The sequence below is a fragment of the Pseudoalteromonas sp. SG45-1 genome, assembly GCF_014164135.1.
In the GTDB taxonomy this organism is placed as follows: Bacteria; Pseudomonadota; Gammaproteobacteria; order Enterobacterales; family Alteromonadaceae; genus Pseudoalteromonas; species Pseudoalteromonas distincta.
The window spans coordinates 1-115,343 of sequence record NZ_JACJEP010000013.1 but is presented as its reverse complement, the minus strand read 5'-3'; the positions used below and the strand labels follow the sequence as shown (position 1 = coordinate 115,343).

Below are 115,343 nucleotides of genomic sequence, written 5' to 3'. Positions count from 1 at the left end.
CTAACTCTACATGCAATGCAAAACAACAAAGCGCTAAAGAAATCAACGCATTTAACATTGCCCCTAACCAATAATGGTTTACGGGGTTATCGCATTGTCCTGCTTGAGTGCATGCGCAGTAGTTTGCTTTGTAAAAGCAAAATACACTCGCCCCACAAAATATTAGCCCTGTAATAATAAATAAAATGATCACAGTTTTACTTCCTTTGCGATTTTATAGTGAGTGTAATTTGCTATATATTTCAAGTCAATCTAAATGATAATTAATTACAATTAGAGCTTTAACTCTAATAACACATTTCTCATCCGATGAGTTTTAAATAGTTGTTAAAATGTCGTTAAATAACATGTTTTTTGCTGTTTTTTGACGCATTCATAGAGTTTTTTACAAAAAATTAAGGTAGTGTAGCAAAGTTTCAAATCCTAATAACAACACACATAGTACCCAGACAGTCAGTTTGGTTAAGGACTCAACAATGAAATTTTCTAAAACTCTTATTGCAGCTTCGCTTGCATTTGTTTCAGCTGATAGCTTTGCAGCTGCGTTTCAATTATCAGAGCAAAATGCATCGGGTTTAGGCCGTGCATACGCTGGTGAAGCTTCTATCGCAGACGATGCGTCTGTAGTTGCACGTAACCCTGCACTAATGACTTTATTTAAAGATAAACAACTAAGTGTTGCTGCTATTGGTGTAATTCCAGATGTAAGCTTAGAAGGTGAAGGCGCGCCAACTGGTATTGATCAATCTTCATTAGATGACGATAGCATTGCACCAAGTGCAGTGGTACCAGCAGCTTACTTTACTATGCCTTATAACGATAAAGTATCGCTTGGTTTTGGTGCATTTTCTAACTTTGGTTTATCAACAGACTTTGACGATGACTACTCAGCAGGACAGATTGCTGGTAAAACAGAAATCTTCACCGTTAACTTAAATGCAAGCGTTGCTTATAAAGTTACTGAAAAGTTTAGCTATGGTATTGGCTTAAACGTAATTTACGCTGATGCAACTATTGTGCGTCATGCTGGCTCTGGTTTACCATTTGCTTCAAGCACTGAAGTTGTGAACTTGGAAGGTGATGACACAGGTTACGCTTTAAATGTTGGTTTAATGTATCAGCTTGATGATAACAGCCGTTTTGGTTTTAATTATCGTACAGAAACAGATATTACATTCGAAGGTGATTACTCGAATCAAATACCAACAGCTTATCGTGGATTAAATGGAACTGAATTACCTGGTTCTGTTGAAATAACACTTCCTGCAATAGCTGAATTTTCAGGTTCTCATCAGTTAGATGAAAAACTTGGTCTTCATTACAGTATTCTATGGACAGGTTGGAGTAGCTTTGATTCATTAGAAGCACAAGTTACAGCTCCAACTGGCGATAAGTTTAGCGCATTTAATAAAGATGAAAGCTTCTCTGATTCATACCGTTTCGCTGTGGGTTCAGATTACCAATATAACGAAGATTTATTACTTCGTGCTGGTGTAGCATTTGATCAGTCTCCAGTATCACAAGATCACCTGTCGATCTCTATCCCAGATACAGATCGTTTTTGGTTCTCATTCGGTGGTAACTACACAATTGATCAAAGCTCTAACGTTGATCTTGGTGTAAGTATCATCCGTGGTAAAACTCAGAACTTTGAAGAAGATGGATTTGAGTTTGAGTCAGAAGGTAATGCAGTACTTATTGGCGCTCAGTACAACTACAAATTCTAATATTTGTATAAATGCTTAGATCTTAGGCTCTGGGCACAAAAAAGCCGCTCACTTTAATTAAAGTGAGCGGCTTTTTTAATGCCTATTAAATAGTGTTAATAGGCATTTTATGAAAGCTTATAAGCTTTCTATTTTAGTTTTTTGCTCAAGTAGCTTAGTTTTAGCATCGCTAAACTCAGCCAGTTTTGCATTTTCTTTAGCAAGTACCGCTTCAGGTGCGTTATTAACAAACTTTTCGTTAGCGAGTTTGTTTTGCACTTGTGCTAGGCCTTTTTCTGCTTTTTCGAGTTGCTTATTAATACGTGAAAGCTCGGCTTCTACATCAATTAAGCCCGCCATTGGGATCATGATCTCAAGGTTGCCAACATAAGACGTTGCACATGCAGGTGCGTCGTCTTTGTTTTCAAGCATTGTAAACTCTTCAATTTTTGCAAGTGATGCTAAAAATGATTTGTTTTCTTCAATACGGCGCACGTCGTCGCTTGATGCATTAGCAAGTAATACGCTAAGCGGTTTACTTGGGCTAATATCCATTTCACCACGAATGTTACGAATAGCTAAAATGAATTGTTTAACCCACTCTAAGTCGTCCATCGCTTTAGCATCAACGCTTGCTTCATTATATACAGGGAACGGCTGAACCATAATGCTGGTGTTTGCTGTTTCAAGGCCTGCAAGCGGTGCAACACGTTGCCAAATCGTTTCAGTGATGTACGGCATCATTGGGTGCATTAAACGCAGTAAGCTTTCAAGTACGGTAATAAGTGTATTACGTGTACCACGTTGTTGCGCTTCATTACCTTTAAATAATACCGGCTTAGTTAGCTCTAAGTACCAATCACAGAACTGGTTCCAAGTGAATTCGTAAAGCGTATTAGCAGCTAAGTCAAAGCGGTAGTTATCAAGGTGCTCAGTGTATGTTTTAACTGTTGACTCAAATTGACCTAAAATCCAGCGGTCAGCTAATGAAAGCTCTTTTTGTGCATCGTTTGCAAAACCACAGTCTTGCTCTTCTGTATTCATTAATACGTAACGGCTCGCGTTCCATAATTTATTACAGAAGTTACGGTAACCTTCAAGGCGGTTCATGTCCCAGTTAATATCACGACCGGTAGATGCCATTGCAGCAAGTGTAAAGCGAAGGGCGTCGGTGCCGTGTGCCTCAATACCGCCTGCAAACACTTTACGCGTATCTTTTTCAATTTTAGCGGCAAGTTTTGGCTGCATCATGTTACCAGTACGTTTTTGTACTAGGTCTTCAAGTTCAATGCCGTCAATCATGTCTAGTGGGTCAAGTACGTTACCTTTTGACTTAGACATTTTATCGCCATTGTCATCACGTATTAAGCCCGTTACATACACGGTTTTAAACGGAACTTGTGGTTTGCCATTTTCGTCTTTCACAAAGTGCAGCGTCATCATAATCATGCGCGCAACCCAGAAGAAAATAATATCAAAACCAGTTACCAGCACGTCAGACGGATGGAAGGTTTTTAAATCATCGGTATTTTCAGGCCAACCTTGTGTAGAGAAAGTCCAAAGTGCTGACGAGAACCACGTATCAAGTACGTCTTCGTCTTGGCTTAGTGTTACGTTATCTGCAATGTTGTTTTCACGGCGTACTTCAGCTTCGTCGCGACCAACAAATACATTGCCTTCACTGTCGTACCAAGCTGGAATGCGGTGACCCCACCAAAGCTGGCGTGAAATACACCAATCTTGTACGTCGTTCATCCACGAGAAGTACATGTTTTCGTATTGCTTAGGTACAAATTGAATGTCGCCGTTTTTAACAGCGTCTTTTGCAGGTTCAGCAAGTGGTGCAACACGTACATACCATTGGTCGGTAAGCAGTGGCTCAATTACCACACCAGAGCGATCGCCGTAAGGAACCGTTAAACCATGGTCTTCAATTTTTTCAAGTAAACCTAGTTCTTCAAATTCTGCCACAATTGCTTTACGCGCTGCAAAACGATCTAGGCCGTGCAAGCGCTCAGGTATTGGTGCATCAAACTCAAGCTCTTTACCGTCAAAGGTGTATGTTTCACCTTGGGTAAGAATAGCGGCGTCTTTATCGAAAATGTTGATCATAGGCATTTGATGACGCTTGCCCACTTCGTTATCGTTAAAGTCGTGCGCTGGGGTTATTTTTACACAGCCCGTGCCTTTATCTTTATCGGCGTGTTCGTCAGCAACAATTTTAATACGACGATTAACGATGGGTAATAAAATCTCTTTACCGATTAAATCTGTGTAGCGCTCATCATCAGGATTTACTGCAACACCCGAGTCACCCAACATGGTTTCAGGACGTGTTGTTGCTACTACTATGTAGTCTTTTCCGTCTTGTGTTGTAACGCCATCAGCTAATGGGTAACGTAAGTTCCACATGTGGCCTTGCTTGTCTTTGTTTTCAACTTCAAGATCAGAAATAGCCGTGTGTAATTTTGGATCCCAGTTTACTAGGCGCTTGCCTCGGTAAATTAGGTTTTCTTTATGGAGGCGTACAAACACTTCTTTAACAGCTTCAGATAAACCATCATCCATGGTAAAGCGTTCACGATCCCAATCAACCGATGCGCCAAGGCGACGAAGCTGCTTAGTGATAGTACCGCCAGATTCTTTTTTCCATTCCCAGATTTTATTAATAAAATCTTCGCGGCCTAAATCGTGGCGTGTTTTGCCTTCTTCGGCATGCAGTTTACGCTCAACCAACATTTGCGTTGCAATACCTGCGTGGTCAGTACCTACTTGCCATAATGTGTTGTTACCTTGCATACGTTTAAAACGCGTTAGGGTATCCATTATTGTATCTTGGAAGGCGTGGCCCATGTGTAAGCTACCAGTGACATTTGGCGGCGGGATCATAATTGAATATGGTACGCCTTGGCCAGATGGCTTAAAGTAGCCTTTTTGTTCCCAGTCTTGATATAGAGACTGTTCAATATCTTGCGGATTGTAGGTTTTATCCATTACACAGAACCTTAAATAAGTACTTAAATTAGTTGGTTAGTTTGCCTGATTGGCTAGCTATTAATATCTTGCGTGGTGAGATTGGCACCGAGTTGGCGTAGCTTTTTAAAACGCTCGCGGGCTGCTTGCTTAGCAGCTGGTTCTACGGGTACAAAATCAAAAACTTGGTTAAACCGACGAATATAATCCGGTAACTGAGTAGCCAAGTTAATTAAAACTTTACGATTGCCAACAGGTGGCGTAATACCAATTTCTACAGGTGCGCCGCCTTTAGGGCCTTCACCTTGTAAATTATGTGGCACAAAACTATCTGGATCGAATGCCCAAATTATTTCATCAATGGCACAGGCTGCTTCGTTATCGTTAACACAAATAAACACACGCTGCCCATTTCGATACTGATCGGCCGCAATTTGAGCTGCCAATGCAAAATGATCGTCAGCCTTCGCTTTAGACTCATCTTGTTGCTTTAGAACGAAAAATTTAGCGTTCATGTTCATTGTATCGGGGTTTCCCATGACATTGAATGTATACCAAATTGATATACACAAATTAAGAGGCAGATTTTGCCATATAACGGGGTTTGCTTCAATTAATACACAAATAAATAAGGCGCCAAATGGCGCCTTATAAATAGCTAAATAGATTATTAATCGTGCGTAGCTTCGCTTACACCCGCTCGATTTAATAAATACTGAGTAAGCATAGGAACAGGACGGCCCGTTGCGCCTTTTTTAGCGCCACTGCGCCACGCTGTACCGGCAACATCTAAATGTGCCCAATTATACTTTTTAGTAAATTTAGATAAGAAACATGCCGCAGTAATAGTACCCGCAGAGCGTCCACCTAAGTTCGTAAAGTCAGCAAATGGGCTTTCTAGTTGATCTTGATAGTCATCCCATAACGGTAACTGCCATGCACGGTCGCCACTTTGCTCAGACGCTTTTAATAAATCGTGTGCAAGTGGGTTATGGTTTGATAGTAAACCAGTAGCATGCGCGCCAAGGGCTACAATACACGCGCCAGTTAGCGTTGCTACGTCAATAACCGTATCTGGGTTAAATCGTTCAACATATGTTAGTGCGTCGCATAATACTAAGCGGCCTTCAGCGTCGGTGTTTAACACTTCAACTGTTTGCCCTGACATTGTTGTTAAAATATCACCTGGGCGATACGCATTTGAGCCAGGCATGTTTTCACAACCCGCTAAAACACCAATAACGTTAATCGGCAATTGCATTTGTGCAAGTGCACGCATTGCGCCAATAACGCCTGCTGCTCCGCCCATGTCGTATTTCATTTCGTCCATGCCTTCGCCTGGTTTTAATGAAATACCGCCTGAATCAAACGTTAGACCTTTACCAACAAGTACAATAGGGGCTTGGTCATCAGCGGCGCCTTTGTAGTTAATAATCGACATAATCGATTCGTTATCACTACCTCGGCCAACAGCTAGGTAAGAATTCATACCAAGTTCTGCCATTTGCTTTTCGCCAATAAGATCAACAGTAATGTTGTCAAAATCAGTTGCCAGCTCTTGTGCTTGTTCACCTAAGTACACAGGGTTACAAATATTTGGTGGCATATTAGCTACGTCTTTACATAGCTTACTACCTGCAGCAATGGCTAAACCATGCTCAATAGCGCTTTCGCCAATAGTTAGTTCGCGTCGTGTTGGTACGTTAAACACCATTTTACGAAGTGGACGACGAGGGTCTACTTTTTTACTTTTCAGTTGGTTGAACGTATATAAGCAGTCTTGCGTTGTCTCAACTGCCTGACGTACTTTCCAGTAGGTGTCGCGACCTTTAACGTGTTGCTCTGTTAAAAAGCAGACTGCTTCCATAGAGCCCGTTTCGTTTAAGGTATTAATAGTTTTAGAAATGATTTGTTTATATTGCTTATCATCAAGCTCACGCTCTTTACCACAACCAACAAGCAATATGCGCTCGCTTAATACATTAGGTACATGATGCAATAATAAAACTTGGCCTGGCTTACCTTCTAAATCGCCACGGCGAAGTAAATTAGAGATATAACCATCACTAATTTTATCGAGTTGTTCACCAATGGGGGATAACCTACGTGGCTCGTAAACGCCAACCACAATACATGCGCTGCGCTGTTTTTCTGGGCTACCACTTTTTACGTTAAATTCCATTGTTACTCCTGGTTTTGAGTCGTTTAAGTTACTAAGTTGGGGCTAAAAAAGTATTTTCTAGTCTTATCTACGTAACTTATGTAAGGATAATTCTTATTTTAGCTGATTTTGTTAGACTCTTACTGTGTAATTGAACTTTATATGCTTAAGGGCTACTAATGCAACATTATATCGTGCACTTAGGTAGGATAATTAATTTTGATGGCTTATAATAATAGCCTATTTGCCGGTATTAATTGGGTAAAATAGCTATTTAACTATTCAATTCTCACTATCGTAGTGAAATTCCATGTTTAACAGGGGCGAGCATTGCTAATTTTCCGTTATTTGACCGCTGAGGTTTTAAAATCGCAGGTCGCCGTATTTTTAACTTTGATGACAATATTTTTGTCACAAAAGTTAGTTGGTATTTTAGGTGATGCCTCTGAGGGCAGCATTCCTGCTAAATTAGTGCTATCGATGATTGCACTAAAACTTCCACAACTAGCCTCGCTAATACTTCCGCTGAGTATATTTTTAGGCATTATTTTAGCCTACAGCCGTATTTACGCCGATAGCGAAATGACCGTACTTAAAGCCTGTGGCGTAAGTGAATGGTATGTTGTGCGCGTAACACTTATATCAAGTGTAGGGCTTGCTATATTAGCCGCAGCACTGACTATGTATATAGCGCCGTGGGCAAGCGAGCAAGAGTATCAATTAAAAGAACAAGCCAAAGCCGATGCGGGGCTATCCGCACTCAGAGCTGGGCGGTTCCAAGAAACCGGTAACGAAAAAGCCGTGGTGTTTATTCATAATATTGAAAAGGGTGGCAAAGAGCTCAATAAGGTATTTGTTGCACAGTTACCCGATAGCGAAAAAGGCAACCTAGCGCGCTTAGTATATGCAGAGCAAGGTGTTGTGGTTGAAGCAGTAAATGGTGAGCAACAGCTCGTGCTAACAGACGGTAAACGTTACGAAACAGATGGCACAACGCCTGCACTTAACTTAACAGAATTTGATGGTTACAGCGTACAAATACGAGAACAAGAAATAGAGCACCAACGCCGTAAATTAGAGGCTGTGCCTACTAATCAATTACTCGCCATTAATACTCCTGAATCTATTGCTCAATGGCAGTGGCGACTCGCTATTCCATTATCAATTCCGTTACTTACCTTACTGGCAGTACCGCTAAGTGTGGTTAATCCTCGCCAAGGTAAATTTGCAAAACTAGTGCCTGCTATAAGCTTGTACTTAGGCTATTTTATTTTACTAAATGCCGCTAAATTTGCAGTTGAAGATGGCAAAATTCCGCCTTCAATTGGCTTGTGGTGGATTCATCTAAGTGCCTTGTTTATAGGTGGATTATTAATTATAAAAGGGCGACCGTTGGGCGCTTGGCTTAAAGCCGTTGTAACTAAGCGGGAGTTAGGCTCATGATGAAAACGCTTGATTGGTATTTAGGCCGCAGTATTTTACAAACTACCGGCTTTGCATTGTTGGTACTTGTTGGTATTAGCACCTTAATTAAGTTTATCGACCAGCTAAAGTCGGTAGGGCGTGGCAGTTACGATTTAATGACCGCAATGCTTTACACGCTTTACACAATACCTGGCGATTTAGTGGTGTTTTTTCCGATGGCTGCGCTAATTGGTGGCTTAACGGGTTTGGGGGCACTTGCCTCAAACAGTGAGCTGGTAGTGATGCAAGCGGCTGGTATGTCGCGCTTACAAATAATTGGCTCTGTGATGAAAACGGCCATATTTATGGCTGTATGCATGATGGCACTTGGCGAATGGGGTGCACCTGAAGCGCAATTACACGCCAAAGAAATGCGTAACCAAGCAATACATGGCGGCGATGTATTTAACACACAAAAAGGTGTATGGGCTAAAGACGGCAGCAATTTTATTAATATTGAAGATGTTGACGAAAACGGCAGGCTCAATGGGGTACACATGTACCACTTTGACAAATCGTTAGAGCTTACCCAAATCACTAAAGCAAAAGATGCACTGAGCCGAAAAGATGGCTGGCTACTTCGTGACGTAAATAAGGTTATTATTACTAGCGAAAAAACCACAACAGAGCAATTACCTGAAGAGTTTTATTCTTCGCAATTGACCGCTGAAAAGTTAGGAGTTGTGTCGGTAAAACCAGAGTCACTTTCATTTACTGGGCTTTGGTCGTATTTAACTTACTTAGAGCAAAACGAACAAGACACTAGTACCTACGAGCTTGCACTGTGGCGTAAGCTTATGCAGCCTGTATCTGTAGCGGTAATGCTGCTGGTGGCGCTCTCGTTTATATTTGGCCCACTGCGTACCGTTACTATGGGCGCACGTATTATTATGGGTGTTGTAACGGGGATCGTGTTTCACTTAACTAATGAAATATTTGGCCCTGTAGTTATGGTTTACCAAATACCTGCCATTATAGGGGCGGTATTGCCCAGTATTATATTTATAGGCTTTGCGACATATTTGATGAATAAACGGGTATAGAGTACCTATTCAAAGCATTAAAAAGGGTGACCAGTAGTCACCCTTTTTGCTTTTTAATTACCAGTTCTGGAAAGCAGGTATTAATCAAGCTCACTATAAATACGTCTGTTTTCTTCTTTAGTAAGCGCAATAACTTCTGTTTTAGAGATGTAATCTTGCAGTGCTTTTTTGTTTTTAAAATCGACTAACACCACCAAATTACCTAGACCGAGTAAAGCGCTAACGCTGCGGGTAATTGATTGCGGCCAGCTAATTAAATTACCTTCAAGAGTTTGTACTTTTAAACGCCATGCACGCATGCCAATGGTTTGCCCGCTTTTAGTCCAAAAGTAGCCAAAAAATACTAAGCTAACAATAATTAAAAGAGCGGTACGAATACCCGAAAGAAGAGTTGAATTTTGAATAAATGCAGATACATCCTCTGCGCCATTTAAACTAATTACATCGAGAGAAATAAGCCCCTGTACTGCAAATAAATACAGCACTACAGTTAACATCGCAAACGCAATAATGGCTAACGTATCGTAGACCAACGACGCAAAACGGCGCCAAAAACCAGCACGTGGAAACTCACCCGACATAAATACACTCTCACTATTAATATGCGAGCTAGTTTAACAAAAAAGCTTACAAATACTAAGACATGTTAATGTTTAGAGAGAATTGATTTTATTGCTGTAAATTACTACCTACGGAGGGGAATGAAAAAGACCCTACTATTTACAGTAAGGCCTTTTAATTTATAGCGAGTTTAACCTAGCTTAATGGCAAGGTATTTTATGTCGTCACCACTTATTTGCGGTAAAAAATAAATATCGCCGTATTTAAAATACTGCTGTGAGTTAATTATTACGGCCTGTGCTGTCTGAGGCAATGAATCGTAAGTTTGGCCCAAGCTATAGTCATTCACATTACCCACTTTTATTGCCTGATTAAGGCGAGTTGATGGCTCATCAACAACCGTATAACCATTATTATCTGCAATGTAGTACACATTTTGATAAGTGTAGTAAGTCGTATTATGGTGTTTAAAATGCCTGTAATTTCTTGGTAGCGTATTTATACGCAGGCCTCTAGGTGGTTTAACAACATGGTAGCCTCTTTTAGCTTTACGGTAATAAAGGCCGTCGTTAAACGTAAACGAAATACCATTAAATCTGATTGATGCGCTATTGCGTGGTAAATGGTTTATAAATCGATTTTGTCTGTAAGGGACTGAATTATGATGGCTTGTTAAGTAGTTATATTTTCGCTGGTTGTAGCGGTGTAGTTCACGCTTTTCCTGTTTGTACTTAGCAAGTTTACGTTTTTCTTGCTTACGGTCTTCTCGTTTTTCTTTTTTATGCTCAATACGCTGCTTTTTTTCATGGCGGCGTTCATCGCGTTTATATTCAACACGTTTGTCGTGATCGCGTTTAAAGCTTTTATCATTCTCTCGCTCGTTTTGTGCTCCAAGCGCAGAGCCTGATACTGCGCCAATGGCGAGCAGGGCAGGTAGTAAAAAAGTAAGTTTCATAATATTGCCTCGTTTATGTTTTTACATAACTGGGTTCAATACTAGCGGCTCAAACTGAATGTTAACTGACATACAACAGCAAACGGAGTTATGCTTACAGCTTTTTACATTTTACTGACGGTTCTTGACATAATTTCTAGTTTTTGACGATTTTAGGAACGTTTTAATACACCAAAATGATTAGTGGTATCACAAAAAATGGATACGAAATTAGTAATTAAGCCTTCCTTGGCTTTGCAGGTTAATTACTTTTGATAAAAAGGATAATCGCTATAACCTACTTCAGTGCCGCCATACATAGTGGCTGCATCAGCTTCGTTAAACGTCCAATTATTTGCTATACGCTCTGGTAAATCAGGGTTAGCTATAAATGGGCGACCAAATGCAAATAAGTCACCGTAACCTTCACCTAAAATACGTACCGCTTTTTCTACTGTGTATTTACCAGCATAAATAATGCGACCTGAAAATTCAGCTCGTACTGCTTTATAAAATTCTTGTGGTAAATCGGGAGCGTTATCCCAATCAGCTTCCGCAATCGATAAGTAAGCAATACCTGCTTGCTCAAGCACTTTAACTGCCTGGATATAAGTGTGATGAGGGTTTGATTCAACAAGCCCTAAATACACTCGTGTTTCATCTGTGCTTTCAAATAAAGGAGCAAAGCGTACACCTAAACGGTTTGCGCCTACAACGTCACTTACCGCTTCAACTATCTCTTTTAAAAAGCGCAGGCGATTACTAAGCGTTCCACCGTATTGATCGTCACGGTTATTAGTATGCTCAGAAATAAACTGATTAACTAAATAGCCGTTAGCACAATGAAGCTCCACACCATCAAAGCCAGCTTCTAGAGCATTGCGTGCAGCTTGCGCATACATGTTTACTAGCTCGCCAACCTCAGTAGTACTTAATGCACGAGGCTCACTTGGGTCAGCCAATGCGCCTTCACCAGGTGCGGTTTCAATAAATACTTTTACATTGTCAGCTGCAATGTCTGAAGGGCCAACCGGTTTACCTGAATTTGGTTGCAGTGTGGCGTGCGATACGCGCCCTACATGCCAAAGCTGAGCAAAAATAACACCGCCTTTAGCGTGTACCGCGTGTGTTACTTTTTTCCAGCCTTCAATTTGTGCTTGCGAGTGAATACCTGGGGTCCAAGCGTAACCTTGCCCACGAGGTTCTATTTGTGTGCCTTCGGTAACCATAAAGCCAGCCGATGCGCGCTGCGAGTAATACTCAGCCATTAATTCATTAGGAATATTGCCAGGCTGAGTGCTGCGAGAGCGAGTAAGAGGAGGCATCACAATACGGTTTTTAAGTGTAAAAGGGCCAAGCTCAATTGATGAGAATAAAGGAGCGGTATTAACTAAATCTAATTTCATTTTAAATTCTCTTATAAAGCAAACAAAGGCTTAAATAGTGGTTAAGCAACATTGGCAGCATAGATATTTAAAGATACAATTTGAAACAACACTTTTTTGTGCAGCATACAATTATGAATGGTATTAGTCGGCTCGATATAAAACAGTTAAGAGTACTCAGTAGCTTATTAGAACTGCAAAATCTTTCGCAAGTAGCCAAAAAAATGGGGTTAACGCAACAAGCCATTAGTGAGCAACTACGAAAGCTACGAGATTTATTTGACGATCGCTTGTTTATACGCCAAGGCAATAACATGGTTGCTACTCCTAAAGCGCAAGGACTCAAGGCGCCTGTTAATCATATTTTAAAGCAATTAGAGTCGTTACTAGAGCCCGAGCAGTTTAGCCCGCAAACTTATAAAGGTGTGTTTACCATAAGCGCAACCGACTACGCCACGCAGGCCTTATTGCCACAATTATTTAATATTACCCGCCGCGAAGCGCCAGGTTTAAAGTTGATTGTGCGCGACTTTGCATCAGATAACGTTAATCAACTTATAACGGCAGGCGAGCTTGATTTGCTGATAAGCTTTCCAGAATTTATACCCGACAACCTTTCTTATATCACCTTGTTTGAAGAACAACATTTGTGTATTACCGGTATAGGTAACACTACTTACACTGAACCTTTGAGTTTGGCGCAATTTGCAAAGCATCCACAGCTAGTGGTGTCGCCATCTCGTGCAAATTTGCGCGGCTCACACGATCAGTGGTTTGAAAGCCAAGGGTTAAAACGTAATATTGTAATGTCGGTACCAAGTTTTTCTGCGGTGCCCGACATTTTACATACAACCGATATGCTCGCATTTTACCCATCAAGATTATTACCAAACAGCAAAGTTAAACAGCTAAAAATAGAAGCTCTGCCCCCTACATTTAAAGTAATAGCCGCATGGCATCCGCGTACTAATAACAGCCCTATTCATAAATGGTTGATAGAGCAATTACAAAACTTATAACGATATAAAACATCTAAAGTGACTACTTTTTACTGTTAAATTAGCAACCCAATATTTAGATTAAATCATTTAACCCCTCCTTAACCCTCGACCTAATAAGCTATGTGTAATAGTACGAATTAGGCATAGTTAAATGGTTTATTTTAAAAAGCACTCAACCGGTTTTTTACTTGCACTTAGTTGTACGCTTGCTGCATGTAGTAGTCAGCCAAGCTATCAAGGTAATAGTACTGAGCAGTCGCTAAAACAACATACAAACTGGCAGTACACGCAAAGTAACGCACAGCAAGTAAATTACATTACCGATTTGGTGAATATAGAAGGGCTTGATTCGCTTATTGAGCAAGCTGTTACTAATAACCCATCGTTTAATCAAGTGCATGTTGCATTAAAACTAGCTTATGCGCAGCGTGATGTAACTGCTGCAAGTCAGTGGTTTAGTGTAGATGCAGGATTTGACGCGCAGCGCAGTAAAACCGAAGGCACGCAATACAGCTCATCAGTAGGTATAAGTTGGGAAGCCGATATATGGCAAAAAATTGCTGACAACGTAGCCGCGCAAGATATGACTATTGCCAGTAATCAAGCTACTTATCAAGGCGCTAAAGACACCTTAGTAGCCAGCGTGATACGCACGTATTTAAACATTATTTTGCAGCAAAATTTGCTCGATATAGAGCAACAACGTTTAGTTGTTTTACAAAATAATGAGCAAAGTATTGTAGAGCGCTACCAATATGGGTTAGGTGATTTAGAAGCGCTTGATACCGCCCGTACTAGCACGGCATCTACCCGCGCGACCATTGCCGATTACGAAGAACAAATAGCAAAAGCAAAGCGTGCTTTAATGCTAATTGTAGGCACTGATAAACTTCAAAACCTGCCAAGTACATTAACACTGCCAAGCGTTATTGAGCCATTAAGTACATTACCAGAGCAAGATTTGGCGCGCCGACCTGACTTACAAAGTGCCTATTACAACATTCAGGCAAAGCATTACTTGGTTGATGTATCGTACAAAGAGCTACTACCGAGTATTTCGCTTTCGGCATCACTGAGTGATTTTGCAAGCACGCCAAGCCAATCATTATTAACCAGCCCAGTGTGGAGTTTATTAGGCAGTTTAAGTGCCCCTTTATTTGAAGGTGGAGCACTGCGTGCGCAAGTTGATATTGCAAAATTAAATGCCGAGCAAGCGTTTTGGCAGTACCAAGATACGCTGCTAAGTGCGGTAAACGAAGTTGAAAATGCACTCGGGCAGGAGCAATCATTAACCGAGCAGCAACTGCAAATTAGCAATGCACTTGCTAGCGCTAAACGCAGCTTTAGTAACTATCAAAGTAAGTATCAACAAGGTTTGGTTGATATTTTAGATTTGCTAACAGTGCAACAAAAAGTATACGACCTGCAAGCGCAGCTTAGCCAAATAAACTACACCCTTTTAACTAACCGCATAGATTTAGGCCTCGCTTTGGGCCTTGGAGTATCGTCATGAAAATTTCGCCAACACCGGTTGTTGTAACGCTTGTTGCTATTGTTTGTATAGGGCTTGCTATTATGTATAACGGTCAAAAAATGGCTGAAAAAGCAAATAGTCCACAACCAGCCGCTATTAAAGCTATTGCCCCAAATGTATCGGTAATTAATGCAGCTCCGAGCACTTATCAGGCTTATGTTAGCGGCCACGGTGAAGCTAAAGCGCATTGGTCACTTAGCTTAAAAGCACAAGTTAAAGGCGAAGTAACCAGTATGAGCGAGCAATTTTCGACCGGTAACTTAATAACTAAAGGGCAGGTGTTTGCACAAATTGATGACACCGAATACTTACAAGCTCTAGCTAGCGCAAAAGCAACATTGGCTGATGCAAAACTAGCACTGCAAGAAGAACAAGATTTAGGTAATCAAGCAAAACGTGAATGGGATCGCTCAGGCGTTACGCAAGCGCCAAGCTCGCCGCTTGTATTTAGAACGCTGCAGTTAGAAGCCGCGCAAGCTACGCTCGATAAAGCACAATATGCACTTAAAACCGCACAGCGTGATGTAAATAACACCCAGTTAAGTGCACCATTTGACGCTGTTATTTTATCGCGCGATATAGATTTAGGTACTTATGTGAGTATTGGCGATACGCTTGCCACGCTAAACAGCACTGACAAAGTAGAAATAACGGTACCGCTTTCATTAAGTCAGTGGCAAAACCTAGCAAATAATAAATCAGGCGATGTTATTTTAACTGATGTAACCACTAATACTAAATGGAACGGTTATATTGCACGTTTTGAGCAACATCTTGATGACAGCTCGCGCCAACGCAGCGTAATTGTTGCCTTAGATAAACCGTTTGAGCAAACAACGCCGTTACTGCCTGGCACATTTTTAGCGGTAGAAATTGCCGGTAAGCAGTTAACTAACGTAATAAAACTGCCTGCTTCGGCGGTATCTCAAGATGGCTTAATTTGGTACGTAAATGATCAAAATAGCTTAGTAAGCACACACGCTAATAAAGTATTTGAGCGTGGGAATTACGTATATATTACGCCAGTAGATGGTGCTAAAAATCTAAAAGTGGTGGCGCGCCCACTTGTTAGTTACTTAAACGACATGAAAGTAAATCCAATAGTTGAGGAGATACAATAATGAGCCCTCATCAACCACCTCAATTACCCAGCAATAATAACCCGCTGCACGGTATTATTAATTGGTTTGCAAATAACTCTGTTGCCGCTAACTTATTGTTAGTTAGTGTGATTGTAATGGGTATTATGTCGCTTACGACTTTACGTAAAGAGGCTTTTCCGAGTTTAGAGCCAGATACTATTTCGGTATCGGTGGTTTACGACAGTGGCGATGCATTGCAAGCCGAAGAAGGAATAGCGTTAAAAATAGAAGAAGCGCTCGAAACCGTATCGGGTATTAAACGTATTACCTCTACATCCGATGCTAGCGGCAGCCATGTAAGCATTGAAAAAAGTACTGATTACTCACTCGATGAGTTACTTGTTGACGTTAAAAACCAAGTTGACGCTATTAATAACTTTCCGGCAGATGCTGAGCAACCTGTTATTGATAAAGCCCGTAGGCAAGATCATGCATTAACGCTGCAACTTTTTGGGGATGCCGATCGCCATACATTACAAAACCTGGGTGAAAAACTTAAAGCCGATTTATTAGCGCAATCAGGCATTAGCGACGTAGAGCAATCGGGTGTGCTCGACCCGATGATGTCCATAGAAATCGACGAAGGTAAATTACAAGCGTATGGCTTAACTATTAGTGATGTAAGTGAGGTCATTAATAATGAGTCATCAAGCCCGCTTTCGACTAGTTTGCGCGATAGCAGTAAAATTATACGCTTAAAAGCCGCCGACCAAGCTTACTGGCAGCGCGACTTTGCCAATATTGTATTGTTAACAACCGCATCAGGCACACAAATTAAGTTAGGCGATGTAGCAACAGTTACCGACTCATTTGCCGAAGATAGCAACTCATTAAGCCGTTATAACCAACAAAATGCCGTAGGCGTTGAAATTTTAATGGGCGATAACAGCGATATAACTACCATTGTTGAACAAGCTAATAGCGTAATAGATAAATGGCACGAAAGCGGTTTATTACCCCAAAATGTAGAGCTTGAAAGCTGGCACGACAAAAGCACCATGATCACCGAGCGTTTATCGCTACTTACTAAAAATGCGGTGACCGGTATTATTATGGTGTTTGTAATACTTGCCATATTTTTAAATGTACGTGTAGCACTGTGGGTGGCTGGTGGCTTGCCGTTTGTATTTTTTGGCACGCTTTATTTTATGACCGATGGCTACACCGCACTAACCATAAACGAAATGACTACCTTTGGCTTTATTATGGCGCTGGGCATAGTGGTAGACGATGCCGTTGTTGTAGGCGAGAGTATTTACACCACACGTAAAAAGCATGGCGATACATTAAATAATACAGTTTTAGGCACCATGAAGGTTGCTGTGCCAACAATATTTGGGGTGTTAACCACGGTGGCTGCGTTTGTGGCGCTTTCGAATGTGTCAGGTAACTTAGGTAAAATTTACTCTCAATTTGCCACTGTAGTGACTATTTGTTTACTGCTTTCAGTTGTTGAATCAAAACTTATTTTACCCTCGCATTTAGCCCACATTAGTACTAAACGCCAAGTTAAAAAAGGCTTAGCAGGTCTGTGGTCAAAAATACAACATGGTGCTGATAGCGGCTTAAGCTGGTTTAGCAAAAACATTTACTGCAAGGTTATTGAATTTTCACTGCGCTTTAGATACGCCGTAGTGGCTGCGTTTATCGCCTTTTTTATATTAGTTATTGGCATGCCGATGACAGGCACAGTTAAAGTTGGTTTTTTCCCAAGTATTGCAGGCGACACTGTAACAGCCGATTTAGTTATGCAAAACGACGCCGCTTATGGGCAAACAAACACAAACTTATTAACGCTTGAGCAAAGTGCATTACAAGCAGAGCAAAACTTAATGACTAAGTTGAGCTCTGACAAAAGCGAAATAACCAGCCTACAAGTCATTAGTAGCAGCGACACCAGCGGTGAAGTAAGTGTTGAGCTATTAAACGAAGGCGCTTTTACAGCAAGCGAATTTGCTCAAGAGTGGCAGCGCGTAGCAGGTAGCCTTGAGGGCAGTAAAAAATTACAAATATTAGCCACGCGTAAAATGGTTGATAACTTTAAAGTTGAGCTTAAAGCGTGGGACGACGAAACCGTAATGGCGGCGGGCGCACTATTTAAGGAGCGCTTACAAAATACCGCAGGCGTTAACGGAATAGACGACAACTTAAACCCAGGTCAGCCACAGCTTAAATTTACCCTAAATGCACAAGGGCGCGCGCTTGGCATGGATACAGCCAGTTTATCAAAGCAAGTACTGCAAGCCTTTGGTGGTGCAGTTGTACAGCGCTACCAACGTAATAAAGACGAAGTTAAAGTACGTGTACGCTACCCAGAAGATGCTCGTAAAACACCTGCCGATATAATGCAGTCGCGTATTCGCCTACCCGATGGCACGGTTGTCCCTTTAGTTAACGTAGCCACAGTAAGCAGTGAATATCAGCAAGATGAAATAACCCGCATTGATGGACTTCGTGCAATTTATTTAAGCGCCCAAGTGGATAAAAACGTGATTGCTCCAAACGAGTTAGTTGCTAACTTAAAGCGCGACTTAATTCCTGAGTTAACACAGCAATTTCCTAACTTAAGTGTGTATTTTGCAGGAGAGGCAGAGCAACAAAGCGAAACCACCAGCTCAATGAGCACTATGTTTGTAGCAGCTTTATTAGTTATTTACGTGTTGCTGGCTATTCCGCTTAAATCGTACATTCAACCTATGTTGATTATGGTAGCAATTCCGTTTGGCATTGTGGGCGCTATTTTAGGACATTGGTGGAACGACTTAACCATTAGTATATTGTCATTAAATGGTATTTTGGCGCTCAGTGGGGTAGTTGTAAACGACAGCTTATTACTTGTTTCACGCTTTAACGAACTAGTAAAAGAAGAGGGCATGAGCACGCACGATGCGATAGTTGAGTCGTGTACGAGCCGATTACGTGCGGTATTACTTACCTCAATTACAACGTACGCAGGCTTAGTGCCGCTACTTAGCGAAACCTCAATGCAGGCACAATTTTTAATTCCTGCTGCGGCATCACTTGGCTACGGTATTTTGTTTGCCACTGTTATTACCTTAATACTTATACCGGCATTATTGATGATTCAAACCGATGCTAAACGCGGTATTGATGCTGTGCTAATATCGCTAGGTGCTAAAAATAAAACGCAGGAAGTAGCCTCTTAATGATAAACGTACTACTGGTTGAAGACGACATAGATTTGGCAACCACCATTGTTGATTATCTCGAAATTGAGTCAATAGAGTGTGACCATGCAAGTAATGGCGTAATGGGTTTAAATTTAATAGAACGTAATCAATATCAAATGATTATATTAGATGTAAACATGCCCAAAATGGACGGTTTAACCATGTGTAAAACTTTACGTGAGCAAGGCATTGATATACCTGTATTAATGCTGACAGCGCGCGATAGCCTCGACAATAAGCTTGAGGGGTTTGCAGCCGGTAGTGACGACTATTTAGTAAAACCATTTGCGATGAAAGAGCTAGTAGCGCGGGTTCAAGTATTAGCAAAGCGTAAAAGTGGAGAGGTTAAGCGACTTACCTTTACTAATTTAACACTTAATTTAACCGCGCATACAGCAACAGTGGCTGCGCACAGTTTAAAGTTATCACCCATTACTTTTAAGTTATTAGAAGTGCTTGTGCGAGAGCAGCAAAAACCGGTAACCCGACAGGTAATTATGCAAGCAATATGGGGAGACGATCAGCCAGACAGCAATAGCTTAAAAGTGCATATTCATCATTTGCGTAAACAGCTAGAGCAAGCGCATTGCCAAGCCGTACTAGAAACAATACCCAGTGTAGGGTTTGCGCTAAAATTAAAAAATGGGACACAAGCATGAAAATTAGACCCAGCCTGAGGTTGTATTTTTTTGCCACCATGGTGCTTTTAAGTTCATTAATGGCAATTGGTTTTTCGTTTTTAAGTGTTAATTATTTTATTGATGGCTTAGACCGAGGGTTAAATGGCGTAATGCATGCGCTTTCGCAATCTACTGAGGTTAAAAACGGTGAACCTGCAGAAATGATTGGCTTTAAAATAGCGAGTCGCTGGGAAGACATGCCAAGCGAAATTCAGCAACGCTTTACAAAGCCTACAGAGATTGGCGTATTGCAAAAAAGCAAAGTAAAACCATCGTTTTTTTCAATGCCGGAAGACCTCTATTTTGTAGCGTATTTTCAAAATCCTGCAGGGGAGCCCCGTTACGTATCACGTATTATGCTTGAAAAAGAGCGCCTTAAAAAACAAAGCTCACCCGATAAACCTATAAAAAAGTTGGCATGGATAGCGTTAACAGGGGTTACGGCAATTGCTTTATTTACCTTCTTTTTGTTTATGGTAATGAAAAAAATAGCTAAACCAGTAGAGTCACTACGCGGTTGGGCTAAGTCGCTAAATCAAAATAATTTACAAAACACGCCGCCCGACTTTACCTATAACGAACTAAATACCTTGGCAACGCTAATACGCAGTAGCTTGCTTTCTGCTCACGACAGCCTTGAGCGAGAACAGCGCTTTTTAAGTTATGCGAGCCACGAGTTACGTACACCAATTTCGGTTATTCGCAGCAACGTTGAATTACTTAACCGCTTAAGCGAAAAAGCACCTTTAAGCGATAAACAACACCTTACACTGCAGCGAATAGAGCGCGCCGGTTTAACCATGAGCGATTTAACCGAGACGTTATTGTGGCTTAGCAGAAATGACGACCAGCAAAGTGCACCAGAGCCCGTAAACCTAGCCGAAAAAATAACGACCTTGGGTAACGAACTCGATTATTTACTCAATTCAAAACAAGTTGATGTACTTATAAATACCGATAACCAAAATACGACTATTAATACCGAAGCTACCGCATGTCACATTGTACTTACTAACTTAATACGTAATGCGTATCAGCATACGCAACAAGGGCAAGTGCGAATTACTCAGCAGGGTAGCCGTGTGATTATAGTAAATAGCAGCGAACAAACTGATACGCCACACACTGCTAATAACACAAACAAGCCTGCCAATATTGGCTACGGTTTAGGATTAGAGTTAAGCGAAAAAATAATAAAACGACACGGTTGGGTATACGAAGTAAACGACATGCCTGGGCGTTATGAAGTGGTGGTCGATTTTAGTTAATAGACTTTCTTAATACTTAGGTTTTTTACATTCAAAAATATTTAATTTAACGCTGAGAATATAAAAAACTTAGTGATAGTAATGTGTTAAGTAATTTGCTAAAACTATAAATAGAAAGGATGCGAGTGTAGCGCGAATGGAAATACACGTGAATTATGTGCTACTAAATTATTAGGGTTAATGGAGTAACATGCAATATATCGACTATTATAATTCAATTAAAGATAAGGTTCTAAAAGAGCTTACTTTTAATGAACTAGCATTTGTTCATCTAAATGCTCGAGACTATAACGACATAAAGCATGGACAAATACAATCTGTTCTTCCTTTAGTTATAGGAGAGATCAGGCACGCTAAATTTTATAGATATTCTCAGAATTTTCTACCCCTTGCTTCAGCATTCACTGTTTTAGATCAGCTTGGTTTTTGTTATTCAAGAAGTGATATCCCTACTTATAGTGACATTAATGCAAGCTCAATAAAAAAGTCTCTATATTATTTTTGTGGTTTTTCTGAGAATGATAGAGATACAAAAACATTATATGCATTAAGAAATTCATTTTTGCATACGGCATCATGTTTATCGAAAGCTGAACGACCTAACCAACCAAATCATAGTTTCGTATTTGATAAAAATTCAGATGATTTGATAAAGTATCCAGACATACCATGGGATGGTGATTTTAATAACCTAAATAACAGCATGTCTACGATTGTCAATCCTGTGATGTTGGTAGACTTAATTGAAGCTTCGGTTGAAAATGCACTTAAATACTTATATGACGGAAGTTTGGTAGTATCTTGTGATAGTGGGAGAGCCGAGTTTTACTATCGTTTCCTTAAGTTCTATTCTGAAAAAATCTAGCATAAACAATCAATATGAACGGTTTTAAAGCACTTAAAGTAAACCTGCTCTTGCTGCTATTAATTAGCTCACGGAAGTCTTATGGAGGATATCGAGTTTAAAGTTTTAAAGTCTTTTCTCGTTGAGTCTAAGAGCCATCGCTGGATTCAGGAAATGTATTAAAAATAGTTGCTCCTGAAAGAGGTGGTGGCTACGAAACAATGAAAATACTCCATGCTTATGTTAAAGGCGAACTTAAAGGAGCTTTAACTGGATATGACATAACTAAAAATAATGTAGTTTGCCCAATAAAAGATTTGATCCCGTTATGCTCTAATTACTACTCAGTCGCGCATAGGAAGAGCCTTCCGTACACAATAGAGGAAATTAAAAGTATGAACGCTAATTAACCATGCTTTCGAGTTTTGCTAGTCAGGTTTTTTCAGTATTTTAGAAAAGTATGGAAGTAGCTGAAAATAAGATCGCAAGCGGATATTAGTAACGTTTAGATTGCTAATTTTACTCAATCAAAGAGTTTTTATCGAGCCTTACAATGCCAATGATCATCGTGTTTAGTGCAGGCTTGTTTTGTGGGCTTGGCTTTTACGATCACAATGTTGGGAGAGTTGTGCTCAGTTACTAAAGCAGGCGTAACTACTTTAACGACTTTTTTATGTGGTTTATGCGCACTGGGACCATGTTGATATACTGTGCAGCCGCTCATAATAAGCGCGGTCGTCATTACTAAAACTACTTTTAAAGATAAGTTCATGTTTATTAGTCCTATGTAGCTTAACACAAAGCCTAGGATAAACTTTTTTTTGTATAGTGCTGTAAGCAAACGTAAGGATATTGTAAAGGTGACTTATATGGCTTTTGACGTCTATTTAACTAATTAATAAGTACATTGGTACTGCGTTAAATACGCCAATACCAATGCTTACAATATTGAGTTTAGAGCTCAGAGCTTAGTCCACTGAGTTCAAACTTATAAATCGCTGCGCCAACCCATACCAGACTCTTCCATTAAACGCTCGTACACGCCTTCTATGTTAAGTGGTAACCATGCATCAAACTGTTTAAAGTCACTAAATTGGTCTAATTTTACATTTTGTTTAATTTCGTCAAGCGTATTACCGGCTAAAACGCCTGCGGTTACTTGGCTATACAAAAGCTCTAAATAACTTAAGTAACGCGCTACATCTGCTTTACTGCCAATATCGGCATGTCCGCCTACAAAAGTATTAAAGTCATATTTGAGTACCGCTTGAGTTGAGTTAATCATGCCTTGAATATCGTAACTCCACAGTTTTTGCCACGGCATTCTGCCAATAACAATCCAATCAACCACAAACAAGGTTTTTTGCTTTTCGAATAATATACTAACCGAACCACGACCATCGTTTGGACCATGGTAGTTAAGCTTTACTGTTGAATCACCAAGGGTAAGTAGTAGCTCGTTATCAAAAGTAAGGCTGGGCATTACCGTTTTCATTTGTGTGTTTTTAATATCTTGCGCGGCGAGTTTATGCGCCACAAAAGTGGTGTGCGGGCTTTTGAATACTTCGGCGCCGTAAATATGATCGCTGTGATTATGGCTATATACAACATATTTTACCGGTACGTTATAGCGAGTTTTAATTTGCTCCTTTAACCACGTGGCGGCTTTTTTATTAAGTGGGTCGGTAACTATTGCACCCTCAGGAGTGATTAAAAATACTGAGCGGTGTCTGTCGTCTATAAAGCGGTGTAAGCCATCTCCTAAGTCTTCTATTTCATAGGCTTGTGTGGCAAAGCCTATAAACAATAGGGCTGTGGTTAATAGTTTTTGTAGCAAGCGGGGCATACACCATTCCTTTTTAAATTGATTAAATTAATAACGCTATTAAAAGAAGAAAGCATTAAGCAGTAAAAAATTTCAGCTATTGGTTAAATTAAAGCTTAAGCTTAAGTAAAAGGATCAAATATAAGGATGAAATAAAAAGCCATTATAAAAATGGCTTTAGATAGCTTGGTTGGGTTTATCTTTGCGTTAGTTGTTGGTTTATTTCTTCAAAGATGCTGGCATCATCTATGGTTGAAGGTATTTGTAGCTCTTCGCCATCGACTAGTTGGCGCAAATTTTTACGCAGTATTTTACCCGAGCGAGTTTTAGGTAACCTATCTACGCTAACTATATTTTTAAGGCACGCAATAGCGCCAATCTGATTACGAACACTTAAAACAAGCGCTTGTTCTACGTCGGTACTTGAGCCCATAAAATCATTTTTAAGCACGATCATTCCCATAGGAAGTTGCCCCTTTAGAGGATCGTTCACACCAAAAACAGCGCATTCAGCAACAGCAGGGTGCGCGGCTACTATCTCTTCCATTTCGCCGGTAGAAAGCCTATGGCCTGCTACATTTATAACGTCGTCGGTTCTGCCCATAATAAATAGGTAGCCGTCTTCATCAATATAACCACCATCGCCAGATAAATAATAACCCTCGTATTCATTTAGGTAGCTTGCTTTAAAGCGCGGGGTATCTTGCCAAATTGTTGGTAGGCAACCCGGTGGAAGTGGCAGTTTAATTACCACGGCGCCTTGCTCGTTAGCTGCGCATTCATTGCCATCCATATCTAATATCCGCACGTCAAAACCTGGAGTAGGCACGGTAGAGCTGCCAGGTTTTATTGCTAAGTACTCAAGCCCTACAGGGTTACAAGCAATAGCCCAGCCGGTTTCTGTTTGCCACCAATGATCGAGCACTGGCAGTTTGGTTTTTTCTTTAAGCCACTCATAAGTGGGAGGATCTAACCGCTCGCCAGCTAAAAATAAACGTTTTAAGCTTGAGGTATCGTATTGATTAAAGCCATCGGCATTGGGATCTTCTTTTTTGATTGCTCTAAAGGCGGTGGGGGCACTAAATAATGCATTTACTTTATATTCTTCTACCACGCGCCAAAATGCACTAGCATCGGGCGTTTTAACGGGTTTACCTTCATATAATACGGTCGCGCAGCGATACATTAGCGGTGCGTAAACTATATAAGAGTGCCCAACTACCCAGCCAATGTCAGACGCTGCCCAAAATACGTCGCCGGGCTTCATACCATAAACGGTTGCCATGCTGTATTGCATTGCCACTGCGTGACCGCCATTTTCGCGTACTACGCCTTTGGGTGTGCCTGTCGTGCCTGAGGTATATAAAATATAAAGCGGATCATCTCCATTTACAGGCACCGGATCTGCGCTTGCAGCCGTTTGCATTGCCTGAGTCCAATCTATGTCTCGTTTAGGCTTAAGAGTGGCGGTTACTTGTGGACGCTGATAAATAACGCAGTGTTCTACTTTGTGCGCAGCTAAGTCTATTGCGTTATCAATAAGTGGTTGGTATTCAATAACGCTGTTTACTTCAACACCGCATGAGGCGCTAAGTATAAGTTTGGGCTTGGCATCATCAATGCGTACAGCTAATTCGTGTGCAGCAAACCCACCAAATACCACCGAATGAATAGCACCAAGACGAGCGCACGCCAACATACCAATAACAGCTTGTGGGATCATTGGCATATAAATAACAACGCGGTCGCCTTTTGTAACACCTAACGATTGTATTACGCCTGCAAATCTAGCAACTTCTTGTTGTAGTTGTGAGTAGCTATAAGTTTGCTTTGTATTAGTGACTGGGGAGTCGTAAATCAGTGCAGTTTGCTCGCCAAATCCGGCAATAACGTGTTGGTCTAGTGCTAAAAAACTGGTGTTTAATTGCCCGTCACTAAACCAATGGTAAAGCCCGTCGTCGTCTTGTGTGTATGCTTTTGTGGGGGGGTTATACCACGGAATATTTTTACTTTGTTCGAGCCAAAATTGGGCTGGGTTTTGTTTAAAACCATTATATTGCTGTTTATATTTGCCTGACATGTAAGGCTCCTAAAACTAAATTTGTGTGTGAGAGACCTTACAAAATGTAGGCTTTTTTTAGCAAGCAAGCTATTCGACCTTGGTCGGCTAAAAGTTAATCAATACACTGGTTTTAAAAATACAAAATTGACAACATAAAGCGTGTGGTTCAGCATGGCGGGCAGTAAAAATAAGAGAAAATACGATATGAGTAACGTAGTAAGAGTAGGGGTTGCGGTTATCATAAAGCATCAAAACACAATTTTACTAGGTGAGCGCATTGGCGCGCATGGTGCTAATACATGGGCAACACCTGGTGGACATTTAGAGTTTGGTGAAAGTGTTGAACAATGTGCAATACGAGAAGTGTTTGAAGAAACAGGTTTAAAGGTAAGTAAAGTTACTAAGCTTGATTTTACCAATGATATTTTTACAGCAGAGAACAAACACTATATTACGTTGTATGTAAAAGCTGATTTTGAAGGCGGAGAGCCTGAGCTTAAAGAGCCTAATAAATGTTTAAAGTGGCGCTGGTGCGATATTAATAATCTACCAACGCCATTGTTTACATCACTAAAAAATTACTTATCTGAGGCTGTACTAGCCTAGTTATTTTGTTGGCGGTGTCGCTGGGCTTAACTCTAGTTTACTAAAGCTTACTTGAGCGTAATCGCCATTTTGTTTATCTGTAGTCCAATCGCCAGTGCCTAAACAACCTGGGTACCAAATACCTTTAGCGCTCTTAGTGCTACATTGGTTATAAGCGCCGGCTTTAAAGTAATGCCAATCTGCAGCGTAACCATGTGGATGGTCTTTTTCGTCCACTTTGCCATAAGCATCTACGTTATTACCTAAGTTAATAGAGTAGTTAACGTCTTCTTTGCCTTGTGCGCTAAATGTAAGGTGCATAACATTTTTATACACATTTACCGTGTAGCTAAATTCTTCACCTAGTGCAATACCGGCACTGCCAGGCTCGTTAGGGTTTTCCCATGTATTACCCCAAACTGGGTAAGTAATGTCTTTACGGTCAGGATTGGTTTTAGGTAAGTTACGTTCGTAGTTCCAAAAAACTGAGCCTGTTTTATGCCCTGGCCATTTTTTGTAATATATTTTAAGTGGCTCATTGCCCCAGCCATAACCAAGCTTGGTATCAATAAGTGCCTGATCTTTACCTGCGTGAATTTGCCCTACAACAACCGAGTAAGCCGCTTTTTTATCAGGATCAGTCGCACGTAGCGCAACGTGATCTACTTTTAACGTTGCTTCCATCTTTCCACCAACAGAGCCAAATCGTTCAGATAGCGGGTGAACAGCTAAAGCAAAGTTGTTTTTAGAGTGTTTAGTTTTAATTTTAGTATTTGATCCACGGATCATTTGTCTAAGTTCACTACGGGTATTAGTAGAGTTAGCACTTGTAAGCGCTTTATTAGGGGAGGTAAATACCATGTAGCCTTTATCATCAAGATAGAAAAAATCAGGGTGTGCGTAAGTCTGAATTTCTTCTACATCTATTTCATCAATTTTACCGTCGTTGTTTAAATCAACTGGTACATTTATTTTCCAGTGTGATAAATCAAACTTTGTTGCAGGTACCGGCGCATCGCTTTGCTGATTAGTGCTTTGGGTACTTGAACAAGCCGTAAAAAGTAGAGGTGTGATAACGGCTAAAGCCGTAAGTTTAAATGTGGATGTATTTTTTATCATTATTGTCTCTGTGTGATGAAGTAAAAATTGCGCGGTACAGGCGTCGCTTAACTTCAATCTAACATACCAATTTAAAAATTAAAACTTACCAATTTGTAGTTTTTTATAATTAATTGTTATTTTAATGACGGTGTTTTGGTTAACCAATAGGGTTGGTTAACGTTATTATGTTATTTAAAATTGTTAAACAGAGGTGTTTTTCATCATATTTGGTAGCGCTTGATGTTTGCTAATATACTTATTTAAATAGGTTTAATTTATAGAAGGAGGAAGAGGGAGTTGCCACTTTTTTAAAATGGCTTGGTATTCGCCACTTACTTTTATAGTTTTTAATGCCTGCGAGATTAAGTTTGCTGTTTTATCGTCAAGCTGATTATTAGCAGCAAAATAGAGTATTGAAGGAAAATCAGCTAAATGAAGTCGTTTAGTTATTAAGTCTGGGTCGAGCCCTGACATTTTTAGTTCATTATCTAAGGTGAGTGTATTCATAAGGACAAAGTCAGTTCTACCCTTATAAAGCATTTGCCATGCCTGCTGATAATAACTAGCTAGTATTAAATTTTTATCTTCTTCAAACCCCATCTTTATTAAATATTTGGCACTCAAATATCCACGAATAGTGCCTACTTTATAAAATTTTGCATGATTTAAATGAGTTACTTCGTCTTTATGGCTTTTTAAACTAACTAGGTAGGCATCAGTAAAGTATACCGCTCCTAACCATTTAAACTGACTTTGCCTAGCGGGAGTTTTTAATAAAGAGAGCATAATTGTGTTTGGATTAGCTGCTAGCTGATGAAAGGCTCGTGCCATTGGCATTATTTCAAATTTAGCTTGTAGCTTTGCTTCTCTTAAAACAGCCTTAGCAATATCAACGGAAGCTCCGTCAGCTTCACCGCTTTTGTTTTTAAAATGGTAAGGGTGTAAATCTTCGGCAATAAAAGTAAGAGAGCTTACTGCCCTTACATTACTGCAAAAAATAAAAACGAAAATGAAAACTACAACACGCAGATACATAAGAGAATCTTTCTAACTACAATACTTTGAGTTTAAAGGGTCTTGTCTGAAATATATACTCAAATGTATAAAATAAGTAAATGAATAGGTATGTAGAGAGTCTATTGCATAATTAAAGAAGTGAAAATTGAACGTGTATTGAGTAAAGTTTTATATACCCACAAGCGCTGTAAAAATAATTGAGCCCTTGTGGGTATATGCAATGATTAAAAGTAGTATTGAATTGCAAATTTAGCCGATGTACTACTTGTATACCAATGTTGGTTTTTAAGTTCAGTACGTATAGATAAATTACGTGATAAGGAGTAATTCCACTTTATTGCAAAGTCACTGTGTTTATCTGCTTGGCCATCTATTAACCATGTTATGTTTGCTGTAAGAGCGAGTTTATGACTGTTATTTATTTGCCATATTGCACCAGCTTCACTACCAATGCCTGTTGTTAGGTTGTCTGTTATGTCACCATTATTAAATTCAACTTGGCCAAGTAAATAGCCGTGTAACGTGTTTGGGTTACCGATTGATTTTCCGTATCCACCTTTAGCAAACCAACGACCTTGTTGAATATTATTATTAGGCTGACGATCAAAGCCCATTTTAAAGTTCCAAGACCAGCTATCAAACACGCGGTTATCGGGTGCAAGTGACATAGCATCTAATAAATAAAAATGCTCAAGTCGCGTGTTACCCTTATCGCTTATGGCTCCTTCAATATCAAAAAAGCTAATTTGAGCACCAGGAATAAATCCAGCTGAGCTATCTAATAAATCATGGTATGCAAGGCGATACGCAAAGCTTGTTAAGTCACTTTGATGGGCATACTCAGTTCTTCCAAGCGTTACTTTAGAAGAGCCATGACCTTGCTCTGGAGAAGCAATAGGACGACTTGGCTTAGTAAATGGCGAAGCTACTTTATATTTGCTGCGCATTAGTAGTAGCTTAGTTAGTCGCGGTGCAATTTCTTCACGCTTTAATGCTTTATCGTAAAATTCAAAATTTAACCATTCATACGCCATTTCTAATATTGCGACTAATTGCGACTGTGAGTAATTACGAGTATTGAGGGAGCCACCTTGCATTAACTCTCTTGCATCATCAAGTTGCTCGTTAGTCATTTGAGTAGAGTAATGGTAAAGCTTAGTGCCAAAAGCAGGGCGGTAATTAGGTGTTTGTAGTAAGTTGTTGTTTCTTAGTATTGCAACGGTATCTGATGGAATAGCTTGCATATTAAATGACGATGTTAAATCAAGGTTCTCTTGTGCGAGTTGTAATAATGCAAGTAATTGGTAGGAGCAGTTTTCATCAATAAAAAAGTAATCAAATGTAGCTGATTGTAGCTCCCATAAGTGCAATAAAATAAGCTCTACTTGTGGCTCAGATAAGTTAAGTTTGTATTCCCAAATATCACGAGATTCTAAATCATTATATTCGCGTACTTTTTTATAGTACGGCATAAGCGAAAATTTACCAGGATAGCTGCCAATCAGGCCTTTTAGTGCGTACATAGCTGCATTGTCTGAGCCGTTTGGTTCTGCTGCAAAATTAACTGCGAATGCGAGCAACTCTTTATGGCGGGTCTGATCTTTTGCATCAATACGAAGTAAGGTGTGACCAAACATTGATGATGGGCTATTCATAAATGCAGTAGGAAAAACTAACGTAACCCCTTTTGGGTTTATTATTTTTTGCCACGCCTGAAGCTCTGGGCAATTAAGCGCGGGCCAGTTATTTTTAATTTTTGTTTTTAGCCATTTATAGCGTGCTGGAAACCGACAGTGAGATTGTGTTGTTTTTGGGTCAGTATTTTTACCACTAAATGCGGCTATAGTGGCTTCAAGTTCGTCCAGTGGACTTGTTTTACCTATAGGAGATAAAAAAAACTCAGCACTATCTACTTCACTTTTCCAACCACCTAATGTGGCCCCACGGTAATGACCTAATTTGAACCAGTAAGGGTCGGTTGCTAAGGTGTCATTTTTAAAACTTTGAGCGTTTACGTAAGTACTAAACAGCGCAATTGATAAAACAAAGAATATTTTTTTCATAATCACTAAACAATAAAAGCCGCTAGAGAAATACTCCAGCGGCTTTATTTATACGTATAAAACCGGCTAATTTAGCTGATTAAGAAAGAGTATAAGAAGCAAGTTGTGCGTTACTTGCAAGAACAGTGTTTAGGTTTTCTAAAACTGTTTGCGAAGTTACGTTTTCAGAAGTAAATACTGAAGAAAACTGTGCTTGAGCAAGCGCGTTGAATGCTGCTTTATCTTGATCTGCAACACCCCAAGCTTCAGCTAGAGTAGCTAAAGTTTCGCCTTCACCTTTTGACATATCACGAGCAAGTTGCTCCATGTTACCGTCGATGAATAAAGCAATTTTTTCTGAAGACGTTACTGTACCAGTACCATCACAACCTAAAGTACCAAAAGTGATACCAAAAGTTTGGTTACCAGAAGTACCGTTTGTTGTAGCGCCTAAAATTTTAACGCCTTTACCTTGCTGACCTGCAAATAACATAGAACCAAGACCACAACCAATATCTTGGTCAGCCATAGCATTTGAGAAAGGTAGTAAAGATAGTGCAGCTACTGCGATTAGTTTTTTCATTTTCATAAATCCATATATGATTGTCTTTATTTAGGGTAAATAAAGTTCGCGAAAGATTCTAACAGACTTGCAGAGAAAAAGAACAGCTTAAAACATGAATATTTTACACTCTAATTTCTCTACTATATTAAAGCGAATGCAGGGAGAAACTAGACCAGTTCAATAATTTTTTATTGAACTGGTGGTGGTTTTTTACTTCTTGGGGCACCTAACAAAATACAGGTATGGCAAATACATACAGATAAAAATGCACTAATACCTAGTGCACCACCGTAGCCGTCAAGTTTTGGTACAAGAAATTCAAATAATATTGAAAACAAAACAGATGAGCTTGCTACCGTATAAATACCAAAACGATGCGGGGCGCTCATGCCAATAAATGTACCGCCAAAAAATATAATCGCGTATAAATCGGGGTTTAAATCCAATGCGCTAAAAATTAAGTAAGCAATAATAGAAAGTGAAGAGGATGCTCTTATACCATCAAAGCGACTATGTTTAGCTAAGTAAAACGTTAAAAAAGCACCAAGCAGTACAAGTAATGGGTATTCAATACTCATAGTACGATTCCTTTAGCTAATACAAAAAGTGCCACGCTTGCAAAAGCGACACTGCCAAGTTTGCCACCAAAGCCTGTAAACATATTCATAGTAAGCACATACAAACTTGAGCCAATAAGCGAAATAATAGCAATTTCCCAGTAACTGGTAATTAAATGGGTTGAACACATACCGGCAAAACTACCAGCATAAATTGCAGCATAAGGATGGTTTTTATAACACGCAGGAAAAGGAATAAAAGAGCCAATAAGCCCCGTTAGCGCGGCAGAAATTACTAAAGGCAGTGCAAAAGTAGTGTGCATAGCAAAGCAAGCTACAAAGCCTAAAAAGAAAGTAATGAATTTTAAAAGTAAGAATTTAATCATAGCGGCGCATTTTAAACTAATCCTTTTGCGCTTTCTAATACTCTCTAACAAATAAATGTTATAAGTAATTACACATTTAAAAAGCGTGTTTTTTAAACGACTCTTAGGTATTAAATATGCTTAATAGCGTTGCTGTTAATGTTCTATAAATCACAAATTATGTATAATGGCGATAATTTAATGTATTAAAGTGTTAACCAAGGGTTATTTATGTCTAACTGTTTGCATCTGGCTATTCCGGCTGGCGATTTAAAAGTGGCTAAAGCGTTTTATTGTGACGTACTAGGCTGTAAAACGGGTAATAGTGAAGAAGGTCGCTGGGTAGATATAGATTTTTGGGGCAATGAACTTACCTTACACCAAAGCGTTGAGCGCCTACCAACAGTTCGCCATGATGTTGATATGGGAGCCGTAGCAGTACCTCACTTTGGTATTCACTTATCTGAAGATGAATTTAACGGGTTAAAAACACGTATTGAAGATGCGGGTATTGAATACCTAGATAAACCATACCGCCGTTTTATTGGTGATGAGTTTGAGCAAGAAACGTTTTTTATTGAAGATCCAAATGGCAATGTGCTTGAAATGAAAACCATGGTAAACCCAGAGGTTTTATTTAAAAAAGTATAGTTTTTCACTCGTACTATTTAAAGCCACTTTTATAGTGGCTTTTTTGTGGGCTAGCTATGTAACTGAGTTAATACTTCGCTAGGTGTTTTATTAAAGTGGCGTTTAAATTCGCGGCTAAATTGCGATGGGCTGGTATAGCCAACCTTTAATGCAGCTTCGTTGGCTTTACTTCCACTAGTGGTTATAAGTTCTTTAGCCTTAGCTAAGCGTACTTTTTTTAAATACTGTAGAGGGGATTCAAACGTTACTTGCCTAAAAGCACGATGAAACGACGATACGCTCATGTTTACATCTTCAGCTAACCCTTCAACCGTAATTTGATTGGCATAACTACTGTGCATAGTTGAGAGCGTGCGGGCGATACGTGCATAATGCCCATCATGCATAGCAAGCCCTATTAAAGTATGTCCTTGTGGACCACAAAGTACGCGATATACCAATTCTTTTACTATATCCTCGCCAAAAATGTCAGCCTCAATGGGGTTATTTAAAACAGCTAATAACCGGTGAGTAACGAGCTCCATTGCTGTATCTAAAGTTGCCGACTGTACTGCGCCAATTTGTGCAGAAGACGATGATGCTGAAAGAGGCTTATGCTGCATTATTTGATTAACGAGTTTGTGTAGCATTGCAGGGTTTATATCTATGGCAATGCCCATAACGGGTAAGTCGTTATCAGTAAATGCTTCACACTCTAATGGCACCGGTACGCCAAGGACTAAGTAGTCGCCTGCGCCGTATTTTATTTGATGTTCAGGAAAGTGAATTATTTTATGACCTTGCCCAACAATAATAATACCTGAGTTATATATAAGCGGCTGGCGCGGCGAGCTTTTAGTTGCTCGATGAAAATACACGCCTGGAATGATAGTTTCCATGGTGCCTTCAAAGCTGAGTAATTGATTATGCTCGGCGTATTGTTGCAACATATTGGCTATGGTGGGCATAAAAGGCATCTTTAATTGAGTGTATTTTACGTAAAATAACAATGTTGATAGTTTTAGGCAAGCTTTTGCGAGTAATTGGGCTTTTTTTATGTTTGTTTTGCTACTAATATGCACTCATTGAAATTTGGCTTAGCTAGTAACTAAGCATTCTATTTAGTATTTAACCGTCACCTAGGAGCAAAATAATGAAATTTAGCTACGTAAATCCAACTCTTATCCAATTCGGTCAGCAACAAATTGCGGCACTATCTGATTTGATCGCAAAAGATCAAAAAGTACTTGTAGTGTACGGCGGCGGTTCAATTAAAAAGAACGGCGTGTACGACCAAGTTGCAGCAGCACTTGAAGGCTTTGACTGGGTTGAGTTTTCGGGCGTTGGCGCTAACCCAACAATTGAAGTGCTAGACCAAGCAGTAAAAATTTGTAAAGAACAAGACATCGACTTTGTATTAGGCGTAGGCGGCGGTTCAGTAATCGACGGCGTTAAATACATTGCCGCATCAGCCGTTTATGATGGCGAAGGTTGGGATATTCCTACTGGTAAGCATACTATTACTAGCGCATTACCAATCGGTGCAATATTAACATTGCCAGCAACGGGTTCTGAATCTAACCAAAACTCAGTTGTGAGCAAAGAAGCAACGAAGCAAAAACTACCGTTTGCATCACCAGAAGTACTTCCTAAATTTGCGATTATGGACCCTGATGTAATGAAAACATTACCGCAGCGCCAACTTGTGAATGGTTTAGTAGATGCATGGGTTCACACCTGTGAGCAGTACCTAACATTCCCTGAAACAGCATTAGTTCAAGAAGGTTACGCTGAAGCACTTTTAAGAACGCTTAAAACTTTAGGTAATAACTTTGAAAACCAAGATGACGCATGGCGTGCAAACCTTATGTGGGCTGCTAACCAAGCACTTAATGGTTTAATTGGTTCTGGTGTATCGCAAGATTGGGCAACACATATGATTGGCCACGAGCTTACAGCGGCTTACGGTGTTGATCATGCACGTTCACTTGCTATTGTTCAGCCTTCTTTATTACGTAACCAATTTGCAGTTAAAAAAGCAAAGCTTGAGCAAATGGGTAAAAACGTATTTGGTCTTGAGCAATCTGAAGACTTAGCAGAGAAAACAATTGCAGCAATTGAAGCGTTTTACCACAGCCTCGACGTAGCGACCCAGCTTACTGAACATGGCGATGATAAAGCCGCTGCTATTGACAATATTATTGGCAAACTTGAAGCTCACGGCATGGTTGCTCTTGGTGAAAACCAAGCTATTACGCTTAAAGAAAGCCGCGAAATTTTAGAGCAAGCGGTTGCTTAATTTTCAAAGCTAAGCGCTTACTTAAATATACTAGGGCGTGTTGATCTTTGGTGGGTGAATTTGCAGCAGTATGTTTGGTTTTTAGGCAAGGCGGAGCCTATGTAGTGTGGTTATTCCCCATGAATAGGCGATAACGCATCATAAATACCAAACATGCGCTGCCCTTTGGGTTCTTTCTAGGGACGATTAACTCTTTGTTGCTCGGTTTTTACTTAGCCCACTAGGTTACAAACCTCGCGCCGCGATTTAATCGCCCCTAGATTGAAGAAATTTCAATCCACAAAGATCAACACGCCCTAAGTAATACGTTAATAAAAAACCGTCAACCTTTGGGTTGGCGGTTTTTTTATGGGTTATTATAAATACTGCGTTGCTAATTAACCAATGAGTTCCGTATTAATGTTTTTTAATGATGATAGTAAACTGTGTTCAACGGTTAGGAAAAACCTAACGATTAAATAAATTAAAACAGGACTAAAACTCATGAAATTACTAAACACATTACTTAGCTCAAAAGCAGGCGTAGCAGCATTAATTTTACGAGTACCAGTTGGCCTTATTTTAGCGGCGCATGGTGCACAAAAGCTATTTGCTTGGTTTGGCGGTTACGGGCTTGAAGGTACAGGCCAATGGATGGCGAGTATTGGTTTAGAGCCTGGCTATTGGTTAGCAATGATGGCAGGTAGCGCTGAGTTTTTTGGTGGCATTGCATTAGCAATTGGTTTGTTAACTCGCCCAGCGGCTGTAGTTGCCGGCTTTACTATGCTGATTGCTATTTTTAGCGTACATATTAGTAATGGCTTATTTATGGCAAACAATGGCTATGAATACGCATTAACTTTACTTGTAGTAACTTTAGTTTTAGCAATTCAAGGAGCGGGAAGTTTTTCTCTTGATAACGTATTAGCTAAAAAGCTCGCTAATAAATAGTGTGTGTTAATTAAAAATAGCAGCCAATTTGGCCGCTATTTTTGTTTAAATTATTCAGCAGATAATGTTAAAGAATAACTGTACTGCTTTTGCTCAAGTAAATATTCTTTATGGGTACTTGGGCTCCATGAATCATCGCCACCAACCCCCATATGTTGATGATCAATGTGTACATGTACGCAATCATCAGCAATGAGTTCGTTTGTGTGTTTCGCTTGCGTTAACATACTTTGCGAATACTCACTGGCTGCAAATAAAAACGCACCGGTTACGGTTAAATTATTAATACGCAGTAATTGGCAATCACTACGCAGGCCGTTATCGGTTGGGAAAATATACGGGGTATGTAGCTCATTTAAACTTAAGCTGTAATAACCTAAACGTGCTGCGGCTTTGCGATCTGGGTAGTTTTCAAAAGGCCCTAAACCACGCCAGTTTACTTTTGTATCGCTTTGCTTGTTAAGCGTTGTACTTAGCCCTATACGCGGCATTGGCGGTAGAGTATCGTTTAGTTGCACATCAACATTTAAGCTAATATTGCCGGTATTATTTAGTGTATATAGCCATTGTGTTTTTGCTTGTAGCACGCCGTTAAATTCATAATTAAATACACAAGTAATACGTATATCAACGCTTGATTGAACTGCGTGAATTGAGCTACATGTGCGCTGCCATTGCCCTATACCTGCACGTAACCAACGTGCCTCCCATGCATTAGGATCTAGGTTATCTACTTCGCTTACGCCTATGTCGTTATCAAGCGGGGCGCGATAAAAGTTATCAACCAGTGGGCTACTAATAACCTGAGTATCGTTTTGTAACCACTGCTCTATAAGCCCTGATTGCTTACTAAAAACAAGTTTAAATTTATCGTTTTCAATACATAGGTGGGAGTCGGTTTCGTTAACACTTATAGCGCTTTGCTCTGTAGTTGATGCAAATGATTCACTGTTTAAATTATTACTATTTATAAGCTTAAACTGCTCTGAATCCATAACGTGATTAGCATTTGCAAAGTGTGAGTCGTTAATTAGTGCTACATCTAAATTAAGGTAATATTGCGCACCTTGCTCAAACGCTGTTTTAGTTTTAATTGTTAACGTGTGTGTACTTTGCGGAGCAATATTAAGTACATGCTCGCCTTGTTCAACACAGATGCCATTTTGCATTAACTGCCAAACGAGCTTTTCGTTATCTGTGTGTCTAAATACGTAATCGCTAAATACATCAATAGTGTATTGATTTTTAGTTTGCTCGCGCAATGTAAATTGTAAATGCTGTTGGCTGTATTTAGCTTCAAACAGGCTAGGGTGCGGCGTGCGGTCAGGGAATAATAAGCCGTTAATACAAAATTGGCGGTCATTTAGTTCATCACCAAAATCGCCACCGTAAGCCCAGTAATGCTCACCATTTTCGTCAGTTTTAGATAAACCTTGGTCTACCCAATCCCAAATAAAGCCACCTTGCAGGCGTGGGTATTCTCTAAATGCTTGCCAGTAATCGTCAAAGCTACCTAGGCTGTTACCCATTGCATGGGCGTACTCACATAAAATAAGTGGGCGCGTTTCACCCGGTAGGCTTAGCCATTTTTTTATTGAATATTTTGGTACGGCGTCATCGGCAACATGTGTATCTACACGGGCATACATAGGGCAAATAATGTCGGTTGCTGTGGTATTTGCGCCGCCACCTTCGTATTGCACTGGGCGAGAAGGGTCAAAGCTTTTTGACCATCCGTACATAGCATCGTGGTTGGCGCCGTGTCCGCATTCGTTACCCAGTGACCAAATAATAATAGAGGCGTGGTTTTTATCGCGCTCAACCATTTGTGTATAGCGCGACATAAATGCACCAGCCCACTGCGGATCGTTGGCAAGCCTACCCATAGGGAACATGCCATGGGTTTCTATATTGGCTTCGTCCACTACGTATAAACCTAGCTCGTCACACAGCTCGTAAAAACGCGGGTGGTTAGGATAGTGAGCAGTACGTACAGCATTAAAGTTATTTTGCTTCATTAGCTTAATATCTTCAATCATGTCGGCGGTGCTTACTGTGTGGCCGTTTTCAGGGTGATGCTCGTGGCGGTTAACGCCGCGTATAAGTAACGGCTTGCCGTTTAGGCAAAGCTGCCCGTTAAGCATTTCTACTTTTCTAAAGCCAATACTATAGGCTTCTGCATCTACTGTGTTGCCTTGCTCATCTAACAGGCTTACAACGCAGCGGTATAAGTATGGGGTTTCGGCGGTCCACTTTTTAGGGCTTTGTATATCAATGGTTTGAAATACAACATCGCTCCAGCCGCCTTTTTCATCAACGCGTTTATTGTTAGTGCTTTGAATTTGTGGCTCACACAATGCTTGCTCATTATCAAAAACCTGTACTGCTACTTGGTAGTTATTTGGCGCATTTATCGCGGTTTTTATATGTAGCGTTGCATCGCGATAGCAAGCGTCTAAATCGGGGGTTATAAACACATCACGTATTTGGTTTTGTGGTTTTGTAAGTAAGTTAACATCGCGAAAAATACCGCTTAGCCACCACATGTCCTGATCTTCTAAATAACTGCCATCGCTCCAGCGAATAACCATAACCGCAATACGGTTGGTGCCTACTACTAACAGTTCGCTTAAATCAAACTCGCTCGGTAAGCGGCTATCTTGTGAGTAGCCCACCCATTGACCGTTACACCAAAGGTGAAACGCCGAGTTTACGCCTTCAAAAATAATATGGTTACGCTGCGCTAATTGATCCGGTGTAATAGTAAACTCAGTGCGGTAGCAACCTGTTGGGTTATCGCTTGGTACAAATGGCGGGTTAACTGCAAATGGGTATTTAACATTACAGTAAATTGGTTTATCAAAGCCGTGTAATTGCCAGTTAGAAGGCACTGTAATGCTTTGCCAGTCGCTGTTTAGTGTTTCACTTAGTAATGACTCATCAACCGCTTCGGGTTTATCAAATAATTTAAAATCCCATTGGCCGTTTAAACTTTGTTTTTGTGATTGTGTGTTAGTACGGGCATGGTCAACGCTTTTAAATCCATTGAGTGGGCTGTGCGCTTTTACTTGATTAACTTGTACTGAAATTGGGTTTTCCCAATCACGGCGGTTAATTATGTGTTGTAGTGAGTTCATTGGTATCCTATTGCATGTATGGCAATTATAGTGGCTTAAATATAGCTAAAATAATGCGTTGAGGTTATGCTTAAAGCTCTCTTTTATTTGTCCAAAACTATCATTTTAAATTATGCGCAACACTATTGTAGATGTACTTGATATTGGCCCAGAGTGTACAGAGCGGTTTATTGATTTAACCACGCTTTCGCAAATGCCAAACCTTGAAATAGAGCTGGCAGGTTGCTCTAATTTATTGGGTGACTATTGTGTTGCACGTACTAACCCGCTCGAACACACTCTTTTTTATACTTTGGCTGGTCAGGGCACACTTAAAACAGTTAATAACCAATACTCATTAACTGAAAATAGCTTAGCTATATTGCCTGCAAGGCAAAGTTTTGAGGTTAAAATAGCAAGCGAAAAGTGGGATGTGATTTGGCTAAACCTTGCAAACACTAAACGTTGGCAACATTTAAATTTAGCACAGGCTAAGGTATTAACTAATCAGCAATTAGCGCCATTACATTTAGCTATGGAGCTTTTATATAGCGAAAGTAACGCTACTTTGCGCGAAGGTGTTATGCCTATTTTAAGCCACTATTTAAACGCTACGTTGCAAAGCGAGCCGCAAATAGGTGGGCAAAACAGATTAACCAGCTTGTTTTTAGAGGTAGAAGAGCGCCTGCAGTTTGATTGGACAATAGAAGTTATGTGCGAGCACGTGCATTACTCAGCACCGCATTTACATAGGTTATGCCAAGCGCAATTTGGTAAAAGCCCTATGCAGCAGCTTATTTATTTACGCATTAAACGAGCTAAAAGCTTACTACTAAATACTCGCTGGCCTGTTGCCCATATTGCTGCTTACGTGGGGTATCCTAATATATTTAATTTTTCTAAACGGTTTAAAAAATCAGTGGGTGTATCACCAAGTGAATTTAGAAAATAACGTAAGCGGCTCTCTACATTTGAATAAATTTAAGGTATTGTGCGATTTCTTAAATTGCATTTTAGAGTTTTTAGGTAGGTAATGCGCTCAAACTACTTTTTAGTCGTGATACTTTTAGTGCTTGTGCACAGCTTTATTAGCTGTGATGTGGCGGCGTATCACCTGCAAGAAGAAGTTGATCATGCTACGCATGTTTATTCTCAAGCAAATGCAAACGATGAAGATGCGCAATCACCTACTGAAATACATGCCCATCAGCATTGCCACTGTGGTTACTACAGTACGCTAAATCACTCTATAAGCCCTGAGCAAAGCCAAGCTACACTGCCTGCGTGCTATAGCGGTTTAAACTATCCACCAGATGTTCCGCCACCAAATTTTTATAGCTAGTTTTTAATTTTAAACACTTTGTAAATAACTGCCTGCGCCTGTGCGCTATAAGGCTAGTTATGTACATATTTAGGTTGCTTAATTGCGCTTGTTTTTAAAATAGGCGTAGTGATTAAGTCAACTCTGTTTGTTAAAAAACGGACATGCTATATGAATAAAAAACCACTTATGCTGGTGGCGCTACTGTGCGCATTACCTGCAATGAGCGTTTTGGCAAAAAATGAGCCTCAAAACGTATTAACGCTAAAGCAAGCGCTTAAAAATACCGAGCAGCAAAATGCTGAACTTAAACGCTACCCGTATCATCAAAAAATATTAACGGCGCTTAAAACCCAAGCTGCGCTTTCACCTAATCCTGAGCTGAGTTTTGAAGCTGAAAACTTTTTAGGAACTCACGGCTCTCATGCGTTTTCGGGGGCGCAGTACACGCTGGCTTTAAGTCAATTAATAGAGCTGGGTGATAAACGCCAAAACCGCATTAACTACGCCACTGCCAATATAAAAGCGCAAACAATTGAGTATAAAAATACTCGGTTAGCACTTTTAGCAACCACCGCTGAGCGCTATTACCAAATACTTAAATTTCAGGCGTTAATTGCTTTAAATAGTGAGCGTAAAAACACCGTTAAGCAGGCACTTAACGCAATTGAAAAACGCGCTAAAGCGAGTGCAGCCTCAAGTGCTGATGTAACCCGCATGCGTTATGCATTAAGCCAAGTAGATTTAAATACGCTGATGCTAAATAGCGAATTTGAGCGTGCGCGCTTAGCTCTAACCGAGCTTTGGCAAGAGCCGCAAGTGAGTAATTACTATGCTGGCGATTTATCACAAATAGCTGCTGTTAAAAGTGAAGCAGTGCTACTTGATGCGGTAAATACAGCACCTGAATTTGCACTGCTGCAGCAGCAATATATGCAGCAAACGGCTAATTTGTCGCTGCAACGCTCAAGCGGGCAAAGCGATTTAACCCTGGGTGGTGGCGTGCGATATAACCAGCAAACTGATGCCAGCTCGTTGGTGTTTTCTTTTTCAATGCCACTGCAATTAAGCAATTCTAATAGCGGTAATATTGAGGCTGCAAAGCATCAACTTACGCTACTCAATGAGCAACAAGGTCAATTACGTGTTCAGCTACGCCAGCAAATACGCACGCTCTATGCGTATTATCAAGGTAAAACTGCGCAGGCACAGCTATTAACACATCAAGTTATTCCACAAGCACAAACGCTTATAAAACAAAGTTTAAAAAGCTATCAACAAGGGCAAATATCGGTGTTGCAATTGCTAGACGCACAGCAAGTTTTATTTGATTCTAAACGCGCACTTATCAACATCCATAGCGAGCTATATCAAGTGCTGCTTACCCTTGAGCGTTTAACTGGCCAACCTTTAATTGAGACTCATCAATCATGAATAACACTCTTATCGCATTATTTATAACGCAATTATTTACATTCCCATTTTTAAGTAGCACGGCTATGGCATCTGATAGCCATCATGAAAAAGGTCACGAAGAAGGCCACAAAGACGAACACACACAAAAAGGCCCACACGGCGGATTTTTACTAACCAATAACGCCCTTGATTTAGAGCTTAAGTTAACCCAGTTTGCAGGTAATACCGAGCTGCGAATATATGGGTTTAATAACGATAAAGCTGTGGATATAAACCAGTTAGACGTAACCATAAACGTGCAACGTTTAAGTGAAGAGCCACAGCTTATTCGCTTCAAAGCTGAAGATGACTATTTAGTAAGTACCGTGAGCGTAAACGAGCCGCATTCTTTTAAGCTTGATGTAATGGCACGCTATAAAGGCGTTGAAATAAATTATCATTATGAGCAAGAAGAAGGGCGTACAACGCTAAGCTCCCAAGCAATTGAACGCGCAGGAATTAAAACCGAGATAGCAAAAGCAGGTAGCGTTGAACTAACAGATACTCTATTTGGTGTTATAGCACCCACCGCGCACGGCACCGTTGAAGTAATGGCGCCTTATACCGGCTTAGTTAACGATATCTTTGTAAGCATTGGTCAAAACGTTAAAAAAGGCGATAAGCTTGCCAGTATAACCAACCGCGAAACACTGCAAAATTACACCATAAAAAGCCCAATTACAGGCGTTATTACCGAGCAATATTTAAAGCGCGGTGAGCTTGCCAATAGCGCATTAATGCAAATAGTAAACCTTGAAACCGTATGGGTCGAGCTCTCGGCTTTTCCTGAAAATATTGAAAAGCTCGCCATAGGAGAAAGCGCAAAAGTGTACGATTTACATCATCATTTAAATGCGCAAGGTGAGGTGTTTTACATAGCCCCGATGATGAGCGGCGGGCATATTGCGCGTGCGCGAATCGAGCTTACAAACCCTGATGGTCATTGGCGTCCTGGTATGCATGTTAATAGCGACATTAGTACTGCAAAAGTAGATGCTGCAGTGCGAGTAAAGGCTACAGCTGTGCAGGAATTTAACGGCAAACCTAGTGTGTTTATTAAAAGCGGCAATGTATTTGAAGTACGCCCTGTAAAGCTTGGTGCTAAAAACAGCGAGTGGGTAGAGGTACTTGAGGGGCTTTCGCCAAATAGTGAGTACGTAACGCAAAATAGTTATGTAATTAAAGCCGATATATTAAAAAGCGGCGCAAGCCACTCACACTAGGAGGCAGCATGATTGATTGGATCGTTTCTTTTGCGGTTAAACGCCGCATGATGGTGCTTGCGCTCACGCTTTTATTTGCTGGGTTTGGTGTATACAACACACAAAATTTAGCCGTTGATGCCGTACCCGATATAACTAACGTGCAAGTTCAAATAAATACCAAAGCGCCGGGCTTTACCCCGCTTGAAGCCGAGCAGCGCATTACATATTTGATTGAAACTGCAATGGCGGGTATTCCTAAGCTTGATTACACCCGCTCAATTTCGCGTTATGGGCTTTCGCAAGTTACCGTTATTTTTAATGAAGGGACCGATATTTACTGGGCGCGCCAGCAAATATCAGAGCGCATACAAAGTATTCGCTCAGACTTGCCAGCCAATATTGAGCCAAACTTAGGGCCAATTGCCAGCGGGCTAGGGGAGATTTTTACTTATTCTGTGCATGCAAATAACGGTGCATTAAAAGATGATGGTACGCCATTTAATGCAGAGGATTTACGTACTCTGCAAGATTGGGTTATTCGCCCGCAGCTATTAAAAGTAAAAGGCGTTACCGAAATAAACAGCCAAGGTGGCTTTGAGCGCCAGTACCAAGTAGCGCCCATGCCTGAAAAACTACTCGCTTATAAGCTCACGCTAAGCGATGTAATTACTGCACTTAAATTAAATAACAGTAATCAAGGCGCAGGGTTTATAGAACGTTTTGACGGACAATATTTAGTGCGCTCGCCAGGGCAATTAAAAACCATTGATGACATCGCTAACACGGTTATTGCTAAGCGAGATGATGCACCGGTACGGATTAAAGATGTAGCAAATGTGCGTTTAGGTAAAGAGCTTAGAACCGGCGCTGCTACTTATAACGGTAAAGAAACCGTGCTCGGCACCGCCATGATGCTAATTGGCGAAAACAGTCGCGTAGTGGCAAAAGCCATGGCTGATAAACTCAAAGACGTACAGCTAAGCTTGCCTGAAGGTGTTGTGGTAGAAGCAGTTTATGACCGCACAACCCTTGTTGATAAAACCATAGCAACCGTAAAAACCAACCTGTTCGAAGGCGCGGTGCTAGTGATTGTTATTTTGCTGCTGTTATTAGGTAATGTAACTGGTGCGCTTATTACGGCAATGGTTATTCCGCTTAGTATGTTATTTGCCGTTACCGGCATGGTAGGTAATCGCGTATCGGGTAATCTAATGAGTTTAGGCGCAATCGACTTTGGTTTAATCGTTGATGGCGCTGTAATTGTGGTTGAAAACTGTTTAAGGCAATTAGGCCTTGCGCAGCATAAACATGGCCGGCTACTTACTTTAAACGAGCGTTTAAGTGTTGTAACCGCCGCTACTAAAGAAGTGTTCAGTCCAGCAGTATTTGGCATTTTAATTATTATGCTGGTGTATTTGCCGCTGTTTGCACTAAGCGGGGTTGAGGGAAAAATGTTTCAGCCAATGGCATTTACGGTTGTAGCCGCACTAGTTGGCGCACTTATTTTTGCTGTTACCTTTGTACCTGCCGCTATTGCGGTATTTGTACGTGGCAAGGTGAGTGAGAGCGAAAATGCGGTTATGCGCGTTATTAAAAAAGGCTACAAACCACTGCTTGGTTTATCGCTTAAGTTGCCGTGGGTAATGTTAAGCATTGCTGCTGTGCTTGTAATTGCACTTGGCTTTAAAGTTAAAAATATGGGCGCTGAATTTTTACCGCAGCTTGATGAAGGCGATATAGCCATGCACGCACTGCGCATTACCGGCACCGGTATTGAACAATCGGTAAAAATGCAAAAAGAGCTAGAGCAAGCCATTTTAGACATACCTGAAGTTGAAAAAGTATTTTCAAAAATTGGCACTCCAGATGTAGCAAACGATCCTATGCCACCTAACGTTGCCGATACCTTTTTAATGTTAAAGCCGTGCGAACAATGGCCTAATCCTGCTTTAAGTAAAGAAGAGCTGGTTAAGCAAATTCGCCATTTAGTAAATGAAGTACCAGGTAATAATTATGAGTTTACGCAACCTATAGAAATGCGTTTTAACGAGTTAATAGCAGGCGTGCGCGCCGACGTTGCGGTGCGTATTTATGGCGATGATTTATCAACATTAAAACAGTATGGCGAAAAAGCCACAGCCTTGGTGCAAAACATTACTGGCGCAACTGATGTACGCCTTGAGCAAATGGAAGGTTTGCCTACACTTTCGGTAACGCCGCTTCGCGATCATATGGCGCTGTTAGGTTTAACAGTAACCGATATACAGCAAAGTGTAAGTGCTGCGGTAGGCGGTGTACAAACCGGGCTTATTTACGAAGGCGATAAACGCTTTTCGTTATTAGTGCGTTTAGATGAGCGCTGGTCAAGCGATGTATCACAGCTTGCGCGTTTGCCAGTGGCCGTGCCAAAAAGTGCCAACCCAGACCTTGCATTTGTACCGCTTGGTGAAGTGGCAACAATTAGTATTGATAAAGGGCCTAATCAAATAAACCGTGAAAGCGGTAAGCGTAATGTTGTTGTTACTGCAAATGTAGAAGGGCGTGATTTAGCAAGCTTTGTAAGTGATGCACAAGCCGCTTTAAATTCAGATCTTAATTTACCAAGTGGTTATTGGATTGAATACGGCGGCACATTTGAGCAATTAGAATCGGCAAGTAAGCGGTTATCGCTGGTGGTGCCAGTTACTTTATTGCTTATATTTGGCCTGCTTTACAGTGCGTTTAATTCACTTCGTGATTCGTTAATTATATTTAGCGGCGTACCACTTGCACTGACCGGAGGTGTGCTTGCGTTACTATTACGCGATATGCCGTTATCAATATCGGCAGGCGTGGGGTTTATAGCGCTAAGTGGTGTAGCGGTATTAAATGGCGTGGTTATGCTGTCGTTTATTAAACAATTAAGAGCCGATGGGCTCAGTTTAATCGATGCGATACAAACAGGTGCACTTTCGCGCCTGCGTCCAGTACTTATGACCGCTTTAGTGGCAAGTTTAGGGTTTATTCCTATGGCGCTAAATACTGGCACCGGCGCTGAGCTACAAAGGCCGCTGGCTACGGTTGTGGTTGGCGGGATTATTTCATCAACCTTACTTACGCTATTAATATTGCCTGCACTTTATAAATTAGTGCATGCAAAGTTTAATAGGCATCAAGCAGCTTAGCCAGTTGAAGCTCAATACATAACGTAAAAAGCAGCTGAAATTTCAGCTGCTTTTTGTTGTTAAGTAAACTTTGCAGGTTAATTATATTGAAACAAGTTATCCCAGCGCTCATCCAAAATAGTTTTTGCGTGTTCCAAATTTATTGCGCTATACACATCATTAGTGCACGTTACTAAGCGCATACGCTCCAACTTTTCAAGCGCATCGCTAATTTCAAAATCAAGATCGCACTGGTATTTGCTTTTAAACCAATGCTCTATTTGTTCATCAAGCGTTTGGGCGGTTAAGCCGTTTTCTGATTTTAGTAAAAACGTATACGCAAGCAGCGCTTCTTTTATATCTTCTTCTTCGGCGGCGTCTATAAGGGTGTGAAAAACACCGGCGTTATTATCAAGGTTTTTAAAGTAGAGGTTATCGCTAAGCGCTTTCATAAATTTAATTTTACGGTTTTTAAACTTACTCCACTCTTTAAAAATAAAGCTGCCAAATACTCCCATGCCAATAGCAAAGGTAATAAAGTGTTGTTGCGTCATTTCGACAGCTTCACTTCTAAAGCCCCCCCAAAAAGCAAACAGAGCAAGCAATAATAAAATTGATGCACCAAGCTTAGTTATAAGTACCACCGCACCGCCAATTAAAGCCGATGAGCCAATAATTGCTTTATCAATAGGGCGCATGCGTACTTCGCTATTAGGAAATAGCATTTCGAGATCGGCCTTTGGCACATTTTGAAACAGCTTAACTATGGTCGAACTTGGCTCAAACCCTAAAGGCATTTTATTTTTAGCTTTAAAATAAGCGCTGTCTTTAAAGCGAATAAACACGGCTACTCGGTCGTAATTAGTAAAGTGCAGCGGTTTTTTACGAAGGCCCCAAAAGCTGGTTATGGTTTCAGTGAGTTGCGACTCGCCACGGCGATAAAAAACCACTTCTTCAAAGTCATCAAATTCAACCTCAAGGCGCACCTTAAATAGTGACTCTTCGTTCAATGCATCTTGTAAGTCTTCATTGGTGATCACTTCAAAGTTAGCTGCATTAAGTACCTTAGCAAAATCTTTAGCAAAATCTCGTTGGCACTGCGCTTTTTGATCCTCCGATACTGGCGCTAATGATCGCGTGTCACTATTGGGATCAAACGGTGCGTAGTTGTTTTTAAGTGATTCAAGTGTTGAGTGGTAATCGTAATGAATAAGGCTTGCTAGTAAATCACAAAATTGTTTAAACGATGTTTTTTGTGTACTGCTTTTAAGCTCTTCGCTACACATATCGACAATATCTTGCTTTCTAAAGGGAATAAAACGCGCACTTTGCATAAGTTTTTAACTGCTTTGGTAGGTATTTAACTGCATTGACACATAATAAAATATTCTTATGGATATTACTAATTTGTTAATGCAGTAGGGCGTATTGATCATTGGTGGTTGAATTTGCAGCTGTGTGTTTGGTTTTTAGGCAAGGCAGAGCCTATGTCGTGTCGTTATTCCCCATAAATAAGGCGATAACGCAGCATAAATACCAAATGCGCTGCCCTCTGGGTTCTTTCTAGGGACGATTAACTCTTTGTGCCTACATGGATGTAGGTAAGGGGCGTGAGCAGGACGCGGAAGCTTTGCTCGATTTTTACTTATTCTTACATGGATGTAAGCCAGTAGGGTAACGCAGGAGCAGTTACCGAGCCTACTAGGTTACAAACCTCGCGTCGCGATTTAATCTTCCTTGGATTGAACAAATTTCAATCCACAAAGATCAATACGTCCTAGGACCTGTAGATTTACTACACTGTTTTCAGCGTGTATTAACCTAAATATGTAATTATTAGCTCATTGAATAATCTTGTTCTTACTGATAAGTGAAAAGGATTTACTATGGCAATTCAAAAAAAGCTAAAAGAAAAAACGCGTAATTTTATTGACTCTAAGCATATGCTTAGCGGTATTACAGTGGCGTCGTTTTTAGAGTCAACCATAGTTCCTATTCCACTTGAAGCAGTGCTTGTGCCTCTTATGCAGGCTCGTCGAGAAAAGCTATGGCTTATAGCATTAATGGCGACCTTAGGCTGCATAGTGGGGGCATTGTTTGGTTATGCATTGGGTTACTATTTATTTGATGCAGTAGGCGATTGGATTATTAATACACTTTCGAGCCCTGAGCAATTTGAAAACGTTAAACAAAAAATGCAAGATCAAGGCTTTTGGTTTGTAATAACACTGGGTATTGTGCCCATTCCGTTTCAAATAGCGATGCTTGCAGCGGGCGCGACTAAGTACTCTATTTGGTTATTTTTATTGGCCTCAGGTATTGCGCGTTCTATTCGTTACTTTGGCCTGGCTATTATTGTTTATTATGCCGGTAATGAAGCTGAGCGAATTATTAGTAAACATAAAACTAAAGCGATGATTGGCATTACTATTTTAGTGTTGGGATTGTGGGGACTTAGTACCGTAGTTTAAGTTTAAGTTTAAGTTTAAATTTGAGGGGGATTACGGTTTTCATCTTCGTGATGGTTTTTATTATTGTGCTATAGTTTTCAAATGAAGTACTGAAAAACCTAGCAATTAATATGATTGAAACAGTAAAACTTACCGTTAAACTTTCTAACTTTTATAAAATGCCTTTGATCAATAAAGTTTTAAGTTTAGCTTTATTGATCTATATTGCTATTTTTTCAGCCTACTCCCTAACTAGCTTTCCTCCCTTACAAGTTCAAAACAATGTGTACGGTTTTACTACCGATTTTATTAATTTAACTGTCATTATATTTCTGTTTTGGATGGTTCAATGCTCTGAGCTATCTAAAAAAGCATATATTTTTTCTAGTTTTGGTTTATTACTATGGAGTATTGGCACCACGGCAGACGTGCTTGATGAGTTAGTTGTACAGCCTTACTGGGTAAGTGTTTATTTTGAAGACTTATGTAGAACCAGCGGCATGCTTTTAACTTCCTATGGTTTATTTAAAACTATGCGCTTTGTACAAAGTATTAATAACCGATTAGCGCGTGAGCTCATTATTGACGATTTAACCAAGGTACATAATAGACGTTATTTTTATCAGCACGCTAAAGGTGCTCAGCACTCACCTTACGTTATTTTAATTATCGATATAGACCACTTTAAAGCAATTAATGATGAGTTTGGTCATGATGTGGGCGACTCAATTCTTCAGCAGTTAGCAACTACATACAATAATGCATTTGAAGGAAACGCGCAGTTTGCTCGCTTGGGCGGTGAGGAGTTTGGAGGTTATTTACCAACAAGTAATATAGAGCAAGTTAGTGAGTTTTGTCAGCAATTAATAGACCTTGCGCACACTATCAATGTTAAAAATACGCGCCATTTAACAGTAAGTATTGGCGTAGCAAAACAAACCCCTAACGAGCCCCTCGATAAAGTCATGAAGCGTGCCGATCAAGCTCTATACGTAGCTAAAAAAACAGGTCGGGATCGTTTTGAAGTTGCCCCGTAAGCGTTTTTAATTATATAAAAACACGTCCTTATTGTTTGCACATTTACTACACTTTTTAACGTTTTCGTAAGGAAATGTCAGTGAGGGTAATGCTTTGTAAATCATGAAATTAAAATAGAATGTTTGGGTCATAATGGGGATATTAATAATAAGGAATAACCTTAATGACCAACTCCCTACTAAAAGCTGCATTACCCTTAAGTCTAATTACTATTTTGTCGGGCTGTGGCTCTGACGATAGCTCAAGCTCTACAGGTTACATCCAATTGTATAACGGCTCTTATAATAGTCCATACACACGTTTGTTTGTTGAAGAAACAGAGCGATCAGGCGCTGATTTTGCTGATGTAACTACTCGCCATAACTACAGCACAGACACTTATGATGTAAGTTTTGAGTACCTAGATGCTAACGACAGCTATATAACAATTAGCGATCAAGAAATTTCTATTAAGAGTGACAAAACACAGTTAGTAGTAATGAGTGGTAACTTTGATGAGCCTACATTTACAGAGCTTAGCGTACCTATCTCAAGCGATACGGGTGAGTTTAACTTAGGGTTTTATAATATTGCAGGAGAGGACACTAACTACGATATTTACTTAGCAACTGATGATGGCGTATTTGAAAGCGCGACACTTTTCTCATCAGCTCAATATTTAAGTGAGTTAGATCTGCAAAGCGTTGATGAAGGTTATTACACTATTTACATAACAGAAGCGGGCAGCAGTGATGTTGTGTACGAGTCGTCATCTGTTTATTTATACGATGAAGCAAGTTATGTAGCAATGATCCGCCCAAGTTATGCTACAGAAGAAGGCGGCATTACGCTTGATGTAGTAACCGATAACAACTACGTTACTGAGCTTAAACATCAATCTGCCCTGGGGCAATTACGTTTTATAAATACGGTTGATGACTACTCGCCAGTAAGCTTTTCTGCTACACGCGGTACAACTGTAAACACAACAAATACAGTCGCTAGTGACTCTTATACCGATTATGTTGAACTTTCGCCTAATAGTTACAGCGTAGCGATGTACGACGAAGAAGGTACAAAACTAGCTGATAACTTTTTAATGACGCTAGAGCGCGAGCAAAGTGCGGTGGGTATTTTTTATAACGACGCAGATAACGGTTTACGTATGATGAGCGTTGAAGAAAATCTAACACCAAGCAGTTACAGCCATACGGTATCGGTTGTAAACCTAATTGAAAGCTACGCAGGGCAGTCGGTTTCAGATGTAGATGTGTACTTTACACTTAACGGCGAAACGGTAGACGACACTAGTAACGTAGTCGATGGCCTAGATAAGTATGACCAAGAAGAGCAGGTTGTAGATAACGAAATTTACACGGTTTATGTTGTTTACGAAGACAACGGCCAGCAAATTGTGCTTATTCAACAAAGCGATATGGACTTTACACAAGAGGGTAACTACATATTGATTTTAGAGCATGATGAAACAACAAGCTCAGGTTATAAGATGACCCTAGAGCGCACTATTACCGATAGTGTTGAATAAACCTAAGCATATTAAGTAGCATAAAGCCTAAGCACTTTAAGTACTTAGGCTTTTTTATTGAACAAAATTTACCTACTCATTAATAATTAGGTACACTCAGGGCATAATAATTAATAAGAGTGTGCCATGGATGATTTAGTTGGGTTAGCCGTCATAGTAATACTGGTTGTAGTTGCCGGTGCTATTTGCGGCTTAATAGCGCTAGTGCAGTTAAATGGATTAAAACAAGAAGTTGCTGTTTTAAGGGCCAAAATAACACATCTACAAACACATAAATCGATATCGCAAAGTGAACCTCAAAGTGAAGCATCTACGGCTCAGGCAGCGATTTCAATAACAGAGCCAATTGCTCATAAAGCACAGCCAAACTTAACGTCCCAAAACGCGTCGCCACCTGTAATAAATCAGCCATCAGCACCTCCTAAAAAAGCCAAACCAGCTGAAGCATCAGCCATAGAATTACTATTTAATAAATTGCGCGCAGGGTTTGAAGAGAACTGGATGACCTGGATAGGCGCAATAGCGCTTGCGTTTGGGGGCATCTTTTTAGCTAAATACAGCCTAGAAGCGGGATTATTATCGCCTGTAATGAGGTTGAGTTTAGGCGGCTTATTTGGGCTTAGCTTAATTGCAGCCGCAGCTTATTTACACCATAAACGCATTGTATTTGAAGGCTTTAATAATTACATACCCGCAGCGCTTGCAAGCGGCGGGTTTATTACCTGTTTTGCTTTAACGCTTTTAGCTTACAGCAGTTACGACATGCTGAGCCCTACCGTGGCATTTTTTGCGTTAGCTATTATAGCAATTAGTGCAAGCGCGATGGCGCTTAGGTTAGGCCCGCTATTGGCCGTGCTTGGTATTATTGGCGCTTACAGCGTACCAATATGGGTTAATACAGGCAGCGGTAACTTGTTTACGTTATTTATGTATGTTGGTTTTGTAAGTTTGTCGGCTGCGTTAGTTGCACATAAAGTGCAGCGAGCTTGGTTGTGGTATTTATTATGGGCAGGGCACATTGGCTGGTATTTAGTTGGTTTTACGCTACTTAAAGTTAATACCGTTTGGTTAATGGGGGCATTTGCTTTACTTAGTATTGTAGGGTTAATTGCTATACCGCGCTTAGGTCTAAAACTAAATGTTATTGAACATCGCCCGCACAGTTTAAAACGCTTAATTAAAGTGCTTCCAGATCATGCATTACTACTCGCTTTTATTGCGCCCTTAATATTTACTATGTTGATCAGTCACTTTGATATGCAGTGGCAAGCAATCGGCGTGTTAAGTATTGTATTGGTGTTGTTTTTAGTCCTTAAAAATAGCCGTTGGGATATTTGGCAGGGCGTAGCGTTAGTTATTTCAACGCTATTAGTATTAGGCGCTGAGCGCACGCATCTTTCGCCAAATCTATTTGATGACGCCCTCTTTGTATTCAAAAATGAGTATGGTTTGGGTTTATTACTCGGGTTGTTACTTACCGCTTTTGGGCTCTATTACGGTAAAAAACAGATTAAGCGTTTAGCGTTTCATATTACGGGGGCATTTAGTGCATTTGTAATGATAGCTACTTTATATACGCTTATTCCTAATTCTGCGTTAAGTACTGCATATCCACTTTGGGCCGTTGCATTGTTTGTAGTGGCGGCTATTTTAATAAAGCTCGCGCAGCATAATACAACGCTATTTCAGCGTTTTACTTATTGGGTAGGGGCTAATGCCAATATTACGTTAGCAGTTACCATGCTATTAAGTGACAGCGGCCTAACCATTGCACTGGCTGTACAAGTATTACTTATAAGCGTACTTATAAAACGCTATAACGTGCCTATGCCGCATTGGCCTATAAAAGCCTTAGTTGCTGCGTTATTACTGCGCTTAACGCTTGCGCCTTGGACACCAAGTTACGATGCACTTACGGTATTTGGTTTGCATTGGAGTATTGTAGTTTATCCGTTATGTATTGCGTTATTTTTTGCCGCAGCTAAGTGCTTTGACTCATCAAAACTTAAAATATGGCTCGAAGGTGCAGCCCTTCATTGTTTAGCGCTTTTTATTACTACCGAAACAAGTTATCAGCTAGTAGGGCATTATCCGCAATTTGATTCACTTAACTTTTACGAACAAATACTCCTTACCTGTAACTGGCTGGCATTAGGGTGTGTGTATTTACACAGAGCAAAACTTGCCGGTACTTTAGCTAAGTTATATAAAGTGGCGGGTTTTACACTTGCGGGGTTAGCAGGGCTTTTTGCTATTAAAACACTACTTGACGATAACCCATTATTTGAATCACTTTACATAGGTGAGCTGCCAATATTTAACTGGTTATTACTATTGTGGTTAGTACCTGCAGGATTAACGCTTTGGCTGGCCAAGCTTGTAAAACCAATAAATGCTAAAGCTACGCCATTTATATTGGCCGTTGCAGGTGGCTTTATATTATTGGCAATAAACAGCTTTATTCGTCAGTACTGGCAAGGTCCTTATATATACTTATCAAAAGGGGCGAGCAATGCAGAGCTCTATAGCTACTCTGTTATTTGGTTAGTATTGGGTGCGAGTACTGTTATTTTTGGTCATTTAAAAAATCAATTATTAATACAAAAAGTAGGCCTAGGCATACTAGCTGCAGTTATTGTTAAAGTGTTTTTAATTGATATGGCTAACTTGGAGGGCTTACTTAAAGCGCTTTCGTTTATTGGATTAGGGCTTTCGTTGGTGGGGTTAAGTTGGTTGTTCCAAAAGCTTAGAAGCCGAGTAAATCCAGTTTAATTTTATGAACACTTTATAAAGCAAAGCCCAGTGAAGATACTGGGCTTTTTGTTTTACGCTATTACTTGATAGCTTTTAACTAGAACACTTTTTACTAGAATACTTTTAACTAGATCACTATGTACTGTGATTAAGCAGTGCCTTTAGTTTGCCCGGTTTAATTGGCTTACTTAAATAATGAATATTAGCGGCTTTGGTTTCTTGCTTAAGCTCGGTGTCGCGCACGGCGGTAATTAAAATAGCAGGGACTTGGCTTTGCCAAATTTCGCGCAGGGTTTTAATTAGCGTTATGCCATCGCAGTCATTGCCTAATTGGTAGTCCATTAAAATAACATCGGGTGCACCGTTTTCTTTAGCATGCGCCAGTACATTATCTACGTTATCAAAAAGGGTGTAATTAGCTTGCCACTTTTTAAGTAAGCTTGCCATTGCTGCTAAATTTTCAGGGTCGTCGTCTACGGCAACAATATTAATTGCTGCACGGTTTTCTATTAGGCTGTTTGTAGTACTTTTTTGTTGTACAAACTGCTCGTCACCATAAGGTACCTCAATGCTAAAACGGCTACCTTTATTTGGCTCAGAATGCACATCAAGCGGCAAACTTAATAAGTCAGCCATACGTTTTACCACACCTAGGCCTAAGCCTACGCCTTTGTTATCGCCCGACTCAACACGGTAAAAGTCGTTAAATATTTTAGCTTGCTCTACTTCGCTAATCCCAGGGCCTGTATCCCATACTTCTATTCGTAAATTATGCTTTCGGTTTCTACAGGCAATTAATACACGGCCATTATCGGTGTATTTAACTGCATTAGAGACCAAGTTTTGAATAATTCGGCGCAAATAGGTTATATCGCTGTGCACAATTTGCTGGTTTGAACGCACACTAAGCTTAAGGCCTTTATCACTTGATAAAATAGCGTATTCACTTTGTAGTGGCGCTAAAATATCTTCAATATAAAAGTGGCGAGGAGTAGGGGTCATAGCGCCTTGCTCAAGCTTAGCTATTTCAAGCAATGCCGACATTAAATGCACGGTTGAATCGAGACTGTCGCCTAGTTTTTCAAAGCTGTTTTGGTTAGTGCTGTCAAGCTGTTTTTCGTCAATAGCGGCAAGGTATAAACGTGCTGCATTTAACGGCTGTAAAATGTCGTGGCTCGCCAGTGCTAAAAAGCGCGTTTTACTGTCGTTGGCTTGCTCTGCTTCTCGTTTAGCCAAAGTAAGTGCTTGCTCAGTTTGTACACGGCTATCTATTTGAGCTTGTAAGTCTTTATTGATAGTTTGCACTTCTTGAGTACGTGCTTCTATGCGGTTTTCAAGATCCATGTTTACTTCTTCAAGCGCATTTTGCGTACTTATGTGGTTTGTAATATCTGAAAAGCTGGTAACAAATCCGCCATCGGGCAGCGGATTACCAATCATTTCGTATACTTGGCCATTACGACGGTGGCGAATAAAATGATGCGAGCTGCCATATTTTAAATGCTGTACACGTTTTTCTACTTGGCGTTCTATTTCACCAGGGCCACATTCACCACGGTTAGCGTTGTATCTAATAATGTCTTCTATGGGTTGGCCTACTTCTAAAAAGCCTTCAGGGTAGCCAAACATTTCATTGTAGCGTTTGTTCCATGCAACGAGTTTTAAATCTTTATCAACAACTGAAATACCGTGGCTTAAATTTTCGAGTGAGGTAAATAACAGATTTTGATTAAATTGCAACGCTTGTGTGGTTTCGTCAAAAAAGTTTACAACTTCTTCAAACGCCATACGTTTACCCGACGATACCGTATGTATTAATGCTTGCGCTGACGATGCACCAAGCACGCCTGTTAACGCGCGTTCGCAGTAGGCTATAAATTCAGGCTCTGGGTGTGCGTTGTTATCGCTTAAATGATGGGCGAGTGCGTAATGGGCCAGTACTTGTTGGCTGCGCTGAATACCTAGAAAGGTTTGCAGTAGTATTTTAAAGTCGTAAACGGTGGCTTTTACGTCTTTATTTAAGCGCCTTGATAAAATAGCCTGATCTTTAGGGTTAACAAAAGCAGCGGCCTGAATTTTATCAATTAAGCGCTCCTCAGCCCCAAGTGAAAAACTAATATAACAACCAATATTGGCAAACAAAGCTATCAAGGTTCCACGCGTTATAAGCGTTTGTTGCAGCTCGCTATCAAGGGTTGTGCCGGCATCGAGTATTGGCAGCATTAAAAATAGTATCCAGCAAATAAAGCCTGCTACCAAACCCGCATACACCCCATAAGCATGACCTTTTCGCCAATATAAACCACCCACAATAGAGGGCAGCAATTGGGTAACAAGTGAAAACGCCACCAAGCCCATACTGGCCAGTGCGCTACTATGGCCAAACCATTGCTGATAGAAATAGGCCAAAATTAATATGCCTGCAATAGCAAAGCGCCTTACAAGTAATATGCGAGACTTATAACTGCTGGTAATTAAGTTACGTTTAAACTTTCTACGCAGCATTAACGGCAGTACCACATCGTTTGAGATCATCGTGCTTAATGTAAGCGTTGCTACCACTATCATTGCGGTGGCAGCCGATAGCCCACCTATAAATACAAAGGTGGTTAAAAAAGCGTTGTCGTTAATTAGCGGTAGGGCAAGTACAAAGCTGTCGGGTGAATAGCCGCTGCCAATTTCAGGATGAATGGCCGCAGTCGCAATAGGTAAAATCATTGCGGCTGTTAGTAGTAAATACAGCGGAAAAGCCCAGCGAGCGGTAAGTAAGTGGCGTTTGTTTTGGTTGTCGACCACGGTTACATGAAACTGGCGAGGCAAACATATAATAGCCGCTGCAGCCATTAAAGACTGGCCAATAAAGTTAAAGCTAAAAAAGTTAAAATCGCTCCAGTGACCCCAAATAGACTCAGTTACTTTGTTCGTGGTGGCTTCGGGTAAATTAAAAAGTGTAAATACTGCAAGCCCCGCAACGGCAATAAGAGCAATAAGTTTAATCATAGATTCAAATGCAACAGCGAGCATTAAGCCAGAGCGATATTCAGTTACATCAACTTTGCGAGTACCAAAAAATATAGCAAATAAAGCCATAATTAGTGTGGCAGAAAGCGCGAGCATATCGCCGGATATTTTATTACTGTTTTGCAAAAGTAAAAAGCTTGTACTAAGCGCTTTTAATTGCAGTGCAATGTAGGGAATGGTTGCCAGTAATGCGATTACAGTAACCATTATTGCTGTAGTTTGACGTTTGCCGTAACGAGCTGAAATAAAGTCAGCAATAGTAGTTATATTTTGTTTTTTACTTACCAGTACCAGCTTACGTAAAAATCCTTGGCCGAATAAAAACAGCAACGCAGGGCCTAATAATATTGGCAAGTAACTCCAACTGCTGGTGGCGGCTGTTCCTACCGAACCGTAATAAGTCCAAGAGGTACAGTAAATCCCGAGTGAGAGTGAATACACAAATGGGTGATGGCTAATACGCTTTGCTAAAGGGGTTGTTTTATCGCCCCAATTGGCAAGCCAAAACAGCACACCTATATAACTTAAAGCAACAATAATGAGTACGGCAGTCATGTTGTTATTAAACCTTATTATTTTAAATAGTCCCTCATCCCTATGAGGGATTAACACAATACCAGAACTGAGGTTAAGTGTGAGGGTTGAATTTAAAATAAAACTTTTATTTTATTTATATCTTATTGAATATTAACAGTAAAAATAAAACACCCTTGAGCATTAGACTAATGTCGCATTAATGACCAACTTATCAATTTAATCATAAAGCCAGCTTACAAAAACAGCCTAAGCAATTGAAATAATATAAAAATATATAAAGCACGCTTGAATGATAAATGCAGTTTACGTAAACGTTAACAAGCTGTTACGACTATGGTCTCAATTCAATATGTAACCAGCGTTGCTAAATTGGTAAGCGAAGATAAAAAACCACTCATCGCGATATTGCGGTGCTTAAAGGGGAAAACAAAAATGGCTTTTAAAGATGAAGAACAAGCAAAAGCTTATTGGGCAGAAAACATTTCGCTGTTATTTAAACTGTTAGCAGTGTGGTTTGTCGTGTCTTTTGGCTTTGGCATATTACTGGTTGATGTACTTAATGAAGTACGTTTTTTTGGGTTTAAACTTGGCTTCTGGTTCGCCCAGCAAGGCGCGATTTATACCTTTGTTGCTTTGATTTTTGTGTACGTTTTCAAAATGAATACGTTAGATAAAAAATACGGCGTAGACGAATAGGAGCTAAGCAATGGATGTTCAAACACTCACGTTTTTAATTGTTGGTTTAAGCTTTGCGCTTTATATCGGCATAGCAATATGGGCCCGAGCGGGTTCAACCAAAGAGTTTTATGTAGCGGGCGGCGGCGTACCTCCTCTTGCTAATGGTATGGCAACAGCTGCCGATTGGATGAGCGCCGCGTCGTTCATTTCAATGGCGGGTATTATTTCGTTTGCAGGTTACGATGGCAGTGTTTACTTAATGGGGTGGACAGGTGGTTATGTACTATTAGCCATGTGTTTAGCGCCTTACTTACGTAAATTCGGCAAGTTTACTGTGCCAGACTTTATTGGCGACCGTTACTATTCACGTACCGCGCGTTTAGTTGCTATTTTTTGTGCCATATTCATTTGTTTCACTTATATAGCAGGGCAAATGCGTGGCGTAGGCGTGGTATTTTCACGCTTTTTAGAAGTAGAAATTGAAACCGGTGTTTACATTGGCATGGTGATTGTATTCTTTTATGCGGTACTTGGCGGCATGAAAGGCATTACCTACACACAAGTAGCGCAGTATTGTGTACTTGTATTTGCCTACCTTGTACCAGCCATTTTTATCTCGATGATGATGACGGGTCACTTCTTCCCACAAACCGGTTTTGGTGCCACATTAATTGGCAGCGACGGCGTATACGTACTTGATAAACTAGATGGCTTAAGCGCTGAACTTGGTTTTGCGCAATATACCGAAGGCTCTAAGAGCATGATTGACGTGTTCGCTATTACTGGTGCGTTAATGGTAGGTACTGCTGGTTTACCACATGTAATTGTACGCTTTTTCACTGTACCTCGCGTAAAAGACACACGTATTTCTGCTGCATGGACTCTTGTGTTCATCGCGATTGTTTACACAACAGCACCTGCGGTTGCAGCTTTTGCTCGCGTAAACATGATTGATACTATTAATGGTAAAGACGGTAGCGGTACAGCTTACGCAGAAGCACCAGGATGGATTAAAAACTGGGAACGCACAGGTTTAATTACATTTGATGATAAAAACGGCGATGGCAAAATGTTCTACACGGCGGGTAAAATCACCGATCCGAACAGTGCTAACGAAGTAAATGTAGACCGCGACATTATGGTATTAGCAAATCCAGAAATTGCTAATTTACCAGCATGGGTAATCGCACTTGTGGCTGCCGGTGGTATTGCCGCTGCATTGTCTACAACAGCAGGTTTACTACTGGTTATTTCGACCTCCGTTTCGCACGATTTACTCAAGCGAACCCTCAAGCCCGATATTACCGACAAGCAAGAGTTACTTGCAGCGAGGTTGGCAGCCATGGTCGCTATTGTTATCTCCGCATACTTTGGTATTAACCCGCCTGGATTTGTGGCATCGGTAGTGGCATTTGCATTCGGCTTGGCGGCAGCGAGTTTCTTCCCAGCAATTATTATGGGTATATTCTCTAAAACAATGAACCGAGAGGGCGCAATTGCAGGCATGGTAACGGGTATTGGCTTTACCGCTGCGTATATCATCTTCTTCAAGTTTGTAAGCCCTGAGCTTAATAATCCTGAACATTGGTTTTTAGGTATTTCGCCTGAAGGTATTGGCTTAATTGGTATGATTATTAACTTTGTAGTAGCTGCAGTTGTTCTTAAATTTACTCAAGCTACACCTATTGAAATTCAAGAAATGGTAGAAGGTATTCGTAACCCTAAAGGGTCAGCTGAAGCGCACGATCACTAGGCAACATTTATAGATATAGTAAAAAAATATAAAGCACCCAAAGCCCGACTTTAGTCGGGCTTTTTATTTGTTTAATAAATAAGTACATTAGATTGGTACATCACCATTTAAAGAGCGAATACAATGAGTGTAGAACAACAAGAAATAGGCCAATACGTTTGTTTGCAAGCGCCTTTTACTATGCTTGATAGCAGCGCATGCGAATACTTTGTAAATCATCTTGATATTATTTACCTTACCCGCGAAAACCAAACTCAGTGGTTACAAAGTGAAAACCCTAAACTATTTTTAATTCGCTCTGGTTTGTACGACCTCGTTGATGGCAAGGGCGATGTTGTTACGCGCTTAGCGCAAGGTGACTATTTTGGTTTTCCGTCGCTATTAACTGGTGAGGCAATTCAAAATAGGTTAGAAGTACAAAAAGAGGGGATAGTGTATATGCTCTCTCAAACGCACTTTGATTTTTTACGCAGAGAATATAAATCGTTTGAGCAATACTTTGTACGCGCTCATGCTAACCGGTTGTTGTCATCGCATTATAAAAGTAAAAACGATAGCTGGTCGGAACGTAAAATATCAGAGCTGATGACGCGCACAGCAATTACGCTTACGCCCGATGCAAGTATTAGGCAAAGTGCTAAAAAAATGAAAGAGCATGGCGTATCGTCAATAATGATAACGCAGCACGCGCACTTAGTAGGGGTTGTGACCGACCGCGATTTACGCAACCGAGTACTTGCCGACGAGGTAGATCCACAAGACGCAGTAAGCAGTATTATGACCGCAAAACCTAAGTTTATATTTGAAAATAACCGGGTGTTTTCGGCGCTGCACTTAATGCTTAAATACAATATTCACCATTTGCCCGTGCTTGACGAAAACCATAACCCGATAGGGATGATAACCAGCACCGATTTACTGCGCCAACAAAAAAGTGACCCCGTACAGCTTATTGGGCGCATATATAAAGCGCACACTGTTACTGATTTAAAACGCTACGCTAAAGAAATTCCCGAACTTTTGCGTAGTTTTTCGTACAACATTGACGACATATCGCTAATTGGTAAATTACTCAGTGGTTTAACCGATGCGCTTACATCGCGCCTGATTCACTTATTTCAAGAAGAGCATGGCGCAGCGCCAACCAGCTTTAGTTTTATTTGCTTTGGCTCGCAAGCACGCGAAGAACAAACCCTGCATTCAGATCAAGATAACGGCTTATTACTCCCTAACGACTTAACCACCGAGCAACACGCTTACTTTAAAAGTATGGGGGAGTTTGTATGCGAGAATTTAGTTGAGTGCGGCATTAGGCGTTGCCCAGGTAATATTATGGCAAGCAGTGATGAGTGCCGTATGAGCGTAAACGACTGGAGCGAGCGCTTTTTTAAATGGATAAAAAGCCCCACACCCAATGCAATGCTTAACTGTAAGATATTTTTTGACCTGCGATTTATTGAAGGTTCAAACGCTTTATACACAGCTTTTTGCGAGCAACTAATTCGTATATCGCGTAACGACTTATTCTATGCCGCAATGGCAACCGACATAAGCAGCAACAGCGTGCCAATTGGTTTATTTAATAAATTTAAAACAGAAAGAACAGATCAAAATAATAAATACATAGATTTAAAAAAACGCGGTGTTGTAATTATAAATGACATAGTGCGGTTATACGCTTTAAAAGCGGGTATTAGGCGCGCCAACACGCAAGAGCGGTTGGACGCACTACTAAAACATAAACTGATCAGCAAAGAAGATATATACAACCTAAAAGACTGCTGGCGGTTCTTAACGCAGCAGCGCTTGAGTACACAAATAAACGAAGAGGGCTTACCGAGTAATTGTATTAATCCTAATAAATTAAACTCACTAGAGCGCCATCAACTAAAAGAAGCGTTTTATCTTGTTAAACAAGCGCAGCAAGCCGCTGCGTTTAAGTTTGCTCGCGGCAGTTTATAATGATGGATTACTAACATGGTAAAAAAGCTGCTCACTCGGTATTTAAAGCGCCGTAAATTACTAGGCAAAAATGCCTTACAACAACGTTACTTAGTGATTGATTTAGAGCTCACTGGGCTTGATGCAAAACAGCACGAAATTGTATCGGTAGCGTGGGTGATAATAGATAACCAATGTATAAAAATGAGCGAGTCGCAGCACCTTATAAATAAAAACGTAAAAAGCCTTGAGCAAAGTCCTGTTTTTCATGGGATTAGCGACGATGCTATAACAAAAGGACAGAGCTTGTGCAGTATATTAACGCAACTAAGCAGCCACTTTAGTGATTGTATTTTAGTGTTTCATAATGCCATGCTCGACTGGGGGTTTTTAAAAATAGCGCTTAAAAATGCCAATATAACTATACGGCCTAAACTGATACTCGACACACTGCATATTGAGCAAAAGCGCTTACTCCATCATTCAACTGAAATAAAACAAGATGATTTAACCCTTAATGCTTGCCGCACACGTTATGAGTTACCAAGCTATCATTGCCATCACGCACTGACCGATGCACAAGCCACTGCCGAGTTACTGCTAGCCCAGTGCCATCAAATAAGCCGTGGCAAAGAGTTAAAAGTAGGCGAGTTGATGTAGGTTGGCTGTAGGCGGGGCTTTATGCCGCGCGAGATAAACTCCCGCCAACAATAAAGAGTAGTTTACTTTTATTGTTATCCGTATAACTATAGGTACAGTTACGTAATCATTATCTAACTAATCACTTCAAGGACGATCATGAAACTCATCACTGCCATTTTCTTAACCTTATTCCCACTCATCACTTTTGCTAATTCAAGTTTGCCTGCTAATCGCCATATTGCAGTGCAGGGTACTGCAGAGGTATTAGCAAAGCCCGATATGGCTAAGATTTCTTTTGAAGTAATAAGCTTTAAAGACAAATCACTTGATGCAAAACGTGATGTTGATGACCGAGTAAATTTGTTACTTAAAGGTTTAAGCAAGTATGGTGTTAAGGAGACTGATGTTTCTGCTACAAGCCTGTTAACTCATAATGATGACGATATGTTTAATGTCGAGAGCGGTACAGCAATTAATGCAGGATATGTAGCAACAAGAACACTTAAAGTAACATTAAGAAATATTGAAAAAGTGAATGATTTTATCGATTTTGCACTAAGTGTAAAAATTAATGAACTGACGAATATTGAGCTTATGTCTTCAAAAGCCTCGCAGTTAGAAGCTGAAGCAACACAAGGCGCAATAGATAACGCTATAGTTAAAGGGGGTAAGCTTGCCAAAGCATTTGGCGCAGAGATTGGAAAAATTTACAGTATTAATTCAAATTCTAACCGTTCAAGTTATGGTTATGGCGTAGATGATTTTGAGAGAATAGTTGTGACCGGCTCTAAAGTTACTAGAAATCCATTCGAGCAAGGCAGGTATTTACAAGAAACTATTACATTTAAATCATCAATAAACGTGGTGTTTGATTTAGAGGTAAATGATTAAGTTAAAATTTTCATTTCAAATACATTTTCATAATGTAAGCTGGCTTTAAGTTTTTGATTAATTTGAAGGTAGCCATATTATGAGCGATGAAAGCAACACGTTAAAAGCACAAACTGAGGCAAAAGTAGCAGCAGGGCGCAAAGGTAATTCTGATTTTATGAAAGGTGTTGATGAAACGATTGCACAAGCAAAAGCGTTTCAACAAGGTGCTAATGCACTTGATTTAAACCAAATTGCACCAAGTTTTGAGTTACCAAATCAACATGGTCAATCGGTGCAGTTAACTGAGTTACTTGCTAAAGGGCCTGTGGTTGTTACTTTTTATCGTGGTAGTTGGTGTCCGTACTGTAATTTACAACTGAAAGCACTGCAGTCACGTTTACCTGAAATTCATGCTTTAGGTGCGCAGCTGGTGGCTATTAGCCCGCAAGTACCCGATGGCTCAATGAGCGAAAGCGATATAAGTAACATGGATTTTTTAGTGCTGAGTGATCAAAATGCCGATGTAGCAGCAAGCTACGGCGTAGCATGGCAAGTGCCCACATTTTTACTCGAGCATATGCGAGTAGACCGAGGCCTAGATTTAGAGTCGGTTAACAATGGCAATAGTAGTGTTTTACCGATCCCTGCCACCTTTGTTTTAGATAAACAAGGTAAAGTGACTTGGCGTTATGTTGATGTTGATTATCGTACTCGTTCTGAGCCAGGAGATATAATTAACGCTTTGAAAAATTTAGTATAAAAAACTTAATTTTAAAAGTCAGACCCCTTGAAGAGCTTGCAATGCCTAAGCTCTTCAACGTTAATTTAAAGTTTCTAATGCTTCCCTCTTATAATCAGATGCAAGGTCGATTACAATACAGACATCTAAAAGGCGTATTGCCTTTATCTGCACGCTAAAAGAGTGGATTTTATATTTCATGGCAATCAAACTTGCAATTAATGGTTTTGGTCGTATTGGTCGAAATATTGTCCGCGCGTTATACGAGTCTGGTTTGAGCGACGATATAAAAATTGTTGCGATTAACGAACTTGCTGATCCTGAAGCTATTGCTCATTTATTAAAATACGACACATCCCACGGTCGTTTTTCTTTTCCTGTAAAACTTGGTGAAGACACCATTAGTGTTGCAGGCGATACCATTGCACTTTTTTGTGAAGAAAACCCAATTGAATTACCTTGGCAAACGCTCGATGTAGACGTTGTACTTGAATGTACGGGTGTTTACCACTCGCGTGAACATGCGCAGTTACATATTACCGCAGGTGCTAAAAAGGTGTTGTTTTCGCATCCGGCCGATAACGATGTTGATGCTACGATTGTGTATGGCATTAACGACGATGAGCTTAAAAGCGAGCACACAATTGTTTCTAACGGATCGTGTACAACTAACTGTGTTGTGCCGGTTATTAAAGTATTAGATGATGCATTTGGTATTGAGTCGGGCGCTATTACAACGATTCATGCGTCGATGAACGATCAACAAGTGATTGATGGTTATCATCATGATTTACGCCGTACTCGCGCTGCAAGCCAATCAATTATTCCAGTTGATACAAAGCTCGCTCGTGGTATAGACCGTATTTTACCTAAATTTAAAGGCCGTTTTGAAGCCATCGCCGTACGTGTACCTACTATAAATGTCACGGCAATGGATTTAAGTGTAACGGTTAATACCGATGTAGATTTAAATGCAGTAAATAATGCACTTAAAGCACAAGCAAAAGACCGCTTAGAAGGTATTTTAAGTTATACCGAAGAGCCGCTTGTATCGGTTGATTTTAATCACGACCCACATTCTTGTATTATTGATGGCACACAAACACGTGTTAGTCACAAACGACTGATAAAGTTATTAGTATGGTGTGATAACGAATGGGGTTTTGCTAATCGTATGCTCGACACAGCGCGTGCTATGATGGCAGTGAATAAGTAATTTATTAATATAATAATTTTAAACGTATTTTTCAGGTTCAGTATCGTTAACTAAGGAGATGTTCATGTCGGTCATAAAAATGGCAGATTTAGATTTAAACGGCAAACGCGTATTAATTCGTGAAGATTTAAATGTACCAGTTAAAGCAGGTAAAGTGACGTCAGATGCGCGTATTCGTGCAGCACTACCTACTATTAAACTAGCCCTTGAGAAAGGCGCTAAAGTAATGGTTATGTCACACCTTGGCCGTCCTACGGAAGGGGAATACGATGAAGCGTTTTCGCTTGCACCTGTAGCTGATTACTTAAACGATGCCCTAGAGCAAACTGTACGTTTAGAAAAAGATTACCTAAACGGTGTTGATATTGCTGATAACGAAGTGGTTGTTTTTGAAAATGTGCGCTTTAACAAAGGCGAGAAGAAAAACGACGAAGCGCTATCTAAGCAACTAGCAGCACTGTGTGATGTATATGTAATGGATGCATTTGGTACGGCTCACCGTGCACAAGCGTCTACCCATGGCGTTGGTTTATTTGCTGATGTGGCATGTGCAGGTCCATTGTTATCGGCTGAGCTTGAAGCGTTAGGAAAAGCACTTGATAATCCAGCGCGTCCATTAGTAGCGATTGTTGGTGGTTCTAAAGTATCTACTAAGCTTACCGTTTTAGATTCACTTTCTAAAATTGTTGACCAATTAGTTACCGGCGGCGGTATTGCAAATACCTTTATTGCTGCATCAGGTAGCCCAGTTGGTAAATCGCTTTACGAACCTGATTTAATGGATGAAGCGAACCGTTTATGTGCAGCAGCGATTGCTAATAATGGTGAAATTCCGGTACCGACTGACGTAGTGGTTGGTAATGAGTTTTCTGAATCTGCTGTAGCTACACTTAAAGATGTAAGCGAAGTAACAAGCAATGATATGATTTTTGATATTGGCCCTGATACAGCGAGCAAGCTTGCAAAAATTATTGCAAATGCAGGCACTGTTGTATGGAATGGTCCAGTTGGCGTGTTCGAGTTTGACCAGTTTGGTAATGGTACTCGTGCTATTGCACAAGCAATTGCTAACTCAAATGCGTTTTCAATTGCGGGTGGTGGTGATACCTTAGCCGCAATCGATAAATACGGCATTGCCGATAAAGTATCTTATATTTCTACTGGTGGTGGTGCGTTCTTAGAGTTTTTAGAAGGCAAAAAACTTCCAGCAGTTGAAATGCTAGAGTCGCGCGCTAAGTAATTTTAGTGGCGTAAGGTGAGGGGGTAATAGCCCTCACAGACAATTAATTACTAAATACCTCTCACCCTAATTTAGTCGTTAATTTAGACGGAATATTACTGCAAAGCAGTGGTTTTTCGTGGCGTTGTTATAACGCCAAACTAACACATCCGTTCAAACTAGATGGTAGGGAACTACTGTCGATAAATTGGAGAATACCCAATGGCTTTAATCAGTATGCGACAACTTTTAGATCATGCAGCAGAGCATGGTTACGGCGTACCTGCTTTTAATGTTAACAATCAAGAGCAAATGCGCGCAATAATGGAAGCGGCTGACAAAACAAACAGCCCAGTAATCGTTCAGGGATCAGCTGGTGCACGTGCTTATGCTGGTGCTCCATTTATTCGTCATATGATTTTAGCAGCCGTTGAAGAATGGCCACATATCCCAGTTGTAATGCATCAAGATCACGGCACATCGCCAGGTGTGTGTCAGCGTTCAATTCAGCTTGGTTTTTCATCAGTAATGATGGATGGCTCGTTAATGAGCGACGGAAAAACCCCTTCAAGCTACGAATACAATGTAGAAGTAACGCGCGAAACTGTTGCGATGGCGCATGCCTGTGGCGTATCGGTTGAAGGCGAGCTAGGTGTACTTGGTTCACTTGAAACAGGTGAAGCTGGCGAAGAAGATGGCGTTGGCGCAGAAGGGTTATTAACAACTGATCAAATGCTAACAGACCCTGAAGAAGCGGCTGATTTTGTAAATAAAACACACGTTGATGCACTTGCAATTGCTTGCGGTACTTCACACGGTGCTTATAAATTTACTCGCCCACCAACAGATGACATTTTAGCGATTGATCGCATTAAAGCGATTCATGCCCGTATTCCTAACACGCACTTAGTGATGCATGGCTCATCTTCAGTTCCTCAAGAATGGTTAGAAATTATTAATCAGTACGGTGGCGAAATTCCAGAAACTTATGGTGTGCCAGTTGAGCAGATTGTTGAAGGCATTAAGTTTGGTGTTCGCAAGGTAAATATTGATACCGATTTACGTTTAGCATCTACCGGTGCAATTCGCCGTCATATGGCGCTTAACCCATCTAACTTTGATCCACGTAAATACCTAGCTGAAGCGACTAAAGCAATGACAGAGATTTGCGTTGCACGCTATAACTCGTTTGGTACTTCTGGTCAGGCTAGTAAAATTAAGCCAATTTCACTTGATGAAATGCACCTTAAATACTTAAGCGGCGAACTAGACCCTAAAATTAGATAATAGATCAATTTATAATTGATCATTATTAGGGCCTGTTTATCTTTCGAGGTTGAATTTGCAGCAGTATGTTTGGTATTTAGGCAAGGCAGAGCCTATGCAGTGTGGTTATTCCCCATAAATAGGCGATAACGTGGAATAAATGCCAAACATGCGCTGCCCGAAGGGTTCTGCTTAGGGGCAATTTACTCTTTGTTGCCTACATGGATGTAGGTAAGGGGCGTGAGCAGGACGCGGAAGCTTTGCTCGGTTTTTACTTAGCCCGCTAGGTTACAAACCTCACGCCGCGATTAAATCGCCCCTAGATTGAACAAATTTTAATCCAGAAAGGTCAACAGGCCCTAAGCCAGTAACTTTGTTGCTGGCTTTTTTAATGTCAGCTCTTTTTATATTACAGATTACGGTTTTTTGATCAGATCACTGCATTACCAACGCGGAATTTTGGGATCACGCATTTACTAACACAGCCTTTTTCGGATCATTACTTTACTAAGCCGAATACACTTTAATGCTATTTCGGGCTCTGAGATAATTTGATCGTTATTTATTTGTATAAACAATCAACAACTTATGACTTTGACTAGGTACAACTCTGATCTGAGGGGGGATCGGCTTGGTAAAAATCTGATCCTTTATTTGGGGCTTAGTAAAATTTAGATCTATTTTTGAACGTATTGTTTGGTACACAGGCGGGTTTGTTGATTTTAAAATGGCTTTAAAGCTACTTTTAAACGATCGATCTGTAAAAATGTATTGGTTAGTAAAACAATGATCCCAGCTAGTTTAATATTGTTTAGTGGTTTAAATAGCGATACAAAAAAGATAATTTCAAAAAGTTAGCTATTACATAAATTTATCGTAAATCTCTTTTTATTACGTTAAATATTAAAAAGGTTTTAAAAATATGACGTTAATGAGGTTTTTTGTCACTAATTTGTGTTTTTTTTACCACCATTTTAATTTACACGTTACACTTTCATAAAAATGTCATACTTAGTCATAATAATGAAAACTAATTCGATAGCGTAAGAGATAAATTGGAATGTCACGTAAAGTACTAGTCGTAGATGACGAAGCTCCTATCAGGGAGATGTTGGTTTTTGTTTTAGAGCAAAATGGATTTCAAGCAATTGAAGCAGAAGATTACGACTCTGCTATTGCAGCTATGGTTGAACCTTACCCAGATATGGTTTTACTTGATTGGATGTTACCAGGTGGAAGCGGTATTCAAATTGCTAAAAAGTTTAAGCAAAACGAACACACCCGCCAAATCCCAATTATTATGCTTACAGCTCGCGGCGAAGAAGAAGACAAAGTACGCGGCCTTGAAGTAGGTGCAGATGATTACGTCACCAAGCCGTTTTCTCCTAAAGAGCTTATGGCACGTATTAAAGCGGTTATTCGCCGTGTATCGCCAACCTCATTAGAAGAAGCTATTGAAGTACATGGCCTGCGTTTAGACCCTATTTCTCATCGTGTTACCTCAGAAGGTAACGAGCTTGATATGGGGCCAACCGAATTTAGATTACTGCACTTTTTTATGACTCACCCAGAGCGTGTTTATAGCCGTGAACAACTGCTTGATCATGTGTGGGGAACTAACGTTTACGTAGAAGATCGCACTGTTGATGTGCACATTCGTCGCCTGCGTAAAGCAATTGGCCCACTTGGACATGACCGTTTGGTGCAAACAGTACGTGGCGCTGGGTATCGTTTTTCAAGTAAGCTGTGATCAGCTTAAAGCTTAGCTAATGTGTAAAATACGCATGTATTACTACTCTAAGGTAAAGTGAGTGTATGTATCGAGTTGTTAATAAGCAGGCGTTAGTAAAGCGCCTGTTTATCTATTTTTTACCCTTACTATTAATTGGTGTGCTGGTTGGCGCGCCATTTTTGCTTTTATTTTTAGGATCTTTTTCTCTCCTTATTTGGCACTACCATCAACTTTATCGTTTGAGCGATTGGCTACTTAATCAACGCAGCTTTAATCCGCCAGAGGGTGAGGGTGCATGGGAGCAAGTGTTCGAGGGTATTTATCATCTCCAGCATCGTAATCGTAAAAAACGTAATGAGCTTGCAGATTTAATTCGTCGCTTTCGCGATGGGGCTGAAGCGGTACCTGATGCGGTTGTGGTATTACAAAACGATTTAAGTATTGTGTGGTGTAATCAATTAGCCCTTAAAGTGCTTGGTTTGCAGTGGCCTACCGATCATGGTCAGCGCCTTGATAATTTAATTCGCGAACCTAAGTTTGCTAAATACATGCACAAAGGCGAATTTGACGAGGCGCTTGAGCTGGATAACGGTCACAGTATTGAGCAGGTGCTTGAGTTTAGGGTAATGCCATATGCAAGTACGCAACTTATGGTTGTGGTACGTGATGTAACGCGCTTAAAACAGCTTGAACAGATGCGTAAAGACTTTGTAGCCAATGTGTCGCATGAACTACGTACACCGCTTACAGTAGTTACAGGGTATCTTGAGATGATGGATGGCGACATGATGCCGCCGCCAGCAATGTGGAACAAAGCGCAAAATACCATGCTTGAACAATGCAAGCGCATGGATAGCTTAGTCAGCCAATTATTATCGCTTTCGCGTATTGAAGGTGCACGGCGCCAAGACAACGATAAAGCTATAAATGTACCGCAATTACTTGGTTATATTCACACTGAAGCAAACTCAATTAATCAAGACAAAGGCCACGAACTTATTTTTGATATTGATAAAACCCTTGATATTAAAGGCTCTGAGGATGAACTGCGTAGTGCGTTTTCTAATTTAGTATTCAACGCGATTCATTACACAAAACCAGGCGGTAAAGTAGAAGTTTGCTGGCAGCGCAAAAACAATAAAGCGTGTTTTAGTGTTACCGATAATGGTGATGGTATTGCGCCTGAGCATATTAACCGATTAACTGAGCGTTTTTATCGTGTTGATAAAGCTCGCAGTAGAACAACAGGTGGCTCAGGCTTAGGGCTCGCTATAACAAAACATGTGTTAACTCGCCATGATAGTAAATTAAATATTCGCAGTGAAGTTAACAAAGGATCGTGTTTTTCTTTTGAATTTTCAATAGATAAGATAGTTTCGCTGACTAAATAATTAAGCTAATAGGTCAAGTCATAAAAGTGTCATTTAAGAGTAATGTAACTGTCATGTACTCACTTTAGAGTGGGCAGCAGTTAGAAAATGGAACGAACAAACCGGAGAACTCTACATGAAATTTAAAAACTTAGTTGCCGCAATGGGTGTGGCTGTTACAACTTTCGTATCTGCACAAGCAGTTGCTCTAGACCAAAATATTCCTGAGTATCAAAAAATTAGTGGTGTTTCAGGCAACTTTTCATCAGTAGGTTCTGACACTTTAGCCAACATGATGACGTTTTGGGCTGAAGAGTACAAACGTATTTACCCAAATGTAAATATTCAGATTCAAGCAGCAGGTTCTTCTACTGCTCCACCGGCACTTACCGAAGGTACAGCTAACCTAGGTCCAATGAGCCGTAAAATGAAATCTAAAGAAATCGAAGCGTTCGAAAAACGTTACGGTTACAAGCCAACAGAAGTTCGCGTAGCTATTGATGCACTTGCTGTATTTGTACATAAAGATAACCCAATTGAAGGTCTTCGTATTGACCAAGTAGATGCTATCTTTTCATCTACTCGTAAATGTGGCGCACCAGAACAAGTTAACCGTTGGAGCGATGTTGGTCTAACAGGTGATTGGGCAGCTAAAGATGTGCAACTTTACGGACGCAACTCAGTATCAGGTACGTATGGTTACTTTAAAAAGAAAGCACTTTGTAAAGGTGATTTCCGTAATAACGTAAATGAGCAACCGGGTTCTGCATCAGTAGTACAGTCAATTTCATCTTCATTAAATGCAATTGGTTACTCAGGTATAGGTTATAAAACATCGGGCGTACGTACAGTACCGCTAGCTAAAAAAGGCGATAACTTTGTTGATGCAACACTTGATAACGTTGCACAAGGTAAATATCCATTATCTCGCTTTTTATACCTTTATGTGAATAAGCACCCAAACAAGCCGTTGTCTCCAATGGAAGCGCAATTCTTAAAAATGGTACTTTCAAAAGATGGTCAGCAAATTGTAGAAAAAGATGGTTATGTACCTCTTTCTGCAAAGCTAGTAGAAACAGAACTTAAGAAGCTTGGTTTAAATTAATAAACTATAAGCAATAAAAAACCGCTCATTGAGCGGTTTTTTTGTGCCTAAAACTAAAAACTTTTAGGAATTAAATATTACCTAATTTTTCGGCTTGTGCTTTACATTGATTATAGCTCTCAACACATTTTCCAGAGCATACTTGTTGCTTTAAGCCCTCAGCAGTTGTTTGCTGTTCACAACTACTTTCACACTGGTAGTTTTGTTGAGCACACTGATTCATTTCAGGGTTTTCAACTTGGTTTTGACAACCTGCTAATAGTGCAAAAGTAAGGGCGACTACGCTTGTTTTTATTAAAGAGTGCATGCTTCTTATCCTTAAAATGGAGTCGCAATAATATTAAATTTCGACTTGGATATTGTCGATCAATCTAACACCACCAAAATAGGCTGCGGCTAAAATAACAAATTGAGTATCTTCGATTGTAGCAGTTTTTAATGTATCTCGTTGAGCAATCTCAAAATAGTCTGGTTTTAGGCCTGCTTTCTCTAAACTTTGTTTAGCTAAGCTTTCAAGTTTTACAAAGTCTTTCTCGCCACTTTTAAGTTGCTCAGCGCACGTATTAAGGGCTTTAAATAATACGGTTGCAGTCGCTTTTTGATCATCAGATAAGTAACCATTACGTGAGCTCATAGCAAGGCCAGAAACTTCTCGCATTGTAGGTACACCAATGACTTCAACCGGAATTGATAAGTCGCGTGCCATAGTTTTGATTACTTGTAGTTGCTGAAAATCTTTTTCACCAAAGCAGGCGTAATCTGGTTGCACTAAGTTAAATAACTTAGTTACGATTGTTGCAACACCTCTAAAGTGACCTGGACGTGAGCCACCGCAATAGCCTAATGAAATGTCAGGTACATCTACAAAGCTTTGTGCACCCAGTCCGTTAGGGTAGATTGTTTCTACACTTGGGGTAAATACAATATCAGTGCCTAGTTCAGCAAGGCCTTGTTTGTCTTCGTTTAGCGTACGAGGATAGTTATCTAAATCTTCGTTAGCACCAAATTGCATTGGGTTTACAAAAATACTTACAACGACTTTGTCGGCCAAGTTTTTTGCTTTTTCTACTAGCGAAAAATGCCCACGGTGCAAGTTGCCCATTGTTGGCACAAGCGCCACGCTAAGACCTGCTTGGCGCCATGCTTTAATTTGACTACGTAACGATCTGATTTCAGTTATTGATTGCATTATTTAAACTCATGTTCAGCGCTTGGAAATGCGCCACTTTTAACATCTGTACAATACTTTTGAACGGCTGCAGGCATATTGCCTGTTTCGAGCAAAAAGTTTTTAGAAAATTTAGGAATGTAACCTGCCGAAATACCAACCAGGTCATGCATTACCAGTATTTGGCCGTCAGTTAAGCTGCCTGCACCAATACCAATAGTTGGGATACTTAAAGCGTCTGTAATGCGTTTTGCCAGGGCACTTGGAATACACTCAAGTACTAATAATTGCGCGCCAGCAGCTTCAAGTGCTTTCGCATCATCAATCATTTTTTGTGCTTTATCTTCTTCGCGACCTTGTATTTTAAAGCCACCAAATACATGAACTGACTGTGGTGTAAGGCCTAAATGCCCGCACACTGGGATACCTTGTTGAGTGAGTGCTTTAATGCTCTCGTAAAGCCACTCTCCGCCTTCAAGTTTAATCATGTTTGCGCCAGCGCGCATAAGCTCAGCTGCATTTTTACAGGTATCACTAACGCTTGAGTAGGTCATAAAAGGTAAGTCAGCAATTACAAATAATTCGCGGCTACCAGCGCGTACACAGCGGGTATGATATGCAATATCTTGATTTGTTACGCCAAGGGTGTCATCGCCGCCTTGTAGTACCATGCCCAATGAGTCGCCCACTAAAATAACTTCAACGCCGTTATCATGAAATAACTTTGCAAAACTAGCGTCGTAGGCTGTTAATGCAGTAATTTTGTTATTTTCTGCTTTCATTTTATTTAAAGTAGAAACGGTTATTTTAGACATAATATCCTCGCAGGCAAAAGCCTAGGTTAATTACAGAGGTAATTGTTGTAAGTCGTTGAGCGGTAAGTTATTTGCAATGGTTTTTAATGCAATGCCGCTAGGTAAAATAAGTTCAGGTGCAAGCTCTAATAGTGGGTAAACCACAAACTCGCGATCACTCAAACCATAATGAGGCACGGTTAAGCGCGCCGTATTTATAATTTGATCATCAAATAATAGGGTATCGATATCAAGTGTGCGTGGACCCCAACGCTCAGCTTTTCTTACTCGACCATGCTCAAGCTCAATACTTTGTGTTAAATCAAGTAATTGCTCTGGAGCAAGGGTCGTTTTAATACAGGCTACGGCATTGATATAGTCTGGTTGATCTTGTGGGCCCATAGGCTTACTTGCATAGTAATGCGATACGTTTAAAAATTCACAATTAGGCAGCTTTTTAAGCGCAATTATCGCGTTATCAAGCTGCTCTGTTGGTGAGTTTAGGTTGGCACCTAAACCCAAATAAACACAATGCATGTTATTACTCAGTTGGCTTTTTAGTAGGGCGACGGCGCTTTCGCGGCTTAGGACCACCTTGATGACCTAAGCTTTTAACCATCTCTTTTTGGCCGTTTATATCTTTACTTAAGTATTGTGTCCACCACTGAGCAAGCTCTGTATGCTGAGTTTCGCCTGCATCTACGCGTAATAATAAAAAGTCGTAAGCGGCTTTAAAGCGAGGCTGTTGCGTTAGCCTGTATGCACGTTGGCCAGCACGTTTATCTAAGCGGTGCTGAATATGCCAAATATCGCGAGCACCTAAAGTAAAGCGCTTAGGAACAGCTATATGCTGTGAATTATCGCTTAGTACTTTATTCATTGCTTGTGCGAAAGCATCGTATTCAGATAGTTGCTCATGGCTTTGAATTTTTTTAGTGCGCTCAAGCAGTGGGAACCAAAGTAGGGCAGCAAAAATAAACGCCGGTGTTACTTTTTTATCGGCATTAATACGCTTGTCGGTATTTTGAAACATTTGCTGAATAAGCGTGTGCTCTAAGCCACTTGGGTTTTTATCTAAAATTTTATCAAGTTCAGGAAAAAGTGAGCGGAATAAGCCGTATTTACGCAGCATTAAAAAGTTAGCTTCGGCCTTGCCGTTTAAAAACAGTTTAAGAATTTCTTCAAATAAACGTGCTGGCGGAATGTTATCAAGCAAGCTTGCAAGCTCGCTAATTGGCTTTTCACTTTTAGGCGCAATGCTCATATCAAGCTTAGTGGCAAAACGTACTGCACGTAACATACGAACAGGGTCTTCGCGGTAACGCGTTTCAGGGTCGCCAATAAGCTCGATTTGTTTAGCTTTAATTGCCGCTAAGCCGTTGGCGTAATCGTGAATACTAAAATCTTTAATTGAGTAATAAAGTGCGTTGATTGAAAAGTCGCGGCGCTCTGCATCTTCTTCAATACTGCCAAATACGTTATCACGTAGTAGTTGGCCCTCATTGCTTGATTGGCTTATTTGATTTTTGTCTTCTTGCGCTTCGTGGTGGCCACGCATTGTTGCCACTTCGATAATTTCACGGCCAAATACAATGTGTGCTAGACGAAAGCGACGACCTATCAGGCGACAGTTTCTAAATAGTTTTTTTACCTGATCTGGAGTTGCATTAGTAACTACGTCAAAATCTTTTGGCTGTTGGCCTAACAATATATCGCGAATACAACCACCAACAAGGTAGGCATCGTAGCCACCGTCTTTTAAGCGGTATAATACTTTGATTGCATTTGGGCTAAATTGTTTGCGAGAAATACCATGCTCACCACGAGTGACAACAATAGGTTCACTGCTTACAGAAGCGCTTTCGGCACTGGTATTCGGGCCGATTATTTGTCGGCAAAATTGAAAAAGCTTGGAAATAATAGTCTGTCTCCTAGAAGGTGTGATTGACTCTGCATCGCAATCAAAAGTTACAGCAAATAGGGCGGTTATAACCCAGTACAAGCTGTTTGACGTAATTAGCATATATTTAGGCGGCTATCATATACCAGCAGGGTTTAAAAATTAAGTTGATGTGTTGAAATTAAGCCGTTTTTAGCTATTTTATTTACTTAAATGTGTAAATTGGACTTTCTGGCTATGTGGATGTTGAGAAATTTGTATTTCGGATACTTGGGGGACCTGTTTTAAGCTAAAGTTTTTAATTCCCCAATCGATTAATTGTTCTATATTTAAGTCGCTTAAATCAGCTATAACAGGTAGCCCTAAAAATTCAAAAGCGCTAATTAAAGCAGGCTTTGGATTTTGCTTACAAATGGCGGGGGCATAATTTTGTTTAGATAGTTTAAAACCGGGTTTGGCAACCGCTAAAGGTAAATGAGCAAATTCAGGTACAGGGCTGTCGAGTTGTTTAAACAAACTAATTTGCCGAGCTGTTGGTTCAATTAAATCTGCGCCTCTTACAATTCGATTTATGCTTTGATCGATATCATCGACGACCACAACAAGTTGATATGCAAATAAACCGTCACTGCGTTTAATTAAGTAATCTTCGTGGGATAATGCACTATTTACCGATATATCACCTTGAATTAAATCACTAAATTGAGTCGTTGGATGTTGCTGAACTAAACGAAGCGCGCCGGATTGAGTATGATGATTAAGTGCTTTGCAATGCCCCTGATAAATACCGCCAATGGCTTTTATTTGCTTGCGAGTACAGGTGCAACCATAAACAAGGTTTTGCTCTAAAAGTGAGTGGGTAATATCTTGATATAAAGACAGGCGCTGTGTTTGGTATACAACAGGTTCATCCCAATAAAGGGCGTAGGCTTGTAAGGTATTTAGAATATCGGAGTCGGCGTTTTTAACCACGCGCGTAGTGTCAATGTCTTCAATACGAACTAACCATTTTCCTTGATTAGCTTTTGCATCTAAATAGCTACCCACAGCCGCTACAAGTGAGCCAAAATGTAATGGCCCAGAAGGAGACGGCGCAAAACGACCGCGATATTTACGCATAGGCGCAGTAACGGCTGTAGGAGACATAACTAACTAATAAGTTTTAATTAGCCGCGTCCAGATTGCTTTTCTTTGATTTCTGCAAGTGTTTTACAGTCTACGCATAAATCGGCAGTAGGACGTGCTTCTAAGCGACGTATGCCAATTTCGATGCCACAAGACTCACAAAAGCCAAAATCATCTTCTTTAATCAAATTAATTGTTTTTTCAATTTTTTTGATTAATTTACGTTCGCGGTCACGAGTACGAAGTTCTAAAGAGAATTCTTCTTCTTGTGCAGCGCGGTCAACTGGGTCAGGAAAGTTAGCAGCTTCGTCTTGCATGTGCGATTTAGTACGATCAACTTCGTTACGTAAATCGTTACGCCAAGTCTCTAAAATTGCTCTAAAATGAGCACGTTGTGCATCATTCATGTACTCTTCGCCTGGTTTTTCTTGGTATGGTTCTAAACCGGCTTGAGCCAATAAACCATGTTTCTTTTGGTCTGGCATAACTCTCTCCTAAATCCTTAATTTAATGCCTCAGCATTAGCCGGCGGTATAAATAACAGAATCTTATACCCTAGGCAAATTTATTTTTAATTAATCGAATTAGCTTCAACCATGCTTACTGAGTAAAAAAGTGTATTAATAGTTTATTTACACTTTTAATTAATTCACATATTCGCTTTCTAAAACTTGCCTTGTTATATGGGCAAAAGCTTTAAAAACAAGTTAATTTTAATAATTCACTTTTTACCACTTTCTATAATTGGAGTACTTTGTAAATTACGCTTAGTTCAATCCGTTGGTTTATTACACTATTCTATAAATGCTATTCTTTTATGAAGTAAGACTCCATTAGCTGAAATTTTGGCTTTGTATGCTAATACTTCAACACCGGCTATTATTGCTTGGTTTAATAACGTGGCGTATTTTTTATCAATATGCGCAGCTGCACTTACGGTATTTATTCCCTCATGCAAAACAGCGAACAGTAATACTGCTCGGTGGCCTTGTTCGATCATTTCTATTAGTTCGCGAATATGCTTTTGTCCACGCAGTGTTTGCGCATCAGGAAAGTAGCCTTGCCCGCTTTGTGGTGCATTTTCGCTTAATAATGTGACTGACTTAACTTCTACATAGCAATCGGGCTTATTTTCGTCTGTGAGTAAAAAGTCGATACGACTGTTTTCGCTGCCGTACTTCACTTCGCTTTGCAATTGACTGTAGTCGAGTAGTTCGCTTATCACATTATTGTTTATTGCTTCTTCTACTACTTTATTAGCCACCGCTGTATTTACACAAATAAGCTGCGATAAGTTATTTTGCGTAAGCTCTAATGAATGCGGGTATTTTCGTTTTGCGTTATCGCTCGTTGAATAAAAAGCAGTAAAGCCTGGCTCAGCGCATCCTGTCATTTTACCTGTATTTGCACAGTGAGCGGTAAATTCGCTGCCATCACTTAATTGTAAATCAGCTAAAAAGCGTTTGTAGCGCTTTAATAATATGGCTGGTTGCAGCGCTGGCGTGTACTTCATAATAACTTCCAAAGCGTAAACACTGCTCAGCAGTGTGATTTATGTTATTTATCTCAAGCTGTTGGGAACTTAAGCGCTCTATAGTAAACTCGGTGGCACATTTAAGTGCAAGGGAATTCTAACATGAGTGAAAAATTTGTTGTTCAACTAAGCGAACAAGCAGCAGCGAGTCATTGGGGCGATAATGCGTCATTGTCTTTTAACGAGCGCGGTGCAACTGTTCATTTATCTGAGCAAGACACATTAAAAAATGTTCAAAAAGCAGGCCGTACTATTGCAAGCCAAGGCGTTAAAAATGTTGAATTAGCAGGTGATACTTGGTGTACAGAAAGCCAGTGGGCTTTTTACCAAGGCTTTGTAACACCAAAATCATTAAACGGTGTTGAGTTTGTTGATAACGCACAATCAGATATTAAAGAACTTGCTCACTTAAAAACGTCAGCAATTTGGGCACGTGAAATGGTTAACGGTACTGCCGATGACATATACCCAGAAAGCCTAGCTGAAAAAGCAGCTGAGTTTATTCAATCATTAGCGCCTGAACATGTAAGTTACCAAATTATTAAAGGTGATGCGTTACTAGAACAACAGTGGATTGGTATTCATGCAGTTGGTCGCGGTAGTGTTCGCCCACCAGTATTGCTTGAGCTTGATTACAACCCAACAGGCGACGAAAATGCACCAGTAAGTGCTGCGCTTGTAGGTAAAGGTATTACGTTTGACTCAGGTGGTTACTCAATTAAATCAAGCGAAGGTATGCTTGGTATGAAGTGCGACATGGGCGGCGCTGCAACAGTAACAGCAGGTTTAGCATTGGCTATTAACCGTGGTATTGAAAAACGTATTAAGCTGTTTTTATGTTGTGCTGAGAACTTAATTTCGGGTCATGCATACAAATTAGGTGACATTCTTACTTACAAAAATGGCACAACAGTTGAAATTGTAAACACGGATGCTGAAGGTCGCTTAGTACTTGCTGATGGCTTAATGGCAGCAGGAGAGACTGGCGCTCCACTTATCATTGATGCAGCAACACTAACTGGAGCAGCGCTTGTTGCTGTTGGCCAAGAGTACAATGCATTATTTGCACTTGATAAAGAACTTGCACGTGAAGTTGAAAGTTTTGCATCTCAAGAAATGGAAGCTGCTTGGCCACTTCCTCTTGAAAAATGGCATCAACAAAACTGCCCATCTCCTTATGCTGATACGGCAAATAGCCGTGCACAAAAGGGTGGCGGTTACGGCGGTGCATCGAATGCTGCAGGCTTTTTATCACGCTTTGTGCCAAACGATGGCAAAGGCTGGGTGCACATAGATTTAGCGGCTGCTTTTAACATGGGCAGTACAAGCCAATGGGCAGCGGGCGCAACAACTCAAGGTATGCGTACGGTTGCTCGTACCCTACAAGAAAAAGCATAATATTTACTAAATTATGCTTTTTACACTAAAAATAGGCACCTTTGGGTGCCTATTTTTTAATTTACAGGCAAGCAATTTTATTTCATTTGCGGTAAAATCCGTCGCCAATACCTGTTTGAGTTTAATTTTTGCTTAACTCTAAGCTGCGCTCAAATCTTATATCCACCACTGGGGTTTCTAATTATGTCAGATAAGTGCTACATCACAGCTCAACAGCTGCTTGAAGATTCGTTCCGCGTAGCGGCACAAGTATACCAAGATGGCTTTCGTCCTGATTTTATTATTGGTATTTGGCGAGGTGGTGCACCGATCGGTATTGCTGTTCAAGAATATTACGATTATAAAGGCATTGAGACTGACCACATTGCAGTACGTACATCGTCTTATTACGGTATTGGTAAACAATCTAAAGAAATTAAAGTCCACGGTTTGCATTACATTGTTGAGAACGCAAATGCAGGCGACTCATTATTAATTGTTGATGATGTATTTGACTCTGGTCGTAGTATTGTTGCATTAAAAGAAAAGCTTTCAGAGCTTATGCGCTTAAACTTGCCACGTGATATTCGTATTGCATGTCCGTACTACAAGCCAAAAAACTCAAAAGTAGACACTGTTCCAGATTATTATATTCATGAGTCTGAAGAGTGGTTAGTGTTCCCGCATGAACTATCGGGTTTAACACCGGATGAAATTATTGCAGGTAAATCTGATCTTGTGAAAATTCATGACATTTTGCTAGAGAAGTAATCAGTAATTTGTATAAATAAAAAAAGGCCGTTAAGGCCTTTTTTTATGGGTAAATTTTAAATAACTTAAAGTTGAGCAAAGCTATCTACGTATTCACTTAGCTTTGGTATATCGACTGCTTGTAAGCCATCGTTACTTCTAAGTACCAAGCCTTTTTCGACAAGTTCTGTAACAACACGTCTGTAAGCTCGCTCAGTGGTAGCAAAGCGTTCGGCTTCAGCATTTACAGTTGGATAGGCTCTAAGTAGCGTAGGGTTGTTGTTCTCGGCCCTTAGTAAGCAATCTTTGGCTATGTTGTAGCTCAATGGTAGTAGTAGCTTATCTAAATTGATTTTTTGGTTTTCCTGAAATTTAGCCGCAATAGTTTGTGCGGTGTATAAACTCAGTTCTGGTTTTTCAAGCAGCAGAGCACGCCAATGTCTTAATTCAATAAGATTATAAGTTACATCGCTAAAGCACGTTACCGTATAAATACACGGATTATTATTTAGCGCTTCTATTTCACCAATAAGGGTGTTGTTACAATCCAATTGTCCTAACAGCAGGCGTCGTCCATTACCTACGTCGTAACTAAACGACACAGTGCCACTGCGTACAAGCACAAGCTTGCTTAAAGGCTGATCTTGATGGATCAGAACTTCTTTTTTTGATTGTTGATAGCTACTACCGGCAAAGGTTAAAAGCTGATCAACAAGGTAACTAGAAAAATGGTATTGAAACATCAATGTGCTCTTCGGACATTTGTCCTATTTATTACATCTTAATGACGTTAGCATTAAGACACTAAGAATTTACGCTAACTTGCTACTAATATTATTAGCTTTGCTAATAGTATTATTTTACCTTCATTTCCCGTGTAATGATTTAAGAATTTGCTGGTATTTTCCGGCAAACTTTTTCAGGTTTTTAAGCAAGTTAGCTTTTTTATTTTGTTGTAACTTTGCAATACTTATAAGTGCCATAAGTTAGCAGTACATGTAATGCTAACCTAAAGGCTAGGAGAGAACAATTGAGTTGGGAATATTTAGGCTATATTGCATCAGCTTTATTGGTTGCATCGTTAACAATGACAGATGTAGTAAAACTGCGTTGGTACAACATGTTTGGTTGTATTGTATTTACTGCATACGGTTTTGCCATTGGCGCAGTACCTGTTATTTTTACCAACGGCTTATTGTCGCTTGTAAATTTATACCACATTATAAAAATATATCGCCAACCTAAAGTTGAAGACGCTAAAAGCTAAAATAAGTTATCTGCACAAATAAGTTAATGATTTCAATTAAAATCAAAATTTCAGTTTTTGTGCATTCCGGCTTGAAGTGAATACAGATAATCTCATATCACTCTACATAACTTTCCTTTGAACCTTGCTGTAAGCTCTTACTTAAAAGATGATTACATTAGGTTTTAATACGCCGAACGTTAGCTAAATTCTGTTCGCGGATAACAAATATATAAATAAGCGCTTCTAAAAATTCCATTAAAAAATCCGATAGCAGTAAACTGCTATCGGATTTTTTATCTGTTATACCAACCTGCTTATATGTGGGTCTATTTAATGCTTCAAAGCGCTTAAATATTTATGTAGGTTGTGGTATTTACGCTTTTTCTAAATCTTCAACGTCACCTAAGCCAGCAGTTAGTTCTTCAAGTAATTGCTTTATTTCCTCAGAAGCTAAAATAAAGTCAGCATCAAGTTTTAAAGCCATATCTTCTTTAGGAATATCTGCGTTCTCTTCTTTTAGAGTTTCAGAGTAGCTTAAACGCTTGATAGAGCCATCGTTTTGCAGCATAAACTTGAGGCGTTCTTGCCAATCAAGTGCCAGTTTAGTTACGCGTTTACCACTTTCTAAGTGCGATTTAACCTCATCACATGCCAGATCATGGCCTTTTAGTTTTACTTGTGCACCGCTGTCGTCAGCTTCTTCAAGCTCAGCGTCAGAGCCAATAGCAAAGCCTTCTGGTGTACTAAAGTTAGTTAACCAATCAGTTAAGAATACATCTAGGTCGTAGTTAGCAAACGCAGGTACAACTGGGAGCGTTCCTAACGATTTACGAAGTAGTGCCAGTAGCTCTTCAGCTTTATTAAAGCTGCCACTATTTACAACCACCCAGCCATTTTCTTGGTCAATAAAGGCAAATTGTAAGCTCGACTTTTTAAATGCCTGGGGTAGAAGAGTATGAAGAATGTTTTCTTTTAATTCGTCTTTTTCTTTCTTTTTAACAGGGCGGTTTTCTTCGGCTTCTATCTGATCAATTTTCTCAGCAACTAGTTCGTTGATAACAGAAGCTGGGAGTACTTTTTCTTCACGTTTTGCGCAAACTAAAATACTTTTTTGAGAAAAATGCGATAGTGTTTCGCCATGCTTTCCAAACGCTTTCGTCCAACCAAATGTTGCAAGCTCTTGACCAGTACATGGGCGAAATAAATCTTGCTCTAATGCTTTATCAAAATCTTCTTGGGTGTATGAAACGTCTTGCTTAAAGCGGTAACAAATAAGGTTACTAAACCACATAGGGGAATTGATCCATTTGAAAAATTTGTCCAATCATAGCAATAAAAACAGCATCTCGAAATGACTGATTTGTTACTAGGGCGTGTTGAACTTTATGGATTGAAATTTGTTCAATCCAAGGAAGATTAAATCGCGGCGCTAGGTTTGTAACCTAGTGGGCTCGGTAACTGCTCCTGCGTTATTCTACTGGCTTACATCCATGTAAGAATAAGTAAAAACCGAGCAAAGCTTCCGCGTCCTGCTCACGCCCCTTACCTACATCCATGTAGGCAACAAAGAGTTAATCGTCCCTAGATCGAGCTCAAAGGGCAGCGCATGTTTGGTATTTATGCTGCGTTATCGCCTACTTATGGGGAATAACCACACTACATAGGCTCTGCCTTGCCTAAAAACAAAACATATTGCTGCAAATTCAACCACCAAAGAACAACACGCCCTAATAATTTAATGCATATACTTTTTTATTCATATTTATCAAAAATAGGCATTGGCTTAGCCATGTTCTTTGGAAATTGAATATAGTAACGCAGACCTTTACCAGGTTCACTCGTTGCATCAATAGATCCACTAAGAGTTTGTTTAACTAAATTAAACATTATATGGGTACCTAATCCGCTTCCGCCCTCATCGCGTTTAGTCGTAAAGAATGGGTCAAACAATTTTTTCAATTGCTCACTGGTAACTCCGTTACCGTCATCTTTGTAATCAATCGTTAAGTTAGTGTCATCTGCGCTTATTTTGATATCCATCACACCGTTGCTTTTACCTTCAAAGCCATGAATGAGTGAATTCATAATTAAGTTAGTAAAAATTTGGCTGATGGCGCCTGCAGGTAAATTTAAAACTAAGTCATCAGGGCATTCTAATTTTATTGTATGGGATGTCTTTTTTAGTTTTGGATGCAGTGAGCGTATTACTTCGTTAGTGTAATCTTTAAAGTTAATAGTTCTTACTGCTTCACTGGCCTGATCGACCGCTATTTGCTTAAAGCTAGCAATAAGCTCTGAGGCTCTATCTAAGTTAGTGGTTAACAAACTTGTACTTTGTTTTGCTTCGTTAATAAATTCTTCTAGTGCTTTTGGTGAAAGTGTTTTTTCACTATAAGCACTTTCGAGTTTATTTAAGCGTTCTTGCAAAAACGATATTGCCGTTACACCTATCCCAATAGGGGTGTTAATATCATGCGTAATACCCGCCACAAGTCCGCCTAGTGCTGCCATCTTCTCTGTGCCTAATAAACGTTCCTGTGCAAGGCTTAATTCTTCTATATAACGCTGAGATTCAGTTTGCTTTGAAATTAGCTCTTGCTCTGTGCTGCGTCGTAAATCTATTTCTTCAGTGAGCACAATTTTTTGCTTTTCAAGTTCGTATTTTTGCTGTTGTAATTCCATCATTGCTTGGCTTAAGTTTGATGTTTTACGGGCTACGTCTTGCTCAAGTTGTATGTTGTGATGATCGAGCTTTTCGTTACTAATAATAAGTTCTTTTTGGGTGTGCTCAAGCTCTTTTCTGTACTGAACCACTTTATCTATTAGTTTGTTAAACGACTGCTCCATTACTTTTAGTTCGTTATGCTCCTCTGTTTCTATTTCGATGTGTTGTCCTTCTAGCTCATCTAATTCTAGGTTTTCTAGTTGCTCAGTAAGCTCAGCTAAGGGATCTGTAAGAAGCTTTCTAAATGCCATTAAAAATAAAATGATTAAAAAGGTAGTTTTAATCATCGCATTACCAATCAAAAAGTAGATTGATACCATAATTCGGCTTAAAACAACTTCTCGGCTAGAGAACAAGGTAACGTCGCCCACTTGGGTAGCACGGCCAGAAAATTCAAAAATAAGTGGAAAGGTGTAACCAAACAGACCGGATTTCGCGTCTTCTAAAATAGCTTCTTCTTGTACTAACTGTTGGTTATATAGCTTATGTATGTCGAGCGAGCGCCCTAACTGTGAAATAATTTCGCCGCTGTCATCTCGAACAATAATCCCTTCAATCATGGGAATGGCGAGTAAACCTTCTGCTGTTGTAATTGTTTGCTTGGTATTAAGCTCCCAAATTGCACGTGTTAAGCTACGACTAAAGGTTTTTTGTAATGTACTTAATTCATCACGTATATAGTCTTTAGTATTGAGATATTCAGCAAGCACCTGTCCGCAAGTCACTACGAAGGTAAGCAAAAAATAAACGGATAAAACGCTTGTTAGCAGCTTCTTAGAAAGGCTTTTTTGTAACATGAGTGACTTGTTCATCCTTTGTTATTTTTGTAACGTTACTATTGTAATTTAAAAGTTAGTCAATAAACCTCTAAAAATAAATAAAAAAGTTAAAATTTAATAAGATAAATCTAATTAAGTAGGTATGTAGTATTAATGTAATTAAACTCAGCTATGAATTAGTAAATTTGTTAGACGTTAAGTTTTGTAAGTTTGATTAGAATTTAGTTTCGTTAATCATATTTAAATGAGTTAATTCTATATTTATCATTGCATTGAATTATTAATGCGCTAAGTATTTAGATGCGTGTTAAAGTGTCCTGAGTGCAAAGAAAGATGGTCTTTTAATAACTTTGATGGTTGTGTAGTAGTAAACATGATGAAATTTTCGATATTAGTCTGTGATGATTCTGCTGTTGCTCGTAAACAAGTCGTGCGGTGTTTAAATGAGTGTATAGACGCAGATATACAACAAGCTATAAATGGAGCAAACGCCCTCGATCTTTTAAGAGCACAAAACTTTGATTTACTGTGCCTAGACCTCACCATGCCAGAGGTTGATGGTATACAAGTACTTGAAACTATAAAAACAGAAAAAATAGAGTGCTTTGTGTTGGTTATTTCTGCTGATATACAGGAGAAAATGAAGCAACGAGTCGCCCAACTTGGCGCAATTGATTTTATTGATAAACCTATTAATAAATCAAGCTTGAATGAAATATTGCATAAATTTGGCATTCATTAGGTTTTTTCATGTTAAAAAAGGCTGTTTTATCTTTTAATTTAGGGTTGACAGCATAGCCTTTGTTAAGGCAGTCTTAACATATGAAAACAATTAATCGCGTACTGACCATTATTATTACAACCATCATTCTTACTGGATAGTGGCATAGGTCGGTGCAACAAATTTAAAGGCCTGTGTTCACTTAGAACACAGGCCTTTTTTCGTTTTATGGGATGAGGAACATAAACAATGCGAGTTTTAAAATTTGGTGGGTCTTCACTTGCCGATTATGCATGCTTACAACAGGTAGCTCAGTTAGTTAAAGCACAGTTAAAAGATGAAATGTTATTGGTGCTTTCTGCTCCAGGTGGAATGACCGATTCGCTAGTTGCACTTGCAAGTGCTGCAGAGCAAGGCTTAGATTTTTCGCAGCAATGGCAAGCATTAGCGAGTCGTTGTGAGGGCTTAAAAGCTGACGTTGAAAAAAGTGGCGTAGTCGTTACAAGCTGGCCAGACCTAAGGGAACTTAAAAATAAATTAGATGGCGTGTCGCTTATACAGTGTTGCCCTGATCAAGTTCGCGCATTTGTAATTAGCTTTGGAGAGCGCGTTAGCGTTTCTTTAATGCAGGCTTTATTGAGCTCACAAGATGCAAGGTACTTAGAAGCAACAAGCTGTATTGCTTCAACTGGTGGCTACATTGATGCAGAAGCTGATTTAGTGGCAAGTAAAGCTCGCTTTCAAGCTGTGCTTAAAGAAAACCCTGCAACTATTTATATTATGCCTGGTTTTACGGCGAGTAATGATAAAGGTGAGCTTACGACGCTTGGCCGTAATGGCTCAGATTACTCAGCAGCTATTGCTGCGGCATGTTTAGAAGCTGAGATTTGCCAAATTTGGACTGACGTTGATGGCGTATATAGCGCTGATCCTCGTTATATTAAAAAAGCCACTAAAGTAGATTTTTTATCTTATAAAGAGGCGATGGAGCTTTCTTACTTTGGTGCAAAAGTACTTCATCCAAAAACAATTTTACCGTGTGCTAAAGCAGGCGTGCCATGTGAAATTAAAAATACGCATAACCCAGACGCACAAGGCTCATTAATTGGTAACGATTATTCATCTGATGAGCCCGTAAAAGCGCTTTCTAGCTTACAAGACCTTGCAATGTTAACTGTTTCAGGCCCAGGCATGAAAGGTAAAGTAGGCATGGCATCTAAGGTATTTAACGCGCTTGCTCACGATAACGTATCAATTGTATTGATCACGCAATCATCATGTGAATTTAGTATTAGTTTTTGTGTGCACGAAACAGACCTAGCACTTGCACTCGATGCGCTACAAACTGCATTTGAGCTTGAATTACAAGCAGGGCTTATTGAGCCTGTACAAGTACAACGTAATTTAGCCATTGTTACTTTAGTGGGCGACAACATGCGCGCACACCGAGGCTTAGCGGCTAAGTTTTTTGCATCGCTTGCACAAGCGCAAGTAAATATTGTGGCAATTGCACAGGATTCTACAGAAAGTGCTATTTCTGCGGTAATTGATGGTGAGTTATGTAATGACGCTGTAAAAATATGCCATGAAAACTTTTTCACGCATGTGCCGTCAATTGATGTGTTTTTACTAGGTTGTGGCTTAGTAGGGCAAGAGCTTATTAATCAGCTTGAACGTCAGCAAGCTTGGCTTGAAAAGCGTAATATTAAACTTAACTTGTATGGTGTTGCTAACTCTCGTCAATTACACCTTGATAACGAAGGCATCGCTTTTAGTGATTGGCAGCAAAAATTGGCCTCATCTGAGCAAGCATTTGATTTAAAATTAGTAGAGCAATTTGTTAAGCAAAACCACTTAGTGAATCCGGTATTAGTAGATTGTACATCTTCAGATGCACTTGCTGCGCAGTATGTAGACTTTTTAAATGCAGGTTTTCATGTGGTTGCAGCTAATAAAAAAGCGACAACAAGCTCATACACGTATTACCAAGATTTAATAGCTGCTACGCAAAAGAATAATCGTAAATTTTTATACGAAACTAACGTTGGTGCAGGTTTACCAGTAATCGATAACTTGCAGTCATTATTTGGTGCCGGTGATGAGTTACTAGAGTTTAGCGGTATTTTATCAGGCTCACTTTCGTATATGTTTGGTGCACTTCAAGATGGTTTATCACTTTCTGAGGCAACTATTAAAGCTAAAGAAAGCGGTTTTACTGAGCCAGATCCTCGTGATGATTTATCGGGTACCGATGTAGCACGTAAGTTACTGATCATTGCTCGCGAAGCCGGTATGAAGTTGGAGCTAAGCGATATTGAAGTTGAGTCAGTATTACCACAAGGTTTTGCACAAGGTGATAGCGTTGATGAGTTTATGGCAAAACTACCAAGCCTAGATGCTGATTTTAATGACCGCATTCAAAGTGCTGCGAGCGAAGGAAAGGTACTTCGTTATGTAGGTACAATTAAAGAAGGTCACTGTAAAGTAGGTATTGAGGCTGTTGATGAAAAACATGCGCTTAATGTAATTCGCGATGGCGAAAACGCGCTTGCTATTTTAAGCCAATACTACCAGCCACGTCCGTTTGTAATTCGTGGTTATGGTGCCGGCTCTGAAGTAACAGCAGCGGGTGTATTTGCTGATATTTTAAAAACACTATCGCGCTAGGAGCTCGTTATGATTGAAGTATATGCTCCGGCGTCTATTGGTAATTTTGCAGTGGGTTTTGATGCACTTGGCGCAGCGCTTGCGCCAATTGATGGTAGTTTATTAGGCGATGTAGCCGTTGTAAGTGCAGCACCAAGTGACGAATTTATTTGCACTGGCGACTACGCTCACAAGTTACCAAGTGATGCGAATGAAAACTTAGCGTACCAGTGTTTAGTACATTTTAGAGCGCATGTTGCGCCTGATATGCCAAGCGTAAAGCTCGAGCTTAAAAAGAATTTACCAATTGGATCTGGACTTGGTTCTAGTGCATGCTCGGTCGTGGCTACCTTTGCTGCCCTTGATAAGTTTGCACAAACTAACTTAAGTCAGGTTGAGCTTATTGAGCTTATGGCTGACTTTGAAGCTGTAGTGAGCGGTGGTCGTCATTACGACAACATCACGCCATGCTATTTAGGTGGTTTGCAATTAACAGGTGATTTAATCCCTGATAAATCGATTGCACTGCCTGTTGATGAAAATTGGTACTACGTTGCTGCGTTCCCTGGTTTTTCACTCAACACTGCAAAAGCGCGCTCGGTTTTACCAAAAGAGTTGAGCATGCATGCAAGTGTTGAGTTTGCACAGCGTTTATCGGCATTTAGTAGCTTACTGTTGACTAATCGTTTTGACGATGCACTGAGCATAATGAAAGATGAAATAGCAGAACCTTACCGCGCACCGCTTATTAAAGGTTTTAGTGAAGCCAAAGCAAGCTTACCAGCGTTGGGCGCTGAAATAGTGAGTATTTCGGGCGCAGGACCTACCTTGTTTAGTGTATGTAAAACACTTGAAGCTGCACAGCAATGCGCGCAGTGGTTAGAGGCAAATTACATTAACGAGCAAGGCTTTTGCCACATTTGTAAATTAGATAACGACGGCACGCGTCAATTAACAGTTTTATAGGATAGGTAGTCATGCAATTACATAATTTAAAAGATAGCTCACAAAAAGTGTCGTTCGTTGAAGCCGTAAAAACAGGTTTGGGTCGTAATCAAGGTGTGTTTTTCCCTGAATCCCTTGCCCCACTGTCCGATGTTGATGCTTTGCTTGATATGGACTTTGTTACACGCAGTGGCAAAATATTATCTCACCTAATTGGTGATGAGCTGCCTAGCGACACTGTGGCACAAATGGTTAAAAATGCATTTAACTTTCCAGTTAAGCTGGTGGAAGTTGAAGAGAATACATACTGCTTAGAGTTGTTTCATGGTCCTACGCTTGCGTTTAAAGACTTTGGTGGTCGCTTTATGGCTGAGTGTTTAGCGCAATTTAATAAAGATGAAAAAGTAACTATTTTAACCGCAACATCGGGCGATACTGGTGCAGCCGTTGCACATGCTTTTTATAACAAGCCGAATATCGATGTTGTCATCTTATATCCTAAAGGCAAAATTTCACTTGCTCAGCAAAAGCTATTTACTACGTTAGGTAACAATATTCATTGTTACGCAGTTGATGGCAGTTTTGATGATTGCCAAGAGTTGGTTAAAAATGCCTTTTTAGATGAAGAAGTTAAATCAACACTTGGGCTTAATTCTGCTAATTCAATTAATATTAGCCGTTTAGTTGCTCAGGTTTGTTATTACTTTGAGGCCATTGCACAACTACCAAAAGAAAAACGCGCAACAGCGCATATATCAGTGCCAAGTGGCAACTTTGGTAATGTATGTGCTGCAATGATTGGTGCGGTTATTGGCTTACCTGTAGGTAAATTAAGTGCAACAACCAACCAAAATGATACTGTGCCGCGCTTTATGCTTGATAAAACCTGGACGCCAAACGCAACACTTGAGTCGCTTTCAAATGCAATGGATGTAAGTAAGCCAAACAACTGGCCGCGTGTGCAAACAATGTTAGATAATAACTGGTTTAGCTACGATAACTTTTATTCAACTAGCGTAAACGAGGAAGACACGCAATCGGTGATGAAAAAAATTCAACAAACGGGTTATGTTGCAGAGCCTCACACTGCTATTGCGTACCAAGGTCTTGTTGAAAATCGAGCGCCTGGTGCAGCGGGTATCTTTTTAGCCACAGCTCACCCTGCTAAGTTTAAAGAAAGCGTAGAGGGTATTTTAAATATTGAATTAGGTATGCCAAAACCACTTAGCGACGCACTAGCAAAACCATGCCTAGCAAGCGATATAAAGGCCGATTACGACGCATTACGTACAGAAATACTTGCTAAACTTGGCTAAGTTAATTAATTCAAAAAGGCGGTTAAGCCGCCTTTTTTTATAACTTTAGGCTTTTAAATCTAGTGAGTTGCATTTACTAATTAAATGTAGGAAATAGCATTCATTTAAAATCGTTATGGTTTTATAAGAAAATATCATCTTAAAAAGTCTGTGAAATAGTTTCAATCCCTGTTTAAATATCCTCAACTTAAGAGCGTAGGCAAAGAGTCGTTTAAAGCGTACAATAAAGCCTCTAAAAAACACCATACACGTTGCCCTAGGAGACCCCAATGTTAGAACGTAGCATGAATATTTCGGATTTTGATCCAGAGTTATTTGACGCGATAAACAAAGAAACTGCTCGCCAAGAAGAGCACATTGAACTAATCGCTTCAGAAAACTACTGTAGCCCACGCGTACTAGAAGCGCAGGGTTCACAGCTTACAAATAAATACGCAGAAGGTTACCCTGGCAAACGTTATTATGGCGGTTGTGAGCATGTTGATGTTGTTGAGCAATTAGCAATTGACCGTGCTAACGAGTTATTTGGTTCTGACTACGCAAACGTACAACCACATGCTGGTTCGCAAGCTAATGCTGCTGTTTTTCTAGCGCTATTAGAAGCAGGCGACACTGTACTTGGTATGAGCTTAGCTCATGGTGGTCACTTAACTCACGGATCACACGTAAGCTTCTCTGGTAAGCTTTACAATGCAATTCAATACGGACTAGATGAAACAACGGGCGAAATTGATTACGCACAGGTTGAAGCACTAGCACTTGAGCATAAACCAAAAATGATTATTGGTGGTTTCTCAGCGTACTCAGGTATTGTTGATTGGGCTAAATTCCGTGAAATTGCTGACAAAGTAGGTGCTTACCTGTTTGTTGATATGGCTCACGTTGCAGGTTTAATTGCGGCAGGCGTTTACCCAAGCCCAGTTCCTCATGCACATGTTGTAACTACAACTACGCATAAAACACTTGCTGGTCCTCGTGGTGGTTTAATTATCTCTGCATGTGGCGACGAAGCAATCTATAAAAAGCTTAACAGCGCAGTTTTCCCTGGTGGCCAAGGTGGTCCTTTATGTCATGTTATTGCAGCAAAAGCAGTGGCATTTAAAGAAGCGCTTCAACCAGAATTTAAAGTATACCAAACACAAGTTGTTAAAAACGCAAAAGCAATGGTTGCTGTAATGCAAGAGCGCGGCTACAAAATTGTATCTGACAAAACTGAAAACCACTTATTCCTACTCGATTTAATCGATAAAGATATTACTGGTAAAGATGCAGATGCAGCCCTTGGTAACGCTAACATCACAGTTAACAAAAACTCAGTGCCAAACGATCCACGTTCTCCGTTTGTAACATCTGGTTTGCGTATTGGTTCTCCTGCAATCACTCGTCGTGGTTTCAAAGAAGAAGAATCAAAAGAGCTTGCTGGCTGGATTTGTGACGTACTAGATAACATCACTGATGAATCTGTACAGGCGCAAGTTAAAGAAAAAGTTAAAGCAATTTGTGCAAAATTACCTGTATACGCTTAATTGCATAAGCAGCAGTAATTTAGATCACATAGGCTAGGGGCCTGTTTATCTTTCGAGGTTTAATTTGCAGTAGTATGTTTGGTTTTTAGGCAAGGCAGAGTCTATGTAGTGTGGTTACTCCACACAAATAGGCGATAACGCAGCATAAATGCCAAACATGCACTGCCCTCGGGTTCGTCCTAGGGGCGATTTACTCTTTGTTGCCTACATGGATGTAGGTAAGGGGCGTGAGCAGGACGCGGAAGCTTTGCTCGATTTATACTTAGCCCACTAGGTTACAAACCTCGCGCCGCGATTAAATCGCCCCTAGATAGAACAAATTTAATCCTGAAAGGTCAACAGACCCTATTTTTTTGCTAAGATTAAAGGCCGCTAAATAGCGGCCTTTTTTGTTTTAAAACGGAAGTACCGAGCTATGCATTGTCCATTTTGTACCGCAAAAGATACTAAAGTTATTGACTCACGCCTTGTTGGTGGAGGCCATCAAGTTCGCAGGCGCCGTGAGTGCAACGACTGCCATGAGCGCTTTACTACATTTGAAGGCGCTGAACTGGTTATGCCTCGTGTTATTAAACAAGACGGCAGCCGCGAACCATTTAACGAAGATAAATTATTAAATGGCTTAAATCGCGCACTCGAAAAACGTCCAGTGAGCACAGAGCAAGTAGACGAAGTAGTGAATATAATAAAATCGCAGTTGCGTGCTACAGGTGAGCGAGAAATTTCAAGCCATTTGGTTGGTGAATGCATTATGGAAGCCCTCAAGAAGCTCGATAAAGTAGCGTACGTAAGATTTGCCTCTGTATATCGCTCGTTTGAAGACATACGTGAATTTGGCGAAGAAATTGCCCGCTTAGGGGAGTAATACCAATTTTATTAAAAATATGATCATTCTATCGCATTAAATAGCGCACTCACTGCGTTAAAAATTATTCATATAGAACAACTATATGTCATAATTTTAGCCTTGTTATTGCGCTATTTTCTTAGCGCTATAATGGACCACTAATTTAACGCAATTGGTATAATAAATGCTTAACCAAACTACTTTTACTGAACATGATGAAATGTATATGGCACGCGCCATAGAGCTTGCCAAAAAAGGTCGGTTTACTACCACACCTAACCCTAATGTTGGCTGTGTTTTAGTTAAAAATAATCAAATAATTGGTGAGGGTTTTCATCAATTAGCAGGTCAAGGCCATGCAGAAGTAAATGCACTGGCTGTCGCTGGAAAAAATGCACAAGGTGCAACGGCTTATGTAACGCTTGAACCGTGTAGTCATTATGGCCGTACGCCACCGTGCGCCGAAGGCTTAAAAGCTGCCGGTGTGGTAAAAGTAATTGCTGCTATGGTTGATACAAATCCACAAGTTGCTGGCAAAGGCCTTAAAATACTGAGCGACGCGGGTATTGACGTTGCTTACGGGTTACTCGAATCACAAGCTCGCGCACTTAACGTTGGCTTTTTTAAGCGTATGGAACAAGGCTTACCTTATGTGATTTGCAAAATGGCAGCGAGTATTGATGGTAAAACGGCGCTTAAAAATGGGCAAAGTAAGTGGATCACAAGTCCTGCTGCTCGACAAGACGTACAATTATACCGAGCGAAAAGCTGCGCTATTTTAACCGGTGCCGATACAGTGCTAGTAGACGATGCTAAACTTAATGTGCGACTAAGTGAGCTGCCTTGCACACTGCCTACTGATTTGCCGCTTCGCCAGCCCGTGCGTGTTATAATTGACTCTCAAAACCGTTTAACACCTGACCTTGCTTTATTTGAAATCCAAAGTGATGTAATAATATTTACGACTAAGGTTGATAAATCATTGCAATGGCCGCATTTTGTAAAGCATATTGAAGTTAGTGAAAGTAACGGTAAAGTTGATTTACAAGCCGTTTTAGAAAAACTTGGGCAACTGCAGTTTAATAATGTTTGGCTTGAAGCTGGCGCAACACTTGCTGGTAAAATGACAGAGCTTAATTTAGTTGACGAGTTTGTTTTTTATTTAGCGCCTAAACTAATGGGCCATGATGCAAAAAGTTTAGTTAATTTTCCTGAATTGACGAGTATGCAGAACACCGTTGATTTAACATTTAATGAATGTGCGCGCATTGGTGACGATTTACGTATCACCGCGTCAAAACTCATTAAAATCACTTAATAAAAAGAGTAGTGCTATGTTTACTGGGATAATAGAAGCCACAGGCAAAATTGCTTTATTACAAAAAAAACAAGGCGACTTAGCCATTCGTATCCAAAGTACTGATCTTGATATGAGAGACGTAAAGTTAGGTGACAGCATTGCAACTAATGGTGTTTGCTTAACTGTAGTTGATAAACATATTGATGGTTTTAGTGCGGATTTATCTAATGAGACGATTAGTTTGACCGGTTTTGCTCACTATGCTTTAGGACAAACGGTGAATCTTGAAAAAGCCATGCAACCTGTTTCTCGTTTAGGCGGTCATTTAGTGTCTGGCCATGTTGATGGTATCGCAACAATTACAAGTATTACAGCAAACGCCAGAGCAACAGAATATTGGCTTACAACTGACGAAAATTTAATGAAATACATTCCTTACAAAGGTTCGGTATGTATTGATGGTATAAGCCTGACAGTAAACGCTGTAGAGGGTAATAAATTCAAATTAACAATTGTCCCACACACGAGTGAGCAAACCACAATTGCTCATTTTAAAGTAGGTACCCAAGTTAATTTAGAAGTCGATCAAATTGCACGTTATTTAGAGCGCCTTATAAAGGGTGCAGAGCAACCAACGGGCTCTGATATTTCGATGAGCTTACTCGCTAAAGCGGGTTTTATTAAATAACGAAACTGACAACTTACACGAGCAAATTTATGAATTTACACAGTGCGCAAGAAATCATCGACGATATTAAAGCCGGTAAAATGGTTATTTTAATGGATGATGAAGATAGAGAAAATGAAGGCGATTTAATAATAGCTGCTGAGCATATTAGCGCAGAAGCGATTAATTTCATGGCTACCCATGGCCGTGGTTTAATTTGTTTAACCATGACGCAAGAGCGTTGCGAGCAACTTGATTTACCGTTAATGGTTAAAAACAATGGTGCAGCATTTTCGACTAACTTTACAATGTCGATAGAAGCATCAAAAGGTGTTACAACCGGTATTTCAGCAGCAGATAGAGCGCGTACAGTGCAAGCGGCTATAGCTAAAGGCGCAGTCCCAAGTGATATTGTTCAGCCTGGACATATTTTTCCTATTATGGCGCAACCTGGTGGCGTATTAACTCGCGCAGGACACACTGAAGCTGGCTGTGATTTAGCGCGTTTAGCTGGACTTGAAGCATCATCTGTTATTGTTGAAATACTTAATGCTGACGGCACTATGGCACGTCGCCCTGATTTAGAAGTTTTTGCGAAAGAGCACGATATTAAAATTGGCACCATTGCTGATTTAATCGAATACCGCAACTTAAACGAAACAACAATTGAGCAAGTAGCAAAATGTAAGTTACCAACTGTTCATGGTGAATTTGATTTAGTTACTTACAAAGACACAATTGACGGCCAATTACATTACGTATTGCTCAAAGGCGATATAAAAGATCAAGAGCCGACAAATGTACGTGTACATTTGCAAAGTACCTTTAACGATATTCTACTTTCAGACAGAAGTGCTGACCGTAGCTGGGGCCTTTCTGAAGCAATGGCTTATATCGCTAAAAATGAAGGTGCTTTAGTTATTTTAGGTAAGCAAGAAAGCACTGAAGAGTTAGAGGCAACTGTGAAAGCATTTGCAGCAGCTGATGCTGGCGAAAGCGTTACGCCACGTAAATTCAAAGGTACATCTCGTACTGTTGGCGTAGGTTCGCAAATACTTGCCGATCTTGGAATTAAACAAATGCGATTAATGAGTCGCCCTAAAAAGTACCATGCACTTTCGGGCTTTCATTTAGAAGTTGTTGATTACGTTGAGCCACAATAAGCATCACGCTTAAACTAGGCTATTATTTTATTTTTATGGTATGATGCGCAGCAATTTTTGCGCAATCGCAACCGCTTGAACTTATTTTTAGGGTTATCAAATGAAAATTATTGAAGGTAATAAGTACGCTCCAGGCAAAAAATTTGCCATTGTCATTTCTCGTTTTAATGACTTTATTGGTAGCAGCCTCCTTGCAGGTGCTGTTGATGAGCTAAAACGCACAGGTGGCGTATCAGATGACGACATTACCGTTATTTATGTGCCAGGCGCGGTAGAATTACCTTTAGCGGCTAAACGCGTTGCGGCAAAAAAAGAGTATGATGCAATCATCGCATTAGGCGTAGTGATCAGAGGTGGTACACCACACTTTGACCTAGTTGCTGGCGAATCAAACAAAGGTCTTGCGCAAGTATCACTTGAGTATGATATCCCGGTTGCATTTGGCGTATTAACCACAGAAAGCATTGAACAAGCAATTGAGCGTGCTGGCACCAAAATGGGCAATAAAGGCGGCGAAGCTGCTTTAGGCGCGCTTGAAATGGTTAATGTGTTAGATAAAATTTAAGTTTAAGGAATTTTTGTGAAACCAGCAGCAAGACGTAAAGCACGTATCTTAGCACTCCAAGCCGTTTATTCTTGGCAAATAAGTGGCAATTTAATTGCCGATATCGAACAACAAATGTTGATCGAAACAGACGTTACTAAAATTGATGTTGAATACTTTAAAGATCTAGCGACGGGTGTTGCTGTAAATTACAAGCAACTAGACGAAGCTGTATCACCACATTTAACACGTCCGTTTGATGACTTAGATATGGTTGAGCGTGCAATTTTACGTTTAAGCAGCTATGAGCTTAAGTTCCGTGAAGACGTACCTTATAAAGTTGCTATTAACGAAGGTATTGAGCTGGCCAAAATTTTTGGCGCTGAAGACAGCCATAAATTTGTAAACGGTGTACTTGATAAAGCTGTTAAGCATTTACGCAAGTAAGTAAACCGTTAAAGAGGGGAGCCGGCATAGGCCGGCTTTTTTGTGTATGAAGGAATTTGAATTAATTAACCGCTACTTTAAAGGTCGCGGTATCACCCGTCGTGATGTAAACCTAGGTATAGGGGATGATTGCGCTTTAGTAACCGTTCCACAAAACTGCCAACTTGCCGTTACAACAGACACTCTTGTTGCTGGCGTACACTTTTTTGATGATATTTCCCCTCGTGCATTAGGTCACAGAGCGCTTGCTGTTAATTTAAGTGATTTAGCGGCCATGGGCGCTGAGCCAACTTGGGTTTCAGTTGCGTTAACTTTGCCAAGTATTGACCCACAGTGGATTGAAGAGTTTACTGATGGCATGCATGAAATTGCTGAATATTTTAATGTGCAGATTATAGGTGGCGATACAACTCAGGGCCCACTAACCATCACTATTTGTGCGAAAGGGACTGTACCCGAAGGTACTGCACTTCGTCGTAGTGGCGCAAAAGTGGGTGATTGGATTTATGTTACGGGTCCGCTAGGTGACGCTGGACTTGCAATTGAGTCTCGCAAACAAGGTATAAGTATTGAGCCAGAGCATTTAAAGTACGTAAATAAACGCTTTGACTTTCCAACCCCACGTGTTGCTGCAGGGCAGGTATTACGAGGCCTTGCATCATCGGCTATCGATGTGTCGGACGGCTTAATCGCTGATTTAAGTCATATACTCGATATGTCACAAGTAAGTGCAGTGGTGAATATTGAAAGTATTCCAACTTCAGATGCGATGCAAGCAAGCCTTGATTTTAATCAGCAGCTGCCATTTATTCTCAGTTACGGTGATGATTACGAATTAATTTTTACGGTCCCTGATAGCAATAAGAGTATGTTAGAAATAAAGCTACGCCAGTATGGTGTAGATGCAACATGCATTGGCCAAGTTAAAAGTGGCGATGGCCAAATTGAGCTTTTACACAACGGTGAAAAGTTTGATTTTGAACCGCAGGGTTTTGAGCACTTTGCAAAGGAGCTGGTTTGAACAATAACCGCAAGTTTAATTTAAAGCGTCCACATCAGTTTTTTGGTCTGGGCTTTGGGACTGGGCTTGCCCCTAAAGCGCCCGGTACATTTGGTACATTTGCTGCCTTGCCATTCATTTTTATGACCATGTATTATCCGTTATGGCTGCAAATTGTATTTGCCGTTGTGATCAGTATATTTGGTATATGGGCGTGCGGTAAAACGGCTGATGATTTAGGCGTGCACGATCATCCTGCTATTGTATGGGATGAAGTGGCGGGTTATTACATCACTATGATTGGCGCAGCACTTAACTGGCAAACATTACTCGTAGGTTTTTTGTTATTTCGCTTTTTTGATATAGCAAAACCCGGCCCAATCCGTATGCTAGACAAACGAGTACATGGCGGTTTAGGTATAATGGCCGACGATATACTTGCGGGTATTTTTTCGCTTATATGTTTACAAGCGTTAATAAAAGTGGGTTTACTGCCCTTTTAATTTTTATATTTGATTTGTTTAACTAGGTGGCAGCAATATGATGCGATTTTTACTGGTTTGTGTACTTATGTTGTGCGCGACGCCAAGTTGGGCTTCAATTACTGATTACGTAGTTAAGCAATGGAATATAAAAGATGGCCTACCGTCGCAATCACTTAAAAGTGTTGTGCAAGATCAGCAAGGCTATATGTGGCTTGGTACGCAATTTGGTTTAAGCCGTTTTGATGGTACAACATTTACAAATTACAACACGCAAAATAGTCCATTCTTGCCTAGTAATGGTGTTAATAAGCTTTTAGTCGATTCTAGTGGTTTGTTATGGGTAGGCACTAAAAGTGGCTTGGTAGTTATTAACCCAGCCACATTTGCAGCACAAGAATTTAATATTAAAGGTCCAGTAAGGGATATTCTTGAGGACTCTAAAGGTAGCATATGGATTGCGGCCAACGGCTTATACTATGTAGATAGAGGGCAAGTTGATTTACGCACTGAAGTAAATGGTCCTCTACCTATTGTTAATGCTACTGTGATCACACAAATAGTTGGCTCTGTTAGCCAAATGGCACTCTCTCCTGAAGGCATTTGGCTGGTTAATGATCGTCATTTATTACGCCTTACAAAAAACTCATCAGATTTTTCTAAACTACGTTTAGAGCTTACCGCAAAAATATCTTTACCAGAGCGCCTAGCGCAAACCATAGTGCACGATTTATCATTTTTAAATGGTAATTTGTATATAGCTTCTGAGCTAGGTGCATACTTTTTAGATTTAGATGACGAGCTAAGACCTTTTCCTCTACCTAATGCAAATAACTCAGCCGTTTATAAGTTTATGAGTGATACCGATGGTGGCTTGTGGGTTTCGACCTATGGACGCTTATTATTCAGAGATAAAACCGGTGAGTGGCAATGGGTAGAGCCTAGCCAACTCGATCAAAGTATATGGTTTGCTGATATTTTTAGAGATGATAAAAATAACGTTTGGTTAGCAAGCTTTAGTGAAGGCTTGTGGCTTGCTCATGAAGGGCGAGTCGAAAGGCATTCAGCAGTTTCAAATATGACCGAATCTGTTATGGCTATTAGCCAAGCACCCGATGGTAAACTGTGGGTTGCGAATAAAAGCGGCATTGGTTATTTCGATTTAGATAAAAGTTTTATTAATTTAGTCCCAAGTAGTAAATATGGATACGCATCAGTACACGATCTACAATTTGATGGTGAGCGATTATATATAGCCACAGGGCGCGGCTTATTTGTTTTTGAAAACAAGACACTTTACACCGTCCCTGGTCGAGCACTTCGCGATAATCCGGTATTTGCAATAAGTCGCTCTAGTAAAGGCGGCTTTTGGATTGGTACCGGACGCGGTTTATATCGATTAAATTATGCTGGTTTAACGCCTTTTGCCTATAACGCTTTTTTAGGTAGTAAGTTTATTACCTACGTATTAGATAAAACAAACTTTGGTGTGATTGGTACTAGTAAGGGCGCATATTACTTTACAGACCGTGGCATTGAAAAAATTGGCGACCAAACAACACTTGAAAGCGCATACGTAACTAGCGTGCTACATATAGATGGCGTGGGTATTTTAATAGGCTCTCTTAACGATGGGCTTTTTTACAGAAGTACGCAAGGGCAATGGCGTCAGCTCGATGCAGCTAATGGTTTACCGTATGGTTCTATATTTAGCCTAGAATATGATGAAAAGTTAAAGCATGTTTGGGTAAGCACCATGAAAGGTGTTTACAGAATGCCTGTAGAGCAATTTAAAACAGAAATAAAAAGCTTAAAAGTTGAAGAAGTAATTTCATCTTTTGACCGTCAACTTGATGGTAAAGCGAATCAATGTTGTAGTGGACTTGGGCATGATGCGGTAGCAGACACCGGAAATTCTATTTGGTACCCAAGCTTACAAGGTGTTGTTGAAATACCTAAAAATGTAGAGCTATTTGGTGTGCTTGCATTAAAGCCAACAATAGAGACAATAACAACGCCACTTCGTCATTTAACTACCGCTGCGCTTGGTAAAAAACCATCATTAGAAACAGACGAGCGTGATATAACGCTAACTTACACAGCTATTGATTACTATGCACCAAACAGCATTGAATTTAGATATAAACTAAGTGGCTTAGATAGTGACTGGCGCTATGCAAATACGCGACGTGAAGCTATTTATACTAACTTGCCTCCTGGCTCGTTTTTGTTTCAATTAGAAGCTAAGCGCCAAGGTGAAGACTGGGCTAAAGCGCAAGATGTAGAATACGGTTTTGTAGTGCCTGAGCGCTTTGACGAAACAATTTACTTTAGGCTTTTAATTACCAGTGGTTTTATTTTGCTTTTTTATCTCATTTTTTGGGTGTTTAGAGCACAAGAGCGCAGAAAACAAGAAGCATTAGAGGGCTTAATCACTGAGCGTACCTTAGAGCTTCGCCAAGCTAATGATAAATTAGGCCAAGTGAATTCACAGCTTAAATTAGTGAGTCACTCAGATGAGCTAACAGGGCTACGTAGTCGCCGCTTTTTGTTTGATCAACTCCCTAAAGATATTGAGCACTTTCAACGTAATTCACAGTCGCTGCAGGCACAAGGTAAGTCACTGGTGCTGGTAATTATTAACTTTGATAACTTCAGCCGTATTAACGATGCGTATGGCCCAATTGCAGGTGATAGCTGCTTACAGCAAATGGCTGCATTGTTAAATTCGCGTACGCAGGGCTCTGACTATGTGGCACGTTGGAGTGGTGATGAGTTTTTATTATTATTACGTGACTTTAAATGCAATAAAATAGACAGCTATGCTTCAGAACTTTGTAAAGTAATAGCGGCTAATTCGTTCCAATTACCAAATGGAAAAACAACTAATATCACGGCATCAATTGGTTGGTCATTTTATCCATTACCTTTATTAGGCGGGCAGGTAATTAGCTGGGAAACCTCTATTAACTTAGCAGATATAGCATTGCATCAAGTTAAAAAACGCGGTGGTGATGGTGTGGCTAATATTACGTTTGATGAGCAGCTCGATGCATTTGAGTTTGAACAAAACTCTAATGTTGATCAGCAATTAGGTATTTTACAAAGTAATGGCTTGGCAGATATAAAAGTGTGGATGCGATAATGCCCGACCAAGGTTATTGGTCAGGCATGGTGAGGTTAACTCTATTTGTTAAGCCAAGCTGGTAATATTGCAATCGACTCAGGGGCTGTAAATGCCGTACTGGTATCGGCGCTTATATCACCGCCTGCACTGCTTAAAATATTATTAAATCGCATAACCACATTATTTGACTTCTCAGCTACGTATAAATCTGTTCCGGTATACATAATATCAACAGGGTTACCCAGTAGGGTATTTGGACCGCTAATAGTGGTACTTATGTTTACCAAGCCCGATGCCGTTGCTACGTTATTCAATACGTATATTTTGCCATCGTCAGCAACTGCTGCGCTACCAACATCAGAGAGTATTAGCGAGCCACTTAGCGAGTCGTAGTCGATGCCGTGCATGTTGCTTGGTGCTGCTAATGCTGTACCTGCATTTGCTGGCGTTATAAGCCTATCCTCAACTGCAATATTAGTACTACCAGCCATTAGTTTGCTTTTAACTTCGTCAAATACAGCAACGGTTCCATTTGTTAGTGCTACAAAAGCTCGATCAGTGTTTGCATCGTAATCAACATCCCAAGGGCGAGCATCGTTTGCAAACGTAAGCGTCATTAATGGGCTTGCATCCCCTGTGGTGCAAGTTGAAAATATTGAAATACTTGGAGTATCTGCATTATTTTCTGCAACTAAAATCATACCGCTATCAGAAGCCACATCAAGACCTTTAGGAGATATAAGGCCTGTATTCGAACCAGTAATAATGCTGTCTTGGTTCGTATTATAAGTTTGCCCATCTCTGTTTATTGCCACTTTATTTGAAATAACAATACCGCCAATTGAGGTTGTACTGTTATCGAACGTTGTATAACTATTACCCGCTTTATCAAAAGTTACACTTTCGATAGTTTGACTTGCATTATAGTTGCCAATTTCTGTGTTAAGTTGTGAACTTAATCGACTAATTTGCCCAGTTGTTTCACCTGCAGTGCCCGGATTACTACTTACAGCAACACCTAGCAGCGCCATATTAGCGGTATCACTATCTGAAATATCAGCCATTTCATTTTGTATACCCAGTTTAGTAATTGACTCAGGTTTAATTGTTGAGGTAACTAAATCAGGAGTGATATCGCCGCTCTCACCTGAAAATATATTGCTGAACACAAGAACAGCATCATTTGATTTTTCAGCTACACGTAAGTCACTACCTTCAAGGCTAATATCAACTGGGTTACCAAGCATTGTTGCTGGACCGGCAATACTTCGTGCAACGCTTACTAAGCCCTCTGCAGTTGAAGCATTATTAATTACAAATAACGAACCATCGGTTGCGTCTGAGGCACTGCCTACATCAGACAAAACAAGTTTGTTAGTATTTGAGTCATAAACAATGCCGTGAATATTTACAGATATTTGCGTGCCATCATTATTACTTGGAGTAATTGTGCGGCTTGGCATTGCGGCAAATTCACCACCAACAAAATTATCATAAACGGCTACATCACCATTTGTTAGTGCGACATAAAGGCGGTCGTTAGATTCATCATAATCAACATCCCACGGCGCCGCTTCTGTAATAGTTGTGCCTAAAGGCGCTGCATCGCCCGCGGCTGTAGCGCCAAAAGTCGTTACTTGCATAGCGCCAAAGTCAGCAATAAAAACAAGGCCACTCTTTTGTGCTACAGCTATTCCTTTAGGGTTTACCAGTGTTGTGTTAGTACCTGTTATTTCGCGATCTGTATTAGCTGTATAGGTTGCGCCGTCACTACGATTTGCAAGCTGGCAAATAGTTTTAATACTGCCATTTTCGCTGTCGCTTGCTTGCAATAAATTACCTAAGCTATCAAATGCAACGCCTTCGTTAGCTGTTGTATTAAAGGTTTTTAGTTTAGAGGCGTTTTGGTTAATTAAATCGATAGTGCCTGTATTGCTCTCGCCATTGTTTGCCAAAATTAATGTGGCTGATGCAAAACCAGGGTTGCCATTTGTACCGTCGGTACCGTTTTGTCCATCGGTGCCTGCAATACCATCTACGCCGTTTTCACCATCGTCTGAGCTACAGCCTGTAATGCCGATTAATACTGCAAGTGTTAAAGCTGAAAAACTAAGCGTGTGTTTAAGTGTGTTTTTTTGTGTTGAATGAGTTGTTAAATTAGCTTTATTCATCATTTTTACCTTTTAAATATTCCATCAAATGTAGGTAAATAACGCGCTTGCTCATAAGGCATAGACTAAGCGGCACCGATTATTTACATGTTAACCTCATATCAATAACGGCTATAAAATGAAACTGGATGCAAAAAAGTTAAAATTAAAAACAAAAAAAGGAGCCTTGAGGCTCCTTTTTAATAAACTAAGTAAATAGCTTAAGCGATAAACGCCTTAATAGCGTTTAATATTCCTTGCTCGCCTAATCCCATTTCATCGTGCATTTCATCTTGCGTGCCGTGTTTAATAAACTCATCAGGAATACCTAAGTTAAGGATATTAATATCAGCTTTTTGCGTTGCCAAGTATTCATTAACTGCAGAGCCGGCACCGCCAGCAATCGCGTTATCTTCAAGCGTAACAAAGGTATCGTGGCTAGTAGCAAGCTCATTTAAAAGTGCAGTATCAAGTGGTTTAATAAAACGCATATTAACAAGCGTTGCATCTAATTCGTTAGCTGCAAGCTGGGCGTTTTCAAGTAATGTACCGAACGATAAAATGGCAATTTTACTGCCTTTCTTAATTGTATCTGCCTTACCTATTTCGAGCAGTTGCATAGTGCTTTCAATGTCTGCAGTACCTGCGCTACCTCGAGGGTAACGAACTGCAACAGGGCAGTTTTCTTTATAACCGGTGTATAGCATTTGGCGGCATTCGTTGGTGTCGCTTGGTGCCATAATTACCATATTTGGAATACAGCGCATAAAGCTTAAATCGTACGCACCTTGGTGAGTTTCACCATCGGCTCCAACAATACCAGCGCGGTCAATGGCAAATAATACAGGTAAGTTTTGCAGTGCAACATCATGTATTAATTGGTCATACGCACGTTGTAAAAAGCTCGAGTAAATAGCAACAACAGGTTTTAAACCTTCACAAGCAAAACCAGCTGCTAAAGTAACAGCATGCTGCTCTGCAATGGCCACATCAAAGTATTGATCTGGAAACTCTTTAGAAAAACGTACCATGCCAGAGCCTTCGCGCATTGCTGGCGTAATAGCCATTAACTTGCTGTCTTGCTTTGCCATGTCGCATAACCAATCGCCGAAAACTTTTGAAAAAGTAGCAGCGCTAGGTTTAGATTTAGGCAGGCTAGTTGTGCTCGGATCGAATTTTGGTACACCATGGTAGCCAATAGGATCGGCTTCAGCCGGTTTGTAGCCCTTACCTTTTTGCGTTTTTATATGTAAAAGCTGTGGGCCTTTTAAATTACGCATATTACGCAATGTATCTACAAGCATGTTTACATCGTGACCATCAATTGGGCCTATGTAATTTAGGCCTAATTCTTCAAAGAAGGTCCCCGGGATCATCATGCCCTTAATGTGCTCTTCCATTTTACTGGCAAGTTGCTTTACCGGAGGCACACCTGAGAGTAACTTTTTACTGCCTTCACGAATGTTAGTATAAAAGCTACCTGATAAAATTCGGGCAAAGTGATTTGTTAATGCGCCAACATTTTCTGAAATCGACATTTCGTTATCATTTAAAATAATAAGCATGTCTGATTTTACATCGCCTAAATGATTCATCGCTTCAAATGCCATGCCTGCGGTGATAGCTCCGTCACCAATAATGGCTACAGATTTTCGACCTTTGCCTTCTTTTTGGGCGGCAATAGACATACCTAAGGCAGCTGAAATAGAGGTGCTTGAATGACCTACGCTAAACGTATCGTATTGGCTTTCATCGCGAAAAGGAAAAGGGTGCAAACCGTCTTTTTGGCGAATAGTGTGCATTTGGTCGCGACGACCTGTAAGGATTTTATGTGGATAAGCTTGGTGACCCACATCCCAAACTAGGCGATCGTCTGGAGTGTTATAAACATAATGTAGCGCAACGGTTAGTTCAACCGTCCCTAAACCAGACGCTAGATGACCGCTACTTTGCGATACTGAGTTGAGTAAATAATCGCGCAGCTCATTGCTAAATGCAGGGAGTTTGTCTTGCGCTAAGTCACGCAATTGGGCTGGCTCGTCAACCAAATTAAGTAATGGATACTTGCTACTATCAAGTGTCATGGTTTTATATATATCCTTCGCTAACATTAATTCATTCAAAGCTTTTACGAATAATTAATGTTGAGTAATAATGTCAGTGCTAATTGCAATACGTATGAGCAAAAATTAGTGGTCACGCTCAATTAGGTAATTTGCTAGCGACGCAAGAAGTGTTGTGTCAGCATCTATATTTGCCAACGCTTCATGGGCTTGTTGTATTAAATTTTGCGCCTTTTCTTTAGCGCCTAGCATACCTAATAACGCCGGATATGTCGCTTTATTCGCGGCAATATCGGAGCCTTGTGGTTTACCTAAAGTAACCGTATCGCCTTCAACATCTAAAATGTCGTCGTGTACTTGAAACGCCAGCCCTATAGCATACCCAAAAATGCTTAAATTTTCTAAGGTTTGTTGATCTGCCTTTTCACTGCACAGTGCACCAAGTGTAATTGCACAATTAATTAAAGCTCCGGTTTTTAGCTTATGTATTCGCTCAAGCTCTTGTACGGTAATTACTTTATCTGTTGCTGCTATGTCAAGACCTTGTCCGCCTACCATGCCCTCAAGGCCTGATGCGTTGGCAAGCGTAGCAATCATTTTTACTTGTGTTTGCGACGAGCATGTAAATTTGTGATTCGCAATAAGCTCAAAGGCGAGTGTTTGTAGGGCATCACCGGCTAAAATTGCATTTGCCTCGCCAAATTCTATATGGCAAGTAGGGCGGCCACGGCGTAAGTCGTCATCGTCCATAGCGGGCAAATCATCATGAACTAGCGAATAGCTATGGATACACTCAATTGCAGCTGCAAGTACATGTAAGTCTTGCTGGTTTGCACCGAGCATTTTACCTGTGGCATAAACTAAAAATGGACGTAATCTTTTACCGCCATTAAATAATCCATACTGGGTGGCGTTCTTGACTGTTTCTTCAGTATCGAGAGGCTGTTTAAAATGCTGTTGTAAGGTCGCTACTACATCTTTTTGAGCACGTTCGATATAATTATTTATGCTCACAGCTATTCCATATCATTATCAAAATTCGTAAGAACTGACTTTTCGCCATTCCCCATCAAAATTGATACTTTTTGTTCTGCTTGCTGTAATTTACCTGATGAAGCACTTGCTAATGCAATTCCACGCTCAAATTGCTTTAACGATTGCTCAAGCGATAAGTCACCTTGTTCCATGTCACTAACGATTGTAGATAATTCTTCTAGTGCTTGTTCGAAACTTAAGTTTTCAGGTTTTTTAGTCGCCATCTTTATTTCAGCTTACATAATAAATTTAGGGGTCAATTTTAGGGGGAATGCTAAACTAGGTCAAAGGATGATATTGGTTTTTTACCTTTATAACGTTAAATTATATTTCAAGTGTATTAATAAAGCCTTAATAGCGGTCTGTTAGTTTAATAAATCAATTGATAATTAGGTAGCCCTTATAACTTGATCTAAAATAGTGCTAAAGGCTGCTTTTTATGTTTATTTATAAAAATGGCTTAAGCAATTCAATATGTTGCCGATAAGCAGTTAATAATAAAAGTTTATGATAAGGCCATTAAGCATGAAACTTCTGGAGGAAATGTGGATTTAGCAACCATAATCGGGATCCTAGGCGCAATTGGCTTAATTGTCATGTCTATGTTTATGAGTAGTAGCGGTGAAATGGCTATGTTTGCCGATGCTCCTTCTAGTGTAATTGTATTTGGTGGTTCACTTTTCATTGTTTTATCAAATTTCACCATGTCGCAGTTTTTGGGTATAGGTAAAGTTGTTGCTAAAGCGTTTATGTTTAAAATTGAAACGCCAGAAGAACTTATTGAAAAAGCAGTAGAACTTGCTGATTCAGCTCGTAAAGGGGGCTTTTTAGCACTCGAAGAAGCTGAAATCCCAAATCCATTTATGCGCAAAGGCGTCGACATGCTTGTTGATGGCCATGACGCAGATGTTGTTCGCGCCACACTTCAAAAAGACATCTCTTTAACCACTACTCGACATGAAATGGGTGCAGGCTTATTTAAGTCATTAGCCGATATTGCACCAGCAATGGGAATGATTGGTACTCTAATTGGCTTAGTTGCAATGTTATCTAACATGGATGACCCAAAAGCAATTGGCCCGGCAATGGCGGTAGCGCTTTTAACAACTTTATATGGTGCGTTTTTAGCCAATGTTGTGGCAATTCCTATTCAGGTAAAACTTGAACTGCGTAAAGACGAAGAAGCTATGAATCAGCGTTTAATTTTAGATGCTATTTTAGGTATACAAGATGGCCAAAATCCAAAAGTTATCGAAGGTATTTTGAAAAATTACTTAGCTGAATCTAAACGCAAAGTAGATACCGAGGAGTAATTATGTCTGATCAAGAGTGCAAATGCCCACCACCAGGCCTACCAGCATGGATGGGAACGTTTGCCGATTTAATGTCACTGTTAATGTGCTTTTTTGTACTCTTGCTTGCGTTTTCAGAAATGGATGTACTTAAGTTTAAACAAATTGCGGGCTCTATGAAGTTTGCTTTTGGTGTGCAGAATAAAATTGAAGTAAAAGATATCCCTAAAGGTACCTCTGTTATTGCTATGGAGTTTACCCCAGGCAAACCAGAGCCAACCCCAATAGAAACCATTCAGCAGCAAACAGTCGAAATGACTCAACAAATGTTAGAGTTTCAGGCTGGAGATGAAAGCTCAGCTGGCGGCAGGCAAGAACAACGCGGGGATAAACGTGGTGGCGAATCTCGTAGTACTTCTCAAGAGCAATCGTCAGAGCAAGTAACTTCAGCGGCCGATCAGGAACAAACTAACGAGCTCGTTAAAAAAATCGCGCAGCAGCTTGAAAAGCAAATAATAGATGGTGCAATTGAGCTTGAATCTTTAGGGCAGCAAATAATTATTCGTATTAGAGAGAATGGTTCATTTCCTTCGGGTAGTGCATTTTTACAACCTAAGTTTAAACCCATAATTCAAGATATTGGTGTACTGTTAAAAGATGTACCTGGCGAAATAACTGTATCTGGCCATACCGACGATTTTCAGGTATCGAATGAGCTATATATTAATAATTGGGACTTATCGTCAAAGCGAGCTGTAGCTGTAGCAAGCGAGCTGCAAACGGTGCAAGGGTTTGATAAAAACCGCATGATGGTAGTGGGGCGAGCTGATACTCGTCCACTTGTTCCAAACGATTCAAATGAAGATCGCCGAAGAAACCGTCGAGTAGAAATATCAATCCTGCAAGGTAAGGCTAAAGAGTCTGCTCCTATTGATGTGCGCTAAGTTATTGCTTGTGTTATATTTCACTATGTTTGTTTTGATTTAAGGTACTTAATTGCCTTAAGTATCTTGGCAATTTCGTCATTTTAGCTTACAGTACATTTCCTTAACATATGTAATGGAGTGCCTGTGAAAATAATCAATAAATATTGCGATATGCCGGGTAATGGTGATGGTACTGATGACGATAAAAAAACAAAATAGGGCAGAGTATTTTGCCTGAATGGTTTTTATATATTGTTAGTATTTTAAGCAAAAGCTGGGTTTTAATGCTAAGTCCGGCTATTTTTATATTTTTTGTATTTAAAGATCGCCTAGCCTTTCGATTTGTATTACTTACCGCAGCTTTTTTCCTCTTTGGTAACCTAACTGCTTCAAGCCTACGAGCGTTTGATGACATTTATATTTATCGTTATTTAGTTTGGGCGATCACAGATATTATTTGGATGGCACTTATAGCTTACTGGGGTATAAAGGATAAAGTTTATTTATGGCAATGTGTTATTGGGCAACTAGTTGTTATTGGCGCACCTATATTACAACTATTCCGATTAGTTGACCGCCATTTGTGGGATTTAGCTTACAGTACCGTTATTTATCAGACCCTAATGCCATTTATCAATATTGCCACGGTGGTTGTATGCTATTTACCTTTAATTATCCTTTTCACTAAGCAAGGTAGTGTAAAGTCAAAAATAGAAAACTCCCCACCTTCAAAATAGCTGTGCTAAACTACTGTTTATATAAACAGTGAGTGAGCGACTCCCATGAAACTCTACATTGCAGAAAAACCATCACTAGGCAGAGCAATTGCTGATGCCTTACCAAAACCACATAAAAAACATGATGGTTATATAGAAGTCGCTAATGGCGATTGTGTATCGTGGTGTATTGGGCATTTGCTAGAACAAGCAGAACCCGATGACTATGATGAGCGCTTTAAAAAATGGCAGTTTGAACACTTACCTATAATACCTGAACAGTGGAAGTTAAAAGCCAAAACCAAAACTCGCAAACAGCTCACTGTTTTAAAAAAATTAATTAAACAGGCCTCGCAACTTATTCACGCTGGCGATCCAGACCGTGAAGGCCAGCTACTAGTCGATCAAGTAATAGAAGAAGCCAAAATAAGTCAGGCTAAAAAGCAAAGTACGCAACGTTTACTCATTAGTGATTTAAATTTGTCCGCAGTAAAAAAATCACTGGGTACTATGCGTTCTAATCGAGATTTTATTCCGTTAAGTGTATCTGCTTTAGCGCGCTCTCGTGCTGATTGGCTATTTGGTATGAATTTAACGCGTGCATATACGTTAGCAGGGCAAAAAGCAGGGTTTGGTAATGTACTTTCGGTAGGGCGAGTACAAACCCCTATTTTAGGTCTTGTTGTTAATAGAGATAACGAAATAGCGAACTTTGTATCTAAGCCTTTTTACGATGTATTGGCGCATTTGCTTACTCCAGATAATCAACCATTCATAGCTAAGTGGGTTCCTAGTAAAGCATGTGAGCCACATCAAGATGAAGAAGGGCGAATACTTAACAAAGCTCTTGCAGAAAATGTTGCTTCACGTATTACAAAGCAAAGTGCTGAGCTTACTTCTCTCGACCAAAAACAAAAAAAGCAAAGTGCTCCATTACCTTATAATTTATCTGCACTACAAATCGATGCGGCTAAAGCATTTGGTATGCCAGCTCAAAAAGTATTGGATATTTGCCAAATACTTTACGAACGTCATAAATTAATAACTTACCCACGCTCAGACAATCGTTATTTACCTAAAGATCACCATCAAGAAGCATCTGCTATTTTAAAGGCAATAAGTGCGAATGGGGGGCAAAGCAGTGAATTAGTAAACGGGGCTGATGTAAAAAAGCGTAGTAAATGTTTTAACGATTCAAAAGTAGCAGCCCATCATGCCATTGTGCCTACGGCTAAGCAGTTAAAGTCAGCGAGTTTGAGCGGTGACGAAGCAAAGGTATATCAATTAATAAGCCGTCATTACTTAATTCAGTTTTATCCCGACTATATATATAACGAAACTAAAGCTGAGGTAATTATTGCTGGTGGGCTTTTTAAGGCAAATGCAAAGCAAGATGTAAGCTTGGGTTTTAAGGTGTTAATGGGTAAATCTGAATTAAAAGATGAAGCCTCGCTACCTCCTTTAACAAAAGGTATGCCTCTTTTTTGCGATAAAGGCGAAGTAGTCGAAAAGCATACATCACCCCCTGCTTATTTTACCGATGCCACATTATTGGCTGCGATGACGGGCATTAGCCGTTATGTTAAAGATCCACAAATTAAAAAAGTATTAAAAGACACTGATGGTTTAGGTACGGAGGCAACACGTGCGGGAATAATCGAGTTGCTATTTAAGCGGCGTTTTTTAAAACGTGAAGGTAAGTCAATTAGAGCGACCGAAACGGGACTTGCTCTTATTAGCGTATTACCACAAGGTTTAGCGAGTCCTGATTTAACCGCAAAGTGGGAGTCGAGCTTAGGTGATATTGCACAGCAGGCAATGAGTTATCAGCAATTTTTACAGCCTTTACTTGCTGACCTAAATGGGTTTGTTCAATTAGCAGCAAACTGCGATAGCAATGCATTTGCGAAGTTACCAAAAAGCTCACCTAAAAAACGTTTTGCTAAACGAGGTGGAAAAGCGACCTTTAAAAAGTCGAGTTATAAAAAAAGCTCTGTTGCTAGTTAGCAACAGAGCTTTTTTATTAAACCATATTACTTAACCTGAACTCTGTTTGAGATAGATTTATTATCCAGAATTCAGGTTACTTATTAAATAAAGCAACAGCAGCGTTACTCATTGCTTTTATTCCAGTAGGAATAGCAACTTTATAATCTGGTGCAAATTTACTAGAGTGTAGAGAAGGGAGTACCTCAGCTGTTTTTATTGAATCTGCATATTGTGCTTGGTTTACGCCTCCTAGCCAAAAGAGGGTGATAGGGATATTTTCATCGGTGCGCCCGTATAGGCCAAAATCTTCACCCGCCATTACAGCTTGTGTTTCAAGTACATTAGTATCGCCAATTGCGCTGGCAATAGAATTTCTAACAATGTCTGTTTGTGCAGGGTTATTATAAGTAGATGGAATCGATTCATCTTCATGTACATATACTACAGGGTAGTTTGATTCATCCAATCCAGCGCTTTGTGCTATCCCAGCTGTAATACGTTTGATAGCAGCTATTTGAGCGCTTCTTACATCGGGGTTATAGCTTCTAAGAGTGAGTTGTAGTTTTACTTCATCCGAAATCACATTATGTTTTGAACCACCATGAATAGACCCCACTGTAATCACAGAAGGCTCAAGCGGTGAAAGCTCTCGGCTTGTGATTGTTTGCAAAGCAAGTACAGTGCGTGCAGCTATAACCACTGGGTCTATAGTTGTATGCGGATAAGCACCATGACCACCTTTACCTTTAATTGTAATATCGACAGAATCTACACTTGCCATCGTGTATTCATTTTTCATTGATACCTTACCAGCGGGGACGCTAGCGCTTACATGTAAAGCAATTATATGATCAGGTTTTGCAAATTTACTAAATAGTCCTTCGCTTAACATCGCTTTAGCACCCCCACCTACTTCTTCTGCAGGCTGTGCAACCATCATTAATGTACCTTGCCACTGTTTTTTATGAGCAATTAACTGCTCTGCAGTTCCAATAAAAGAGCTCATGTGGATATCGTGGCCACAGCCGTGCATTACACCTACTTTTGCACCGTGCTCATCTATTACTTTGACTTTTGAGGCATAGGATTTTCCTGTTTGCTCAATAATAGGTAAGCCATCAGTATCAGTGCGGATCATTACTGTCGGCCCTTCACCATTTTTATAAATACCAACTACACCAAAGCCACCTACATTACTTGTTACTTTAAAACCCAGCTGAGTTAATCTATCTGCTATCTTTTTACCTGTTTTTTGTTCGTGATAAGAGAGCTCTGGGGATTGGTGTAAGTCGAGGTAAAACTTTTCAATAGCTGGCATGGCTTTGCTTAAATTCAAATCGAGTCTATTTGCTTGTACTAATGGGCTTGCTAATAAAAGTATTGCACTTAGGTAAGTTAATTTCATATTTTCCCTTATTGTTGAATATGTATACCGAGTGATTTAGGTATATGACTTGTAATTATTATGTTCACCACCATATAAAAACCTAAATAGACGAATATGGCAATCAATTCAATGAGCAACATAGTTAGTATTAATGCGCAAAACCTTCAACAAGTACTCGGTGAAACATCACAACAAAAATTGGTGTTGCTTAACTTTTTCTCTCCTCAAAGTCCTGACTGCATTGGACAGGCTGCAATTTTAGATAAAGTAGCAGCAGAATATGCAAGCTATATAGTAGTAGCAAACCTAGATTGCGATGCAGAACAAGCACTCGCTTCTCAACTTGCGCAACAAGTTGGTCTGCAAACACTGCCTACGCTTGTATTATTAAAAGACTCCGCACCAGTAGATTTACTTGCAGGTGTTCAAAGCGAAGCGCAAATACGCGAAGCCCTAGCAAAGCATTTACCTGCGCAACAAGACTTACTATTAGAGCAAGCAAAGCAAGCGTTATTAAAGTCAGATTTAAATGCTGCATTTAATTATGCAAAGCAAGCTTATGAAATAGACAGCGGTAATGCACGTATCAAGTTAGTGCTAGCAGACATATGTATTCAAATTCACAAGGTAGATGAAGCGCAAGCGCTTATAAATACAATAGATGCACAAGAGCAAGATGCTTACTTTAATAATATAAAAGCAAAATGCGAAGCCGCGCTTGAAGCAAAAGATTCACCAGAGATTAAAGAAAAGCAACAACAAGTAGAAAAGTATCCAAATGACTTAGAATTAAAAGAAGAGCTCAGTATTTTACTTAATGAAGCAGGCAGAAAAGAAGAAGCATTGGATGTACTGTTTACAGTTCTACAAAAAGATCTGAACTTCAACGAAGCAAAACCAAGCTTTTTAGCCATTATTGCCTCTTTACCTGATGGCGACGCACTCGCAGCTAAGTATCGTCGCAAGTTATATAGTATTTTATACTAGGGTCTGTTGCTCTTTGCGGATTAAAATTTGTTCAAACTAGGGGGTGTTTAATCGCGGCGCGAGATTTGTAACCTAGTGGGCTAAGTAAAAACCGAGTAACAAAGAGTAAATAGCCCCTAGGAAGAACCCTTTGGGCAGCGCCTGTTTGGCATTAATTCTACGTTATCGCCTATTTATGGGGAGTAACCACACTACATAGGCTCTGCCTTGCCTGAATACCAAACAGGCTGCTGCAAATTTAACCTTGAAAGATAAACAGACCCTAGATTCTAATAACTATTACTTTTGAGAAGCACCTAAATAAGGTGCTTTTTGCATTTTTAAGGTTTTAATTAATAGCTTTAGTATGGTTTAGCTATGTAAAAACAAGAGTTATCAACAGGGTTTTGTGGGTAACTTGTGTTTATCGTGTGTGCTTGCTTGGGGCTCAATTTTAATTACTATTTTATGCAAATAACGCTTGCGTAAAATCCGCCGCTCCCTATAATGCGACCCCACTGAGACGGGAAACGCCGAAGCATAGCGAGGCACGAACTACTCACAGAGTTAAATAAAACTTCGGTTTTAAATCTTCTAAAAAGAAAGTTTAAAACAAAGTGTTGACTCGAAAAATAAAGGGTGTATTATTCGCATCCCTTGAGACGCTAAAGCGACTCAAAACGTTCTTTAACAATATAAAGCAATCATCTGTGTGGGCACTCG

93 protein-coding genes (1 of these 93 running past the window's edge) are annotated in these 115,343 nt (G+C 40.1%); 57 read left to right on the top strand and 36 right to left on the bottom strand.

Translation table 11 applies throughout. The annotated features are described in order from the left end of the window. Window positions 1–193, bottom strand: the 5' portion of a protein-coding gene (locus H5117_RS20695; RefSeq protein ID WP_154903641.1) for a hypothetical protein. 131 nt of this gene lie to the left of the window's left edge; 193 of the gene's 324 nt are visible here — the first part of the coding sequence; it begins with the start codon at window positions 191–193; the stop codon falls past the left edge of the window. A 283-nt stretch (window positions 194–476) separates the two neighbouring features. Here H5117_RS20695 and H5117_RS12555 point away from each other — a divergent pair, with 283 nt between their 5' ends. Next, window positions 477–1,727, top strand: a complete 1,251-nt coding sequence (locus H5117_RS12555; RefSeq protein WP_182694013.1) for an outer membrane protein transport protein — start codon at window positions 477–479, stop codon at window positions 1,725–1,727. A 117-nt stretch (window positions 1,728–1,844) separates the two neighbouring features. Here H5117_RS12555 and H5117_RS12550 read toward each other — a convergent pair whose 3' ends face one another. The 3 genes from H5117_RS12550 to pepA form a co-directional block, all read right to left on the bottom strand. Beyond that, window positions 1,845–4,700 carry a valine--tRNA ligase gene (locus H5117_RS12550; protein WP_182738181.1) on the bottom strand — a complete coding sequence of 952 codons (2,856 nt, stop codon included), beginning with the start codon at window positions 4,698–4,700 and terminating at the stop codon, window positions 1,845–1,847. Window positions 4,701–4,753: 53 nt separating this feature from the next. Then, window positions 4,754–5,200, bottom strand: a complete 447-nt coding sequence (locus H5117_RS12545) for a DNA polymerase III subunit chi (RefSeq protein WP_002962020.1) — start codon at window positions 5,198–5,200, stop codon at window positions 4,754–4,756. A 149-nt stretch (window positions 5,201–5,349) separates the two neighbouring features. After that, window positions 5,350–6,861: a leucyl aminopeptidase gene (pepA, locus tag H5117_RS12540; RefSeq protein WP_039490278.1), complete on the bottom strand. Its 1,512-nt coding sequence runs from the start codon at window positions 6,859–6,861 to the stop codon at window positions 5,350–5,352. 309 nt (window positions 6,862–7,170) lie between these two features. Here pepA and lptF point away from each other — a divergent pair, with 309 nt between their 5' ends. Both lptF and lptG read left to right on the top strand, forming a co-directional pair. Continuing rightward, entirely contained in the window at window positions 7,171–8,283 is a 1,113-nt protein-coding gene (gene lptF / locus H5117_RS12535; protein ID WP_002962016.1) for an LPS export ABC transporter permease LptF, read from the top strand. After that, window positions 8,280–9,347: an LPS export ABC transporter permease LptG gene (lptG, locus tag H5117_RS12530; RefSeq protein WP_182715597.1), complete on the top strand. Its 1,068-nt coding sequence runs from the start codon at window positions 8,280–8,282 to the stop codon at window positions 9,345–9,347. The genes lptF and lptG overlap by 4 nt, the downstream gene beginning before the upstream one ends. Window positions 9,348–9,427: 80 nt before the next feature. On the opposite strand, the gene H5117_RS12525 is transcribed toward lptG, so the two are convergent. From H5117_RS12525 to H5117_RS12515, 3 genes are all read right to left on the bottom strand, one after another. Further along, window positions 9,428–9,928 carry an RDD family protein gene (locus H5117_RS12525; RefSeq protein WP_182738169.1) on the bottom strand — a complete coding sequence of 167 codons (501 nt, stop codon included), beginning with the start codon at window positions 9,926–9,928 and terminating at the stop codon, window positions 9,428–9,430. A 170-nt stretch (window positions 9,929–10,098) separates the two neighbouring features. Then, window positions 10,099–10,863 (bottom strand): DUF6515 family protein, encoded by a 765-nt coding sequence (locus H5117_RS12520; protein ID WP_182725245.1) that lies wholly within the window; start codon window positions 10,861–10,863, stop codon window positions 10,099–10,101. 245 nt (window positions 10,864–11,108) lie between these two features. Beyond that, a complete protein-coding gene (locus H5117_RS12515) occupies window positions 11,109–12,248 on the bottom strand; it encodes an alkene reductase (RefSeq protein WP_182738167.1) in 1,140 nt (379 codons plus the stop codon). A gap of 80 nt (window positions 12,249–12,328) precedes the next feature. Between H5117_RS12515 and H5117_RS12510 the strand changes: the two genes are divergently transcribed. The 7 genes from H5117_RS12510 (at window position 12,329) to H5117_RS12480 (ending at window position 21,908) form a co-directional block, all read left to right on the top strand. After that, window positions 12,329–13,246 carry a LysR family transcriptional regulator gene (locus H5117_RS12510; protein ID WP_220488585.1) on the top strand — a complete coding sequence of 306 codons (918 nt, stop codon included), beginning with the start codon at window positions 12,329–12,331 and terminating at the stop codon, window positions 13,244–13,246. Window positions 13,247–13,379: 133 nt separating this feature from the next. Further along, entirely contained in the window at window positions 13,380–14,741 is a 1,362-nt protein-coding gene (locus H5117_RS12505; protein WP_182738165.1) for a TolC family protein, read from the top strand. Beyond that, complete coding sequence (locus H5117_RS12500; RefSeq protein ID WP_182738162.1) at window positions 14,738–15,883, top strand: efflux RND transporter periplasmic adaptor subunit; 1,146 nt, start codon at window positions 14,738–14,740, stop codon at window positions 15,881–15,883. Before H5117_RS12505 ends, H5117_RS12500 begins: the two co-directional genes overlap by 4 nt. After that, a complete protein-coding gene (locus tag H5117_RS12495; protein ID WP_182738159.1) occupies window positions 15,883–19,071 on the top strand; it encodes an efflux RND transporter permease subunit in 3,189 nt (1,062 codons plus the stop codon). The genes H5117_RS12500 and H5117_RS12495 overlap by 1 nt, the downstream gene beginning before the upstream one ends. After that, on the top strand, window positions 19,071–19,754 hold the full coding sequence (locus H5117_RS12490; RefSeq protein WP_182738157.1) for a response regulator transcription factor: 684 nt from the start codon (window positions 19,071–19,073) through the stop codon (window positions 19,752–19,754). Before H5117_RS12495 ends, H5117_RS12490 begins: the two co-directional genes overlap by 1 nt. Then, a complete protein-coding gene (locus tag H5117_RS12485; protein ID WP_182738155.1) occupies window positions 19,751–21,043 on the top strand; it encodes a HAMP domain-containing sensor histidine kinase in 1,293 nt (430 codons plus the stop codon). Before H5117_RS12490 ends, H5117_RS12485 begins: the two co-directional genes overlap by 4 nt. A 190-nt stretch (window positions 21,044–21,233) precedes the next feature. After that, the gene (locus H5117_RS12480; protein ID WP_182738153.1) at window positions 21,234–21,908 is read left to right on the top strand and encodes a hypothetical protein; all 675 of its coding nucleotides are present in this window, start codon (window positions 21,234–21,236) and stop codon (window positions 21,906–21,908) included. Between the two features lie 517 nt (window positions 21,909–22,425). Here H5117_RS12480 and H5117_RS12475 read toward each other — a convergent pair. From H5117_RS12475 to H5117_RS12465, 3 genes are all read right to left on the bottom strand, one after another. Beyond that, the gene (locus H5117_RS12475; RefSeq protein WP_182696147.1) at window positions 22,426–22,659 is read right to left on the bottom strand and encodes a hypothetical protein; all 234 of its coding nucleotides are present in this window, start codon (window positions 22,657–22,659) and stop codon (window positions 22,426–22,428) included. A 216-nt stretch (window positions 22,660–22,875) separates the two neighbouring features. Then, window positions 22,876–23,733 (bottom strand): MBL fold metallo-hydrolase, encoded by an 858-nt coding sequence (locus H5117_RS12470; protein ID WP_182696148.1) that lies wholly within the window; start codon window positions 23,731–23,733, stop codon window positions 22,876–22,878. 175 nt (window positions 23,734–23,908) lie between these two features. Continuing rightward, complete coding sequence (locus H5117_RS12465) at window positions 23,909–25,792, bottom strand: propionyl-CoA synthetase (protein ID WP_182738152.1); 1,884 nt, start codon at window positions 25,790–25,792, stop codon at window positions 23,909–23,911. 186 nt (window positions 25,793–25,978) lie between these two features. Here H5117_RS12465 and H5117_RS12460 point away from each other — a divergent pair, with 186 nt between their 5' ends. Beyond that, window positions 25,979–26,380: an NUDIX hydrolase gene (locus H5117_RS12460; protein WP_024596686.1), complete on the top strand. Its 402-nt coding sequence runs from the start codon at window positions 25,979–25,981 to the stop codon at window positions 26,378–26,380. Here the strand turns inward: H5117_RS12460 and H5117_RS12455 are convergent, their stop codons facing one another. From H5117_RS12455 to H5117_RS12430, 6 genes are all read right to left on the bottom strand, one after another. Next, window positions 26,381–27,478: a polysaccharide lyase family 7 protein gene (locus H5117_RS12455; protein ID WP_182738150.1), complete on the bottom strand. Its 1,098-nt coding sequence runs from the start codon at window positions 27,476–27,478 to the stop codon at window positions 26,381–26,383. 252 nt (window positions 27,479–27,730) lie between these two features. Next, a complete protein-coding gene (locus H5117_RS12450; protein ID WP_024596684.1) occupies window positions 27,731–28,495 on the bottom strand; it encodes an ABC transporter substrate-binding protein in 765 nt (254 codons plus the stop codon). Window positions 28,496–28,701: 206 nt separating this feature from the next. Then, the gene (locus H5117_RS12445; protein ID WP_182738147.1) at window positions 28,702–30,540 is read right to left on the bottom strand and encodes a DUF4105 domain-containing protein; all 1,839 of its coding nucleotides are present in this window, start codon (window positions 30,538–30,540) and stop codon (window positions 28,702–28,704) included. A gap of 79 nt (window positions 30,541–30,619) precedes the next feature. Continuing rightward, window positions 30,620–31,102, bottom strand: coding sequence for a DUF3015 domain-containing protein (locus H5117_RS12440; protein ID WP_002962856.1), 483 nt, complete (start codon window positions 31,100–31,102; stop codon window positions 30,620–30,622). Window positions 31,103–31,272: 170 nt separating this feature from the next. Further along, complete coding sequence (locus tag H5117_RS12435) at window positions 31,273–31,662, bottom strand: hypothetical protein (RefSeq protein ID WP_182737267.1); 390 nt, start codon at window positions 31,660–31,662, stop codon at window positions 31,273–31,275. After that, window positions 31,659–31,964: a hypothetical protein gene (locus tag H5117_RS12430; protein ID WP_182738196.1), complete on the bottom strand. Its 306-nt coding sequence runs from the start codon at window positions 31,962–31,964 to the stop codon at window positions 31,659–31,661. The genes H5117_RS12435 and H5117_RS12430 overlap by 4 nt, the downstream gene beginning before the upstream one ends. A 273-nt stretch (window positions 31,965–32,237) precedes the next feature. Between H5117_RS12430 and H5117_RS12425 the strand changes: the two genes are divergently transcribed. After that, window positions 32,238–32,657, top strand: coding sequence for a VOC family protein (locus tag H5117_RS12425; RefSeq protein ID WP_010554617.1), 420 nt, complete (start codon window positions 32,238–32,240; stop codon window positions 32,655–32,657). Between the two features lie 50 nt (window positions 32,658–32,707). Here H5117_RS12425 and H5117_RS12420 read toward each other — a convergent pair whose 3' ends face one another. Continuing rightward, window positions 32,708–33,604 carry an AraC family transcriptional regulator gene (locus H5117_RS12420; protein ID WP_182696153.1) on the bottom strand — a complete coding sequence of 299 codons (897 nt, stop codon included), beginning with the start codon at window positions 33,602–33,604 and terminating at the stop codon, window positions 32,708–32,710. Between the two features lie 185 nt (window positions 33,605–33,789). On the opposite strand from H5117_RS12420, the gene H5117_RS12415 reads away from it, so the two are divergent. Next, entirely contained in the window at window positions 33,790–34,935 is a 1,146-nt protein-coding gene (locus H5117_RS12415) for an iron-containing alcohol dehydrogenase (RefSeq protein ID WP_182738145.1), read from the top strand. A 483-nt stretch (window positions 34,936–35,418) separates the two neighbouring features. Next, complete coding sequence (locus tag H5117_RS12410) at window positions 35,419–35,865, top strand: DoxX family protein (protein ID WP_182738143.1); 447 nt, start codon at window positions 35,419–35,421, stop codon at window positions 35,863–35,865. 50 nt (window positions 35,866–35,915) lie between these two features. Here the strand turns inward: H5117_RS12410 and H5117_RS12405 are convergent, their stop codons facing one another. Further along, on the bottom strand, window positions 35,916–39,002 hold the full coding sequence (locus H5117_RS12405; protein WP_182738141.1) for a beta-galactosidase: 3,087 nt from the start codon (window positions 39,000–39,002) through the stop codon (window positions 35,916–35,918). Window positions 39,003–39,114: 112 nt separating this feature from the next. Between H5117_RS12405 and H5117_RS12400 the strand changes: the two genes are divergently transcribed. The 5 genes from H5117_RS12400 to H5117_RS12380 all read left to right on the top strand — a co-directional run bounded on the left by H5117_RS12400 (window position 39,115) and on the right by H5117_RS12380 (window position 46,126). After that, window positions 39,115–39,933 carry an AraC family transcriptional regulator gene (locus H5117_RS12400; protein ID WP_182738139.1) on the top strand — a complete coding sequence of 273 codons (819 nt, stop codon included), beginning with the start codon at window positions 39,115–39,117 and terminating at the stop codon, window positions 39,931–39,933. An 81-nt stretch (window positions 39,934–40,014) separates the two neighbouring features. After that, entirely contained in the window at window positions 40,015–40,323 is a 309-nt protein-coding gene (locus tag H5117_RS12395) for a hypothetical protein (RefSeq protein ID WP_182738137.1), read from the top strand. 150 nt (window positions 40,324–40,473) lie between these two features. Beyond that, window positions 40,474–41,736 carry a TolC family protein gene (locus tag H5117_RS12390; protein ID WP_182738135.1) on the top strand — a complete coding sequence of 421 codons (1,263 nt, stop codon included), beginning with the start codon at window positions 40,474–40,476 and terminating at the stop codon, window positions 41,734–41,736. After that, on the top strand, window positions 41,733–42,980 hold the full coding sequence (locus H5117_RS12385; RefSeq protein WP_182738132.1) for an efflux RND transporter periplasmic adaptor subunit: 1,248 nt from the start codon (window positions 41,733–41,735) through the stop codon (window positions 42,978–42,980). Before H5117_RS12390 ends, H5117_RS12385 begins: the two co-directional genes overlap by 4 nt. A gap of 8 nt (window positions 42,981–42,988) precedes the next feature. Further along, a complete protein-coding gene (locus H5117_RS12380; protein WP_182738122.1) occupies window positions 42,989–46,126 on the top strand; it encodes an efflux RND transporter permease subunit in 3,138 nt (1,045 codons plus the stop codon). 77 nt (window positions 46,127–46,203) lie between these two features. Here H5117_RS12380 and H5117_RS12375 read toward each other — a convergent pair whose 3' ends face one another. Beyond that, a complete protein-coding gene (locus H5117_RS12375) occupies window positions 46,204–47,439 on the bottom strand; it encodes a TMEM143 family protein (protein WP_182738110.1) in 1,236 nt (411 codons plus the stop codon). A gap of 552 nt (window positions 47,440–47,991) precedes the next feature. Here H5117_RS12375 and H5117_RS12370 point away from each other — a divergent pair. The 4 genes from H5117_RS12370 (at window position 47,992) to H5117_RS12355 (ending at window position 53,890) form a co-directional block, all read left to right on the top strand. Continuing rightward, window positions 47,992–48,576, top strand: a complete 585-nt coding sequence (locus tag H5117_RS12370; RefSeq protein ID WP_002961545.1) for a YqaA family protein — start codon at window positions 47,992–47,994, stop codon at window positions 48,574–48,576. Window positions 48,577–48,686: 110 nt separating this feature from the next. Continuing rightward, the gene (locus H5117_RS12365) at window positions 48,687–49,592 is read left to right on the top strand and encodes a GGDEF domain-containing protein (RefSeq protein ID WP_182738105.1); all 906 of its coding nucleotides are present in this window, start codon (window positions 48,687–48,689) and stop codon (window positions 49,590–49,592) included. A 164-nt stretch (window positions 49,593–49,756) separates the two neighbouring features. After that, entirely contained in the window at window positions 49,757–51,118 is a 1,362-nt protein-coding gene (locus tag H5117_RS12360; RefSeq protein WP_182738101.1) for a hypothetical protein, read from the top strand. A 126-nt stretch (window positions 51,119–51,244) separates the two neighbouring features. Next, window positions 51,245–53,890, top strand: a complete 2,646-nt coding sequence (locus H5117_RS12355; RefSeq protein ID WP_182738099.1) for a DUF2339 domain-containing protein — start codon at window positions 51,245–51,247, stop codon at window positions 53,888–53,890. 117 nt (window positions 53,891–54,007) lie between these two features. Here the strand turns inward: H5117_RS12355 and H5117_RS12350 are convergent, their stop codons facing one another. Further along, window positions 54,008–57,448 carry a PAS-domain containing protein gene (locus tag H5117_RS12350; protein WP_182696468.1) on the bottom strand — a complete coding sequence of 1,147 codons (3,441 nt, stop codon included), beginning with the start codon at window positions 57,446–57,448 and terminating at the stop codon, window positions 54,008–54,010. A gap of 414 nt (window positions 57,449–57,862) precedes the next feature. Between H5117_RS12350 and H5117_RS12345 the strand changes: the two genes are divergently transcribed. The 12 genes from H5117_RS12345 to H5117_RS12290 all read left to right on the top strand — a co-directional run bounded on the left by H5117_RS12345 (window position 57,863) and on the right by H5117_RS12290 (window position 71,964). Continuing rightward, complete coding sequence (locus tag H5117_RS12345) at window positions 57,863–58,126, top strand: DUF4212 domain-containing protein (protein WP_002961535.1); 264 nt, start codon at window positions 57,863–57,865, stop codon at window positions 58,124–58,126. Between the two features lie 10 nt (window positions 58,127–58,136). Continuing rightward, the gene (locus H5117_RS12340; RefSeq protein ID WP_182738096.1) at window positions 58,137–59,861 is read left to right on the top strand and encodes a sodium:solute symporter family protein; all 1,725 of its coding nucleotides are present in this window, start codon (window positions 58,137–58,139) and stop codon (window positions 59,859–59,861) included. 123 nt (window positions 59,862–59,984) lie between these two features. Beyond that, window positions 59,985–61,823, top strand: a complete 1,839-nt coding sequence (locus H5117_RS12335) for a DUF294 nucleotidyltransferase-like domain-containing protein (protein WP_182738091.1) — start codon at window positions 59,985–59,987, stop codon at window positions 61,821–61,823. 15 nt (window positions 61,824–61,838) lie between these two features. Further along, window positions 61,839–62,462: a 3'-5' exonuclease gene (locus H5117_RS12330; RefSeq protein WP_024597163.1), complete on the top strand. Its 624-nt coding sequence runs from the start codon at window positions 61,839–61,841 to the stop codon at window positions 62,460–62,462. Window positions 62,463–62,600: 138 nt separating this feature from the next. Continuing rightward, complete coding sequence (locus tag H5117_RS12325) at window positions 62,601–63,335, top strand: SIMPL domain-containing protein (RefSeq protein ID WP_182692796.1); 735 nt, start codon at window positions 62,601–62,603, stop codon at window positions 63,333–63,335. Window positions 63,336–63,414: 79 nt separating this feature from the next. Then, window positions 63,415–64,077 carry a peroxiredoxin-like family protein gene (locus H5117_RS12320; protein WP_182738080.1) on the top strand — a complete coding sequence of 221 codons (663 nt, stop codon included), beginning with the start codon at window positions 63,415–63,417 and terminating at the stop codon, window positions 64,075–64,077. A gap of 178 nt (window positions 64,078–64,255) precedes the next feature. Further along, the gene (gene epd, locus H5117_RS12315; RefSeq protein WP_002961528.1) at window positions 64,256–65,272 is read left to right on the top strand and encodes an erythrose-4-phosphate dehydrogenase; all 1,017 of its coding nucleotides are present in this window, start codon (window positions 64,256–64,258) and stop codon (window positions 65,270–65,272) included. 64 nt (window positions 65,273–65,336) lie between these two features. Beyond that, the gene (locus H5117_RS12310) at window positions 65,337–66,512 is read left to right on the top strand and encodes a phosphoglycerate kinase (protein WP_002961525.1); all 1,176 of its coding nucleotides are present in this window, start codon (window positions 65,337–65,339) and stop codon (window positions 66,510–66,512) included. 201 nt (window positions 66,513–66,713) lie between these two features. Then, window positions 66,714–67,778: a class II fructose-bisphosphate aldolase gene (fba, locus tag H5117_RS12305; protein WP_002961523.1), complete on the top strand. Its 1,065-nt coding sequence runs from the start codon at window positions 66,714–66,716 to the stop codon at window positions 67,776–67,778. Window positions 67,779–68,817: 1,039 nt separating this feature from the next. Next, window positions 68,818–69,507, top strand: a complete 690-nt coding sequence (gene phoB, locus H5117_RS12300) for a phosphate regulon transcriptional regulator PhoB (RefSeq protein ID WP_006791869.1) — start codon at window positions 68,818–68,820, stop codon at window positions 69,505–69,507. 65 nt (window positions 69,508–69,572) lie between these two features. Continuing rightward, on the top strand, window positions 69,573–70,880 hold the full coding sequence (gene phoR / locus H5117_RS12295) for a phosphate regulon sensor histidine kinase PhoR (protein ID WP_182694011.1): 1,308 nt from the start codon (window positions 69,573–69,575) through the stop codon (window positions 70,878–70,880). A gap of 115 nt (window positions 70,881–70,995) precedes the next feature. Continuing rightward, window positions 70,996–71,964: a PstS family phosphate ABC transporter substrate-binding protein gene (locus tag H5117_RS12290; protein ID WP_002962686.1), complete on the top strand. Its 969-nt coding sequence runs from the start codon at window positions 70,996–70,998 to the stop codon at window positions 71,962–71,964. A gap of 70 nt (window positions 71,965–72,034) precedes the next feature. On the opposite strand, the gene H5117_RS12285 is transcribed toward H5117_RS12290, so the two are convergent. The 8 genes from H5117_RS12285 to sfsA all read right to left on the bottom strand — a co-directional run bounded on the left by H5117_RS12285 (window position 72,035) and on the right by sfsA (window position 78,464). Next, window positions 72,035–72,271 (bottom strand): hypothetical protein, encoded by a 237-nt coding sequence (locus tag H5117_RS12285; RefSeq protein WP_002962684.1) that lies wholly within the window; start codon window positions 72,269–72,271, stop codon window positions 72,035–72,037. Window positions 72,272–72,304: 33 nt separating this feature from the next. Then, window positions 72,305–73,153, bottom strand: coding sequence for a pantoate--beta-alanine ligase (panC, locus tag H5117_RS12280; protein WP_024597167.1), 849 nt, complete (start codon window positions 73,151–73,153; stop codon window positions 72,305–72,307). Then, on the bottom strand, window positions 73,153–73,947 hold the full coding sequence (gene panB, locus H5117_RS12275) for a 3-methyl-2-oxobutanoate hydroxymethyltransferase (protein WP_002962679.1): 795 nt from the start codon (window positions 73,945–73,947) through the stop codon (window positions 73,153–73,155). Before panB ends, panC begins: the two co-directional genes overlap by 1 nt. A gap of 30 nt (window positions 73,948–73,977) precedes the next feature. Continuing rightward, window positions 73,978–74,463: a 2-amino-4-hydroxy-6-hydroxymethyldihydropteridine diphosphokinase gene (folK, locus tag H5117_RS12270; RefSeq protein ID WP_182720669.1), complete on the bottom strand. Its 486-nt coding sequence runs from the start codon at window positions 74,461–74,463 to the stop codon at window positions 73,978–73,980. A gap of 4 nt (window positions 74,464–74,467) precedes the next feature. Continuing rightward, window positions 74,468–75,949: a polynucleotide adenylyltransferase PcnB gene (gene pcnB, locus H5117_RS12265; RefSeq protein WP_220491487.1), complete on the bottom strand. Its 1,482-nt coding sequence runs from the start codon at window positions 75,947–75,949 to the stop codon at window positions 74,468–74,470. Window positions 75,950–76,027: 78 nt separating this feature from the next. Beyond that, window positions 76,028–76,972, bottom strand: coding sequence for a tRNA glutamyl-Q(34) synthetase GluQRS (gluQRS, locus tag H5117_RS12260; RefSeq protein ID WP_024597170.1), 945 nt, complete (start codon window positions 76,970–76,972; stop codon window positions 76,028–76,030). 20 nt (window positions 76,973–76,992) lie between these two features. Beyond that, entirely contained in the window at window positions 76,993–77,436 is a 444-nt protein-coding gene (gene dksA / locus H5117_RS12255) for an RNA polymerase-binding protein DksA (RefSeq protein ID WP_002962671.1), read from the bottom strand. A 308-nt stretch (window positions 77,437–77,744) separates the two neighbouring features. Beyond that, window positions 77,745–78,464, bottom strand: a complete 720-nt coding sequence (gene sfsA / locus H5117_RS12250; RefSeq protein ID WP_182733997.1) for a DNA/RNA nuclease SfsA — start codon at window positions 78,462–78,464, stop codon at window positions 77,745–77,747. 123 nt (window positions 78,465–78,587) lie between these two features. Here sfsA and pepB point away from each other — a divergent pair, with 123 nt between their 5' ends. Further along, window positions 78,588–79,883, top strand: a complete 1,296-nt coding sequence (pepB, locus tag H5117_RS12245; RefSeq protein WP_002962668.1) for an aminopeptidase PepB — start codon at window positions 78,588–78,590, stop codon at window positions 79,881–79,883. Window positions 79,884–80,066: 183 nt separating this feature from the next. Next, on the top strand, window positions 80,067–80,633 hold the full coding sequence (locus H5117_RS12240) for a phosphoribosyltransferase (RefSeq protein ID WP_002962666.1): 567 nt from the start codon (window positions 80,067–80,069) through the stop codon (window positions 80,631–80,633). 65 nt (window positions 80,634–80,698) lie between these two features. Here H5117_RS12240 and H5117_RS12235 read toward each other — a convergent pair whose 3' ends face one another. After that, window positions 80,699–81,355 (bottom strand): Crp/Fnr family transcriptional regulator, encoded by a 657-nt coding sequence (locus H5117_RS12235; protein ID WP_002962665.1) that lies wholly within the window; start codon window positions 81,353–81,355, stop codon window positions 80,699–80,701. Window positions 81,356–81,642: 287 nt separating this feature from the next. On the opposite strand from H5117_RS12235, the gene H5117_RS12230 reads away from it, so the two are divergent. Continuing rightward, window positions 81,643–81,879, top strand: coding sequence for a YgjV family protein (locus H5117_RS12230; protein WP_024596297.1), 237 nt, complete (start codon window positions 81,643–81,645; stop codon window positions 81,877–81,879). A gap of 355 nt (window positions 81,880–82,234) precedes the next feature. On the opposite strand, the gene rdgC is transcribed toward H5117_RS12230, so the two are convergent. After that, window positions 82,235–83,152, bottom strand: a complete 918-nt coding sequence (gene rdgC / locus H5117_RS12225) for a recombination-associated protein RdgC (protein WP_002962662.1) — start codon at window positions 83,150–83,152, stop codon at window positions 82,235–82,237. A 461-nt stretch (window positions 83,153–83,613) separates the two neighbouring features. Continuing rightward, entirely contained in the window at window positions 83,614–85,383 is a 1,770-nt protein-coding gene (locus H5117_RS12220) for a sensor histidine kinase (RefSeq protein WP_033021661.1), read from the bottom strand. A gap of 355 nt (window positions 85,384–85,738) precedes the next feature. Here H5117_RS12220 and H5117_RS12215 point away from each other — a divergent pair, with 355 nt between their 5' ends. The 14 genes from H5117_RS12215 to H5117_RS12150 all read left to right on the top strand — a co-directional run bounded on the left by H5117_RS12215 (window position 85,739) and on the right by H5117_RS12150 (window position 102,114). Next, a complete protein-coding gene (locus tag H5117_RS12215) occupies window positions 85,739–86,107 on the top strand; it encodes a response regulator (RefSeq protein ID WP_024596295.1) in 369 nt (122 codons plus the stop codon). Between the two features lie 228 nt (window positions 86,108–86,335). Further along, window positions 86,336–88,753 (top strand): bifunctional aspartate kinase/homoserine dehydrogenase I, encoded by a 2,418-nt coding sequence (thrA, locus tag H5117_RS12210; protein WP_182715566.1) that lies wholly within the window; start codon window positions 86,336–86,338, stop codon window positions 88,751–88,753. A gap of 9 nt (window positions 88,754–88,762) precedes the next feature. Beyond that, on the top strand, window positions 88,763–89,698 hold the full coding sequence (gene thrB / locus H5117_RS12205; protein WP_039490420.1) for a homoserine kinase: 936 nt from the start codon (window positions 88,763–88,765) through the stop codon (window positions 89,696–89,698). 11 nt (window positions 89,699–89,709) lie between these two features. Further along, window positions 89,710–90,993, top strand: coding sequence for a threonine synthase (gene thrC, locus H5117_RS12200; protein WP_039490421.1), 1,284 nt, complete (start codon window positions 89,710–89,712; stop codon window positions 90,991–90,993). Between the two features lie 269 nt (window positions 90,994–91,262). Continuing rightward, a complete protein-coding gene (gene glyA / locus H5117_RS12195; protein ID WP_002961763.1) occupies window positions 91,263–92,519 on the top strand; it encodes a serine hydroxymethyltransferase in 1,257 nt (418 codons plus the stop codon). A 415-nt stretch (window positions 92,520–92,934) separates the two neighbouring features. After that, window positions 92,935–93,384: a transcriptional regulator NrdR gene (gene nrdR / locus H5117_RS12190; RefSeq protein WP_002961761.1), complete on the top strand. Its 450-nt coding sequence runs from the start codon at window positions 92,935–92,937 to the stop codon at window positions 93,382–93,384. 166 nt (window positions 93,385–93,550) lie between these two features. Further along, window positions 93,551–94,684 (top strand): bifunctional diaminohydroxyphosphoribosylaminopyrimidine deaminase/5-amino-6-(5-phosphoribosylamino)uracil reductase RibD, encoded by a 1,134-nt coding sequence (ribD, locus tag H5117_RS12185; protein WP_182737225.1) that lies wholly within the window; start codon window positions 93,551–93,553, stop codon window positions 94,682–94,684. 16 nt (window positions 94,685–94,700) lie between these two features. Beyond that, the gene (locus H5117_RS12180) at window positions 94,701–95,354 is read left to right on the top strand and encodes a riboflavin synthase (protein WP_182738078.1); all 654 of its coding nucleotides are present in this window, start codon (window positions 94,701–94,703) and stop codon (window positions 95,352–95,354) included. A gap of 29 nt (window positions 95,355–95,383) precedes the next feature. Continuing rightward, entirely contained in the window at window positions 95,384–96,496 is a 1,113-nt protein-coding gene (gene ribBA / locus H5117_RS12175; RefSeq protein WP_024603846.1) for a bifunctional 3,4-dihydroxy-2-butanone-4-phosphate synthase/GTP cyclohydrolase II, read from the top strand. A 100-nt stretch (window positions 96,497–96,596) separates the two neighbouring features. Beyond that, the gene (ribE, locus tag H5117_RS12170) at window positions 96,597–97,061 is read left to right on the top strand and encodes a 6,7-dimethyl-8-ribityllumazine synthase (RefSeq protein WP_002961753.1); all 465 of its coding nucleotides are present in this window, start codon (window positions 96,597–96,599) and stop codon (window positions 97,059–97,061) included. 15 nt (window positions 97,062–97,076) lie between these two features. Beyond that, window positions 97,077–97,487 (top strand): transcription antitermination factor NusB, encoded by a 411-nt coding sequence (gene nusB, locus H5117_RS12165; RefSeq protein WP_002961751.1) that lies wholly within the window; start codon window positions 97,077–97,079, stop codon window positions 97,485–97,487. A 46-nt stretch (window positions 97,488–97,533) separates the two neighbouring features. Further along, a complete protein-coding gene (gene thiL / locus H5117_RS12160; protein ID WP_024596289.1) occupies window positions 97,534–98,508 on the top strand; it encodes a thiamine-phosphate kinase in 975 nt (324 codons plus the stop codon). Further along, window positions 98,505–98,990 (top strand): phosphatidylglycerophosphatase A, encoded by a 486-nt coding sequence (locus H5117_RS12155; protein ID WP_182196916.1) that lies wholly within the window; start codon window positions 98,505–98,507, stop codon window positions 98,988–98,990. Before thiL ends, H5117_RS12155 begins: the two co-directional genes overlap by 4 nt. Window positions 98,991–99,027: 37 nt before the next feature. Further along, on the top strand, window positions 99,028–102,114 hold the full coding sequence (locus H5117_RS12150) for a ligand-binding sensor domain-containing diguanylate cyclase (protein WP_182672770.1): 3,087 nt from the start codon (window positions 99,028–99,030) through the stop codon (window positions 102,112–102,114). Between the two features lie 41 nt (window positions 102,115–102,155). Here the strand turns inward: H5117_RS12150 and H5117_RS12145 are convergent, their stop codons facing one another. The 4 genes from H5117_RS12145 to H5117_RS12130 form a co-directional block, all read right to left on the bottom strand. After that, entirely contained in the window at window positions 102,156–104,267 is a 2,112-nt protein-coding gene (locus H5117_RS12145; protein WP_182738076.1) for a hypothetical protein, read from the bottom strand. A 200-nt stretch (window positions 104,268–104,467) separates the two neighbouring features. Continuing rightward, window positions 104,468–106,330 carry a 1-deoxy-D-xylulose-5-phosphate synthase gene (gene dxs / locus H5117_RS12140; protein WP_024603572.1) on the bottom strand — a complete coding sequence of 621 codons (1,863 nt, stop codon included), beginning with the start codon at window positions 106,328–106,330 and terminating at the stop codon, window positions 104,468–104,470. Window positions 106,331–106,435: 105 nt separating this feature from the next. Then, on the bottom strand, window positions 106,436–107,323 hold the full coding sequence (gene ispA / locus H5117_RS12135) for a (2E,6E)-farnesyl diphosphate synthase (protein ID WP_024597198.1): 888 nt from the start codon (window positions 107,321–107,323) through the stop codon (window positions 106,436–106,438). 2 nt (window positions 107,324–107,325) lie between these two features. Then, the gene (locus tag H5117_RS12130) at window positions 107,326–107,568 is read right to left on the bottom strand and encodes an exodeoxyribonuclease VII small subunit (protein ID WP_002961738.1); all 243 of its coding nucleotides are present in this window, start codon (window positions 107,566–107,568) and stop codon (window positions 107,326–107,328) included. Window positions 107,569–107,889: 321 nt separating this feature from the next. Here H5117_RS12130 and pomA point away from each other — a divergent pair, with 321 nt between their 5' ends. The 4 genes from pomA (at window position 107,890) to H5117_RS12110 (ending at window position 112,285) form a co-directional block, all read left to right on the top strand. Further along, window positions 107,890–108,657 (top strand): flagellar motor protein PomA, encoded by a 768-nt coding sequence (gene pomA, locus H5117_RS12125; RefSeq protein ID WP_024597197.1) that lies wholly within the window; start codon window positions 107,890–107,892, stop codon window positions 108,655–108,657. Between the two features lie 2 nt (window positions 108,658–108,659). Next, window positions 108,660–109,580, top strand: coding sequence for a flagellar motor protein MotB (locus H5117_RS12120; protein WP_182738073.1), 921 nt, complete (start codon window positions 108,660–108,662; stop codon window positions 109,578–109,580). Window positions 109,581–109,792: 212 nt separating this feature from the next. Next, entirely contained in the window at window positions 109,793–110,299 is a 507-nt protein-coding gene (locus H5117_RS12115; RefSeq protein WP_182696310.1) for a hypothetical protein, read from the top strand. Window positions 110,300–110,344: 45 nt separating this feature from the next. Beyond that, on the top strand, window positions 110,345–112,285 hold the full coding sequence (locus tag H5117_RS12110; protein WP_182738071.1) for a DNA topoisomerase III: 1,941 nt from the start codon (window positions 110,345–110,347) through the stop codon (window positions 112,283–112,285). Between the two features lie 76 nt (window positions 112,286–112,361). Here the strand turns inward: H5117_RS12110 and H5117_RS12105 are convergent, their stop codons facing one another. Further along, window positions 112,362–113,672, bottom strand: a complete 1,311-nt coding sequence (locus H5117_RS12105) for a M20 family metallopeptidase (protein WP_182738069.1) — start codon at window positions 113,670–113,672, stop codon at window positions 112,362–112,364. Window positions 113,673–113,783: 111 nt separating this feature from the next. On the opposite strand from H5117_RS12105, the gene H5117_RS12100 reads away from it, so the two are divergent. Beyond that, window positions 113,784–114,641, top strand: coding sequence for a tetratricopeptide repeat protein (locus H5117_RS12100; RefSeq protein WP_024597192.1), 858 nt, complete (start codon window positions 113,784–113,786; stop codon window positions 114,639–114,641). Window positions 114,642–115,343 lie beyond the last annotated feature (702 nt).

Bases quoted from the DNA above. Each gene is read 5' to 3' on its own strand.
- H5117_RS12555 (WP_182694013.1), top strand. From the start codon at position 477: ATGAAATTTTCTAAAACTCTTATTGCAGCTTCGCTTGCATTTGTTTCA.
- H5117_RS12550 (WP_182738181.1), bottom strand. From the start codon at position 4,700: ATGGATAAAACCTACAATCCGCAAGATATTGAACAGTCTCTATATCAA.
- H5117_RS12545 (WP_002962020.1), bottom strand. From the start codon at position 5,200: ATGAACATGAACGCTAAATTTTTCGTTCTAAAGCAACAAGATGAGTCT.
- pepA (WP_039490278.1), bottom strand. From the start codon at position 6,861: ATGGAATTTAACGTAAAAAGTGGTAGCCCAGAAAAACAGCGCAGCGCA.
- lptG (WP_182715597.1), top strand. From the start codon at position 8,280: ATGATGAAAACGCTTGATTGGTATTTAGGCCGCAGTATTTTACAAACT.
- H5117_RS12525 (WP_182738169.1), bottom strand. From the start codon at position 9,928: ATGTCGGGTGAGTTTCCACGTGCTGGTTTTTGGCGCCGTTTTGCGTCG.
- H5117_RS12520 (WP_182725245.1), bottom strand. From the start codon at position 10,863: ATGAAACTTACTTTTTTACTACCTGCCCTGCTCGCCATTGGCGCAGTA.
- H5117_RS12515 (WP_182738167.1), bottom strand. From the start codon at position 12,248: ATGAAATTAGATTTAGTTAATACCGCTCCTTTATTCTCATCAATTGAG.
- H5117_RS12505 (WP_182738165.1), top strand. From the start codon at position 13,380: ATGGTTTATTTTAAAAAGCACTCAACCGGTTTTTTACTTGCACTTAGT.
- H5117_RS12500 (WP_182738162.1), top strand. From the start codon at position 14,738: ATGAAAATTTCGCCAACACCGGTTGTTGTAACGCTTGTTGCTATTGTT.
- H5117_RS12495 (WP_182738159.1), top strand. From the start codon at position 15,883: ATGAGCCCTCATCAACCACCTCAATTACCCAGCAATAATAACCCGCTG.
- H5117_RS12490 (WP_182738157.1), top strand. From the start codon at position 19,071: ATGATAAACGTACTACTGGTTGAAGACGACATAGATTTGGCAACCACC.
- H5117_RS12485 (WP_182738155.1), top strand. From the start codon at position 19,751: ATGAAAATTAGACCCAGCCTGAGGTTGTATTTTTTTGCCACCATGGTG.
- H5117_RS12480 (WP_182738153.1), top strand. From the start codon at position 21,234: ATGCAATATATCGACTATTATAATTCAATTAAAGATAAGGTTCTAAAA.
- H5117_RS12475 (WP_182696147.1), bottom strand. From the start codon at position 22,659: ATGAACTTATCTTTAAAAGTAGTTTTAGTAATGACGACCGCGCTTATT.
- H5117_RS12470 (WP_182696148.1), bottom strand. From the start codon at position 23,733: ATGCCCCGCTTGCTACAAAAACTATTAACCACAGCCCTATTGTTTATA.
- H5117_RS12465 (WP_182738152.1), bottom strand. From the start codon at position 25,792: ATGTCAGGCAAATATAAACAGCAATATAATGGTTTTAAACAAAACCCA.
- H5117_RS12460 (WP_024596686.1), top strand. From the start codon at position 25,979: ATGAGTAACGTAGTAAGAGTAGGGGTTGCGGTTATCATAAAGCATCAA.
- H5117_RS12455 (WP_182738150.1), bottom strand. From the start codon at position 27,478: ATGATAAAAAATACATCCACATTTAAACTTACGGCTTTAGCCGTTATC.
- H5117_RS12450 (WP_024596684.1), bottom strand. From the start codon at position 28,495: ATGTATCTGCGTGTTGTAGTTTTCATTTTCGTTTTTATTTTTTGCAGT.
- H5117_RS12445 (WP_182738147.1), bottom strand. From the start codon at position 30,540: ATGAAAAAAATATTCTTTGTTTTATCAATTGCGCTGTTTAGTACTTAC.
- H5117_RS12440 (WP_002962856.1), bottom strand. From the start codon at position 31,102: ATGAAAAAACTAATCGCAGTAGCTGCACTATCTTTACTACCTTTCTCA.
- H5117_RS12435 (WP_182737267.1), bottom strand. From the start codon at position 31,662: ATGAGTATTGAATACCCATTACTTGTACTGCTTGGTGCTTTTTTAACG.
- H5117_RS12430 (WP_182738196.1), bottom strand. From the start codon at position 31,964: ATGCACACTACTTTTGCACTGCCTTTAGTAATTTCTGCCGCGCTAACG.
- H5117_RS12425 (WP_010554617.1), top strand. From the start codon at position 32,238: ATGTCTAACTGTTTGCATCTGGCTATTCCGGCTGGCGATTTAAAAGTG.
- H5117_RS12420 (WP_182696153.1), bottom strand. From the start codon at position 33,604: ATGCCCACCATAGCCAATATGTTGCAACAATACGCCGAGCATAATCAA.
- H5117_RS12415 (WP_182738145.1), top strand. From the start codon at position 33,790: ATGAAATTTAGCTACGTAAATCCAACTCTTATCCAATTCGGTCAGCAA.
- H5117_RS12410 (WP_182738143.1), top strand. From the start codon at position 35,419: ATGAAATTACTAAACACATTACTTAGCTCAAAAGCAGGCGTAGCAGCA.
- H5117_RS12405 (WP_182738141.1), bottom strand. From the start codon at position 39,002: ATGAACTCACTACAACACATAATTAACCGCCGTGATTGGGAAAACCCA.
- H5117_RS12400 (WP_182738139.1), top strand. From the start codon at position 39,115: ATGCGCAACACTATTGTAGATGTACTTGATATTGGCCCAGAGTGTACA.
- H5117_RS12395 (WP_182738137.1), top strand. From the start codon at position 40,015: ATGCGCTCAAACTACTTTTTAGTCGTGATACTTTTAGTGCTTGTGCAC.
- H5117_RS12390 (WP_182738135.1), top strand. From the start codon at position 40,474: ATGAATAAAAAACCACTTATGCTGGTGGCGCTACTGTGCGCATTACCT.
- H5117_RS12385 (WP_182738132.1), top strand. From the start codon at position 41,733: ATGAATAACACTCTTATCGCATTATTTATAACGCAATTATTTACATTC.
- H5117_RS12380 (WP_182738122.1), top strand. From the start codon at position 42,989: ATGATTGATTGGATCGTTTCTTTTGCGGTTAAACGCCGCATGATGGTG.
- H5117_RS12375 (WP_182738110.1), bottom strand. From the start codon at position 47,439: ATGCAAAGTGCGCGTTTTATTCCCTTTAGAAAGCAAGATATTGTCGAT.
- H5117_RS12370 (WP_002961545.1), top strand. From the start codon at position 47,992: ATGGCAATTCAAAAAAAGCTAAAAGAAAAAACGCGTAATTTTATTGAC.
- H5117_RS12365 (WP_182738105.1), top strand. From the start codon at position 48,687: ATGATTGAAACAGTAAAACTTACCGTTAAACTTTCTAACTTTTATAAA.
- H5117_RS12360 (WP_182738101.1), top strand. From the start codon at position 49,757: ATGACCAACTCCCTACTAAAAGCTGCATTACCCTTAAGTCTAATTACT.
- H5117_RS12355 (WP_182738099.1), top strand. From the start codon at position 51,245: ATGGATGATTTAGTTGGGTTAGCCGTCATAGTAATACTGGTTGTAGTT.
- H5117_RS12350 (WP_182696468.1), bottom strand. From the start codon at position 57,448: ATGACTGCCGTACTCATTATTGTTGCTTTAAGTTATATAGGTGTGCTG.
- H5117_RS12345 (WP_002961535.1), top strand. From the start codon at position 57,863: ATGGCTTTTAAAGATGAAGAACAAGCAAAAGCTTATTGGGCAGAAAAC.
- H5117_RS12340 (WP_182738096.1), top strand. From the start codon at position 58,137: ATGGATGTTCAAACACTCACGTTTTTAATTGTTGGTTTAAGCTTTGCG.
- H5117_RS12335 (WP_182738091.1), top strand. From the start codon at position 59,985: ATGAGTGTAGAACAACAAGAAATAGGCCAATACGTTTGTTTGCAAGCG.
- H5117_RS12330 (WP_024597163.1), top strand. From the start codon at position 61,839: ATGGTAAAAAAGCTGCTCACTCGGTATTTAAAGCGCCGTAAATTACTA.
- H5117_RS12325 (WP_182692796.1), top strand. From the start codon at position 62,601: ATGAAACTCATCACTGCCATTTTCTTAACCTTATTCCCACTCATCACT.
- H5117_RS12320 (WP_182738080.1), top strand. From the start codon at position 63,415: ATGAGCGATGAAAGCAACACGTTAAAAGCACAAACTGAGGCAAAAGTA.
- epd (WP_002961528.1), top strand. From the start codon at position 64,256: ATGGCAATCAAACTTGCAATTAATGGTTTTGGTCGTATTGGTCGAAAT.
- H5117_RS12310 (WP_002961525.1), top strand. From the start codon at position 65,337: ATGTCGGTCATAAAAATGGCAGATTTAGATTTAAACGGCAAACGCGTA.
- fba (WP_002961523.1), top strand. From the start codon at position 66,714: ATGGCTTTAATCAGTATGCGACAACTTTTAGATCATGCAGCAGAGCAT.
- phoB (WP_006791869.1), top strand. From the start codon at position 68,818: ATGTCACGTAAAGTACTAGTCGTAGATGACGAAGCTCCTATCAGGGAG.
- phoR (WP_182694011.1), top strand. From the start codon at position 69,573: ATGTATCGAGTTGTTAATAAGCAGGCGTTAGTAAAGCGCCTGTTTATC.
- H5117_RS12290 (WP_002962686.1), top strand. From the start codon at position 70,996: ATGAAATTTAAAAACTTAGTTGCCGCAATGGGTGTGGCTGTTACAACT.
- H5117_RS12285 (WP_002962684.1), bottom strand. From the start codon at position 72,271: ATGCACTCTTTAATAAAAACAAGCGTAGTCGCCCTTACTTTTGCACTA.
- panC (WP_024597167.1), bottom strand. From the start codon at position 73,153: ATGCAATCAATAACTGAAATCAGATCGTTACGTAGTCAAATTAAAGCA.
- panB (WP_002962679.1), bottom strand. From the start codon at position 73,947: ATGTCTAAAATAACCGTTTCTACTTTAAATAAAATGAAAGCAGAAAAT.
- folK (WP_182720669.1), bottom strand. From the start codon at position 74,463: ATGCATTGTGTTTATTTGGGTTTAGGTGCCAACCTAAACTCACCAACA.
- pcnB (WP_220491487.1), bottom strand. From the start codon at position 75,949: ATGCTAATTACGTCAAACAGCTTGTACTGGGTTATAACCGCCCTATTT.
- gluQRS (WP_024597170.1), bottom strand. From the start codon at position 76,972: ATGTCTCCTACAGCCGTTACTGCGCCTATGCGTAAATATCGCGGTCGT.
- dksA (WP_002962671.1), bottom strand. From the start codon at position 77,436: ATGCCAGACCAAAAGAAACATGGTTTATTGGCTCAAGCCGGTTTAGAA.
- sfsA (WP_182733997.1), bottom strand. From the start codon at position 78,464: ATGAAGTACACGCCAGCGCTGCAACCAGCCATATTATTAAAGCGCTAC.
- pepB (WP_002962668.1), top strand. From the start codon at position 78,588: ATGAGTGAAAAATTTGTTGTTCAACTAAGCGAACAAGCAGCAGCGAGT.
- H5117_RS12240 (WP_002962666.1), top strand. From the start codon at position 80,067: ATGTCAGATAAGTGCTACATCACAGCTCAACAGCTGCTTGAAGATTCG.
- H5117_RS12235 (WP_002962665.1), bottom strand. From the start codon at position 81,355: ATGTTTCAATACCATTTTTCTAGTTACCTTGTTGATCAGCTTTTAACC.
- rdgC (WP_002962662.1), bottom strand. From the start codon at position 83,152: ATGTGGTTTAGTAACCTTATTTGTTACCGCTTTAAGCAAGACGTTTCA.
- H5117_RS12220 (WP_033021661.1), bottom strand. From the start codon at position 85,383: ATGTTACAAAAAAGCCTTTCTAAGAAGCTGCTAACAAGCGTTTTATCC.
- H5117_RS12215 (WP_024596295.1), top strand. From the start codon at position 85,739: ATGATGAAATTTTCGATATTAGTCTGTGATGATTCTGCTGTTGCTCGT.
- thrA (WP_182715566.1), top strand. From the start codon at position 86,336: ATGCGAGTTTTAAAATTTGGTGGGTCTTCACTTGCCGATTATGCATGC.
- thrB (WP_039490420.1), top strand. From the start codon at position 88,763: ATGATTGAAGTATATGCTCCGGCGTCTATTGGTAATTTTGCAGTGGGT.
- thrC (WP_039490421.1), top strand. From the start codon at position 89,710: ATGCAATTACATAATTTAAAAGATAGCTCACAAAAAGTGTCGTTCGTT.
- glyA (WP_002961763.1), top strand. From the start codon at position 91,263: ATGTTAGAACGTAGCATGAATATTTCGGATTTTGATCCAGAGTTATTT.
- nrdR (WP_002961761.1), top strand. From the start codon at position 92,935: ATGCATTGTCCATTTTGTACCGCAAAAGATACTAAAGTTATTGACTCA.
- ribD (WP_182737225.1), top strand. From the start codon at position 93,551: ATGCTTAACCAAACTACTTTTACTGAACATGATGAAATGTATATGGCA.
- H5117_RS12180 (WP_182738078.1), top strand. From the start codon at position 94,701: ATGTTTACTGGGATAATAGAAGCCACAGGCAAAATTGCTTTATTACAA.
- ribBA (WP_024603846.1), top strand. From the start codon at position 95,384: ATGAATTTACACAGTGCGCAAGAAATCATCGACGATATTAAAGCCGGT.
- ribE (WP_002961753.1), top strand. From the start codon at position 96,597: ATGAAAATTATTGAAGGTAATAAGTACGCTCCAGGCAAAAAATTTGCC.
- thiL (WP_024596289.1), top strand. From the start codon at position 97,534: ATGAAGGAATTTGAATTAATTAACCGCTACTTTAAAGGTCGCGGTATC.
- H5117_RS12150 (WP_182672770.1), top strand. From the start codon at position 99,028: ATGATGCGATTTTTACTGGTTTGTGTACTTATGTTGTGCGCGACGCCA.
- H5117_RS12145 (WP_182738076.1), bottom strand. From the start codon at position 104,267: ATGAATAAAGCTAATTTAACAACTCATTCAACACAAAAAAACACACTT.
- dxs (WP_024603572.1), bottom strand. From the start codon at position 106,330: ATGACACTTGATAGTAGCAAGTATCCATTACTTAATTTGGTTGACGAG.
- H5117_RS12130 (WP_002961738.1), bottom strand. From the start codon at position 107,568: ATGGCGACTAAAAAACCTGAAAACTTAAGTTTCGAACAAGCACTAGAA.
- H5117_RS12120 (WP_182738073.1), top strand. From the start codon at position 108,660: ATGTCTGATCAAGAGTGCAAATGCCCACCACCAGGCCTACCAGCATGG.
- H5117_RS12110 (WP_182738071.1), top strand. From the start codon at position 110,345: ATGAAACTCTACATTGCAGAAAAACCATCACTAGGCAGAGCAATTGCT.
- H5117_RS12105 (WP_182738069.1), bottom strand. From the start codon at position 113,672: ATGAAATTAACTTACCTAAGTGCAATACTTTTATTAGCAAGCCCATTA.
- H5117_RS12100 (WP_024597192.1), top strand. From the start codon at position 113,784: ATGAGCAACATAGTTAGTATTAATGCGCAAAACCTTCAACAAGTACTC.